At 67.3% G+C, this 91478-nt stretch carries 77 protein-coding genes, 1 tRNA gene, 1 other RNA gene and 1 pseudogene (1 of these 80 only partly in view); 40 read left to right on the forward strand and 40 right to left on the reverse strand.

Features of this window, described 5'->3' with window-relative positions; all coding sequences use genetic code 11:
• Window positions 1–215, forward strand: the 3' end of a protein-coding gene (locus tag IG65_RS0120080; protein WP_231509301.1) for a TetR/AcrR family transcriptional regulator. It extends 382 nt beyond the left edge of the window; the window shows 215 of its 597 coding nt (coding positions 383–597); the start codon falls outside the window, past its left edge; it ends in the stop codon at window positions 213–215.
• A gap of 80 nt (window positions 216–295) precedes the next feature.
• Here IG65_RS0120080 and IG65_RS0120085 read toward each other — a convergent pair whose 3' ends face one another.
• Both IG65_RS0120085 and IG65_RS0120090 read right to left on the reverse strand, forming a co-directional pair.
• A complete protein-coding gene (locus IG65_RS0120085) occupies window positions 296–1330 on the reverse strand; it encodes an aspartate-semialdehyde dehydrogenase (RefSeq protein WP_030516480.1) in 1035 nt (344 codons plus the stop codon).
• A gap of 3 nt (window positions 1331–1333) precedes the next feature.
• The gene (locus tag IG65_RS0120090; RefSeq protein WP_030516481.1) at window positions 1334–2599 is read right to left on the reverse strand and encodes an aspartate kinase; all 1266 of its coding nucleotides are present in this window, start codon (window positions 2597–2599) and stop codon (window positions 1334–1336) included.
• A gap of 389 nt (window positions 2600–2988) precedes the next feature.
• Here IG65_RS0120090 and IG65_RS0120095 point away from each other — a divergent pair, with 389 nt between their 5' ends.
• A complete protein-coding gene (locus tag IG65_RS0120095; protein ID WP_030516482.1) occupies window positions 2989–3405 on the forward strand; it encodes a secondary thiamine-phosphate synthase enzyme YjbQ in 417 nt (138 codons plus the stop codon).
• A gap of 26 nt (window positions 3406–3431) precedes the next feature.
• Here IG65_RS0120095 and IG65_RS0120100 read toward each other — a convergent pair whose 3' ends face one another.
• A complete protein-coding gene (locus tag IG65_RS0120100) occupies window positions 3432–4007 on the reverse strand; it encodes a dihydrofolate reductase family protein (protein WP_030516483.1) in 576 nt (191 codons plus the stop codon).
• A gap of 192 nt (window positions 4008–4199) precedes the next feature.
• Between IG65_RS0120100 and IG65_RS0120105 the strand changes: the two genes are divergently transcribed.
• The 3 genes from IG65_RS0120105 to IG65_RS0120115 all read left to right on the forward strand — a co-directional run bounded on the left by IG65_RS0120105 (window position 4200) and on the right by IG65_RS0120115 (window position 6377).
• The gene (locus tag IG65_RS0120105) at window positions 4200–4385 is read left to right on the forward strand and encodes a DUF1918 domain-containing protein (RefSeq protein ID WP_030516484.1); all 186 of its coding nucleotides are present in this window, start codon (window positions 4200–4202) and stop codon (window positions 4383–4385) included.
• 273 nt (window positions 4386–4658) lie between these two features.
• Entirely contained in the window at window positions 4659–5117 is a 459-nt protein-coding gene (locus IG65_RS0120110; protein ID WP_030516485.1) for an SRPBCC family protein, read from the forward strand.
• Window positions 5118–5171: 54 nt separating this feature from the next.
• Window positions 5172–6377 (forward strand): low temperature requirement protein A, encoded by a 1206-nt coding sequence (locus IG65_RS0120115; RefSeq protein WP_030516486.1) that lies wholly within the window; start codon window positions 5172–5174, stop codon window positions 6375–6377.
• Between the two features lie 12 nt (window positions 6378–6389).
• On the opposite strand, the gene IG65_RS0120120 is transcribed toward IG65_RS0120115, so the two are convergent.
• From IG65_RS0120120 to leuA, 8 genes are all read right to left on the reverse strand, one after another.
• Entirely contained in the window at window positions 6390–7217 is an 828-nt protein-coding gene (locus IG65_RS0120120) for a hypothetical protein (protein WP_051756516.1), read from the reverse strand.
• A 75-nt stretch (window positions 7218–7292) separates the two neighbouring features.
• The gene (locus IG65_RS0120125; RefSeq protein WP_030516488.1) at window positions 7293–8909 is read right to left on the reverse strand and encodes a GMC oxidoreductase; all 1617 of its coding nucleotides are present in this window, start codon (window positions 8907–8909) and stop codon (window positions 7293–7295) included.
• Between the two features lie 126 nt (window positions 8910–9035).
• Window positions 9036–9746, reverse strand: coding sequence for a type 1 glutamine amidotransferase (locus IG65_RS0120130; RefSeq protein ID WP_030516489.1), 711 nt, complete (start codon window positions 9744–9746; stop codon window positions 9036–9038).
• 72 nt (window positions 9747–9818) lie between these two features.
• Window positions 9819–11054: a MurT ligase domain-containing protein gene (locus IG65_RS0120135; RefSeq protein WP_030516490.1), complete on the reverse strand. Its 1236-nt coding sequence runs from the start codon at window positions 11052–11054 to the stop codon at window positions 9819–9821.
• Window positions 11055–11129: 75 nt separating this feature from the next.
• Entirely contained in the window at window positions 11130–11747 is a 618-nt protein-coding gene (locus tag IG65_RS0120140) for a pyridoxamine 5'-phosphate oxidase family protein (protein WP_030516491.1), read from the reverse strand.
• Window positions 11748–11783: 36 nt separating this feature from the next.
• Window positions 11784–13541: an FAD-dependent oxidoreductase gene (locus IG65_RS0120145; RefSeq protein ID WP_081879611.1), complete on the reverse strand. Its 1758-nt coding sequence runs from the start codon at window positions 13539–13541 to the stop codon at window positions 11784–11786.
• A 128-nt stretch (window positions 13542–13669) separates the two neighbouring features.
• Window positions 13670–15430, reverse strand: a complete 1761-nt coding sequence (locus IG65_RS0120150; protein WP_369801571.1) for a MinD/ParA family protein — start codon at window positions 15428–15430, stop codon at window positions 13670–13672.
• A gap of 584 nt (window positions 15431–16014) precedes the next feature.
• Entirely contained in the window at window positions 16015–17841 is a 1827-nt protein-coding gene (gene leuA, locus IG65_RS0120155) for a 2-isopropylmalate synthase (protein WP_030516494.1), read from the reverse strand.
• A gap of 200 nt (window positions 17842–18041) precedes the next feature.
• Here leuA and IG65_RS0120160 point away from each other — a divergent pair, with 200 nt between their 5' ends.
• Window positions 18042–18683 carry a hypothetical protein gene (locus IG65_RS0120160; protein WP_030516495.1) on the forward strand — a complete coding sequence of 214 codons (642 nt, stop codon included), beginning with the start codon at window positions 18042–18044 and terminating at the stop codon, window positions 18681–18683.
• A 33-nt stretch (window positions 18684–18716) separates the two neighbouring features.
• Here the strand turns inward: IG65_RS0120160 and recR are convergent, their stop codons facing one another.
• Window positions 18717–19325: a recombination mediator RecR gene (gene recR / locus IG65_RS0120165; RefSeq protein WP_030516496.1), complete on the reverse strand. Its 609-nt coding sequence runs from the start codon at window positions 19323–19325 to the stop codon at window positions 18717–18719.
• Window positions 19326–19346: 21 nt separating this feature from the next.
• Window positions 19347–19685 (reverse strand): YbaB/EbfC family nucleoid-associated protein, encoded by a 339-nt coding sequence (locus IG65_RS0120170; protein ID WP_081879613.1) that lies wholly within the window; start codon window positions 19683–19685, stop codon window positions 19347–19349.
• A 170-nt stretch (window positions 19686–19855) separates the two neighbouring features.
• Here IG65_RS0120170 and IG65_RS0120175 point away from each other — a divergent pair, with 170 nt between their 5' ends.
• From IG65_RS0120175 to IG65_RS0120185, 3 genes are all read left to right on the forward strand, one after another.
• Complete coding sequence (locus tag IG65_RS0120175) at window positions 19856–20452, forward strand: hypothetical protein (RefSeq protein WP_030516498.1); 597 nt, start codon at window positions 19856–19858, stop codon at window positions 20450–20452.
• A 41-nt stretch (window positions 20453–20493) separates the two neighbouring features.
• Complete coding sequence (locus IG65_RS0120180; RefSeq protein ID WP_030516499.1) at window positions 20494–21315, forward strand: MerR family transcriptional regulator; 822 nt, start codon at window positions 20494–20496, stop codon at window positions 21313–21315.
• A 62-nt stretch (window positions 21316–21377) separates the two neighbouring features.
• Window positions 21378–21731 (forward strand): VOC family protein, encoded by a 354-nt coding sequence (locus IG65_RS0120185; RefSeq protein WP_030516500.1) that lies wholly within the window; start codon window positions 21378–21380, stop codon window positions 21729–21731.
• A gap of 30 nt (window positions 21732–21761) precedes the next feature.
• On the opposite strand, the gene IG65_RS0120190 is transcribed toward IG65_RS0120185, so the two are convergent.
• Entirely contained in the window at window positions 21762–22196 is a 435-nt protein-coding gene (locus IG65_RS0120190; protein WP_030516501.1) for an SRPBCC family protein, read from the reverse strand.
• A 132-nt stretch (window positions 22197–22328) separates the two neighbouring features.
• On the opposite strand from IG65_RS0120190, the gene IG65_RS0120195 reads away from it, so the two are divergent.
• The 3 genes from IG65_RS0120195 (at window position 22329) to IG65_RS0120205 (ending at window position 26167) form a co-directional block, all read left to right on the forward strand.
• Window positions 22329–22955: a hypothetical protein gene (locus IG65_RS0120195; RefSeq protein WP_030516502.1), complete on the forward strand. Its 627-nt coding sequence runs from the start codon at window positions 22329–22331 to the stop codon at window positions 22953–22955.
• Between the two features lie 444 nt (window positions 22956–23399).
• Window positions 23400–24851, forward strand: a complete 1452-nt coding sequence (locus IG65_RS0120200) for an FAD-binding oxidoreductase (protein ID WP_051756520.1) — start codon at window positions 23400–23402, stop codon at window positions 24849–24851.
• Window positions 24848–26167 (forward strand): class I SAM-dependent methyltransferase, encoded by a 1320-nt coding sequence (locus IG65_RS0120205; protein ID WP_030516504.1) that lies wholly within the window; start codon window positions 24848–24850, stop codon window positions 26165–26167. Before IG65_RS0120200 ends, IG65_RS0120205 begins: the two co-directional genes overlap by 4 nt.
• A gap of 64 nt (window positions 26168–26231) precedes the next feature.
• Here IG65_RS0120205 and IG65_RS0120210 read toward each other — a convergent pair whose 3' ends face one another.
• From IG65_RS0120210 to IG65_RS39180, 4 genes are all read right to left on the reverse strand, one after another.
• Window positions 26232–29816 (reverse strand): serine/threonine-protein kinase, encoded by a 3585-nt coding sequence (locus IG65_RS0120210; RefSeq protein ID WP_030516505.1) that lies wholly within the window; start codon window positions 29814–29816, stop codon window positions 26232–26234.
• A gap of 198 nt (window positions 29817–30014) precedes the next feature.
• The gene (locus tag IG65_RS0120215) at window positions 30015–32177 is read right to left on the reverse strand and encodes a 3-hydroxyacyl-CoA dehydrogenase NAD-binding domain-containing protein (protein ID WP_030516506.1); all 2163 of its coding nucleotides are present in this window, start codon (window positions 32175–32177) and stop codon (window positions 30015–30017) included.
• A gap of 38 nt (window positions 32178–32215) precedes the next feature.
• The gene (locus IG65_RS0120220) at window positions 32216–33427 is read right to left on the reverse strand and encodes an acetyl-CoA C-acetyltransferase (RefSeq protein WP_030516507.1); all 1212 of its coding nucleotides are present in this window, start codon (window positions 33425–33427) and stop codon (window positions 32216–32218) included.
• A gap of 299 nt (window positions 33428–33726) precedes the next feature.
• Window positions 33727–36765 (reverse strand): DNA polymerase III subunit gamma and tau, encoded by a 3039-nt coding sequence (locus tag IG65_RS39180; protein WP_063833685.1) that lies wholly within the window; start codon window positions 36763–36765, stop codon window positions 33727–33729.
• A 434-nt stretch (window positions 36766–37199) separates the two neighbouring features.
• Between IG65_RS39180 and IG65_RS0120230 the strand changes: the two genes are divergently transcribed.
• The 4 genes from IG65_RS0120230 to IG65_RS0120245 all read left to right on the forward strand — a co-directional run bounded on the left by IG65_RS0120230 (window position 37200) and on the right by IG65_RS0120245 (window position 42480).
• Window positions 37200–38042 (forward strand): hypothetical protein, encoded by an 843-nt coding sequence (locus tag IG65_RS0120230; RefSeq protein ID WP_231509304.1) that lies wholly within the window; start codon window positions 37200–37202, stop codon window positions 38040–38042.
• Between the two features lie 93 nt (window positions 38043–38135).
• Complete coding sequence (locus IG65_RS0120235) at window positions 38136–39446, forward strand: ammonium transporter (RefSeq protein WP_036525269.1); 1311 nt, start codon at window positions 38136–38138, stop codon at window positions 39444–39446.
• A gap of 89 nt (window positions 39447–39535) precedes the next feature.
• On the forward strand, window positions 39536–41797 hold the full coding sequence (locus tag IG65_RS0120240; protein WP_036525241.1) for an MMPL family transporter: 2262 nt from the start codon (window positions 39536–39538) through the stop codon (window positions 41795–41797).
• A complete protein-coding gene (locus IG65_RS0120245; RefSeq protein ID WP_030516512.1) occupies window positions 41794–42480 on the forward strand; it encodes a TetR/AcrR family transcriptional regulator in 687 nt (228 codons plus the stop codon). Before IG65_RS0120240 ends, IG65_RS0120245 begins: the two co-directional genes overlap by 4 nt.
• A gap of 35 nt (window positions 42481–42515) precedes the next feature.
• On the opposite strand, the gene IG65_RS0120250 is transcribed toward IG65_RS0120245, so the two are convergent.
• Both IG65_RS0120250 and IG65_RS0120255 read right to left on the reverse strand, forming a co-directional pair.
• Window positions 42516–43496 carry a neutral zinc metallopeptidase gene (locus IG65_RS0120250; protein WP_156055697.1) on the reverse strand — a complete coding sequence of 327 codons (981 nt, stop codon included), beginning with the start codon at window positions 43494–43496 and terminating at the stop codon, window positions 42516–42518.
• 285 nt (window positions 43497–43781) lie between these two features.
• Window positions 43782–44714, reverse strand: a complete 933-nt coding sequence (locus IG65_RS0120255) for a neutral zinc metallopeptidase (RefSeq protein WP_030516514.1) — start codon at window positions 44712–44714, stop codon at window positions 43782–43784.
• Between the two features lie 402 nt (window positions 44715–45116).
• On the opposite strand from IG65_RS0120255, the gene IG65_RS0120260 reads away from it, so the two are divergent.
• Window positions 45117–46736 carry a DUF2207 domain-containing protein gene (locus IG65_RS0120260; protein ID WP_030516515.1) on the forward strand — a complete coding sequence of 540 codons (1620 nt, stop codon included), beginning with the start codon at window positions 45117–45119 and terminating at the stop codon, window positions 46734–46736.
• Here IG65_RS0120260 and IG65_RS35990 read toward each other — a convergent pair.
• Window positions 46717–47205 (reverse strand): TetR/AcrR family transcriptional regulator, encoded by a 489-nt coding sequence (locus IG65_RS35990; RefSeq protein ID WP_231509306.1) that lies wholly within the window; start codon window positions 47203–47205, stop codon window positions 46717–46719. The genes IG65_RS0120260 and IG65_RS35990 overlap by 20 nt on opposite strands.
• 82 nt (window positions 47206–47287) lie before the next feature.
• Between IG65_RS35990 and IG65_RS0120270 the strand changes: the two genes are divergently transcribed.
• Window positions 47288–47920: a class I SAM-dependent methyltransferase gene (locus tag IG65_RS0120270; RefSeq protein WP_030516517.1), complete on the forward strand. Its 633-nt coding sequence runs from the start codon at window positions 47288–47290 to the stop codon at window positions 47918–47920.
• A 100-nt stretch (window positions 47921–48020) separates the two neighbouring features.
• Here the strand turns inward: IG65_RS0120270 and IG65_RS0120275 are convergent, their stop codons facing one another.
• Window positions 48021–49301 carry an ROK family protein gene (locus IG65_RS0120275; RefSeq protein ID WP_030516518.1) on the reverse strand — a complete coding sequence of 427 codons (1281 nt, stop codon included), beginning with the start codon at window positions 49299–49301 and terminating at the stop codon, window positions 48021–48023.
• Window positions 49302–49774: 473 nt separating this feature from the next.
• On the opposite strand from IG65_RS0120275, the gene IG65_RS0120285 reads away from it, so the two are divergent.
• The 12 genes from IG65_RS0120285 (at window position 49775) to IG65_RS0120335 (ending at window position 64785) form a co-directional block, all read left to right on the forward strand.
• A complete protein-coding gene (locus IG65_RS0120285) occupies window positions 49775–50638 on the forward strand; it encodes a GntR family transcriptional regulator (protein WP_081879615.1) in 864 nt (287 codons plus the stop codon).
• Entirely contained in the window at window positions 50613–50840 is a 228-nt protein-coding gene (locus tag IG65_RS0120290) for a ferredoxin family protein (protein ID WP_030516520.1), read from the forward strand. The genes IG65_RS0120285 and IG65_RS0120290 overlap by 26 nt, the downstream gene beginning before the upstream one ends.
• Before the next feature lie 55 nt (window positions 50841–50895).
• Window positions 50896–52320 (forward strand): ABC transporter substrate-binding protein, encoded by a 1425-nt coding sequence (locus tag IG65_RS0120295; protein WP_030516521.1) that lies wholly within the window; start codon window positions 50896–50898, stop codon window positions 52318–52320.
• Between the two features lie 38 nt (window positions 52321–52358).
• Window positions 52359–53198 (forward strand): ABC transporter permease, encoded by an 840-nt coding sequence (locus IG65_RS0120300; protein WP_051756545.1) that lies wholly within the window; start codon window positions 52359–52361, stop codon window positions 53196–53198.
• Window positions 53195–53950 (forward strand): ABC transporter ATP-binding protein, encoded by a 756-nt coding sequence (locus tag IG65_RS0120305; protein WP_030516523.1) that lies wholly within the window; start codon window positions 53195–53197, stop codon window positions 53948–53950. The genes IG65_RS0120300 and IG65_RS0120305 overlap by 4 nt, the downstream gene beginning before the upstream one ends.
• Before the next feature lie 35 nt (window positions 53951–53985).
• Window positions 53986–56688 carry a fumarate reductase/succinate dehydrogenase flavoprotein subunit gene (locus IG65_RS0120310; protein WP_030516524.1) on the forward strand — a complete coding sequence of 901 codons (2703 nt, stop codon included), beginning with the start codon at window positions 53986–53988 and terminating at the stop codon, window positions 56686–56688.
• 115 nt (window positions 56689–56803) lie between these two features.
• Entirely contained in the window at window positions 56804–58018 is a 1215-nt protein-coding gene (locus IG65_RS0120315; RefSeq protein ID WP_030516525.1) for an arylsulfotransferase family protein, read from the forward strand.
• Between the two features lie 302 nt (window positions 58019–58320).
• Entirely contained in the window at window positions 58321–58647 is a 327-nt protein-coding gene (locus IG65_RS0120320; protein ID WP_051756525.1) for a type VII secretion target, read from the forward strand.
• Window positions 58644–63428 (forward strand): DUF6531 domain-containing protein, encoded by a 4785-nt coding sequence (locus IG65_RS0120325; RefSeq protein WP_051756527.1) that lies wholly within the window; start codon window positions 58644–58646, stop codon window positions 63426–63428. Before IG65_RS0120320 ends, IG65_RS0120325 begins: the two co-directional genes overlap by 4 nt.
• Complete coding sequence (locus IG65_RS37865) at window positions 63425–63865, forward strand: hypothetical protein (protein ID WP_156055698.1); 441 nt, start codon at window positions 63425–63427, stop codon at window positions 63863–63865. The genes IG65_RS0120325 and IG65_RS37865 overlap by 4 nt, the downstream gene beginning before the upstream one ends.
• 110 nt (window positions 63866–63975) lie before the next feature.
• A complete protein-coding gene (locus IG65_RS37870; RefSeq protein WP_156055699.1) occupies window positions 63976–64446 on the forward strand; it encodes a hypothetical protein in 471 nt (156 codons plus the stop codon).
• A 15-nt stretch (window positions 64447–64461) separates the two neighbouring features.
• Window positions 64462–64785 (forward strand): colicin immunity domain-containing protein, encoded by a 324-nt coding sequence (locus IG65_RS0120335; RefSeq protein WP_030516529.1) that lies wholly within the window; start codon window positions 64462–64464, stop codon window positions 64783–64785.
• 317 nt (window positions 64786–65102) lie between these two features.
• On the opposite strand, the gene IG65_RS0120340 is transcribed toward IG65_RS0120335, so the two are convergent.
• Entirely contained in the window at window positions 65103–65996 is an 894-nt protein-coding gene (locus IG65_RS0120340; RefSeq protein WP_081879617.1) for a helix-turn-helix transcriptional regulator, read from the reverse strand.
• 681 nt (window positions 65997–66677) lie between these two features.
• Here IG65_RS0120340 and IG65_RS0120350 point away from each other — a divergent pair.
• Window positions 66678–66860: a hypothetical protein gene (locus tag IG65_RS0120350; protein WP_030516532.1), complete on the forward strand. Its 183-nt coding sequence runs from the start codon at window positions 66678–66680 to the stop codon at window positions 66858–66860.
• A gap of 14 nt (window positions 66861–66874) precedes the next feature.
• On the opposite strand, the gene IG65_RS0120355 is transcribed toward IG65_RS0120350, so the two are convergent.
• Both IG65_RS0120355 and IG65_RS35995 read right to left on the reverse strand, forming a co-directional pair.
• Window positions 66875–67648: an ESX secretion-associated protein EspG gene (locus IG65_RS0120355; protein WP_030516533.1), complete on the reverse strand. Its 774-nt coding sequence runs from the start codon at window positions 67646–67648 to the stop codon at window positions 66875–66877.
• A gap of 28 nt (window positions 67649–67676) precedes the next feature.
• On the reverse strand, window positions 67677–68975 hold the full coding sequence (locus IG65_RS35995; protein WP_030516534.1) for a hypothetical protein: 1299 nt from the start codon (window positions 68973–68975) through the stop codon (window positions 67677–67679).
• 68 nt (window positions 68976–69043) lie between these two features.
• On the opposite strand from IG65_RS35995, the gene IG65_RS0120370 reads away from it, so the two are divergent.
• On the forward strand, window positions 69044–69889 hold the full coding sequence (locus tag IG65_RS0120370) for an SDR family oxidoreductase (RefSeq protein ID WP_369801569.1): 846 nt from the start codon (window positions 69044–69046) through the stop codon (window positions 69887–69889).
• Here IG65_RS0120370 and IG65_RS36000 read toward each other — a convergent pair.
• Window positions 69883–70560 carry a hypothetical protein gene (locus tag IG65_RS36000; protein WP_051756528.1) on the reverse strand — a complete coding sequence of 226 codons (678 nt, stop codon included), beginning with the start codon at window positions 70558–70560 and terminating at the stop codon, window positions 69883–69885. The genes IG65_RS0120370 and IG65_RS36000 overlap by 7 nt on opposite strands.
• Before the next feature lie 301 nt (window positions 70561–70861).
• Between IG65_RS36000 and IG65_RS0120380 the strand changes: the two genes are divergently transcribed.
• Window positions 70862–71482: a hypothetical protein gene (locus tag IG65_RS0120380; protein WP_030516537.1), complete on the forward strand. Its 621-nt coding sequence runs from the start codon at window positions 70862–70864 to the stop codon at window positions 71480–71482.
• A 106-nt stretch (window positions 71483–71588) separates the two neighbouring features.
• Window positions 71589–72260 carry a hypothetical protein gene (locus IG65_RS36005; protein WP_051756529.1) on the forward strand — a complete coding sequence of 224 codons (672 nt, stop codon included), beginning with the start codon at window positions 71589–71591 and terminating at the stop codon, window positions 72258–72260.
• On the opposite strand, the gene IG65_RS0120390 is transcribed toward IG65_RS36005, so the two are convergent.
• The 8 genes and pseudogenes from IG65_RS0120390 to IG65_RS0120425 form a co-directional block, all read right to left on the reverse strand.
• On the reverse strand, window positions 72243–72767 hold the full coding sequence (locus tag IG65_RS0120390; protein WP_030516539.1) for a flavin reductase family protein: 525 nt from the start codon (window positions 72765–72767) through the stop codon (window positions 72243–72245). The genes IG65_RS36005 and IG65_RS0120390 overlap by 18 nt on opposite strands.
• Window positions 72768–72803: 36 nt before the next feature.
• Window positions 72804–74045, reverse strand: a complete 1242-nt coding sequence (locus IG65_RS0120395) for an SfnB family sulfur acquisition oxidoreductase (RefSeq protein WP_030516540.1) — start codon at window positions 74043–74045, stop codon at window positions 72804–72806.
• On the reverse strand, window positions 74042–75160 hold the full coding sequence (sfnG, locus tag IG65_RS0120400) for a dimethylsulfone monooxygenase SfnG (RefSeq protein ID WP_030516541.1): 1119 nt from the start codon (window positions 75158–75160) through the stop codon (window positions 74042–74044). Before sfnG ends, IG65_RS0120395 begins: the two co-directional genes overlap by 4 nt.
• Before the next feature lie 213 nt (window positions 75161–75373).
• Entirely contained in the window at window positions 75374–76753 is a 1380-nt protein-coding gene (locus tag IG65_RS0120405) for a styrene monooxygenase/indole monooxygenase family protein (RefSeq protein WP_030516542.1), read from the reverse strand.
• An 80-nt stretch (window positions 76754–76833) separates the two neighbouring features.
• Window positions 76834–78265 (reverse strand): annotated as a pseudogene (locus tag IG65_RS34920) (LLM class flavin-dependent oxidoreductase).
• A complete protein-coding gene (locus tag IG65_RS0120415) occupies window positions 78262–79482 on the reverse strand; it encodes an acyl-CoA dehydrogenase family protein (RefSeq protein WP_030516543.1) in 1221 nt (406 codons plus the stop codon). The pseudogene IG65_RS34920 and the gene IG65_RS0120415 overlap by 4 nt, the downstream one beginning before the upstream one ends.
• Window positions 79483–79555: 73 nt before the next feature.
• On the reverse strand, window positions 79556–80464 hold the full coding sequence (locus IG65_RS0120420; protein WP_030516544.1) for a serine hydrolase: 909 nt from the start codon (window positions 80462–80464) through the stop codon (window positions 79556–79558).
• Between the two features lie 2 nt (window positions 80465–80466).
• Window positions 80467–81363, reverse strand: a complete 897-nt coding sequence (locus IG65_RS0120425; protein ID WP_231509311.1) for a LysR family transcriptional regulator — start codon at window positions 81361–81363, stop codon at window positions 80467–80469.
• A gap of 127 nt (window positions 81364–81490) precedes the next feature.
• Here IG65_RS0120425 and bla point away from each other — a divergent pair, with 127 nt between their 5' ends.
• Complete coding sequence (gene bla / locus IG65_RS0120430; protein ID WP_030516546.1) at window positions 81491–82441, forward strand: class A beta-lactamase; 951 nt, start codon at window positions 81491–81493, stop codon at window positions 82439–82441.
• A gap of 100 nt (window positions 82442–82541) precedes the next feature.
• Here bla and IG65_RS0120435 read toward each other — a convergent pair whose 3' ends face one another.
• Together IG65_RS0120435 and IG65_RS0120440 are read right to left on the reverse strand one after the other, a co-directional pair.
• Window positions 82542–83255 carry a hypothetical protein gene (locus IG65_RS0120435; RefSeq protein WP_369801570.1) on the reverse strand — a complete coding sequence of 238 codons (714 nt, stop codon included), beginning with the start codon at window positions 83253–83255 and terminating at the stop codon, window positions 82542–82544.
• Between the two features lie 233 nt (window positions 83256–83488).
• Window positions 83489–84184: a hypothetical protein gene (locus IG65_RS0120440; RefSeq protein ID WP_030516548.1), complete on the reverse strand. Its 696-nt coding sequence runs from the start codon at window positions 84182–84184 to the stop codon at window positions 83489–83491.
• Window positions 84185–84358: 174 nt separating this feature from the next.
• Between IG65_RS0120440 and IG65_RS0120445 the strand changes: the two genes are divergently transcribed.
• Window positions 84359–85510 carry an LLM class flavin-dependent oxidoreductase gene (locus IG65_RS0120445; protein ID WP_030516549.1) on the forward strand — a complete coding sequence of 384 codons (1152 nt, stop codon included), beginning with the start codon at window positions 84359–84361 and terminating at the stop codon, window positions 85508–85510.
• Window positions 85511–85665: 155 nt separating this feature from the next.
• Window positions 85666–86421 carry an SDR family NAD(P)-dependent oxidoreductase gene (locus IG65_RS0120450; RefSeq protein ID WP_030516550.1) on the forward strand — a complete coding sequence of 252 codons (756 nt, stop codon included), beginning with the start codon at window positions 85666–85668 and terminating at the stop codon, window positions 86419–86421.
• Window positions 86422–86442: 21 nt separating this feature from the next.
• Here IG65_RS0120450 and IG65_RS0120455 read toward each other — a convergent pair whose 3' ends face one another.
• On the reverse strand, window positions 86443–87030 hold the full coding sequence (locus IG65_RS0120455; protein ID WP_030516551.1) for an HhH-GPD-type base excision DNA repair protein: 588 nt from the start codon (window positions 87028–87030) through the stop codon (window positions 86443–86445).
• A gap of 140 nt (window positions 87031–87170) precedes the next feature.
• On the opposite strand from IG65_RS0120455, the gene IG65_RS0120460 reads away from it, so the two are divergent.
• The gene (locus IG65_RS0120460; protein ID WP_030516552.1) at window positions 87171–88010 is read left to right on the forward strand and encodes a methyltransferase domain-containing protein; all 840 of its coding nucleotides are present in this window, start codon (window positions 87171–87173) and stop codon (window positions 88008–88010) included.
• Between the two features lie 99 nt (window positions 88011–88109).
• Here the strand turns inward: IG65_RS0120460 and IG65_RS0120465 are convergent, their stop codons facing one another.
• Window positions 88110–89396: an aminotransferase class I/II-fold pyridoxal phosphate-dependent enzyme gene (locus IG65_RS0120465; RefSeq protein ID WP_030516553.1), complete on the reverse strand. Its 1287-nt coding sequence runs from the start codon at window positions 89394–89396 to the stop codon at window positions 88110–88112.
• A gap of 125 nt (window positions 89397–89521) precedes the next feature.
• Window positions 89522–89616: signal recognition particle sRNA small type (gene ffs, locus IG65_RS36495), an RNA gene on the reverse strand.
• Between the two features lie 107 nt (window positions 89617–89723).
• Here ffs and IG65_RS0120470 point away from each other — a divergent pair.
• Both IG65_RS0120470 and IG65_RS0120475 read left to right on the forward strand, forming a co-directional pair.
• Entirely contained in the window at window positions 89724–90695 is a 972-nt protein-coding gene (locus IG65_RS0120470; protein WP_030516554.1) for a hypothetical protein, read from the forward strand.
• 44 nt (window positions 90696–90739) lie between these two features.
• Window positions 90740–90824 (forward strand) — tRNA-Ser (locus IG65_RS0120475).
• Between the two features lie 61 nt (window positions 90825–90885).
• Here the strand turns inward: IG65_RS0120475 and IG65_RS0120480 are convergent.
• Complete coding sequence (locus IG65_RS0120480) at window positions 90886–91383, reverse strand: nitroreductase family deazaflavin-dependent oxidoreductase (protein WP_030516555.1); 498 nt, start codon at window positions 91381–91383, stop codon at window positions 90886–90888.
• Between the last annotated feature and the right edge of the window lie 95 nt (window positions 91384–91478).

A 91478-nucleotide genomic window follows, 5' to 3' on the forward strand; every position in this document is an offset into this window, starting at 1 on the left:
CCGGTCCCACAAAGGAATTCCAGGCCGCGATCGCCCGGTTGCTGCGGCGCGCCCAGGATTGCGGCGCGATCCGCGACGATATCGACTTCGACGATCTGATGCGTGTGCTGAAGGGCGCCTTCGCGGGCACGCACACCGCCACCGGCGAGCAGCGAGCCCGCGCTTTCGCCGTCGTCTTCGACGGACTCCGGGCCCGCGGCGAACCGGCCGGCTGAGCCTCCGCACGGGACCGGCTGAGCGCCCCGCAAGGAAAACGGGCCGCCCGCAATCGGACGGCCCGTTCGAAAATGCAGTGTCAGCGCTGCGCGAGCAGAACTTCCGCGATCTGAATGGTGTTGAGCGCGGCGCCCTTTCGCAGGTTGTCACCCGAGACGAACAGCGCCAGGCCACGCCCCTCCGGCACGCCCGGATCCTGGCGGATCCGGCCCACCAGCGACTCGTCCTTACCGGCCGCTTCCAGCGGCGTCGGAACGTCGACCAGCTTCACACCGGCCGCGTCGGCGAGCAGTTGCTTCGCCCGCTCCACCGAGAGCGGCCGCGCGAATTCGGCATTGATCGACAACGAATGCCCGGTGAAGACCGGCACGCGCACACAGGTACCGCTGACCAGCAGATCGGGCAGACCGAGAATCTTGCGACTCTCGTTGCGCAGCTTCTGGTCCTCGTCGGTTTCACCGGAACCGTCGTCGACGAGCGAACCCGCCAGCGGCAGCACGTTGAACGCGATCGGCGCGACGTATTTGTTCGGCGCGGGGAACTGCAGGGCGCTGCCGTCGTGGGTCAGCTTCTCGGCGTCCCCGATCACCGCGCGGGCCTGCGTGGCCAGCTCCTCCACACCGGCCAGCCCACTACCGGAGACGGCCTGGTAGCTGGAGACGATCAGGCGCTGGAGTCCGGCCTCGTCGTGCAGGGGCTTGAGCACCGGCATGGCGGCCATCGTGGTGCAGTTCGGGTTGGCGATGATGCCCTTGACCAGATTGCGGGTCTGTTCGGGATTCACCTCGCTGACCACCAGCGGCACCTCGGGGTCCTTGCGCCACGCCGAGGAGTTGTCGATGACGGTCACGCCCGCGGCCGCGAACCGCGGCGCCTGCACCCGGGACATGGTGGCGCCGGCGGAGAACAGGGCGATATCCAGTCCGGACGGATCCGCGGTCTCGGTGTCCTCGACCACGATCTCGCCGCCGCGCCAGGGCAGCTTCTTCCCGGCCGAGCGCGCCGAGGCGAAGAATCGCACCTCGTCGGCGGGAAAGTCGCGCTCCTCCAGCAGTTTTCGCATGACGGCGCCGACCTGCCCGGTCGCGCCGACCACACCTACGCGTACACCCATGGTTTATCGCCCCGATCCCGCGTGCACGACCGCGACCTCGTCGCCGCCCAGATCGAACGCCTTGTGCAGCACCTGCACGGCGCCGTCCAGCTCGGTGTCCTTGACCAGCACGGAGATGCGGATCTCGGAGGTGGAGATGAGGTCGATGTTGATACCTGCCTTGGCCAGCGCCTCACAGAAGGTGGCGGTGACGCCGGGGTGGCTCTTCATACCCGCGCCGACGAGGGAGACCTTGCCGATGTGGTCGTCGTAGAGAACCTGGCTGAAGCCCAGTTCGCTCTGGCGCTTGGTCAGGAACTCCACCGCGCGCGGCCCGTCGGCCTTGGGCAGGGTGAAGGTGATGTCGGTCTTACCCGTCTCGACCTTGGAGATGTTCTGCAACACCATGTCGATGTTGATCTCGGCGTCGGCGATGGCCCGGAACACCTTGGCCGCATAGCCCGGTTCGTCCGGCAGGGCCACCACGGTCACCTTGGCCTCGCTGCGATCGTGCGCGACGCCGGTGAGAATTGCGTCCTCCAAGGGGATGTCCTCCATCGATCCGTAGATATAGGTGCCCTTGCGGTCGGTATAGGACGACCGCACATGCACCGGAACGTTGTAGCGGCGGGCGTATTCGACGCAGCGCAGCATCAGCACCTTGGCGCCGGTGGCGGCCAGCTCGAGCATCTCCTCGAAGCTCACCTGCTCCAGCTTCTGCGCATCCGGCACGATCCGCGGATCGGCGGTGAACACGCCGTCGACGTCGGTGTAGATCTCGCAGACGTCGGCCTCGAGCGCGGCGGCCAGGGCGACCGCGGTGGTGTCGGAGCCGCCGCGGCCCAGCGTGGTGATGTCGCGGCTGTCCTGCGAGACGCCCTGGAAGCCCGCGACCAGCACGATCAAGCCCTCGTCGAGCGCATCGCGGACCCGGGAGGGGGTCACGTCGATGATGCGGGCGTTGCCGTGGGTGCCGGTGGTGATGACTCCCGCCTGGGAACCGGTGAACGACCGGGCCTCGGCGCCGAGCGAGTGAATCGCCATGGCCACCAACGCATTCGAGATGCGCTCACCGGAGGTCAGCAGCATGTCGAGTTCGCGGGCCGGCGGCGCGGGCGCCACCTGCTGGGCCAGGTCGAGCAGTTCGTCGGTGGTGTCACCCATTGCCGAGCACACGACGACGACGTCGTGCCCCTGCTTCTTCGTCTCGACGATCCGCTCAGCGACGCGCCGGATCCGCTCGGCAGACTCGAGCGAAGATCCTCCGTACTTCTGAACGACGAGAGCCACAGTGGGGTCCTCCAAGATCGACTAGCTGCTGTTACAGCCAATAAGACTACCGATCGGAGTCCGCTCGGTGGCGGGCTACCTCCGAGCGGCCACCGGGATCGGGCGGCCCGGCCCACCGAATTCGCCGCGCCGACCAGCGGCGATCCCGTTCCGGAGCGGCGGTACGGTGCGCGGTCGCGGCGGCAGAGCCCGTGCGGCGCATCGGAATCGGCGCGCACAGCCCCGTTCATCAGCGGTTTTCCGGGTCCGCCGGCGCCCGGCGCCCGGGTCCCGGCACAACAGCCGGCGTACCGGTGTGAGTAATCACACCGACCGGTTTAGCACCCGGTCGGCGAACCCCTTCGCGCGAGTTGACGATGCACGTCGCGGCGAAAGCGCACGATGGGCCTATGAAGAGCATCGAAATCGAGCTGCACACCGGTGATCGGGAGGTCGTGCACGACCTGACGCCACAGTGCGCCACGTTTCTGCGCGAGGCCGGCGGCGGCGACGGATTGCTGCACGTCTTCGTCCCGCACGCCACCGCAGGCGTGGCCCTGATCGAGCTCGGCGCGGGCAGCGACGACGATCTGCTGCGCGCCCTGCGCGATCTGCTGCCCGCCGACGATCGCTGGCGCCACGCCCACGGCTCGCGCGGGCACGGCCGCTCGCACGTCATGCCCGCGCTGATCGCCCCCTACGCCACCGTGCCGGTGCTGGGCGGCGAGCTGACCCTGGGCACCTGGCAGTCGATCGCCTTCGTGGACCTCAACGTCGACAACCCGATTCGCCGGGTGCGCCTGTCCTTCCTGCGCGACGCCGGTTGATCGCGGCCGCCTACCGGCCGGGCACGTCAGCCGCGCTCGAACCAGGTGATCTGCGCGCCGTTGCCGAATTCGCGGCGTTGCACCGGCGTGAACGCGGTCGGCCGGAAGTTGCCGGTGAACGCGCTGATACCGGCGCCCGCGACCACCGGATAACTCTTGATGATCAACTCGTCGATCTCGTCGACGAGCGCGCCGGCCAGTTGTCCCCCGCCGCACAGCCAGATGTCCTTGCCGTCCTGCTGCTTCAGGCGACGCACCAGGGCTACCGGATCGCTCGGAACCAGCTCGACCTCCGGATCGTCGACGCGATCGAGCGTGGCCGAGACGACGTACTGCTTCAGATGGGGATACGGGCTGGCGATGCCGGCCGACAGCGCGGGTTCGTAGGTGCCGCGCCCCATGAGAATCGTGTCCCATTCCTTGTTGGGTTCGTCCACGGCCATTCCGAAGTGCGGGCGGATGTGCGCGGGAACCGACTCCGGATAGCGGCCGTTGACGAATTCCGCCATGTCCTCGGCCACGGGATAGAAGTCGTACTCCCCACCCGGCCCGGCGATGTAGCCGTCGAGCGAGACGCCGACGAAGTAGAGGAGCTTTCGCATACCGATACCGCCTTGTTTGTTGCACTCTAACTGTAGTGGTTGAAACGTAGTACTACAACCAGAGTGGTGTCAAGCGGGATCGGAAAGTTGTCGCGCGCCGATTCGGATGGATCGCCAGGATTAGCGATTCGGGCGGCCGGGAACTATGACATTGACTTGTGAGCAGTATCACATCGAACAATAATGGCGGTCATGCAGGCGCATGTAGGTGATCACATTCTCGTCCACAGCAATGCTGTGGGAATGCCCGAACGCACCGGCGAAATCATCGAGGCGCGCGGCACCGACGGCGCCCCGCCCTACGTCGTCCGGTTCGAGGACGGGCACGAAAGTCTGGTCTTTCCCGGGCCGGACTGGGAGGTCCTTCACCACCGGTAGCTGTGCGGACGAGGATCGTCAAGCCCCCTTTCCCACCCGGGGGCAGTCCCTTTTCGGGCAAGTGACCATGTGCCCGGCAATCGTCCGGCCATCGGCGGCACACACCGACGTCGAGCACGCTGCCGACGCGCCCCGGCAGCGCGACCGCAAACCAGGCACGCCCGACCGAACCGAATCAGACTGGTCGGTCTCTGTAACTCCGGGAACAGACCACACGGTTGACGACCGCGTGTGACGGCGGAGACAATCGGCCGAAGCAGTGGAGGGCAAGACATGCGCACGAAGACCGATCACCGATTCATCATCGATGTCGAACCCGATCAGGTTCAGGAAGCATTGCTGGCCGTCGAGCGGATCCCCGAATGGTCGCCTGCGCACCGTGACGTGCGCGTCGCGACCCGCGACGAGTTCGACCGTCCCCGCCGCGTCTACGCCACGGTGACGACCCTCAACAACTCCGACCGTCAGGTCCTCGAATACACCTGCACCCCGGAACGCATCTCCTGGGAAGTGGTGGAGAGCGCCGCCGGTGGCGGCGGCAAGGGCTGGTTCGACATCGAGGAGACCGACGAGGGCACCGAGGTCTGGTACCACTCCGAGATCCATCTGCCCATCCCCGTCCCCGGTCTGCTCCTCAAGCGCACGCTGTCGCGGGCCAACGACGAGGCCGTGCACAACCTCATCGAGTACATCGAGAAATTTCCCTTCGGTGAGAACTACGAGGTCGGCTGACCGAGAGGTTCGCCGTCGCGGGCGCTGACGTCGGCTTCCTGCCACGATGTGCGAATGACCGGTGTCAGACGCACACGCATTCAAGCGGTCACCGAGGACGCCTCGGTAACCCAGCTGGAACTCTTCTTCGACCTCGTCCTGGTCTTCGCCTTCACCCAGGTGACCGATCTGGCCGCGCACGACGTCACCGCCCTCAACATGCTGCGGGCCGTGCTGGTGCTGGCGGTGATGTGGTGGGTGTGGATCGCCTACGCCTGGCTGGGCAATGTGGTGAAGGCCGACGAGGGGGTGGCCCGGGTGGCGATGTTCGCGGCCATGGGCGCGGGACTCCTCGTGGCCGAGGTGATTCCCGAGGCGTTCCACGACATGCCGGGCGGCTGGTACGGACCGCTCGTGTTCGCCATCGGTTACCTCGTGATCCGGCTGGTCCATCTGGCGATGTTCTGGCTGGCCAGTACCGAGGACCGGCAGTTGCGCGGGCAGGTGGGCCGCTGGGCCGGCGGCTCGATCACCATCGGCACCGCGCTGCTGATCGTGGCGGCAGTCGAACACGGCACCGTGCAGATCGTGCTGTGGATCGCGGCCATCGCCGGCGATATGGTCTGGACCTTCTTCGCCGGCAACGACTGGCGCGTGAATTCGGCCTCGCATTTCGCCGAGCGGCACGGCCTGATCGTGATCGTCGCGCTGGGCGAATCGATCGTCTCCATCGGCGTCGGCGTGGCCGGACTGCCGATCTCGTGGCCGATCACCGTGGGATCGCTGCTGGCACTGACTGTTTCGGGCCTGCTGTGGTGGGCCTACTTCGACGTCGCGGCGACCGTCGTGGAACGCGCCATGACCGAGGCCTCGGGCCCGCGCCGGATCCAGATCGCGCGCAATTGCTACACCTTCTGGCATTTCCCGATGGTGGCCGGCATCGTCGCCATGTCGCTCGGCTTGAAGAAGACGCTCAACTATCTCGGTGGGGCGGCCGGGCATACGCTGCACGATCGGCTGCAGGGCATTCCACTGTTCGCGCTCTACGGCGGCGTGGTGCTGTACCTGCTGGCGCTGGTGGGTTTCCGGCACTACGCGACCCGGGTGGTGCTGTGGCCGCGCCTGGTCACCGCGGCCGCGCTGATCGCCCTGGTGCCGTTGGCCGGGCAGCTGCCGGCGATGGCCGCACTCGGACTGCTGTGCGCGGTGCTGGCGGTGCTGATCGTCTGGGAGACAGTGCGTTACGCGCAACCGCGCGACGCGGTCCGGCACGCCCACTGAACCGGATGCCGACTACCGCGATCCGAGATTCGGCGAAACACGCTGCTGCGGTTTGTGATCCACCGCTTCCGGCACGTGTCCGCCGTCGCGCACCGCGTCCCGCATCTGATTGATGTTCTCGCGCAGCACATCTCCGACCAGTTCGTCGGTGCGCGGGTCGGCCAGCACCTGGAAGACGATCCGGAAGCTGGCGTCGGCGATGCCGCGGATGATCTCCTCGTGGAAGGGCAGGTAGCGCACCCGCCCGACCGCCGGATCGTTCTTGATCAGTTCCAGGATCATGGCGTCGAGTTCGTCGCGGTTCTCCTCCAGCGCCGCGGCGATATTGCGGGTGTACCGGCCGCGGCGCAGCACATCGGCCACCTCCTCCAGCACGGCCATGGTGACCGGGCGCCGGACCGCGTCGACGATCACGGCGATCGAGCGGTTCACGACCGCGGCGGTGACCCGGTCACCGAAGGCCCGGTCGGCGACGCGCGCCAGCCGGACCAGGATCACGACGATGCGCAGCAATCGGAATCCCCGGAAGAACGGGCTCGTCACCGGGATCATGCCCAGGACCTCGTACCAGTAGACAAACGGGTAGGTCCACGACCAGTCCGCCCGCCGCCAGCGCCACAGGAATTCGAGGGCGAACACCGCGCAGATCGACGAGTCGACCACCACGATCACGTGATACGTGTGCTGCGGCACGGTGAAGAAGGTGATCCAGGTGACCAGACCCACCGAGACCACGGCGAGAGCCAGCATCAGCAGATCGGTCCACAGCGCCGGCGGCTTGCGCGGATACTGCTCGGGCAACGGTCCAGCCGGGTACTGCGCCACAACGGTCCCTTCCACATCGAACGGGTACCCGCCGAGAGTAGCGGCCCCGACGCCGCCGGGAAGCCGCCACGAGTGCCCGTGCGGCGCGAATCAGTGCCCGGCGCGGATGATCGCCTCGACGTTGCGTTCGGCCAGTGCGGTGATGGTCAGCGACGGATTGGCCGCGCCGGTGCTGCCCGGAATCGCCGCACCGTCGACCACGTACAGCCCCGGATAGCCGTTCACCCGGCCGTAGTTGTCGGTGGCCAGGCCCAGCACCGCACCGCCGAGGGGATGTGCGGTGAACGGGGCATTGGCGTCGTAGCCGAGCGCCTGGTAGTCGAACAGAGCCCCCGACCGTTCGGCGATGCGCTGGTCGACCGCGCGGCAGGCGGCCACGATCCGGTCCTGGGCCGCACGCGGCCAGCTCAGTGCGGCGGCGTTGCGCGCGGCGTCGTAGGTGATGCGAGCGCGGGTCGGATCGATCACCAGCCCGAGCGAGGCCAATGCGCCGGTCTCCAGCGGAATTCCGGGGATGTACCAGCTTTCCAGTGTCAGCGGCATACCGGATTCGTCGAAGATCCGGCTGGCACTCGGCACGCCCTGGCCCAGGCCCGCGAGCCGGCTCTCACCGCGGGCCAGCGCGACGTCGCCGTTGGTGCCCCAGCCGTCGCCGACATGTTCGTCGAGGTTGGGCAGTGCGCCGGTGGCGCGGGCGCGGACCAGCAGCTCGGTGGTGCCGATGGACCCGGCGCCGAGGAACAGCTTGTCGCAGGTGAGAGTCCGGGTGCCCAGCACCGTGCCGGTCGGGTCGAGCTTGGTGACCTGCAGAACGTAGCGGTCACCGTCGCGGCCGATGCTGTCCACCCGATGCCCCGCGAACACCGACGAGCGGCCGGTGGCATGCGCGTACTTCAGGTAGTTCTGATTGAGGTCGAATTTCGCGCCGTTCGAATTACCGAGATTGCTGCGGGCCGCGGTGGCCGACGCGCGCGTGGCACCGGCCAGTTCGGCACGCACCGTATCCCATTTGAAGATGGACTCGTTGGGCTGCGGCTCGTATCCGGCCGCGCGCACCTGCTCGTCCCACATCCGGGAATGGGTGAACGGAGAGGAGTTGTAGATGTCGGCGGGCATGACCGACAGGTTGAGCATCTGCCGCACACGCGGATAGTAGGTGCGCTCCAACTCGGTGTAATCGACTGTGCCACCGAAGATCTCGTCGAAATGCCGGCGCTGCGGGGCGATCATGCACCCGGAGAAGATCACCGACCCGCCGCCCACGGCCGCCGCGCGCCACACATCGATGCCGTCGAATTCGGTGATATCCAGGACGCCGCCGAAATCGGCGAAATGCATGGCGACCTTGGTGACGCCGGTGAAGCTGGTGCGATGCCAGAAGCCGCGGCCGTCGGGCAGATCGTCACCGGTGAAGATCTCCCGCCACGGATCGTTCGGCCAGCGCGACCCGCGCTCCAGCACGGTGTTGGCGATACCCGCCTCGGCCAGCCGCAACGCCGCGACCGCGGCGCCGAATCCGGATCCGATCACGATGGCTTCGGTATGCGCCGGAGGATCCGGCTGCGGGACGAAGATCTCGGAAACCCAGTTGCGGAACATCCCGTTCCACGCCGGATCGGCGGTGGCTGTTCCGGTCTCGCGCAACGCGCCCGTGGCACCCAGCAAAACCGCAGCACCGGCCGCCTGTAAAAAGGCACGTCTCCGCACCGGCCACCTCCCTCATCACGCATGGCCGCGCGCGAGATTACCGCCGAACTTCCTATCTCTCAACAGGATCGGCGCCGACGACCGCGCTGTTACATGCGCGATCGCTATATCACGTAGTAGAGGGTCTCAGGCGCGCAGACGTTCGCGACGCAGCCGGTCGACCTCGGGCAGGTCGAGCGGTTCCAGTTCGCGACCGCCGAGGGCCCGCGTGAGCAGGTGGTCGGCCAGTTCGGGGTTGCGGGCCAGTGCCGGGCCGTGCATGTAGGTGCCGAGCACCGAGCCCTGCACGACTCCCTCGAGGCCGTCCCCAACACCGTTGCCGACGCCCTTGGTGACCCGGCCCAGTCCGGTCGCGTCCGCACCGAGAGACGTTCCGCCCCGGTGGTTTTCGAATCCGGTGAGCGGCTGGGTCAGACCGGCGAGCAACGGTGTGGTGGCGACCTCGCCGATGGACCGGACCCGCTGCGGAGCGGTGGTCACGTCGAACAGGCCGACACCGTCCACACGCTCGCCCGCGGAGGTTTCGTACCAGTTGCCCAGCACCTGGATCGCGGCGCAGATGGCAAGTACCGGAACACCTTTCGCGGCCGCGCGCTGCAGGCCGGGATAGCGCTGCAGATGCCGGGTCGCCAACCGCTGCGCGGAGTCCTCCGCGCCACCGAGGGTGTAGATGTCCAGCGTCTCCGGCACCGGGTCGTTCAGCGTGATCTCCACGATCTCCGCATCGATGCCGCGCATGCGCAACCGCTGCCGCAAGACCAGCGCGTTGCCGCCGTCACCGTAGGTCCCCATCACATCGGGCAGCACCAGCCCGATCCGTACCGTCGATTCAGCCATCAGTGCTGTCTCCTCTCGGGCATTCGCGGCTCGCTCCGTGGTTACGCAGGCTGCCGCCTCCGCTCGCGTCGCTCATGCCCGGGTGTCCAGATCGCGATTCAAATCCCGGAAGGCGGTGTAGTTGGCGAGCACCTCGACCCGTCCGGGCGGACAGGATGCGATGGCACGCAACGGATTCGGCACGGTGGTGTGCTCGACGCCGGCGTAGGTCAGCCGCACGCCCAGGTCGGTGGCGCGCTCGCCCGCCGCGACCACCTGAGTGCCCTCGAAGTGCTCGAAGCGCACATCCCACAGCCAGGACAGATCCTCGCCGTCGGGCACCTGGCCGTTGACCGCGATCACCAGACCCGTCGCCTCGGGGTCGATCATGGACAGCGCCTCCTGCCAGCCGGCCGGATTCTTGGCCAGCAGCAGGCGTGCGGAGTGCTCGCCGACCTGCACGGTGCGGTAGCGGCCGGCGATCTCGCGAACGGTTCCGGCGGCCTGCGCCGCGGTATCGGCATGTCCGCCCAGCGCGACCGCCGCGGCCACCGCCTGCGCGGCGTTGCCGCGGTTGGCGCGGCCCGGAAGAGCAAGGTGCAAAGGCAATTTCAGCCCGTCGGGCCCGCACAGATACTCCGCGTCGACCCACCACTGCGGTTCCGGCCGCCGGAAGTCGGCACCGGTGCTGCGCCAATCGGTGCCCTCCCAGACGATCGGCTCGCCGCTGCGCGGACAGCTGGTGGCGTCGACCGCCCAGCCACTGCCCGCCGACACCCAGACCACATTGGGGTGGTCGTAGGCGATCGAGGTGATCAGCACGTCGTCACAGTTGGCGATCAGCACGGTGTCGGGATGGCGGGCCATGCCCTCGCGCAGTTTGCGCTCGATCATGTTGATCTCACCGACCCGGTCGAGCTGATCGCGGCTCAGATTCAGCAGCACCACCGCGGCCGGGTTCAGCGCATCGGCCACATGCGGCAGATGCAGTTCGTCGACCTCGATGGCGGCCAGCGGCGCGGTGCGGTCGACGCTGAGCGCGGCGACGATTCCGGCATCCATATTGGCCCCGTCGGCCTGGGTGACGACGCGGCCCAGTTCGGCCAGCGCGGCCGCGGTCATCCGGGTCGTCGTCGACTTGCCGTTGGTGCCGGTGACCAGCACCGTCCGCCGGTTGCGGCCCAGCTGAGTCATGATGTCGGGGGCGATCTGCAGGGCGATCAGCCCGCCGATCATCGACCCCTTACCGCGTCCGGCCTTCTGCGAGGCCCACGACGCCGCTGCCGCCGCCCGCAGCGCCAGCCGTCCGCGCACCGAGATGTCTGCCACCACGCGAGTGTATTGGTGACGAGACGCCCGCGCGCGAGCGGCCGATGTGATCTGCGACCGACAGGCAGGAGCCGGTCAGTAGAGCATGCGCCGGTAATTCTCCGGCGAGTAGTAGTCCCGCAGTTCCGCCAGCGATTCGGTGGTGTTGCGCTGGACTTCCTTCACCAGCACCGCATGGCTGGGCAACGGGTCCTCCGGCCAGCGTTCGGGCCGCCACAGCTCGCTGCGCAGCAGCGCCTTGGCGCAGTGGTAGAAGATCTGCTCGATCGCCACCTCGACGGCGAGGATCGGCCGGTGGCCCTTGACCACCATGTCATCGAAGTAGGGCGCGTCGCGCAGCAGCCGTGCCCGGCCGTTGACCCGCAGCGTCTCGTTGCGTCCGGGAATCAGGAAGAGCACGCCGACGTGCGGGTTGGACAGGATGTTGAAGTATCCGTCGCCCCGGCGATTGCCCGGCCGCTCGGGAATGGCCAGGGTGCGGTCGTCGATCACGTGCACGAATCCGGCCGGATCGCCCTTGGGCGAGGCATCGCAACAACCCTCGGCGTCGCTGGTGGCGAGGACGGCGAACGGCGCGGTCGCGATCCACTCCCGATCGCGCGGATGCAGGCGCGTCCGTTCCTTCGTCGCGGCGCGCGGCGCCGGCTCACCGAGCAGTTCCCGAAGTTCGGCGGCGCTGGTGATCTCGCTCATCACCCCATTGAACGCGCGAGATCGGCCGCCCGCCACCTACATCGGGACGTCGAACATGTTCGGCTGGCCCGCGGCATAGCGCGCGCGGTCGGCCTGGCGCAGCGGCTCCAGCTGCGGCGCCCGATACAGCTCGAACAGCCGGCAGCGGGCGGCATTCGAACCGGCGACGTCCAGCAGCGCGTTCACTGCGGTGCGAGCCGCCTCGCAAGCGCCTTCCATCGTCGCGAGATCGATGTTCGTGCGTACGTAATCGCCCGCGAGGAAAAGGTTTTCCAGGGCTCCGTGCGCATTCGGGCGCGCCGCCCACGAACCGGCGGTGTTGATCAGCAGCGGGTCGGCGTTGGCGTTGCGGTTCTGCGCGGCATCCCAGCTCACGCCGGTATCCAGGAACCACGACACCAGGTCCGAATCCTGCAGTGCGGCAGGGCCTTCCAGATGCTTCTGCAACTGCGCCCAGACCTCGCGGGCGATTTCGTCGTGAGTGCATTCGATCGCCGGCTTGCCGTACAGAATGCCGGGTGTATTCCAGTCCGAGATGTCGACCGACAGGCAGTCCCGAGCCGAACCGTCACCTGATTCGGACAGCTTTGTGCGCGACCAGAACTGGCTCTGCGCGATGGAGGTGAGCGACCACGGCGAGTCGACATAGGCGGTATGGCCGCGGGCGATCTGGGTGGGGCGGCGCAGATAGAACTGCATTCCGCTCATCCAGTTCACGACCAGGCCGTCCATGGCCGCCAATTCCGGCTGCACGGCCAGAATGTCCGGCGTCCACAGTCCACGGGCGACCTCGACCGGTACCGCGAGCACGAAGTAGTCGGCGTCGACCGCCCGATCGCCGCCGCTGCCGCCGGCCACCCGGGCGCCCGAGATGCGCCGATCGCGCACGTCGAGCCCGCGCAGTTCGGCGGTTTCGAACCGCACCCCCAGGCCGCGCAGATGGGCCACCCACGGGTCGATCCAGGCCTCGTTGGTCGGCCCGTTCAGCAGCCGGTCCAGCGGTCCGTCGTTACCGGTCTCCAGCGGATTGCCGAGGAACTGCTCCCCCATGGAACCGATGGTCCGGGTACTGGCGTGATCATCTTTCGCCGCGACCAGCAATGTGGTGAGGGTGCGCGACATCAGCATGCGGAATTCCTGCGAGCGGCCGCGAGCGCCCACGAAATCGCGCCAGGCGAGTTTCTCCCACTCGCCGAAACGGCGATCGTCGCAACTGGTGTTGAAAACCAGCAACCGATTGGCGAAATACGCCGCATCGGTCATCGGCATCCTCATCGAGGTGGAGATCACCGAGGCGACGGTCTGGCGGAAATCGTCCGGAGTGGCCCACGGCTTTCCGGCGTGGCCCATCGGCAGGATGGTGTCGTCGGCGCCGGCGCGGGAGAAACGCGCCTCGGCGGCCGGGACCAGATTGTCCCAGACACCGTTGGCATTGCCCGCGAACGGGATTCGCCGCATGGTGTCGGGAATGTGGTGATAGAAACCGGGGAAGAAACGGAAACCGTGTTCGCCCGGCAGATCGGGCCGGCCGTCGCGGCCACTGCCCGCCACCGGAATGCTGCGCGCCTTACCGCCCAGCGCCCGGCGTTCGTACACCGTGACGTCGAATCCGCGTTCGGCCAATTCGTGCGCCGCGGTCAGTCCGGCGACGCCACCGCCGAAAATCGCGACCCGCCGACCGGGATCGGCATTCGCACGAATCGGGCGCACCATGGCGCCCGCCGTTATCACACCCGCGCCGGCCACCCCGCGAAGTACCGTCCTTCGCGAGACGGCCCCGTATTTTTCTGCCATCTATCGGGACCTCCACACCGCGGGTAACTGTATGCGGTGCGGCCGGGCCCCGTATCGATTGGGGTGACAATTCGCGCCGGGCACCAATTCGGTGGGAAGAATCCCCCGGAATCGGTACCCGGTGCGAATCAGTAGCCGTGCGGACCCGGATAGTGGCCCTGCGGACCCGGGTACTGAGTCTGCGGCCCCGGGAAGGGTGGCTGCGGGACGTGGTATCCGAAATCGTCGGCGACCATCGCCGCCAATTCCAACAGCGCCCGCCGGGTGGGCTTGCTGACCAGTTCCAGGTCGATCTCCGCGCCCTCGGCGAGATGATCGTCGAACGGCACCACCTGCACCGCGCGGGTGCGGTCGAGGAACAGTTTGCGCAGCTGATCCAGGTCCACGGTCGAGGCGCCGCGGCGGGAGGCGTTGACCACCACCACGGTCCGCTCCACCAGCTTGCTGTAACCGTGGTGCTCGAGCCAGTCCAGCGTCGCCGAGGCACTGCGCGCGCCGTCGATGGCCGGGGAGGTGACCAGGATCAGCGAGCTCGCCATATCCAGTACGCCGGCCATCGCCGAATGCATCAGGCCGGTACCGCAGTCGGTGAGAATGATGTTGTAGAACTGCTGCAGAATGCCGATCGCGCGCCGGTAGTCGGCCTCGCTGAAGGCCTCCGAGACGGCCGGATCCTGTTCGCTGGCAAGCACTTCCAGTCGGCTAGGCGCCTGGGAGGTATGGGCCCGCACATCCGAGTAGCGGCTGATGTGCTGGTCCTCGAGCAGGTTGCGGACCGTCGAGCGGGTCTGGCGCGGCACCCGGTGGGCCAGGGTCCCCAGGTCGGGATTGGCGTCGATGGCGATCACCCGGTCGCCGCGCAGCGAGGCGAAGGTCGAACCCAAACCGACTGTGGTCGTGGTCTTTCCGACGCCGCCCTTGAGCGACAGGATCGCGATCCGGTAGTCGCCGCGCACCGGCTGATTCACCCGATCCACCAGTTCGCGGTAGATCAGATCGGCCGACGATTCGCCCGGATTGATGGCGCCACCGGTCACCTTGTGCACGGCGCGACGCCAGCCGCTGCGCGGTGACCGCCGCGCCCGCTTGAGCAGGTTCAGGTCGTTGACCGAATTCCCCGGCTGCACGGGCTGGGTCATGTGCTGCGGCTGGAACGTCGATTGCGGCTGCTGCTGATATCCCTGCGGCAGTTGCTGTTGCGGTCCGGGACCGCCCTGCCAGCCGCCCTGCTGCTGCGGCGGTTGCTGCTGCGGCGGCATGTGCTGCGGCGGCGGAGCCGAGGGCAGCGGCGGTGGCGCCCAGCTGAAGATCTGGCCGCCGGCATCGGCGTCCGCGCCCTGCGGCTCGGGAACGGGCGGCGGTCCCTGCCGATCGTCGAAGACCCGGCGGACCATGCCGTCGGCGCCGATCTCCTGGCGGATCTCGCCGTACGGCGTTTCCTGCCGGACCTCGCCGTACCCGGATCCCGCCTCACCGGCGCCGGGCCGGAAGCCGCCCTGCTCACCGGGATTGCCCTGCGCGGCGAAACCGCCCGGGTCGCCCGGATTGCCGTGCGGCGCGAATCCGCCTGGCTCACCGGGGTTTCCGGGCGGCGGGAAACCACCCTGCTCGCCCGGAGGCGCGAAACCGTTCTGCTCACCCGGAAATCCGCCCGGGGCGAAGCCGCCCGGTTCACCGGGATTCCCGTGCGGCGGGAAACCACCCTGCTCACCGGGGAAAGCGGCCGGTGCGAAGCCCGGTTCGCCGGGGTGACCCGGAGGCGCGAAACCGCCCTGTTCTCCGGGGAATCCGTTGGGCGCGAAACCCTCCGGGCCGGGCCCGCCCGCCCACGGCGGCGGGAATCCGTTCGGATCTCCCGGCGGGGCGAACGGACCGGAATGGTCGTTCATCGGGAAGCCCGGCGGGGCGAAACCCTGATTCGGCGGATACGGATTCGCTCCCGGCGGTGCGAACGGCCCCGGTGCGAATCCCCCCTGCTCGGGCGGAGCGAAGCCGTCGGGCCCGAACTGCGGGCCGGGCGCAAACGTGGTCTGTTCGATACCGTCGGGCACCGGCGGAATGATTCCGGAGGCCGCGTGTTCGAATTCCGCGGATTCCTCGGCGGGTGCGCCGGTCGGTTCGGATTCGGACGTCACGCTCGCCGTCCCGTCGGATGCCGTTGTGTCCGCGTCGGATTCGTCCTGCGACGGCAGCGAGGTCGGATTGTCCTGTTCGGCAGCTGAATCGCCCATCCCCTGCCCCTGCAACCAAGGCGGTGAAGTGGAGTTGTCGTTAGTCGTCACGTTTCCCCCATCTGCTCGACAGAGTTCGAGCAGAGAGCTCGCGGCCAATGCGCCACAACGCTAGCACGCTGGCCGAATACGAGTCCCCCGGTGAACAGGGGCCGCACCCCGTACCGGACCAGTTGCCCCAGAACACCGCCCACCGCCTTCCCGGCGGTGGGCGGTCCCGGCTGTCGAGCAGGGTGTACGGATCAGCGCGCGCGCAGTGCGCGGTTCACCGCGGAGACGACCGCGCGCAGCGAGGCGGTCGTGATGGAGGTGGCGATACCCACGCCCCAGGTCACCTTGTCCCCGATCGCGCATTCGACATAGGCGGCGGCCTGCGCGTCGTCACCGGAGGACATCGCGTGCTCGGAGTAGTCCAGCACCCGCACGTCGTAGCCGATGGTCGCCAGCGCGTCGACGAACGAGGCCAGCGGGCCGTTGCCGGAACCGACGATTTCCTGTTCGGCCCCGTCCACCTTCACCACCGCGGTGATGGTGTCGGTGCCGGAATCGGTTTCGGCGGCGGTCATCTTCTGCCGGATGCGCTCCAGCGGCAGCACCGGGTTCAGGTACTCCTCGGCGAAGACGTCCCACATCTCCTTCGGCGTGACCTCGCCGCCCTCGCCGTCGGTGATCTTCTGAATCGCCTGCGAGAACTCGATCTGCAGCCGCCGCGGCAACACCAGTCCGTGGTCGGTCTTCATGATGTAGGCGACGCCGCCCTTGCCGGACTGCGAGTTCACCCGGATCACGGCCTCGTAGGTGCGGCCCACATCCTTGGGGTCGATCGGCAGGTACGGAACCTCCCAGACGATGTCGTCGACATCGGAATCGGAGGCGTCTGCCGTGTCCTTCATGGCGTCCAGGCCCTTGTTGATGGCGTCCTGGTGGCTGCCGGAGAAAGCGGTGTAGACCAGATCGCCGCCGTAGGGGTGGCGCTCGTGCACGGGCAACTGGTTGCAGTATTCGACCGTGCGGCGGATCTCGTCGATATCGGAGAAGTCGATCTGCGGATCTACACCGCGGGAGAACAGGTTCATCCCCAGGGTGACCAGGCAGACGTTGCCGGTCCGCTCACCGTTGCCGAACAGGCAGCCCTCGATGCGGTCGGCGCCGGCCTGATAGCCCAGTTCGGCGGCCGCTACCGCGGTGCCGCGGTCGTTGTGCGGGTGCAGCGACAGCACGATCGAATCGCGGCGGGCCAGGTTGCGGCTCATCCACTCGATGGAATCGGCGTACACGTTCGGCGTCGCCATCTCGACCGTCGCCGGCAGGTTGATGATCAGCGGCTTCTCCGGAGTCGGCGCGATGATCTCGGACACCGCGTCACACACCTCACGGGCGTACTCCAGTTCGGTGCCGGTGTAGGACTCCGGGCTGTACTCGTAGCGCCAGTTGGTGTCCGGGTAGCGCTGCTCGATCTCCAGGCACAGCTTCGCGGCGTCGGTCGCGATCTTCTTCACCGCGTCGCGGTCGGCACGGAACACCACGCGACGCTGCAGGATCGAGGTGGAGTTGTAGAAATGAACGATCACATTGGCGGCGCCCTGGCAGGCCTCGAAGGTGCGCTCGATCAGCTCGGGACGACACTGGGTCAGCACCTGGATGCTGACGTCGTCCGGGATCGCGCCGTCCTCGATGATCTCGCGGACGAAATCGAAGTCGGTCTGGCTGGCCGACGGGAAGCCGACCTCGATCTCCTTGTAGCCCATCCGCACCAGCAGGTCGAACATGCGGCGCTTGCGGGCGGGGCTCATCGGGTCGATCAGGGCCTGATTGCCGTCGCGCAGGTCGACCGCGCACCAGCCGGGTGCCCGGTCCACGACCCGGTTCGGCCAGGTGCGGTCGAAAGGAATCGGCGCAGCGTCGAATGCCGGGCTGCCGCCCGGGACCTCCTCGGCGAAGGGCCGGTACCGGAAGGTCGGCATCGAGGAGTTCTTCTGCTTGTTCCACGCGGGCTGATCGGCGGGCGCGGGTTTGGACGGCGCGGTGATGGTGCGCGTGCCGGATACGAAGGCGTCAGCGGGTGACATGGCGTTTCTCCGAGTGTGGGTGGGTGTCCCAAATATTGGGGTCGACCGGCACAGCTGAAACCCCGCGACGGGAGCCGGTCCGATTCAGACCCCGTCGCGGCGGCCGAGGAGGAGTGCCCGCTGCATGATGTCGGCCAGTTTACAGGTCGGGCCGCGGCCAGGAAAAGGAGCCTCGCCACACCGCCACGTAGCCTGGCCGGATGAGTTACGACCACGTGCTGCTCCCCGCGGGCATCGCCACCTCGCCCGATGCGGTGGAGACCTACCTGGCCGCACAGCAGGGACGGCCGCAGACCGAGACCGTGACGGCGATCGCGGCCGAGGTGAACCGGCGCAACGACGCCCTGCCGGAGGAAGAGGCGTTCCTCAGTATCGCCACCGGCGGCGAGGGCACCGGCGGCGCGCTGTACGTCGCCGCCCGCTACGACGCCATCGGCCACGTGCGTAACCTCCTGTTCGAGCTCGCGACCCCGCGTGACTACGCGCTCTACGATCCGCAACTCAACTGGCTGATCGATCCGACCGATCGCATCGACGTCACCGTCACCCACGGCGGTGCGGGTGAGTTCCCCTATCTGACCGAGCGCCTCGCGCATCAGTGGATCACCGAACTCGGGGAACCGAATCCGTATCTGATCGTGGAGCGCGCCGACCACGTCTACATCCAGACCTATCGCGACGAGCCCGGCCTGTACACGCTGGAATACCGTGACGGCGGTCCCGATCGGCATTTCGCGGTCCGGTTGGAGGACGGCGACCAGGTGGCCGCACTCGTCTGGGACTGGACCACCGGAGACCGGAGCCGTCTCGACGCGATCGGCTGGGAGGCGGTGACGTTCTGATCGGCGACGTTCCGATCGGAGCTCACCCCGCGCTCAGAGGGTTCGCCGTCCCGACAGCGCGCGGCCCAAGGTCAGTTCGTCGGCGAATTCCAGGTCGCCGCCCATCGGCAGGCCGGAGGCGAGCCGGGTGACCGACAGGCCCGGGAAATCCCGCAGCATGCGCACCAGATAGGTGGCCGTCGCCTCGCCCTCGGTATTGGGATCGGTGGCGATGATCACCTCGGTGACATCGACGCCGTCCTCCTGATTTCCGATGCGCGCCAACAGTTCTCGAATGCGCAGCTGGTCCGGGCCGACCCCCGAGAGCGGGTCCAGCGCACCGCCGAGCACGTGGTAGCGGCCGCGGAATTCGCGGGTGCGCTCGATGGCCTGGACGTCCTTGGGTTCCTCGACGACGCAGATCATGGTCCGGTCCCGGCGCGGGTCGGCGCAGATGCGGCACAGTTCGCCGTCGGAGACGGTGCCGCAGACCGCGCAGAACCGCACACCGTCGCGCACCTTCTGCAGCGCCGACTGCAGCCGGTCGATCTCCGGCGGCTCGACCGACAGCAGATGGAAGGCGATGCGCTGCGCGCTCTTGGGACCGACTCCGGGCAGTTTGCCCAGCTCGTCGATCAGATCCTGGACCGGACCCTCATACACGGATATGTCCTATCAGGCCGCTCAGAACGGCAGGCCGGGCATGGAACCGCCGCCCATGCCACCGGCGAGCGGGCCCAATTTCTCGGCGGCCAGCTGCTGCGCGTTGGCCATCGCGTTGTTGACCGCGCCGACGATCAGATCCTGCAGCGTCTCCACGTCCTCGGGGTCGACCACCTTCGGATCGATCTGCAGCGACTGCACCTCGCCGCTGGCCTTGATCGTCACCTTCACCAGACCGCCGCCGGCCTCACCCGCCACATCGGTCGCGGCGATTTCGGCCTGCGCGGCCATCACCGCCTGCTGCATCTGCTGCGCCTGTGCGAGCAGTGCCTGCATATCGAGCTGTCCACCAGGCTCCACGGTGATGTCCTCTCTGCGGGATGCGGATGTGCACCAGCGTAGTCACGTTTGGATCCAGCCCGGTACCGGCCCGGCCGGGCACCTTTACCATCGGGACCGGGCCGGGAGTCGGCACACGGGTCGGGCCAATCCGGTGGAGGCCGGTCATGTATCGGGACCAAGATCAACATATGTCTTCCGCACTCGCGCACACCACATCCGCACGCCGCGCCCGGCGGAGTTCGGCACTGACGACCGTCGTCGCGCTCGCCGTGCTGAGCGTCGGCTCCGCCGTCCTGGCGCCGGCCGCCTCGGCGGATACCGATTACGGCGGTGGCTGTGTTCTCTACACCGACAATCCGGCGGCGACGGTCGACGCGCTGCACAACCACTGTTCGGCCGAACAGCAGGATCAGATCTTCCGGGACGCGCCCCGCGGCGATGTGCCGACCGGGGTGACCAACGGCTGGGTGACCCGCCCGCCGGTGATGGAGGCGGTGGCGCCGCAATTCTGGATCGGCAAGAACTTCTACACCGGACCCGACGGCGGGACCCTGACCAACCGGATCACCGCGGCCGGGGTAGAAGGTTTCCCCGCCGACGTCCATTCCGGGCCCGCGCGGTTGGACGGCCAACCGGCCTGGCTTCTGGACTACACCCCCTCGATCACGCCCCAGATCCTCGACGAGATTCGCCAGGTGACCCCCGGCGTCTGGTTCGGTTACTCCTGGTGGCGAGGGTTTTTCCAGACCACGCTGCTGCTGACCTTCGCCCTCACCGAGCAGTAGGGCTTGACTCTCCCATTGCTGGAGGGTGTTCGCTTGTCCGCATGGCCGCGACAGTCTCCATAGGCGAGTTCTCCCGCCTCACCTATCTCAGCGTGAAAACGCTGCGGTACTACCACGAGATCGAGTTGCTCGAGCCGGCATCGGTCGATCCCGGCTCGGGGTATCGGCGGTATTCGACCGCGCAGGTGGAACAGGCGCATCTGATTCGGCGCCTGCGCGATCTGGATATGCCGATGCCGCAGATCCGCGCGGTCCTCGCGGCGCCGGATCGAGCCGCCCGCGATGCCGCGCTGGCCGCACATCTGGAGCGAATGGAAGCGGAGTTGCTGCGGACGCGTGATGTGGTGGCATCACTGCGGGCGCTGCTGTCCCCCGGTGCGCCGATCGACGTGCAGTACCGCCTGGTTCCGGAGTTCGCCGCGGTGACGATTCGCGCACTGGTGTCGCGGGAGGAGATCGGCGACTGGTGCGGGGCGATCTTCCCCCGGCTGTACGAACTGCTCGCCGGGGCGGGGGTGGCCCCGGCCGGCCCGAGCGGGGCGACCTATTCGGCGGACTTCTTCGAGAACGAGATCGGCGAGGTGGTGGCGTTCGCGCCGCTGGCGGCGGATCCGGGCGCCGCCTTCGACCAGTACCGCGAGGTCGCGGTGCGGCGATTTCCGCAGCGCCGCTTCGCGATTGCGGTGCACGCCGGAGCGTTCACCGACTTCGACCGCACCTACGGCGCGCTGGGTTCGCATGTGGCCGAACACGATACCGCGCTGGCGGAGCCGATCCGCGAAATCTACGTGGTCGGCCCGCAGGACTGCGCGGACCCGGCCGCGCAGCGCACCGAGGTCTGCTGGCCGATCGCACCGGCGTGATCGGGCAGACGCCGCACGCTCCCCCGCATATTCACGAATTACCCACGAAGAGAGGACATTTCATGTCGATCAGTCTGGCCGCCGTCACCTTCGACTGCCGTGACGCCGCCGCCTTGGCGAACTTCTACGCACAGTTGCTGGAGCGTCCGGTGGACGCGGACGCCAACGAATATTTCGCCTCGATCGGCCGCGGTGACGACCGCGGCCCCGGGCTGATGTTCATCCAGGTCCCCGACAAGACCCCGGGCAAGAACGTGGTCCACCTGGATCTGAGCGCACCGGACTGGCGCGCTCAGATCGAGCGGGCGGTCTCGCTGGGCGCGAAACACATCGGCGACTTCGACGAATACGGCGTGCAGTGGGTCACCCTCGCCGACCCCGAGGGCAACCTGTTCGACATCGCCCACCAGCACTGAGCCGCTGGGCCGCAGCGAAGCGGAGGCGGACTAGCTCAACTCGCGCTTCAGGTTTTCCAGAACCTCGGCCTGGATCTTCTTCAGGCCGAGCGGGGCGAAGATGCCCTCGAAGAAGCCGGCGACCCCGCCCGCGCCCTTCCAGCTGGTGCGGACCGTCACCAGCGAACCCTCACCCGAGGGAGTGACGGTCCAGGTGGTGACCATCGTGGAATTCGAATCCCGTTCGGTCACCATCGAATCGGAGACCGAGACGACCGCGTGGACGTTGCGGGAGCGCTTCTGCGTCGCCTGCAGCGTCCATTCGGCGACGGTTCCGGCGCCCTTTCCGCCTTCGAGCACCTTGTAGTCGTGGTAGTGCGAAGACAGGATGCGGGGCCGCACATCCTGATAGTCCGCGATCGCTTCCAGCGCACGCTGCGGTTCCGCAGCGACGACGGTCGAGCTGGATGCACTGACCTGTCCCACAATGAGCTCCTAGTCGATCCGGGGTCGTTCGGGTTTATTCGGGCCGTTCTGCGGGGCTATGCTACGCCGCGTCCGGTGCAGTTCCGGACCGGCAGACGCGGTTTCGCTCTGCCCACAGTTACGCCCGGGGGGATGAGGTTGTCGAACGCCGCGATCGGCGCGCGCCGTGTCAAGAATGTGCTCAAGTGGATCGGCGTGATGGTCGTCGGCGTCGTCATGATCGTCGGCGCCGTCACGATGCTGAACAGCCACGGCAAGGTCGACTGCGGGGGTGAAACCATGCGGTCGGGCGACCAGTGCGTCCAGGTCGACAAGCACGGTCACCGCACCACCCGTTCGATGGACGAACAGGCATCGGACAACACCCGCACCGGCTGGCTGCTGCTCGGCTTCGGCGTGTTGATGATCGTCGGCGGTGGCGCGTTCCTGGTCGGAGAGCTGCGCCGCTCGGGCGGCTCGGGTGCGAAGACCGGTATGCAAGTGGTCCCGAATCCGGCCGCCGTCCCCGCCTATCCGGTGACGCATGCCGCCTCGCCCGGTGGAGGCGGCTATCCCGCGCCCGGTCACGCCGCCGGAACCGGCTACCCACCACCGTCGCCGGGCTATCCACCGCACCCCGGCCCGGCCCGCTACCCGGAATACCCGTCGGCCACACCATATTTCGCACCGACCGGGCCGGCAGCGAGCTACCAGCCGGCGCCGCCCGGTTATCCGCCGACTGCCCCGGACGGGGCTCACCCCGGCTATCCGGCGCGCTGAGTTCCTTCCGGCGCATGTCGCCCATCCGTCGCGCCGGGCTCTGCCCACCGCACCGAGCTCTATCCGCAGCATCACACTGCCCGGCACTCCCGGCGGCGCGATAGCGATCGGGCATCGACGCCTCGCACGGTCTGCGACTGTCCACGCTCGAATACGGCGCGGCGGACCATCGATCGCAGCTTTTCGGCCCCCAGCCTTCGACCCGGAACCGGAACGCTCGTTCCGGGACCGGCGAGAAATTTCGATTGATTCGCCACAAGCCCGGAGGCGCCCTACGGCGGTACGATTCCGCCCGGAAATATGTCCGCGAGCTGGGCGGATGACCGGGGAGTGGAAACCGGGCCCGTGATCGAACGCAATGCAACATATGCGTGAAGAATCGCGCCCATAGGTACCCTCGCGGTGGCCGGGGGAAACCGGGAGCGATAGCGTCAGGGGGTGGCAGTGAGTCTGTTGGGGAAGGCCGGCCGCGCGCCGGCCGCACGCGAATCAGGTTTTGCCGCGCACCGAGAAGGTGTCGAGCGTCTGCTCGCCAGCTATCGTGCGATTCCTTCGGATGCCAACGTGCGGTTGGCGAAAAAGACGTCGAACTTGTTTCGCGCCCGGGCGAAGAACCCCGCACCCGGACTGGATGTTTCGGGTCTGAACCGGGTGATCGCGGTCGACCCCCAGGCGAAGACCGCCGATGTGGCCGGCATGACCACCTATGAGGATCTGGTCGCCGCCACCCTGCCGTACGGCCTGGCGCCCTTCGTGGTTCCGCAGTTGAAGACGATCACGCTGGGTGGCGCGGTCACCGGTCTGGGAATCGAATCGACGTCCTTCCGCAATGGTCTGCCACACGAATCCGTACTCGAGATCGATGTGCTGACCGGTGGGGGCGAGATCATCACCGCCACCCCGGACGGCGAATACGCCGACCTTTTCCGCGGGTTCCCGAATTCCTATGGCACGCTGGGTTATTCGACGCGCCTGAAGATCGAGCTGGAATCGGTGCAGCCGTATGTGGCACTGCGCCACGTCCGTTTCCACGATCTGCGCGAACTCGAAGCCGTGATGGCGCAGATCGTCATCGACCGCAGCTACGACGGCGAGCGGGTCGACTATCTCGACGGCGCGGTATTCACCGCCGAGGAAAGCTATCTCGTCCTCGGCCGCCAGACCGACGAACCGGGCCCGGTCAGCGACTACACCGGGATGGACATCTACTACCAGTCCCTGCGGCACGACAGCGCCGAGCCCAAACGCGACCGGCTGACCATCCACGACTATCTGTGGCGCTGGGATACCGACTGGTTCTGGTGCTCACGGGCATTCGGCACCCAGAATCCGAAGATCCGCCGGTTCTGGCCGAAGCGGTACCGCCGTTCGAGCTTCTATTGGAAGCTGATCGCGCTCGACCACAAATACGACATCGGCGACAAGCTCCAGGCGCGCAAGGGAAATCCGCCGCAGGAGCGCGTGGTGCAGGATATCGAGGTGCCGATCGAGCGCACCGCCGAATTCCTGCACTGGTTCCTGCGCGAAATTCCGATCGAACCGCTGTGGCTGTGCCCGCTCCGGCTGCGCGACAATGCGGAAGTGCCGGGAAAACCCCAGGACCCGTCGCGTCCGTGGCCGCTGTATCCGCTGGAACCGGATCGCACCTACGTCAATGTCGGATTCTGGTCGGCGGTGCCGAAGCAGCCCGGGCAGATCGAGGGTGCGGCCAATCGCGCGATCGAGGACGAGGTCGCCCGCCTGGACGGCCACAAGTCCCTCTACTCGGATTCCTACTACGCAGAAGACGATTTCGCGCGCCTCTACGGAGGCGATCACTACGCGAATCTGAAGAAACGATACGACCCCGATCATCGTTTGCTGGATTTGTATTCGAAGGCGGTGCAACGCAAGTGACGACATTCAAGGATTCCCAGCTGCCCCCGGTCTCGGAGCTGGGAACGAAACTCAGCATTGCCGAAATCTTCGAGACGCTCGTCGACGGCGGCGTCCCGATCCGGTTCTCCGCCTACGACGGCAGCAGCACCGGACCCGACGATTCGAAGTTCAGCCTCGAGATCACGACCCCGCGCGGTATCAACTACATCGCTACCGCACCGGGCGATCTCGGCATGGCGCGGGCATACATCTCCGGCGATATGGCGGTCGACGGCGTCCACCCGGGCGACCCGTACGACATCCTGAGGGCGATGACCGACCTGAAGTTCCGGCGCCCGTCGGCGCTGGCACTGGTCACCATCGCGCGCTCGCTGGGCTGGGACGCCCTCAAGCCGATCGCGCCGCCGCCGCAGGAGACGCTGCCGCGCTGGCGGCGCATCGCGCTGGAAGGCCTGCGGCATTCGAAGAACCGCGACGCCGAGGTGATCCACCATCACTACGACGTGTCGAACCGGTTCTACGAGATGGTCCTCGGCCCCTCGATGACCTACACCTGCGCCTGCTACGCCGACGAGAACCAGACTCTCGAAGAGGCCCAGGAGAACAAGTACCGCCTGGTGTTCGAGAAGCTGCGGTTGAAGGAGGGCGATCGCCTCCTCGATATCGGCTGCGGCTGGGGTGGCATGGTCCGCTACGCGGCCCGGCGCGGCGTCAAGGTCATCGGCGCCACCCTGTCCAAGGAACAGGCCGAGTGGGCGCAGGCCAAGATCGCCGAGGAGGGTCTGCAGGAACTGGCCGAGGTCCGCCACAGCGATTACCGCGACATCAGCGAAACCGGTTTCGACGCGCTGTCGTCGATCGGTCTCACCGAGCACATCGGGGTGCAGAACTACCCGAGCTATTTCGGCTTCATCAAGAGCAAGCTGCGCGACGGCGGCCTGTTCCTGAACCACTGCATCACCCGCCCCGACAACACCCGCACGACGAAGGCCGGCGACTTCATCGACCGCTACGTCTTCCCGGACGGCGAGTTGATCGGTTCGGGCCGCATCATCACCGATATCCAGAACATCGGGCTCGAGGTGGTGCACGAGGAGAATCTGCGCCCGCACTACGCGCTGACCCTGCACGAATGGTGCAAGAACCTGGTCGCGAACTGGGACGAGTGCGTCGCGGAGGTCGGTGAGGGCACCGCCAAGGTGTGGGGCCTGTACATGGCGGGCTCCCAGCTGGGCTTCGAGCGCAACGTGGTGCAGCTGCACCAGGTGCTCGGGATGAAGCTCGGCGACAAGCAGACCTGGGACGTGCCGCTGCGCCCCTGGTGGAACGCCTGATCCGGCACGAAATACATTGCCGGCGGGCCGGATTCGTGGTGACGAATCCGGCCCGTCGGCGTACTCAGCGCAGCAGTGCGTTCAGGAACGGCCGCGGAATATCGAACGATCCGGTGCCCTCACCGGCGAGCAGCATGTCGTCACGCAGTGAATGCAGCAGATAGCTCAATTCCGGGCCGGCGTCGAGAAGTGGTCTGGTCCAGCCCAATCGGGCACAGCGGTCCAGCGCCGGCAGCAGTGAGGTGATCGCCTCACCGTTCCAGCCGGCGACCGACAAGCATTCGACCAGCAGTAGCGCGGCATCCAATTCCGCACGGGGACGGTTCTGTTCGACCATCCGGCCGTAGAGCGCGCGTGCGCGTTTCACCGCCGATTCGAGGCCCTCGGCCGCCACGTTCGCCCCGTCCAGACCGCGATAGTGCCGGGCCAGCAGCACGCGCACGGCCGCGACCTCCTCGGCCTCCGCGGTGAGGGCGGCCGTACCGGCGGACTGGCGCAGCACCGGGGCGGGCGGCTCCGGCCCCGCGGGCGGCTCGACGAGGCCCAACCGCAGCCGTTCCGCCCGGATATGGGCGGCCATGCGCGGAAGTTTGCGTTCGGCCGCCATCCGCGCACCCTCGTCGAGCCGGGCTCGCGCGGTTTCGGTATCGCCGAGCACCGCTTTGACCCGCGCACCGACCACGAACGTGGTGATCATGAAATCCACCGCACCGATCCGCGCCGGCAACTGGTGGCTCTGCTCGAGCAGCCGATCCGCAGCCTCCAGATCACCGCGCCGATACCTCAGCTCCCCCAGCAGCGCCGCCGCCACCCGCACGGCATGCGAACGCGGCCCCGAGCGCTCCCGGCCGATCTGCCATGCCTTCTCGAAACACCGTGTAGCGGTGTCGATATCGAGCTTCTCGTAGGCCACCGCGCCGGTATTGAGCAGACCCAGCACCACCCCGAGCGGATCCTTGGACCTGCTGTGATAGGGCGCGGCCCAATCCTGGATGGCCAGCGCGCCGTCGAAATCGAAGTCGCACAGCCGCACGAACGACACCAAATTCGCGGCGGTGGACACCGTCCACGGCGGCAGCTCGTCGGGCTCCTCCAGACACGGCAGCACCTTCTCGAGCACACCGTCGGTGCGGTCGCGGGCCACCAGGTCGGCGGCCGACAGCACCGCGGCCTCACAACGCTGCCGGGTGGCATCGGCATCGGAGGGCGAACTGCGGGCGAGCATATTCGACAGCCGTCCCAGCGCCGTGCGGGCCGCTCCGGACTGTTGCAGATTGATATTGGCGCGCGCCAGCGTCATCAGCAGCTTCGACCGCGAAGTCACCTGCTGCACAGGCAGTTTCGACACCGTGCCGAGCAGGGTCGCCAGGCGCGAGGTGTCGATCAGGTCCATGCCGCCGTTCTCGACCAGATCCACCGCCATCTTCAGATCGGTGGCGGCCAGGGCGTGATCGACCGACTTGCGTAGTTGCTGATGTTCGGCGTACCAGCGAGATGCCCTGCGGTGCAACGATTTCAATTTGCCGGGATGCACCCGGTCGAGCCGGGCACGCAACTGCTCGGCGAACAGCGGCTGGATCCGGAACCAGCCCGGGTCGTGTTCGACGCGGGTGACGAACAGCTCGCGCTGTTGCGCCTGTTCCAGCAGTTGCTCGGCATCGGGTTCACCGCTGAGCGCCGCGGCCAGCCCACCGTTGAGCTTCTCCGCGACCGAGATCGACATCAGGAATTCGAGCATGCGCGGCTCGAGCCCCGCCAGCACGTTCTCGGCCAGATACTCCCGGATGGCGTGGTTTCCGCCGGACAGATGGGCGATCAGCTGCGCCGGATCCACGGGCGCGCCCGTGGTGGCCCCGCGCAGCGACAAGCTGACCAGCTGGATCGCCGCCGGCCACCCATCGGTGGCGGCGTGGATCTGTTCGACCTGTTCGTCGGTGAGCGGAAACTTGTTGCGCTCCAGCAAGATCTGCCGGGTCTCGGCGAGAGTCAGCCGCAGTTCGTGGCTGCCGATCTCGACCAGCTCGTCGCATACCCGCATCCGGCTCAGCGGCAGGCCCGACTGCTCGCGGGTGGTGATCACGAAGCGCAGATGGTGACATCCGTTCTCCAGCAACGCATCCATCACCCGGTGCGCGCCCTCGTCGGTGACCCGATCCCAGTTCTCCACCACCACCACGACGACCTGCCCGCCGCTGTGGATCTCATCGATCAGGGTGGAGATCGCATAGGGCACCGCCTCCGCGGGGCGCTCCTCGAGCACCTCCGCCAGCCCGGAACCGATATCCGGCGCCACTCGACGGATGGCCTGGATCAGATGGGCCAGCAGCCACACCTCGTTGTCGTCGTCGTGATCGATCCCGATCCACGCCACCGCGATGCCGTCGGCGGTGAGTTCGGAGCGCCACTGGGCGGCGATCGTACTTTTTCCGAAGCCCGCCGGTCCGTGGATCACGGCGAGCCGGCGGCGGCCACCGGTGCGCAGGATATCGAGCAGCCGCGGCCGGGGAATCGGCTCGCGGGCCGGGGTCGGCGGCCGGAATTTCGTTGCGGCCGTGGGCGGCAGCGTCGCGGGCGGGGCGAGGGCGGGTGCCCCCGGAGCGCGCAGCGCGGGCAGGCCCAGGACCGCGCGGCTGCGGCGCGAGGTGATCGGGTGGGGCGGCGCCTCGGTGGCGGCGGTGCGGCCGTCGGTCGTTTCGCCGTCGAGCAGAGCCATCTCGTCGGCCGATTCGCCGTGCGCGATCTGCACCGCGCGCATCTCCTGCCCGAACTCCAGAGCGGAGGCCGGGCGATCGGCCGGATCCTGGGCCATGGCCTGTTCGATCACACCCGCCACATCGGCTGGAATGTCCTGTTCGCGCAGATCGGGGACCGGCTGAGTGGTGATCCGCAGGAATTGGGCGACCACCCGCTCGCCGGAGCGGCGTTCGAAGGCGGCGTGCCCGGTCAACAGCGCGAACAGAGTTGCGCCCAAACCGTACACATCCGACCTAACGGTCGGTTCCTCACCCTTGAGCACCTCGGGCGCGGTGAAGGCCGGTGATCCCGTGATCATGCTGGTCGAGGTCTGGAAACCACCCGGAATGCGCGCGATGCCGAAATCGGTGAGCTGTGGTTCGCCGTAGCGGCTCAGCAGCACGTTCGCCGGTTTCACATCCCGATGCAGGACGTGCACACGATGGGCGCTCTCGATCGCGCCCGCGAGTTTCACACCGACCCGCAGCGAATCCGACCAGCTCAGCGGGCCGTGATCGCGGATCAGCTGTTCCAGCGAGCCGTGCGCGGCGAACGGCATGACGATGAACGGCAGGCCGCTGGGCGTGACGTCGACCTGCAGGACGTCGACGATATTCGGATGGCCCGACAGCCGGCCCATGGCGTGTTCCTCGCGCAGGAACCGCTCCCGGCTCTCCTCGTCGATCTCCGAGGACAGCACCTTGACCGCCACCACGCGATCCAGCGCCCGCTGCGCACAGCGATAGACCACCCCGAAACCGCCGCGCCCGATCTCCTGGGCATCGAACAACCCCATCGCCTCGAGTTCGTCGGCGATGCGAATCGGTTGGTAGCGCTGGGTATTCGCCACCGCGGCTGCCTCCGAGTCCGCCGCGGGATCGTCGTCGCTGCGGACCTTGCCCGTCTGTGGATTCATCTGGCCACCTCGAACGTTCCGCCCTCATTCCAACGTAGCGCGGTCCGTGCGCATCCGGACACAGTTCCGCCCGCTTCGATTCGCGACCGTTTCCATCGGCAGCGGACACGCAGGTGAGGGCGACGGGACAGCAAACGGCCCGGATCACGTGGGAACGTGATCCGGGCCGTCGCAGGGCATCTCGGCGTGGCGAGAAGCTTACTTGCGCAGCGAGTCCGGCACCTGGAAGCGCTCACCGAACTTCGCGGCCAGCTCGTCGGCACGGGCGATGAAGCCCTCCGTGCCACCGGGGTAGCCGACGATGAACTGGTGCACACCACCGGTCCAGGCCGGGTAGCCGATACCGAAGATCGAGCCGATGTTCGCATCGGCGGTGCTGGTCAGCACGCCCTCGTCGAAGCACTTCTGGGTCTCGATGGCCTCGATGAACAGCATGCGGTCCTTCAGATCCTGCAGCGTGACGCCCTCGGGCAGCTCACGCTTGGAGTTGAAGGCGTCGCGCAGGCCCTCCCACAGACCGGCGGTCTTGCCGTCGGCGTAGTTGTAGAAGCCCGCACCGTGCAGCTTGCCCTTGCGATCGAACTTGTCGATCATGGTCTCGACCACGCGGCCCGAGGCCAGCGAAGCGGCGGAGATCGCGATGCCGTCCTTCTCGGCGGCCTCCTTGGTCTCCTTGAAGATCTTCTGCATGGTCTCGAAGTTGAGCTCGTCGCTCAGCTTCAGCGGCGCGGCCGGGTAGCCCGCCTGCAGACCGGCCTGCTCGATGGTCTGCGGGTCGATGTTCTCCTCGAGCATCATGATGGCCTCGTTGATGAACGTGCCGATGACGCGAGAGGTGAAGAAGCCGCGGCTGTCGTTGACCACGATCGGGGTCTTGCGGATCGCGAGGGTGTAGTCGTACACCCGGGCCAGCGCCTCGTCGGAGGTCTTCTCGCCACGGATGATCTCCACCAGCGGCATCTTGTCGACCGGGGAGAAGAAGTGGATGCCGATGAAGTCCTCGGCCCGCTTCACACCGTTGGCCAGCAGGGTGATCGGCAGGGTGGAGGTGTTGGAGCCCAGCAGCGCGTCCGCGTCGACGACGTCCTCGACCTCCTGGAAGACCTTGGCCTTCAGGTCGGGGTTCTCGAAAACGGCCTCGATCACGAAGTCCACACCGGCCAGATCCTGGGGATCGGCGGTCGGGTGGATGCGATCCAGCAGCGCCTTGGACTTCTCCTCGGTGGTCTTGCCACGCGAGAGCGCCTTCTCCTCGAGCTTCACCGAGTACTGCTTGCCGCGGTCGGCGTTCTCCTGGGAGACGTCCTTCAGCACAACCTCGTAGCCGGCCTTGGCCGAGACGTAGGCGATGCCAGCGCCCATCATGCCGGCGCCGAGCACGCCGATCTTCTTGATCTCACGCTTGGGCACGTCCTTCGGACGCGAACCACCGTTGTTGATGGCCTGCAGGTCGAAGAAGAACGCCTGAATCATGTTCTTCGCGACCGGGCCGGTCAGCAGCGAGACGAAGTAGCGCGACTCGATCAGCGACGCGTTGTCGAAGTCGACCTGCGCGCCCTCGACCGCGGCGGCCATGATGGCCCGCGGCGCCGGCATGTTCTGGCCCTTGAGCTGCTTGCGCAGGTTGGCCGGGAAGGCCGGCAGGTTGGCGGCCAGCGCCGGGCTCGACGGCGAGCCGCCGGGGATCTTGAAGCCCTTGCGGTCCCACGGCTGGGTGGCGGCCTCGGCGTTGTCCTTGTTGGCCTTGATCCACGCCTTGGCGGCCGGGACGAGCTCCTCGACGCTGCCGACGACCTCGTTGATCAGGCCCTTGGCCTTGGCCTTCTGCGCGGTGAACTTGTTGCCCTGCAGCAGCACGCTCATCAGGCCGTCGGCGATGCCGAGCATGCGGGTGATGCGGGTGACACCGCCACCGGCCGGGAGCAGGCCGAGCGAGACCTCGGGCAGACCGATCTGCACGCCCTTGACGTCGGCGGCGATGCGGTAGTGCGTGGCCAGCGCGATCTCCAGGCCACCGCCGAGCGCGGCGCCGTTGATGGCGGCCACGACCGGCTTGCCCAGGGTCTCGAGGCGACGCAGGTCGGCCTTGATGCTGGTGAGTTCTTCCATGATGTCCGGAGCGTTCTCCGGGGTGGTCTTCATCATGTTCTTGAGGTCACCGCCGGCGAAGAAGGTCTTCTTCGCGGAGGTGATGACGACACCGCTGATGTCGTCGACCTCGGCGACCAGGCGGTCCACCGTGGCGTGCATCGAGCTCTTGTAGAGCTCGTTCATCGTGTTGGCGCCCTGGTTCGGGTCGTCCATGGTCAGCACGACGATGCCGTCGGCGTCCTTTTCCCAGCCGATCATGTTCTCTGTCATAGTTTTTCGTTCTCCTGGAGAATGTGAAGGGTTGGGCGTCAGACGCGCTCGATGATGGTGGCCACACCCATGCCGCCGCCGATGCACAGGGTCACCAGGGCGTAGCGGGCGTTGCGGCGCTCCAGCTCGTCGACCATGGTGCCGGTGATCATCGCGCCGGTGGCGCCCAGCGGGTGGCCCATCGCGATGGCGCCGCCGTTGACGTTCAGCTTCTCGTCCGGGATCTTCAGATCCTTCTGGAACTTCAGCGCCACCGAGGCGAAGGCCTCGTTGATCTCGAACAGGTCGATGTCCTCGACCGACAGACCGGCCTTGGCCAGCGCCTTGTGCGCCGCCGGGGTCGGGCCGGTGAGCATGATGGTGGCGTCGGCGCCGCTGGTGGCGGTGGCGACGATGCGGGCGCGCGGGGTCAGACCCGAAGCGGCGCCGGCCTCCTCGGTGCCGACCAGCACCAGCGCGGCGCCGTCGACGATGCCCGAGCTGTTACCGCCGTGGTGCACGTGGTCGATCTGCTCGATGTAGTGGAACTTCTGCAGCGCGACGGCGTCGAAGCCACCCATTTCGCCGATGCCCGCGAAGGACGGCTTCAGCTTGGCGAGATCCTCGACGGTGGTGCCGGGACGCATGTGCTCGTCCTGGTCGAGCACGGTCAGGCCGTTGATGTCCTTGACCGGCACGACGGACTTGGCGAAGTAGCCGCCGGACCACGCCTGCGCGGCGAGCTCCTGCGAGCGCACGGCGAACTTGTCGACGTCCTCGCGGGTGAAGCCCTCGATGGTGGCGATCAGGTCGGCGCCGATGCCCTGGGGCGCGATGTAGAGGTCGTAGCTGGTGGCCGGGTCGGCGAACAGCGCACCGCCGTCGGAGCCCATCGGGACGCGCGACATCGACTCGACACCACCGGCGAGGACCAGGTCCTCAAAGCCGGAGCGCACCTTCTGCGCGGCCATGTTCACGGCCTCGAGACCGGAGGCGCAGAAGCGGTTGATCTGCACACCGCCGACCGTGTCGGGCAGGCCCGCGGTCAGCACGGTGGTGCGGGCGATGTCGGCACCCTGGTCGCCGATCGGCGACACGACACCCAGGATGATGTCCGAGATGCGATCCTCGTCGAGGTTCGGGAAGCGGTTACGCAGCTCCTGGACCAGACCGGTCGTCAGATCGATCGGCTTGACCGAGTGCAGCGAGCCCTTCTTGTTGCGGCCGCGCGGGGTGCGGATGGCCTCGAAAACGTAGGCCTCTGTGGTCATATCGGAGTGTTTCCTTCCTTAAAGGTGCCGACCGGCCATCCGACCGACCGTGTTCGATCCCGGCGAGCCCGCAGGCACACCACACCGGCGAACCGGGAGGTCACACACGGTTCCCTCCACAAGTCCGCCGAGCGCATAACGCTGTACAAACGCCGACATGCATCGACCTACGAGGCCCCGGGGCGCCCGTATGCCTGGGCATACCATAGAACCTCGTAGCACCGATGCTGACGACCACCCGTTCATAGTACAGCGGGATGCGAACTCCGGTTAACTTAACGTATTCCGGCAGGTGGCTGTCAACCACCCAGATGTGTGGCACCCAACTCAGTTCGCAGCAACTCCAAGGCCACCTCATCGGGGTCGCGGCGCTGTTCCGGGGGGACCGGTCGCGCTGATTCCGCGAGCATCTCCTGCTCTTCTTCCGGCGTCAACGCAGGTGGGACACCGTCGTAACCTACCGGTGAGTAGTCCGACGGCCCGGGATCGTCCGGAAAGTCCGGCGCCTCGGGCGGCGGAATATCGTCGTCCGGCGCCGCTCGGTCGGCGGCACCGGCACTGCGCGGCGGGCGGAATTCCCGCCGCTGGCCCTGTCCCTGACTGTCGCGCCGATCGGCCGCGGCGCCCCTGGTATCGGTCTGACCGCCGCGCGCATCGCCGTCCGCCGGCTGCGCCTGGTTCTGGCTGGGCCGGACGAATCGCGGAGGTTGCTGCTGCCCGGGGTTGCCCCCGCCCGCGCCTCGGCCGGCCGGCGGTTCCGCGCCGCCGCGGGCAGAACGCTCCGAGGCCGCACCACCGGCACGCGCACCACCGGAGTCACCCGACCCGACTTCCCACCGCACGCCGTACTGCCGGCCGATCACCGCGTGCACCGCGGCCCGGACGGCGTCGATGTTCTGCGGGATCGACAGACGCTGCGCGAGCGGAGCATGCGGATGCGCGAACACGATCGTGTCGTCCTCGACGCGGACGGCCCCGACCGCACCTGAGAGCAGCGCCAGCAAGGCCGCACTCGACTCTCGCGCCTTGGCCCGGATATCGGCCCAGGCGGTCTCGATCTCCCGCAGAACGTCCCCACCCGTATCGGCGGGCGGGGCCACCGATTCCGTGGTCGCATCATCTGCGGCGCGGTCCACCGCCGCGCCCGACGCATCCCGCGCCCCGGGGCCGGCGGCCGCAGCGGGTTCGACGAGGGACGCTCGGGCAGCACCGGCATCATCGCCGGAAGCGGACTCGGACTCGGCACCGCGGGAAGCGGGACCGGCGCCGGCATCCGGACCGTTCGAACCCGCGGCGCTCGTCGGCCGACCGGCCGGATCCGAATCGCGATCGGGCTCGAAGGACCTCTCGGTGGGGGCGGCCGAGCCCGAGGGATCTCCTATTTCCGGTCCCTCCACAACCGAGCCGGAAGCGGCGGCGTTCTGCCGGTCGTTAGCGCCCTCATCGGATTCGGGCGACACCGGGCTTCGGCGGGCTGTGGAGGTCGCGCCCCCCGGCTCGGGATGCGGCATATCGAGCGATTCCGGCTGGGCGACGGAACCCGCGGCGGACGGCCGATCGACGGCGACCGATTCGGCTGCGACAGCGCCCCGATCGGGAGCGGACTCCACCGCCCCGTCATGTCGCTCGGTATGGGCAACCGACTGTGCGCCGGAGGAGGATCCGGCGTCCGGTCCCGACTCGACGACCGGATCGGCACTGCCTGCGGTGGGGTCGGAAGCGGTTGTGGCCGTGGCCTTTTCGTCCCCATCCGGACCGGTCGCCGCCTGACGACCGGTTTCACGGTCGGCCGATCCGGCATCGGCGGTCGCTGTGGAGCCGGGCGCGGAGACCTGCTCACCGGTCGCCGGAACACCGGCGGCACCGGGTGCGGACCGATCATCCGAGGACGGGCCACCGACCGGAGCCGCAGCGTCCGAATCGGCCGAAAGTCCTTGGGGCCGTTGCTCTTGCGACTCCTGCTGGGATTGCGGCGTCGCCGATGATTGCGGACCGGTCGGCGATTGCGCCCGCTGCGCCGGATGTGGCGCACTCTTCTTCCCTCGCATCGCGGCGAGCGCTTCGGCGCCACGGCGGCGTGACTCACCGGACGGCCGGCCCGCGCCACCGGAGGACTCCGGCGCGGCGGCGGAAGTAGCGGACGGCTGTGGCACCGCGGCGGGCCCGGCGGCCGGGACACCGCCGGATTCCATCCGCCGCTCCAGCCGTTCCAGTCGCTGCAACGCCGCCGATTCGGCCTCCGAGACCGAGGGCAGCAGCATGCGGGCGCACACCACCTCCAGCAGGAGCCGGGGCGCGGTGGCGCCGCGCATCTCGCCGAGGCCCTCGTGCAGCAGCTCGGCGTAGCGGGCCAGGGTGGCCGGGCCGATCCGGTCGGCCTGGTCCGCCATCCGGTCGATCACATCGCCGGGGCCGGTGACCAGATTGCGCTCGGCGGCATCCGGAACCGCGCGCAGCAGGATCAGGTCGCGGATGCGATCGAGCAGGTCGGTGGCGAAGCGGCGGGGATCGTGGCCGGCCTCCACCACTCGGTCGACGGTGGCGAACAGGGCCGCGCCGTCGTCGGCGGCCAGCGCGTCGACGGCCTCGTCGATCAGCGCGATATCGGTGACGCCGAGCAGCGCCAGCGCACGGGGATAGGTGACACCTTCGGGGCCGGCGCCGGCCAGCAACTGGTCGAGCACACTGAGGCTGTCGCGCGGCGAACCACCGCCGGCCCGAATCACCAGCGGGTAGACTGATTCCTCGACCTGCACCTGTTCCTGCTCGCAGATCTTGCCGAGCAGCCCGCGCATGGTGGCCGGCGGCAGCAGCCGGAACGGATAGTGGTGGGTGCGCGAGCGAATGGTCGGCAGCACCTTGTCCGGCTCGGTGGTGGCGAAAATGAAGATCAGGTGGGCCGGTGGCTCCTCGACGATCTTCAGCAGCGCATTGAATCCGGCCGTGGTGACCATATGCGCCTCGTCCACGATGAAGACGCGGTAGCGCGATTCCGCGGGCGCGTAGAACGCACGATCGCGTAGCTCACGGGTGTCGTCCACGCCGCCGTGGCTGGCGGCGTCGAGTTCGATCACGTCGAGATTGCCGGGCCCGCCCGGAGCCAGCGCGACGCACGACGGGCACACCCCGCACGGTCGCGAGGTCGGACCCTCGGCGCAGTTCAGCGAGCGCGCCAGAATGCGCGCCGAGGACGTCTTGCCACAACCTCGCGGGCCGGAGAACAGGTAGGCATGACTGATCCGCCCGGTGTCGAGCGCGGTACTCAGCGGATCGGTGACGTGCTCCTGCCCCACTACCTCGGCGAAGGATGCCGGTCGATACTTCCGGTACAGAGCCACGGCCCGAGGGTACCGGCGGACACCGACAGGGAACCATTCGCGCACCCGGTATCCACCCCACCCGCCGAAGCGTTCGGCGGCATGAATAAACTATGATCTACATCACAAGCATTCTTTTCGTCCGATCTCACCGCGGACAACCGACCTGGTCAACAATCGGTTCGCGCCCGGAAATCGGAAACGGTGTGAATGTTCTGCCGATTTCGTCTGCGGGCCGTCGAGTAACGAAACTTTCGGACATGCGCCCCGTTTGCCCCCGAAATTATGGACGTAACGATTCCGTCACCCGATTAGCGCCCGATCCACTCCGCTGACTACCGTTGATTTCGGCAACTTCGGTAGCCAAACCTTCATCAGGTTGGTGTCCCCGGTCGGTCCCTCATCCCGACCGGGGCACAACAACATCCGGCCCGTTTCGGAGGTAATGACGGGTAATGACGACCGTGCCGTCGTGTGACGACATCGCCGCCGCCTGGCTCTCACATACCGATTTCGCCGGCGACCGGACCGCCACCGATCTGCTCAGCCGCGCCATCAGCCCCCGCGAGTTCGCTCGCAACCGCGATTCCCTTCCGGTTTCCGCCGCGGCCGATCCGGCCACCGCGGGCGCTATTCTGGAATTGCTGGGCCGCGGCCAGGTTCCCACCTTGCCGGCCATTCACGCCCTGATCGCGCAGAATCGGATACGCGCCGAGACCGAACGCATCGAACGGCTGGGCCGGCGCGCGCAGCGCAGTATCGACGAATTCGGCCGCACGCTCGCCGAGCTGACCCAGAACTATTGGCACACCCACGCGACAGGCCCGACCCGCCGCGATATTCTCGCCGCCGAACCGGTGATGACGCTGATCCGCGAACGCGTCGGAGATATCGCCCCGAACGCGGTCAAACATTTATGGCTCATCGAACGGGCACAGCGCGCGGGGTGGATCGCCTTCGACGCCACGCCGCGTTCGCTGTGCGCGGCCCGGCGCTTCCACTCGGCGAAATACGGCAACCGCGTGTCGCTGCGCCCGGTCTACACCATCGGCACCCTCGTGGCCGAGTTCCTGGACACCTACCGCACCACCCACGGCCGCCCGCCGCGCTGGTCGGTTCTCGCGCACGAACTGCACGACGACCGCGGCCGCCGGGTGTTCAACGACACCGCCGACGTCCGCGCCCAGCAGCAGTGGCTCGTCACCGCGCAATGGGTCGCGCTCGAGGACGATCTGCCGGTCCCCGGGGACCGTGGTCGGCGCGCGCTGGCCCGGCGGGCTCGCAAGCACGGGAATTGAATCCGAACGGAAGTACCAGACTCGCTCATCGGCCCGGCACGGGGGGTTCGGTAGTTTCTTGCCACGCGAACGCGTGTGGAAAAGGAGTTGTCCGTGCCCCCGACCATCGACCCCGCCGCCACGGCGTGGCTGTTGACCAGCACCGCACTGGTCCTGCTCATGACCCCCGGCCTGGCGATCTTCTACGGCGGCATGGTGCGCACGACCGGCGTGCTGAACATGCTGATGATGAGCTTCATCTCCATCCCGCTGGTGACCGTGGTGTGGCTGCTGTTCGGTTACACCCTGGCCTTCGGTGACGACGCCGGCGGTGGATTCATCGGCGGGCTGGAACATTTCGCGATGACCGGCATCACCCCGGGCACCGTGCGCAGCGGCGTTCCGGAACTGCTGTACGCGACCTTCGAACTGACCTTCGCGATCCTCACCGTCGCGCTCGTCAGCGGCGCCATCGCCGATCGCGCCAAGTTCTCCGCGTGGATGGTGTTCGTACCGGTGTGGGCGCTGGTGGTGTTCGCTCCGATCGCGCACTGGGTATGGGGCCCGAACGGCTGGCTGGCCTCCTTCGGCGTCCTCGATTTCGCCGGTGGTCTGGTGGTCGAAATCGCGTCCGGCGCTTCGGCTCTCGCCTTGGCGCTGGTATTGGGACCGCGGATCGGGTTCAAGGTGGACGCGATGCGCCCGCACAATCTGCCGTTCGTGTTGCTGGGCGCCGGACTGCTGTGGTTCGGCTGGTTCGGCTTCAACGCCGGATCCGCGTTCAAGGCCGACGGACTGGCCGCCGCGGTCTTCCTGAACACCTTGGTCGCGGGCTGTCTGGGCATGCTCGGCTGGTTGATCGTGGAGCAGATCCGCGACGGCCGCCCGACCACCTTCGGCGCGGCCTCCGGCGCGGTGGCCGGTCTGGTCGCGATCACGCCCTCGTGCGGTTCGGTCAATGCCCTCGGCGCGGTGATCGTGGGCTTGGCGGCCGGTGTGGTCTGCTCCTTCGCGGTCGGCTGGAAATTCAAGGCGGGCTACGACGATTCGCTCGATGTGGTGGGCGTGCACTTCACCGGTGGCGTGGTCGGCACCCTGTTGATCGGTGTGCTGGCGAACCGGGTGATGACCGGCGGATCGCGCGGATTGTTCTACGGCGGCGGACTCGCCCAGCTCGGAAAGCAGGCGGTCGGCGTCGTGGTGGTCGCGCTGTGGGCCTTCGGCGTCTCCTACCTGATCGGCAAGGCGATCGATCGCGTGATGGGCTTCCGGGTCAGCAAGGAAGACGAGGTCGGCGGCATCGACTTCGCCCTGCACGCCGAGACCGCCTATGTCGAGGGCGTGCACGGCCACGCGCCGCGCGGGCTGTTCGGTCATCATCCGCACAACGGCGGTGAGCGACCCGCCGGTGACGGGGATCGCTGACACCGATCCCGGCTCTCCTCTTGCGTCCGGCTAGGGTAACGGCGTTACGCTAACACCGTTACCCAACGCCGGCCGCCCGAGGAGCACTCATGCTGACCCGCATCGCACGGCTCGCCACCCGGTACCCGAAACGGGTGCTCTTCGCCGCTCTCGCCCTGGCGCTGCTCTGCGGCGGCTTCGGCGCCACGGTCACCGCCCACCTGCAAGCCGGCGGATTCACCTCCGACAAGGCCGAATCCACCCGCGCGGCACAACTGGTGGCCGACGAGTTCAACGGTGCGCAGCCCAATCTGGTGCTGCTGGTGCACGCCGACGAGGGCGTGGAGTCGGCCGCGGCCCGCTCGGCCGGCGCCGACATCGTCGCCCGCCTCGGCAGTCGCTCCGACACCGTCGGCGTCCGCTCGTATTGGACCAGCCCGCCGCAGCTGGCCGCCGCACTGCGCAGCACCGACGGTAAGAGCGCGTTGGTCATGGCCTATCTCACCGGGGGCGACGACAAGGCCCAGCGCACCGCCGGTGAGATCGCTCGCTCGCTACCCGTTTCCACGCCGGGTGTCACCGTGCAGTCGGGCGGAATCGCCGCTGTCTACCACGATGTCAACAACCAGGTCACCAAGGATCTGGCGATGGCCGAGGGCATCGCGGTCCCGCTCACCGCGATCGTGCTGATCCTGGTGTTCGGCAGCGTGATCGCGGCCTCGCTGCCGCTGGCGGTCGGGATCTTCGCGATTCTGTGCACCCTCGCGATCCTGCGCAGCTTCACCCTCTTCACCGATGTGTCGATCTACGCGCTGAATATGACCACCGCGCTGGGACTGGCCCTGGCGATCGACTACAGCCTGTTCATCGTCAGCCGATACCGCGAGGAATTGGCCGCGGGGTCGAGCCACGAGGCCGCCGCGGTGCGCGCGGTGCAGACCGCGGGACGCACGGTGTTGTTCTCCGCGCTGACGGTCGCGCTCGCGCTGGCGGTGCTCAGCGTCTTCGACATGTACTTCCTGAAGTCGTTCGCCTATGCCGGGGTCGCGGTGGTGGCGGCCGCGGCGATCGCCTCGATCGTGATTCTGCCCGCGGCGCTGGTGTTGCTCGGGGACCGGATCAATTCGTGGAATCTGCGGGTGGCGATCCGGAAACTGTTCGGCCGCCCCGAGCCCGCACCGCGACCGGAGCACGAGTCCGGCTGGTATCGCACGGTCACCTGGGTGATGCGGCGGGCGTTGCCGGTCTCCATCGCGATCATCGCGGTGCTGCTCGCGGTCGGCGCGCCGTTCCTCGGGGTGAAATTCGGCTACCCCGACGACCGGGTGCTGCCCGCCGGATCGGCCAGCCGCGCGGTCGGCGACGAGTTGCGGGCGGAATTCCCCGCCGTGAACTCCGGAACCGGGACGACGATCGTGCTGCCGGGTGCGCCGAGCGAACCCCAGGCGATCAGCGGCTACGCCACGGCACTGTCGAAGGTCGACGGCGTGAACGCGGTGCTGTCGAGTAGTGGTGTCTACGTGTCCGGCGCCCGGATGGGCGGCGCCGCGCCGGGGATGGCCGGTGACTCGGGCCAGTATCTCACCGTCACATCGACATTCGATCCGTACTCCCAACAGGCGAAGGATCAGCTGCGGGCATTGCGCGATGTGCCCGCGCCCTCGCCGGCGCTGTTCGGCGGTGCCGCGGCGATGAACGTGGACTCCCTGCACGCCTTGGGAGAACGGCTGCCGCTGGCGATCGCGCTGATCGCACTGGCCACCTTCGTGGTCCTGTTCCTGTTCACCGGCAGCGTGGTGCTCCCGCTGAAGGCCGTGGTGATCAACTCGCTGTCGCTGACCGCGATGTTCGGCATGATGGTGTGGATCTTCCAGGAGGGGCACTTCTCCGGACTGCTCGGCTTCACGCCCACCGGCTTCCTGGTGCCCACCATGCCGATCCTGATGTTCTGCCTGGCCTTCGGGATGTCGATGGATTACGAGGTGTTCCTGCTCTCCCGCATCCGCGAGGCCTGGCTGGCCTCCGACCGCACCGCCGCCGACAACGACCGTTCGGTGGCCATCGGTGTCGCCCGGACCGGTCGCATCGTCACCGCGGCCGCCCTGCTGATGGCGATCGTGCTGGGCGCCATGATCACCGCGAAGGTGTCGTTCATGCAGATGTTCGGTCTCGGTCTCACGATCACCGTGCTGGCCGACGCCACCGTCATCCGCATGCTGCTGGTTCCGGCGCTGATGCGGCTGATGGGCCGCGGAAACTGGTGGGCCCCAGGCCCCTTGGCACGCTGGCACGAGCGGTTCGGTCTCACCGAACATCCCACGCCCGCGACGCCGGAGCGCGCCGCGGAACCGGAACCGGCGGGGCGGCCGTGACACGTTCGAGCCGTCCCCGTTCCGCCCGCGGCTCCGGTACCGAGCTGCGCGCCGAAATCCTCGCCGCGACACGAGAGTTGCTGGCTCGCACCGGCAATGCCGATTCGGTATCGATCCGTGAGGTCGGCAAGTTGGTGGGCGTCACCGCACCGTCGATCTACCGCCACTTCGCCGACAAGGACGACCTCATCGATGCCGCGGTGGCGGAGGTGTTCGAAGATCTCGACGCGGCCATCGGCGCCGCGAGCGACCCGGCCGTCTCGCCCATGTCCCGGATGCGTCAGCAGGGCCTGGCCTATGTGCGCTTCGCCTTGCAGCATCCCGGTCAATACCGAGTCGCCACCGCCGCCTCGCCCGGCGAAGGTCCCTCCGCGGTGGACGTGGTGCTGGGTAGTGGTGCGTTCCAACGATTTTCGCAGACGGTGCAGGAGGCGATGGACTCCGGCGTGATCGCGCCCGGCGACCCGATGCCGCTGGTGCTCGAACTCTGGGCCGCCGCCCACGGCATCGCGTCGCTGCTCATCGCCAAACCCCATCTGCCGTGGGGCGATGCCGAAGCCGTCGCCGACCGGGTCATGGCGGCGGCCTGCCTCGGGCATGCGGTCCTGGACGTCATCGGCGGGGAAACGCCGGATCCCGACGAGGGTGCGCGGTGGTTGGCGCAGTTGCGGGAGGAGGGGTAGGCCGACCGCTCACGCCGACCGGATTCGGCCGCCGGTCACGACACCGAATCCGACGGCGAGTTCCAGGTGTTGCACATCCAGGTGCGGTTGTTGTCGTGTCCCTGGTCGTACCACGCCCCGTAGTGGTCGGGCGTACCGTGATCGCGCATATCGCCCGCTTGGTCGCCGCGACGATAGTTGGTCTGACGAATCCTTCCGACCTGATCGGTGGTGAGCGAGCCGACGAATTGCGATGAACCCACCCACATTCCGCCGAAGCACTGCGCTTCCAGCTCCAGGCGACGCGACAACTCCAATCCCACCGCGGACCGCACCCCCGCGTCGTAGCGATCCTTGTTCTCCTTGTCGGAGATGCCGGAGATCCCTTGTACGTGATGTCCGTACTCGTGTGCGAACACCGAGGCGTAGATCTCGGCCTGGTCGCCGAATTGTTCGACCTGCAGATGATCGAGCGGCATATAGATCGTGTTGTTGGTCGAGCAGTAGAACGCCGCGTAGTTGCCGCCCGAACTGGTGCAGGGCGAGACGGCGTCCACACCGCGCGCGGGCACGCTGACCGTCGGACTCGAGAACGGCAGGTTCGCCGCCTGCAGGACCGGCTGCCACATCCGGTCCAGGCAGTCCTTCTCCGCGTTGAAGAAGGCGATGGCGGCCGCGACACTCGAACCCCAACGCGGATAACCGCATTCGATATTGATCAGGCCGGAGTCGTGATCGCCGAACAGCGGATTGTTCGCGGTGGCGACAACCGGTTGCGGTCCGGCCGGTTTCGTCGACGTCGGCGCGGCACGCGTGGTTCGCGTCGCGGCCCGGGTGGTGGTGGAGCGAGCCGAGGTGGGGTAGGTGGTGACCTCGGAACTGGACGTGGACGGGTCGCTCGTGCTCGTGGCCCACGTGGGCGTCGTATACGTGAAACTCGGCGCCGACGTCGAATACGACGACGCCGACGAATTGTCACGACCTCCCATGGTCGCGAACGCGACCAAGCCGCCGACCACCACGAAGACGAACAGCACGGCGAAAACCGCACCGACCGCGCCGCCACCGGACCTCGGCGGTGGATAGGGACGGCCGTAATAGCCGGGCGGCGGCAACGGCGGACCGCCGTACGGACCGACCGGATACGCACCCGGCGGCGGCAGCGGCGCACCGTACGGTGGTCGCGGACCGGGCGGCGGATACCCCGGCGGTGGGCCGTATCCGGGTGGTGGTCCGTACCCGGGCGGCGGACCGTAAGGCGGGCGCCCGTGTGGCGGAACATCGTGTGGCGGTGGGTATCTCGGCGGTTGCGGCATGGCGGATCAGCTCACCTGTCCGGACGGCGCGATGAAGGTGTTGCAGGGCGCGGTCGCGTTCTTGTCGAATCCGGTGCTCCACCAGTCGCCGGCGTGTTCCGCGGTGCCGTGGCTGCGCATATCGCCGGCGCTGTCACCCCGGCCGTAGGCATCCTTGCGCGCGGACTGCGCCTGCACCGGCGTCAGCGACTTCCCGCCGGCCGAGGACGCGAAGTACATGCCGTCGAAACAGTTGGCCTGCAATTCGATTCGTCGCGAGAGGTCGAGCCCCTCGTCGCTGTAGAGGCCGGTCTGGCGGCGTTGTTTGTTGGCCGCGCCGAGAATCCCGGACAGCGCCTGGATGTGGTGACCGTATTCGTGGGCGAAGACCGAGAGGTAGATCTCCCAGTGATCGTGGAACATATCCGTCTGCAGCTGACTGATCGGCATGTAGATGGTCTGATCCGCACCGCAGTAGAAGGCCGCGAAATTGCTGCTCGATCCACTGCACGGCGTGGTGATGCCCGAAGTATTCGCGGTGACAACGAGTTTCGGCGGGCTGAAACTCAACTTCGCCTGCTCCAGCACCGGCTTCCAGGCGTCGGCCAGACAGGCTGCGGCACTGTCGAAGAACGCGCGCGCAGCGTCGACCTGCGTGCTCCACGGGGTGTACGGGCAGCGCGCCGGATTCAGCGGCGAACCGGGATCGGCCAGAAGCGGATTGGCGCCGGTCTCGGGAACGCCCGCGGAATCCTTACCGGGCGGCGGGTTGTAGCTGTAGTTGCCGTGTTCTCCCGTATGCGAGGCCGCGTCGAATCCGGTCCGCACGGCGAAGCGGATGAGGCCCGAGGTGACGATCAGCAGCACCACGACGACGACCGCGCCGAAGCCCCCGCCACCTCGCTTGCGCGGCGGAGCGGAGCGCGGACCGGCCGGACCGTACGGCCGCGGCGGTGGCACGGGTGGACGATGCCCGGGCGGCACGGACGGTCGATAACCTTGTCCCGCACCGTATCCGGGATGTCCGCCATAACCCGGAGCGGCGGGGTAAGGCGGAGGCCCGGTGGGCGATGCGTAACCTGCATAGCCGGGCGGCGGATATCCGGGCGGTGCCGTCTGGCCGTACCCCGGCGGCGGTCCCGGACGCTGCCGGCCGCCCGGACCATGGGGTGGAACCGGCCGTCCGCCCGGCGGATTCGGGCCGTGCCCGTAGGGTGGTCGACTCACTCCCCCACTCCCCCTTGTCCGTTCCTCATCCGGCGACAGCCACCACTCTCCGGCGACAGCCGCCGACGCAGAATAGCAAGCCGCCGGATTCGCGACGCCTGCTCGCACAATGGCCCACCGCTAAGCTACTGCCCCATGCTGATCTTTCGGGGGGGCGCGTTCGGCGCTCTGTTGTTGATAGCGGCCGGGCTGTTCGCCGCAGCACCGGCCGCGCGGGCACAGGAGCCCGCAGGTGTGTCGATCATCGCGGATGTCAAACTCAGCGAGGCCGGTCTGCTCGAGGTGGCGGAAACCGTGAAGGTACCGCCGGGTGGTCAGTTCCACATGGCGTTGCCGTTGCGGGTGGGACGCGACGACGGGAGTGAACGCCGTTTCGGTGTGACCGACATCTCCAGTACCGGACCGGGTTCGGCGAAGGTGGCGGGCGATGTGTTCAGTGTGGACGCGCCGCCGGGGGAATCGTCGTTCAAGTACACCGTGCACGGCACGGTCAGCGATGCGCCGGGTACGCAACTGTTCCATTGGACGGGGGCCCTCAACACCGATGTCGCCTCGTTCGACGGTTCGGTGATCAGCCCGAGTTATCGGATGGGGATCGCCGACTGCACGGTCGGCTCGGTGGGTAGCACCCGCAAATGCAACGACGCCCGCGTCGAACCGGATGGCGTACTCACCATGCACGAGGAGAATCTGCACAAGGGCGACATTCTCGATGTGACCCTGCAGGTACCGCCCGGCACGGTGAAGGCCAACGCCGATATTCGCGGCGGCCGCGGGACGGGCGCCTTCGCCGTCACCGCACCGGTGCTGATCGCCTTCGGTGTCCTGCTGGCGGCGCTGGCCGCCTTCGGCGCCTATCTGGCCTGGGCTCGCCGCCAGGACGCCGCGGCCCTGACCACCACCGGATCTCTGGATCCGGTGCAGCGCAACGGAAACCACAGCGAATTCGTCTCTCCCGACGGCATTCTGCCCGGTGAGGCGGGACTGTTGCTCGACGGCTCCGCCGATGCGGCCGATATCGCCGCCACCGTGGTGGATCTGGCGGTGCGGCGCTATCTGTGGATCGCGCCGGTGAGCGATTCGGACTGGCGCATCACCCGGGTGAATCCCGTCGACGATCAACTGCGCAGCTACGAAAAGCACGTCTATACGACCCTGCTGCCCGAGGGCGCCGACTCGGTTCTGCTGTCGGAACTGCGGGCGCCGGGTCGCGTCGCCGCCGAGCCCGTACGCTCCGCGCTGCGCCGCGACGCGCTCGAACGCGGCACGCTGATCGATCACGATCGGCGCGGACTCGCCTTCTGGATCGGCGTCGCGCTGCTGGTGATCGGGGTGGGGGCCACCGTCGGCCTCGCCGTCGCCGGCGGATATGCGCTGGTCGGCGTGGCCATCGCGCTCGGCGGCGCGGCCATGCTGCTACTCGGCCGGTATCTGCCGGCGCGGACCGCCGCGGGCCGCGCGCTCGCCGCACAGGTGAAAGCTCTGCAGAACGGTCTGGACGCGCAGCGGCCCGATCAGATCCCGCCGGCCGATCGCGAACTGCTGTTCTCGCGGGCGCTACCGTTCACGATCATCGGTGGCCGGGCCGACAACTGGATCCGCACCTTCCGCGATGTGGATCCCGGGGCCGATCGTCAGGCCGGGCTCTACTGGTTCGGTGGCTTCGATCGCGAGCGGAATCTGCACCGGTTCGCCGGGCATTTCCCGTATTTCATCACCGCACTGGAGGGGCTTTTCACGACGGCGGGTCGCTGACCCGCCGGATGACCTCGTAGGCCGCCCGAGGGGTGGTGCGGCCTTCGGCTACGGCGGGCAGCAACCCGACCAGCCCCCACGACAGGAATGTGGTCTCGGGCTCCGCACTGCCCTGGCCGGCAAGGATCTCGGCGAACATTTGCTGGGCGCCACGCACGACGACCATGGTGCTCTTGGGGCCGAGCAACGCCCGATAGACCTCGCGATGCCCCTCGGCCAATTCGATGATGGTTCGTATCGGGTCACCCGGGCGGCGGGCGAGCGCCGCACGCAGGAATTCGGTTCCACTGACCACGAGCAGGTCGTCCTTGCTGCGGAAGTGGGCGTAGAACGTCGAACGGCCGACATCGGCGCGGTCGAGGATGTCCTGCACGGTGATCCGGTCGTAGGGGCGTTCGATCATGAGCTCGATCAGGGCGCGATGCAGCGTGCTGCGGGTACGCCGGACGCGGCGGTCGTTATCGGACACTGTGCCTCCGGGTGTGCGGAAACGAACGGTTTCGGTGCTTTTGCCTCTGGTGGGAGCAGCCGCTTCACCAGATCATGAACACATGTTCCGAATCGAACAAGACCCCCAGGGCATTTTGATCACCAACCCGCGCGGCTACAGCGCGTTCACCACCGTCTTCTTCGGCGGCAGACGCCGACGACACGCGGCCGCCCTCGCCGCTGCCAGTGGCGCGGAACCCGGCGGACGCGCCCTCGATATCGCCAGCGGGCCGGGCACATTGGTGTTCGCGCTGGCCGACCGGGTCGGACCCCGCGGTGAAGTCGTCGGTATCGATGCCGCCCGCGAGATGGTCGAGTACGCCACCGCCCGGTCCGGCAACCGGACGAACTGCCGCTTCGAGTACGGCGTGGCCCAGTCGCTGCCGCTGCCGGACGCTTCGTTCGACGTCGTCACCTGCACGTTCGGGATGCATCACATTCCCGAGGCGGATCGTGGGAACGCCCTGTCGCAGATGTGGCGGGTACTACGGCCGGGTGGACGGGTTCTCCTGGCCGATATGGCGCCCGTGGGTGTGCACGGGCGGCTGACGAAGCTGCTCAGCAGGCATATGGATCCCACCGAGATCGATATCCGGCGGTACCGGAATCCCTTGGAGCAAGCGGGTTTTCAGGACTCGGAGTATCGGACGGTGCAACCGTCGACAGGTGTGCTGACCGGCGTCAAGCCCGCATAGGGCCACAGGCACGGCCGGGACGGTGGACCCCGCCCCGGCCGCCGAGTCTTCGCCCGTGGACTCGGCCGCCGCTCGTCTGCTCAGCGCGAGCGCCGGGTCCTCAGCGCGAGCGTGTGGCCCGGCGCAGCGCCGACAGCGGATCGGCGTAGCAGACGCTGAGTGAGGTGACGGCCGCGGCATGCTCCTGAACCCGCCCGCCGAATCGGCTGATCCGCAGATCCGCCGGGGCGAGAGTGGTGGCGCGACCGAAGGCCTGCACGACTCGTTCGAGTCCCGGCCGGTAACCGGTGAAGGCCTGTCCACCCAGCACCACCCGATCGGGATTGAACATGTCGCGCACCAGAGCCGCGGTGTTGCCGAGGATTTCGGCCCGCTCGAACAGCATGTCGCGAGCCGGGGCGGAACCCTGTTCGGCGGCACGGTACAGCTCGGCGATCACCGGTTTCCGCGGCGCCTCCCGCTTCGGCACGATGCCGGCGCGGACGGCGCGAGCCAGCACGGCCGCCTCGCCGACCGTGGCCTCCAAGCAGCCCCGCCGGCCGCAGGAGCAATCGATGTCGGATCCGGTCGGCAGATGCGCGATCGAACCCGGGCCGTTCGCCGGGGTGTAGACGCGATCGTGCAGCGTGACCGCGACACCGACCGTCTCCCGGCCGTAGATGTAGAGGCTGCTGCCGGGCCGGTCCTGGGCGCCGGAACGATCCGGCGCGCCGGTGGTGAGCAGCAGTTCGGCCGCGGCCATCGCCTCCACGTGGGCGGCGACCGAAACCGGCAGGTCCAGCACGGTGGCGAAGATCGGGCCGACCGGCGCCGACTGCCAATCCAGGCGAGGATGATCCACGACGCCGGCGACGGGATCGACCCGTCCGGCCAGCGCCACACCGACCCACAACGGCCGCCGCCGCGGCAATCGGTCCAGGAAGGCCTTGGCGCTGCGCGCGATGATGGTGATGGCCGCCTCCTGCGCGGCCTGCGGGGTGGCGATCTCCAACCCGCCGAGAATGCGGCCGGACAGATCGGCTGCCACGATCCGGGTGAGATTCGCACCGATATGGACGCCCAGTGTGGCGAATCGGTCGGTATCGACCTCGAACGGCACGCGGGGCCGTCCGACCGCACCGGATGCGGTGAGGTCGGCGCGCTCTCGCAACAGTCCGGACGAAAGTAGCGCCGACACTTGACGATTCACGGTGGCGATGCTCAAACCGGTTGTCTGAGCGGCGTTGTCGCGGAAGATGGGTCCGCGGGTGGCGGTACGCAGGACAGCGGCCGCCGGATTGTCGGTGATCCGCAATTCCGGCGGCACCACCGGCCGCGGCACAGTGCGTACCGGCCGCGGACGAGAAGGGGAAGACTGTCGTTCGAGAATGGGGCTCGTCATGGGGGGAAGTCCTTGTCGAAAGTCTCGTGAAGAGACGACTACATCGGCAACAAGGCAGCGAGAAGGGCCCGAAAAGGGTCGACAGACGGACGACTGGAGCGGTCTCAGCTGCGCGGCCGGGAACAACACAGTTCCCGCTGCCGCGGCAGCCGCACACCGAGCGCCACGGTCACATAGGTGACCCGTGCGCGGTTCGAACGGCTGGTGGACATGTGTAAAACGGTAACACCCCGATTCCGCGCCGCGCCAGCGAACGGTCACGGCACATATTGCGCTCACACTGATTCGAATGCGGGCCCGCATCGCCGCAGGTGGCGCATTACCTTCGATCGCCCGGATTTCAGCAGGTCCGCCGCTCGGGCGGGCGGCGGATAACCGCACGACCGGCCGGCGCCGCCCGTGCGGCCGGCACTCCCGCCCGGGCCCCGCCGTTACGCTCGGAAACCGCAGGTCACAAGCGTGAGGAGGTGGAAATGACGGCCGATCCGGTACCCCTGCGTCAGCAGCACGGGTCCGCTGCCGACCACCCGGCTTCCGGGGCGGAGACGACGACGGCCGCCGCCGGCGCCCGCACCATTCGCAAGGCGGATCGGGCCCGACAGGTGGCCGATGTGCTGCGCCAGCAGATCCACACCGGCCAGTGCTGCGACCCGCTGCCCACCGAATCCGAACTCGCCGCGGAATTCGCCGTCTCCCGCAACGCGGTGCGCGAGGCACTGGCACTGCTGCGCGACGAGGGCCTCATCGGCCGGGTCCAGCGAGTGGGAACCTATGTGGCGCAACGCAAATACGATCACGGCCTGGACAGCCTGCGCGGCCTGAAGGAAACGCTGCGCGGGCACGGCGAGGTGCGCAACGAGGTGCGCGCGGCGGTGCGCCTCACGCCACCGCCCGCGGTTGCCAACCGGCTCGGCCTGGAACCCGGCGAATCCGCGGTCTACCTGGAGCGGCTGCGCTACCTGGGTGATCTGCCCCTGAGCCTGGACCACACCTATCTGGCCCCGGACATCGGCGAGCGGGTACTCGACTGCGATCTGCGGTCGGAGGACATCTTCGGGCTCATCGAACAGATCAGCGGCCAGTCGCTCGGTTCGGCCGATCTGGCGGTGGAGGCCATCACCGCCGACATCCACAGCGCCGCCACCCTGCAGGCTCCCGAGGGCAGCGCACTGCTGCTGCTGGAACGTCTCACCTATCTCGCCGACGGGCGCCCGGTGGATCTCGAGTACATACGTATGCGTGGTGATCGGATCACTTTGCGAGACAGCCTGATTCGCACCACGGAAAGCAACGATTGGAGGCTGAGCCGCCATGGCGTCGGTCAATCAGCGGGCTGATGTCCCGGTAACCATCGACGAATCGCTGTGCATCGAGGGGTGCACGCTGTGTGTGGAGATCTGCCCGCTGGATTCGCTGGCGATCAATCCGGACAACGGCAAGGCGTTCATGCACGTCGACGAGTGCTGGTACTGCGGGCCGTGCGCGGCGCGCTGTCCCACCGGCGCCGTCACCGTCAATATGCCGTATCTGCTGCGCTGAATCGCGCAGCGGACTCTTTCAGTGGCCGCCCTCGGCCCGATTTCGAGGAAATACCATGAAGTACCGTCGTGCCCGCATACTGGCCGCCGCCCTGATCGCCACCCTGGCCGCCGGATGCTCGCTCGAGCAGACCGGATCCGGGGACACCGTCCGGGTGGTCGTCGGCTATCAGTCCAAGACCATCAATACCGTCACCGCCGGAACGCTGCTGCGCGCCAGGGGTTTCCTGGAGAAGCGCCTGAACGACCTGACCGCGAAAGGTGGGCCGAAATATCAGGTCGAATGGCAGGACTACGACACCGGCGCGCCGATCACCGCGCAGATGATCGCGGAGAAGATCGATATCGGTTCGATGGGCGATTACCCCCTGCTGATCAACGGTTCCCGAACCTCCGCCAGTGAGCGTTCGGCCACCGAATTGGTCTCGATCACCGGCTACCAGCCGCGGGGTTCCCTGAATATGGTTGTCACCGCGCCGAATTCGACGGCGACCTCGCTGTCGGATCTGGCGGGCAAGAAGGTGTCCGCGAGCGTCGGCTCCGCCGGTGACGGCACTCTGCGCCAGGCCCTGAGCCGCGCGAACATCGACCCCGCGCACGGTGTGGACGTGCTCAACCAGCAACCGCAGATCGGCGCGTCGGCATTGGAATCCGGTCAGGTGCAGGCGCTTTCGCAATTCGTGGCATGGCCCGGCCTGCTCGTTTTCCAGGACAAGGCCAAGCTGCTCTACGATGGCGCCGAGTTGAACGTGCCGACATTCCACGGTGTGGTGGCCCGTCGTGATTATTCGAAATCCCATCCCGAGGTGCTCGATGCATTCCTGCAGGCGCAACTTGACGCCACCGATTTCCTGCACGCGAAACCGCTCGAAGCCGCGCAGCTGGTCGCTGACAACTCCGGACTGCCGGCGGAGGTCGTCTACCTCTACAACGGACCCGGGGGAACCTCGTTCGACACGCCCCTGAAGCCGCAGCTCGTCCAGGCGTTCAAGGGTGATGTTCCGTATCTGAAGTCGATCGGCGACTTCGCCGATTTCGATATCGACAAATTCGTCGACGACGCCCCGTTGCGGAAAGCCTTCGCCGAACGCGGTGCGAATTACGATGCGGCCGTGGCGAACTTCGCCAATCCCGCGCCGATCACGGGCACCGATCCGAGCGCCGGTAAACCGGTCTCCGATGCGGCCCTCGCCGGCGAGATCTGGTTCGACGGCCAGGCTGCCGCACAGTCCGCGGGCAACCCCACCGATCTGCTGCGCGCAGTGAAAGCCGCACGGGCGCAGGGGAAGAAGATCCGCGCCGCCTACGTACCGGATGCGGAACTCGGGACTCGCTGGTTCGCGGACAAGGCGCAGTGGGTGCGCGAGGGCGATACCTACCTGCCCTTCATCACCCCCGGCGCGGTGCAGCGATACCAGGCCCGCCACCCCGGTGCGGTCGCCGTGAGTTACGACCAGGCCATCGGTGAGGTGCGGTCGTGAGCGCCACCACCATCCCGGTCGACGCCGGCGCTCCGGACATCGCCACGGCACGGGAAACCACTGCGCCCGCGGCGGCCCCCACACACGACGGCACCGCACGGCTGTGGGGCTCGCGGCTGGTTCGGGTGGCCTCCATCGTCGTCGCGCTGATCGCCTGGCAAGTGCTGACCGCCAACCATATTCGGCTGTGGGTCCGCTTCGATACGCTGCCGACGGTCACCCAGATCCTGCACCGGCTGCGGGTGCAGGTGCATACCGACACCTTCTGGCTGGACCTCGGCCAATCATTGATCCGCATTCTCAGCGGCTTCGGGCTGGCCGCGGTGATCGGTGTCGCGACCGGGGTGGCGCTTGGGCGTTCACGCTGGTTCGCCGACATCTTCGGACCGCTGACCGAGTTGGCCCGCCCCATTCCGGCGGTCGCGATCGTGCCGGTGGCCATCCTGCTGTTTCCCACCGACGAGGCCGGCATCGTGTTCATCACCTTCCTCGCCGCCTACTTCCCGATCATGGTGAGCACCCGGCACGCGGTGCGGGCACTGCCGACCATCTGGGAGGAATCGGTGCGCACGCTGGGCGGCAACCGCTGGGACGTGCTGGTGCGGGTGGTGTTGCCGGGCAGCCTGCCGGGCGTGTTCAGCGGGCTGTCGGTCGGGATCGGCGTCGCGTGGATCTGTGTGGTTTCGGCCGAAATGATCTCCGGGCGCCTCGGCGTCGGCTACCGCACCTGGCAGGCATACACGATCGTCGACTATCCCGGTGTGTTCGTCGGCATCATCACCATCGGCGTGCTGGGCTTCGCCACCTCGGCGGCCATCGAATTGCTGGGACGGCGCGCCACCCGCTGGCTGCCACGTGCCGGAGAGGTGACGAAATGAGCTCGACCGCAATGGGTTTGCGACTCGACCAGGTGGACCTTCGCTACGGTGGCGCACCTGTGCTGGACGGGCTGACACTCGATATCCGCGCGGGCGAGATCCTCGTCCTGACCGGACCGTCCGGATGCGGGAAATCCACGGTGCTGCGCGCTCTGGCCGGCCTGCTGCCGCCCCGCTCCGGACGCGCGCTCGCGGACGGCGACACGATCACCGGGCCCTCCCGCGACCGGGCGATGGTGTTTCAGGACAATGCGCTGTTGCCCTGGCGCACTGTGCGTTCCAATATCGAGCTGGCGTTGAAGTTGCGCGGGGAGCCGCGGGCTACCCGTCGAGCGCAGGCCGAGCGCTGGATCGAGGAGGTCGGGCTCACCGGTTTCGGCGACTATCTGCCCAAGAGCCTGTCGGGCGGTATGCGCCAGCGCGTACAACTCGCGCGCGGGCTGGCCGGGGCGCCGCGCGCGGTACTGATGGACGAGCCGTTCGGCGCTCTGGACACTCCGACGCGAATGACCATGCAACGACTTCTGATTCAAACCTGGCAGACCCATCCCACCACGGTCGTCTTCGTCACCCACGACGTGGACGAGGCGCTGACCCTCGGGGACCGGGTCGCGGTGCTCGGCGGCACCGACCGTGCCCTGCATTCGCTGATCGCGGTGCCGAACCCGCGCGGCAAGGACGTCGATCGCAGCGCCGAGCATGCCGAAATCCTTGCCGCTCTCGATCGTTCGCCGCGGTCGGCCGCTGCCTGAGCCGCCCCGACTATTCACCTCTCTGGAGTGTGCTGATGAAGATTCCCGAGCTGTCCGACACCGTGCGCCTGGACTGCGATGTGCTGGTGATCGGCGGCGGAACCGCCGGCACCATGGCCGCGCTCACCGCCGCGGAGAACGGCGCGAACGTGCTGCTGCTGGAGAAGGCGCACGTGCGTCACTCCGGCGCGCTGGCCATGGGCATGGACGGCGTGAACAACGCCGTCATCCCGGGTAAGGCGGAGCCGGAGGATTACGTCGCCGAGATCACCCGCGCGAACGACGGAATCGTCGACCAGCGCACGGTGTATCAGACCGCGACCCGCGGTTTCGCCATGGTGCAGCGGCTGGAACGCTACGGCGTGAAGTTCGAGAAGGACGCCTACGGCGAGTACGCGGTGCGCCGCGTGCACCGCTCGGGCTCCTATGTGCTGCCGATGCCGGAGGGCAAGGACGTCAAGAAGGCGCTCTACCGCGTCCTGCGGCAACGCAAGATGCGGGAACGGATCCGGATCGAGAACCGGCTCATGCCGGTGCGGGTCCTCACCGACGGCGGTCGCGCGGTCGGTGCGGCCGCGCTCAACACCCGGACCGGGGTGTTCGTGGCGGTCGGCGCGAAGGCGGTGATCCTGGCGACCGGACCGTGCGGCCGGCTCGGGCTGCCGGCGTCGGGCTATCTGTACGGCACCTACGAGAATCCAACCAACGCCGGCGACGGGTACGCGATGGCCTATCACGCCGGCGCGGAGTTGTCGGGTATCGAATGCTTCCAAATCAATCCGCTGATCAAGGACTACAACGGGCCGGCCTGCGCCTATGTCGCGAACCCCTTCGGCGGATATCAGGTGAATGCCGCCGGTGAGCGTTTCGTCGACTCGGACTACTGGTCCGGGCAGATGATGGCGGAGGTGAAGCGGGAGATCGAGTCCGCGCGCGGGCCCATCTATCTGAAGGTCTCGCATCTGCCCGAGGAGACGCTCGACGCGCTCGAGGGCATCCTGCACACCACCGAGCGACCGACCCGGGGCACCTTCCACGCCAACCGCGGCCACGACTACCGCACCCACGACATCGAGATGCACATCTCCGAAATCGGTTTGTGCAGTGGGCATTCCGCCTCCGGAGTGTGGGTGGACGAACACGCGCGCACCACGGTCCCGGGGTTGTACGCGGCGGGCGATCTCGCGTGCGTACCGCACAACTACATGATCGGGGCGTTCGTCTACGGGGATCTGGCGGGCGAGCACGCGTCGTCGACGCTTACGGAAGTGCCTGCGCCGCAGACTCTTCCGGATGATCAGCTGGCCGCGGCGCACGAACTGATCTACCGTCCGCTGCGCCATCCCGACGGCCCGCCGCAGCAGCAGGTCGAATACAAGTTGCGTCGTTTCGTCAACGACTACGTCGCGCCGCCGAAGACGCAGACCAAACTGTCGCTGGCGGTGGAGACCTTCGAGCGGATGCGGCAGGAGATCGCCGAGATGGGCGCGGACACCCCGCACCAACTGATGCGGTGCGCCGAGGTCGATTTCATCCGTGACTGCGCCGAGATGGCGGCCCGGTCCTCGCTGACCCGCACCGAATCACGGTGGGGTCTGTACCACGACCGCGCCGACCTGCCCGAACGCAACGACGAGGAGTGGCGCTACCACCTGAACCTGCGCAAGGGCGCCGACGGCGAGATGGAATTCCTGAAGCGCCCGGTCGCCCCGTATTTCGTGCCGGTGCCGGAATGGGAGGATCTGCCGCGCGCCGAGCTCGAGCCGGTCGCGGTGGCGCAGCCGGAACTGATCGCCGGCCCGCCCCGGACCGGAGCATCGGCGACCGGCGCCGCACCCCGTCCCGGAATCACGATCCCCGCCCCCGCCGACGACTCCGCCGCACCCCGGATCGCGCTCCTGCTCAGGCTGGACAGCCCGGCGGTCGCCGAGCTGCGTGACTATCTGGACGACAGCGACCCCCGGGTGCGAGCCACCGCGCTCTCGGTGCTGACCGAGGGCACTCCGGACGGATTCGCCGATGCCCTGATCGCCGCGCTCGGCGACCACGACGCCGGCGTTCGCGCCGCGGCCGTCTCCGGCCTGCGCGAGCTGATCGAAATCCTGCCGCCCGCAGGACAATTGACCGCACACGCCGAATCGCCCGACCCGCTCGTGCGAGCCGCGGTGGTGGATCTGCTGCGCGCCCAGCGCCGCGGCTCGGCGGACCTGTTCGGCAAGGCCGTGGTGGACAGCGACCACCGCGTTCGCATCGAAGGTGTGCGCGCACTGGTCTCCCTCGACGACTGGCCGGCCCTCACCGCCGCCGCGTTCGACGAGAACCGGGAGGTCCGGGTGGCCGTCGCCCGCGGCCTGGCCGAGGTCGGCGCCGGCGGCGCCGACACGATCCGCGCCCTGGTCGGCGACCGCGATCCCCTGGTCCGCGCCGCCGCCCTCGCCGCCCTGGCGCGACTCGGCGATTCGTCCGATGCGGCGATTCTGACCGCGGCGCTGAAGGATTCGGCCTGGCAGGTCCGCGAGGGCGGCGCCCGAGGCTGGGCCGGACTGGGCCCGCACGCCGCGTCCGAGGCGCTGGAATCCGCCCTGACCGACACCCATCCGGACGTCCGCAAAGCCGCCGTCCTGACCCTCTCGCATTGGCCCGACCACGCGGCCGTCCGAACCGCCCTCCAGGTGGTACTCGCGGATACCGACGCCGACGTCCGCGCCTACGCCCGCCGCACCCTGGAGGCCGCGTGAGGCGGAGGGCAGCGATTCGTCGCGCCGCGCGGGGACTCGGCCTGCCTTCACAGTTCCCTCAGAAAGCCGGTCTACGCTCTGCGCAATTATCGGTCGACTCAGCTGAAGGAAACTGATGGCCAGGATTGCCAGGAACCTTCGCCACGCCGCCACGCTGATCGCAGCATCGGTCGGGGTAGGCGCCGCATCCATCCCGCTCACCGCGCACGCGGCTCCGCTGCCGACTTTTCCGGTAGGCGCACCCGAATACACGGTGGATGTGAACACCCCGGCCGCGGCGCCCGGCTACATCTACTACAGCAACGGTGTCAGTGCGGCGGCGCTGGTTCCGGGGGCGGGTAAGGCGCTGTCGGCCGTTCCGGCTACCGCTCCGGCGAATATCGTGGTGGACAAGGCCGGGCATGAGGTCTGGCGCTATACGCCTCCCGCCGGACAGGACGTCTCGAACTTCCGCACCCAGACGTACCAGGGCAAACGGGTGCTGACGTGGTGGCAGGGCGGCACCGTCGGCGGGCACGGCTCGGGTGCCGACTACATCGCCGACGAACACGGCAACGTCATCGAAACCCTCGATGCCGGTGGCGCTCCCAGCGATGTGCACGAATTCCGCCTGACTCCCGACGGCCGAGCGCTGATCACGTCGTATCAGGAGGTGGACGCCGATCTGTCCGCGATCGGCGGCCCGAAGAACGGCAAGATGTACGACACCGTCGCCACGGTGGTCGACGTGGCGAGCAAGCGAGTTCTGTTGCGCTGGAGCGCCGCCGAGCACGTCCCGCTCACCGACACCACCACCCCCGGCAAACTTCCCGGCAGCGACACCTACGACCCGTACCACATGAATTCGATCGCACTGGATCCCGATGGCGATCTGGTGATCTCGATGCGCGATACCTCCACCGTCTACGACGTCGACATCCACACCGGTGCGATCAAGTGGCAACTCGGCGGCAGGCATTCGACTTTCGATCTCGGCCCCGGCGTCGAATTCGCATTCCAGCACGATGCGGAATTCGCCGACCCGGATACGCTGCGCCTGTTCAACAACAACTCCAGCGGCTTCGAGACACTGGGCGTGTCGAGTGTGCAGTGGATCCACCTGGACTTCGACAACCACCGAGCCACATTGGTGCGCAACCAAACCCACCCCGCCGGCCTGACCGCCTTCGCCATGGGCGACGCCCAGCCGCTCCCCAACGGCAACACCCTGGTGGGCTGGGGCATGGCACCGCATATTTCGGAATTCACCCCGACCGGCGAGATGGTCTACGACGCCCGGTTGCCGCTGGGCACCTACCGAGCCTTCCCCGCCGACTGGGCACCGAACTGAGGACGACATCGCCCCTCTCGAATTGGAACTTCGGTCGAGAGGGGCGATTTCGCGTTCCCGATCAACCAGCGGCGACGCCGACAGCGGCGGGCGTGACCGCGCGTGCGCCGGCCTGGGCTGCGCCCACTCCGGCACCGATTACCGCGGCAGCGGCAAAGGCCAGCTGAATCGAAAGCCCTGTCTCCGTTCGTTATATTCGATCTGTGCGCCCTGCTCGACGGGGTTGCGCGGTTCGGACGAAGGGGGCGGGGTGGCGACGTGAACGCATCCGATAGCTACCACACACCGGGCGGGGCGGCCCGATGAGCAGTGGTCAGGTGCACGTCGATCCGGACAAAATCCGCACACATGCGAAAAATGTTCAGGGCGTGAGTGATTCACTGAACGTGGCGCTACAGGCCGTTCAGGCCGTCTCGGTGCCGACCGACGCCTTCGGGAAGTTGTGCTCGTTCCTGCCGCCGCTGTTCGTCGACACGGTCGAAGACGGCGGACTGCAGGCGATCAAGACCGCCGCCGACGCGTTGAACGCGGATGCGGGCACGCTCGGCCAGGTCGCGACCTCGCTGCAGAGCACCGATTCGGCGAATGCGAGCGAGCTGGCTTCGGTGAAACCCGAGGCCACCTGGTGACGACGGAAGCCGACAACCCGCTGATCGCCCAGCGGGAGGATTCCACGAAGTCCTACACCGGCATCGGAATCGCCGAATCGGTTGCCGACGTGCACGATGCGATCTCCTCCGGATCGTGGGTCGACGGCGGCCTCGCAGTGCTCGGCGCAGGGATGGAGGCCGTGTCCTTGGCGGTCGATCCGATCGGCACGCTCGCCTCCTACGGCGTCGGTTTCCTGATGGAGCACGTGAAACCGCTGCAGGAAGCGCTGGATTGGGTGGCCGGCGATCCGGATACGGTGCAGGCGTATGCCAAGACCTGGGAGAACGTCTCCACCCACATCAAGCAGGTCGCCGACGATCACAAGAAGTCCGTCGATCAGGACGTGGCCGACTGGGTCGGCAGCGCGGGGGACGCCTACCGAACCCAGGCGGCCGAGACGAATTCGCTGCTGGCCGCGGCATCGAATGCGGCTTCGGCGGGCTCGTCGGCGATCGCGATGGCCGGCGGCGTGGTGGCGTTCGTCCGCCAGACCGTGCGCGACCTCATCGCCCAGGCCGTGGGCCGGTTGGCCGCGTGGGCGGCCGAAGAGGTGTGCACGCTGGGCGTGGCCACCCCGTTGGTGGCCGCGCAGGCGACCACGTTCGTGGCGAAGGTACTGACCACGATCGCCAAACTGTTCCGCAAGCTCGCCTCGACCTTCAAGAAGCTCACGCCCCTGCTGCACAAGCTCAAGGGTGCGTGGGAAGACATCATGAAGGCACTGAAGCGCGGACGCGGCGGCACGCATATCGACGGCGCGAAACCGCATACGAAAACCACTGCCGGCGATACGCATCCGAGCTCACACAAGCCGGACACGCCGGACAAACACGGCAAACCGCACGACGACGGCGCCGATACGCACAGCACCTCACACGACGGTTCCGGCGATCCGGACGACGGTTCGACCGGTAAACCCAGGAACGACCCGCATCAGCAAGCGGACAAGGATCAGGGCAGCGGCACTCATGCCGCGGAATCCGGACCGGAGAATTCCCGCACCGAGAAGCAGGTCACCGGATGTGGTGATCCGGTCGACGGGGCGACGGGTGAATTCCTGCTGCCGGAAACGGATCTCGAACTTCCCGGGGTGCTGCCGCTGGAGTTGCGGCGGCGCCATCGCTCCGACTACCGGTTCGGCCGCTGGTTCGGACCCTCGTGGTCGGCGACGCTGGATATCCGGATCGTGGTCGAGTCCGCGACCGTCACCTTCATCGGTGACGACGGCATCATGCTCGCCTACCCGCATTCCGAACCCGGCGATCCCGTCCTGCCGCTGAACGGTGAACTGCGCTGGCCCCTGGTGCGCACCGACACCGGCGGATATCGCGTCAGCGATCCGGATCGCGAGCTGAGCTGGTGTTTCGAGCCCGAGGCCACGCTCGAGGGACTCGACGTGCGATTGGGCAACTACGCGATCAGCGCGATCGTCGACCGGCACCACAACCTGATCCGATTCCACTACGACAGCGACGGGTCACCGATCGAGGTTTCGCATTCGGGCGGGTACCGGGTCCGGGTGGAGACCGGGGCGGGGCGGGTCACCGGGCTGGTGGTCGTCGGCCGCCACCACGCCGCCAACGACGAAACCTCCACTCCGGTCCGGACTTTCATTTACGAAGCGGGCGCGCTGGTAGGTGTCACCAACGGGGTCGGCGCGACCACGACCTACACCTACGACACCGAGCAGCGGATGACGTCGTGGACCGATTCCAACGGCAACTCCCTCACCAACACGTACGATCCGGCGGGTCGCGTCGTCCGCCAGCGCGGCACCAACGGCATCCTCGACGCCGATTTCGACTACTTCACCTATCCGGACGGCAGCGGGACCCGCACCACGGTCACCGATTCCACCGGCGCGGCCACTATCTACGACTTCGACCCGGACCACAAGCTTCGCGATGTGATCGACCCGCTCGGCGGACGGATCCACACCGACTACACCCCCGATCGCAAGCCGCTGCGCGTCATCGCGCCCAACGGGGGGATCACGTACTACACCTACACGCCCGACGGTGATCTGGCCAAAGTGGTTCGGCCCGACGAGAAGTCGATCACCATCGGCTACGCGGCACGCAACCGGCCGACCGTTATCACCGACGCCGACGGTTCCACGCGGAAGCAGGAATGGGACGCGCACGGCAACGTGGCCGCCATCGTCGACGAAGCCGGACGCCGCACCGCATTCGACCATTCACCGAGCGGTGCGGTGACGTCGGTGATCGAATCGACCGGCGCGACAACGGTGTTCGACGTCGACGCAGCGGGCCTTCCGATAGCCGTCACCGACCCGTACGGCGCGGTCACCCGTATCGAACGCGACCACTTCGGGCGCCCGGTCGCCGTCACGGACGCACTCGGCGGTATCACTCGCCACGAATGGTCGCCCGAGGGCAAACCGCTGCGCCGCACCGACCCCGACGGCTGTTCCGAATCGTGGACATGGGACGGCGAAGGCAATCTTCTCACCCACACCGACCGCGCCGGCAACGTCACCTTCCACAAATACGGCGCCTTCGACCTGCTCGCCTACCGCACCGACCCCGACGGCACCAGCACCCTCTACACCTGGGACACCGAACGCCGCCTCACCACCGTCACCAACCCCCTCGGCGACTCCTGGACCTACAGCTACGACCGGGCCGGACGACTCGCCGCCGAAACCGACTACAACGGCGCCACCACCGCCTACGAACACAACCCGGACGGCACCCTGGCGGTCGTCACCACCCCCACCGGTGTCCGCCGCTACCACACCCACGACATCCTCGGCCGCCTCACCCAGATCCGGTGTGACACGGGCGAATACCAGCTCTACAGTCACGACGAGGTGGGGCGCCTCCGCGCGGCGATCTCCGGCGTCGGCCACGACCGCACCCACACCGTCGAATTCGCCTACGACCCCGCGGGCAACCTCGTCTCCCAACGCGTCGACGACCGCCCGCCGATGCTGTTCGACCACGACGAACACGGCCGCCGCACCTCCCGCCGCAGCCCCACCGGGGCTGTGACCGGCTGGGGTTACGACCCCGCCGGCCGCGTCACCTCCATGACCATCGACGGGCATCGGGCGACCTTCTCGCACGACGCGCTGGGCCGCCCGACCGGATGGTCCCTGGGAAATCTGTTTGTGGAGCAAACGCTTTCACCGGTGGGCCAGGTATTGAGCCGCCAGGTCGCGGCGCGGGCACCGCAGGTCCCCGGGTCGGCGGGACCTCCGACTTCGGCCCCCACCGGTGGGCAGCATCCCGGAGCAATCCCCGGCCAACGCCCCGGTGGTGCGCCGATACCGGGTCAACGCGCCAGTGGTGCGCCGACGCCCGGTCAACACGCCGGTGGTGTGCCGATGCCCGGCCGACACCCCAGTGGTGAACCGATGCCTGGTCACCGCCCTGGTGACGCATCCGTCCGCTACCCCGGGGGCACACCTGGCTCGGGCACTCCGCCCATCCCCAATCCGGCTCGCCTGGTCCGCCGCGACGACTACACCTGGCGCCCCGACGGCTACCTCACCACCCAAACCACTCACCGCCAGGGCACCACCCGCCAACACCGCACCTACGCGCTCGACCCCGCCGGCCGAATCACCACCATCACCGATAACGGCCGACCCACCGAGCATTACAGCTACGACGCCCTCTCGAACATCACCAGCACCCTGCCACCATCGACCACCCCCGCACCCCTCCCCCCCACCCACGCCCCCGACGCATCGACACCGCCTCCCGACCACATTCCGAACGGCCGACGCGAGTACCGCAACAACCTACTGATCCGCAACGGACGGACTCGATACTTCTATGACGCGGCCGGGCGATTGATCCGGAAGGAAGTGACGCGGCTATCCCGGAAGCCGGACATCTGGCACTTCGGGTACAACGGGTTCGATCAGCTGACGGATGTGTATACGCCCGACAGGGAGTGGTGGCGGTACACATACGACGCCCTCGGTAGACGTCACTCGAGATCCCGTTTTGCCGCCGATGGAAAAGAACGGATCCAGTATTTCGAGTATATATGGGACGCTAGTAGTTTGATCGAGCAGTTTGCAGAAGGTGACCATATTGCATGGACTCACCGTCCGCGAACATATGAGGTGTTTACACAAAAGACCAATGGCGAAGTACGATTCGTCAACACAGATGCAGCGGGGGCTCCGACAGATCTAGCGGACCCAGGCAATAGTCTATTGGTGGGCGCCGTCTCAAACGACCTGTGGGGCCGGGCCACCTGGCACGGCCGCGAGGCAACAATCCTGCGATTCCCGGGCCAGATATATGATCGAGAATCCGGTCTTCACTATAACTATTATCGATATTACGATCCCGCCATCGGCCGGTTCACCACGACGGATCCGCTTGGGTTGGTGGCCGCGCCGAATCCCAATTCCTACCCCCCGAATCCGACCGCGTGGATCGATCCGCTCGGCCTCATGGCCCAGACCAGCAGCCTCGAGGACAGGGTCAACCTCGGCAGCGGTTATCGCGCGCGCGTCGACACCTTCCCAATCAATGGAACCGTCGATTTCGAAATACATGTTTACCACAAGGGCCAGGAAGTAGGAATGTTCGGCAGCAACGGCTGGTTCCCCAAACACGGCCATAATGCCGACGTATCCGTCCCGGAGTCCGTCGAAAACAGACTGAAAGGCGTTGCCGTAGATATAATGAGGAAACAGGGTCGGCTGAAGCCGAAGGGAGAAGAGGACATCAGTGGCGATAAATGGAAGCGTCAACGGATCGGTTGCAAGCAATGAAATACGTAAAAGTCGAAAAAACTGATGTCGGGTTCCACCTCGACGCTTCATGCTATTTGGAGGTTCTAGATGACCTTCGAGACGATTTACCGCCTGGCGCATGGCAGTTCGCTTCCGATAGCGAACACTACAACTTCCACGAGCTGCGATGCGTGAAAGATCTCAACCTACAATCCATTTCACAACGAGAAAATGCAGACTTGACGCTCCGGTTCGGGCCGAATCCGTACAAGCACGAGGCGGGACTGACATTGACCTATCGTTCGACATTCTCGATTAACTTTCAAGTGTCCGGCGATGGCTACTTCACCAGCGGGATCGGAATCGTCATGTTGGACGAAGTACTTCCATCCGGCGCCGGCTGCTCGCACGAGATCGCACTCACAAATGGGCGTCTATATATCGAATCGGCAGACATAGATGCAGAGTGGGAATAGCTTAAGATTCCGCAAACTCTTGGACTACGCCCCAACCGGCGTGACGACAAGTGATAGCTATTTGCCGCTTCAGAGTGAACACGACCGGCGGCTATAGGAGGAGCGGTTGCATGGTCGATCTCAAAGCTATCCCTTTGGGAAAGCACTCCGTCGACTACTACTTCCGATGGAGTTCGAAGTTGGGTTTGAATCCACCGCGCAACAGTGAGCGTGTCGAAATTGCGGACTACCTCAGTCGATCGGAATCAGTTCGCCGTATCGATGTTCACCTCCCCTGGAGAGCCACGCTGCCGTTGTTTTTGCACTGGAGCGATGGAACGGACCTCGAGCGTTTGGACCTAGAGATCTGCAAAGATGAGCCGTACTACTTTGATTTCGATGGCGCCGTGGTTGCTACCGATACGCCGGTTAAGTGCCCGACTTGCCCACGGAGATACTTGACACTGACTGTCGAGACCTCGGTCAGCCCCGTGCGCGACATGATCGAACGCTACCGCGCACACAAGTACATCGAGAGCTGCCCGAGTTGCAACAGCCCGTGGCGAAAGGACATCGTGTCCATAATCGCCGAAAGCTTGTGAAGGAGAACGCTTCTGGTGTCGGAGCGGATCAAGGTGTGGGCACGGCCATCGGAGGTCGCGTCCGGCAGTGGGGTTGCGGAACAGCTGAATTCGATGGAGTTGTTCGTTGCGGGCGCGGTTTCCGGGGGCGATTTTGCCCGGGCGTGGCTGAGAGGGCGGAGTGCTTCGTTACGGTCACGGGAGCGGGTGCGAGAGCCGTTCGGGCGGGTGCTGGACTGCGTGCTCTATGCCCTCGAGGAGTACGCCATTGATCCTGCTCAGCGCGAGGATGGGGATCTCACAGACGCTGCGCTGTGCGGGATTGTGCAGGATGCGCTGCACGGGTTGCGGGCGCTCTGAACTGCGCTCGTGGTCGCCACCAACGGCCGGATGCTTGTACGCCAGGAGACGAGGGCTCCGCAAGAGACTACGAATGCGGCGCGACCCGAGTCGCTAGGCGGCGGGTGATCGGACCGGCCAGCCGCAAGGGCGGTGGTGAAGCTCGCCCATCCGGTGAGGGTGAAGAGGAGGGTTGGGCCGGTTCGGTTCCTGAAGTCGAGGTCCGCGAACTCTTGCCGGCTGCGAGGTCCGCCTCCCGCTCACCATGCGGGTGACGAACCGGCCTGCCTCCCTGTGCTTCATACACCGCATGTCGGACTGAACCCATGCCACGAGCGCTATACGGCCACATACTCCTCGCTGATTTTCCGTATCAGGCCTTTGGTGTCGTCCTCGCTGAAGGCGAGACCGCGCATGCGATCCAACGCCGTCTGATGGGCGCGAATGACGGCATCGTGCTCGATGAACAGTCCACCGGAGAAGCCTTCGGTGTAGAGCAACGGCTGTTCCGCCGGCCGGCCGGGATGCAGCGGCGGGAACTCGAAAAGCACGAACGACTGGAGTACGAGTCCGGGATGCGTTCCTGCGTCGAATGGGATCGCTCGGATAGACACGTTGGGTAGATCAGCGGCATCCACGAGGTGGCGCAACTGCTCGAGCATCACCTCCCGTCCGCCGAGTCTGTGGCGCAGAGCCGATTCCGAAAGAAGTACTTCCAGGGAGAAGTCCGGATCCGAGAACCTTCGCTTCCTGCCGTCGACCAGATCGACATGCTGTTCGACCTCGGCAGCGGTAAGCGACGGTTCCGAAGTTTCCACGATCCACCGGCGATAGGCTCTGGTCTGCAGCAATCCGGGCAGCAGCGTGAGGTTGAACGTCGCATACTTCGAACACGCCTGTTCCAGGCTGATGAAGTGGTTGAAGTTCGGGTTTACCACGTCGGAAAAGGCGCGCCACCAGAAGCTGGAGTCGACTCCCCGAGTAGCTTTCACCTCTTGCAGGAGCCCCAGCACTTCGTCTTTCGTCTCGGCGTCCGCCGCATAGAAGTCCAGCAGGTCCCGAAACTGCGCCGTGCTGATGCGGACTACCTGCCCCTCCTCCAAGCGGCCGATGCCTTGTTTCGAGACCTCGATCGCCAGCCCGGCGGCCAATTGGCTCTTTCCCGCAGCGGAGCGCAATTCGCGCATTCGTCGCCCCAATGCCCGTCGGGGAAGAGTGGACCCACCTGCCATCGTCAGCCTCCCTATCGCGTGTGGTCCAGTTCGGACCCGTATATGCTGGACCGCCCCATGCTGGACGCCCGACGACTTACGTCCGGCGGTCCGAAAACTGCGGTGCGGCAACGCTTTTCTGGTGTCTACTGAACGCGCCCCGATGACCGGGAAGGCCCGGTCCCATAATCCGCAGAACGTTGGCGACGAAGAGTGCGGTGTTGGGCCGGGACACTACCGAATCGCACGGACGCGAGACGCGTGGTGGCTCCTGGAGCCTCGGTCATCGGGTCGACCACGGAGGAAGGTACGACACGATGCCGACGAATATTGAAGTAGCACAACTGGTTACGAGAACATCCCCACACACGTACGATGCGATCTTAACACCGCACCGGGCTAGGAGATATACCGCAATCGAATAGCCGACGGGTCGGTCCCGCGATGCACGAACACCACACCCAGGCCGGCGAGTGGCTGGCGATCTGGCGGCTCGACCGACGGGCCATTCGAATCCTGCTCGTACGCAATTGTTCCGATTCCGCGCCGATACTTGCCTCCACTGCGGAAGAGGCGCCTGACCTTGCGGATATGCGGGACAAACTGCCGAAACTGGCTCCGCTCTGGGATGCGATCAGGCACGAGTACTGGTCGTCGTTCCCTGCATTCCACGACCGCACACACCGAGGCGAAAGGCCTTAGATGACATCAGAGGACTCCACCGCGCGTCTGCGCGCACTCGGCTCCCGCGCCGAGAAGGCCGGCTATCGACTCGTGCGCGATCCGGCGCTGCCCGAGAGGTGGTCGCTGGTAGACGCGGAGGACGGTGAAATCATCTATCCCGCAGCCACTCCCGATTGGATCCGCAAATGGCTCGACGAGTGACACACCGGAGCAGCTCAGGGACGCGGGTGTACGCCGTCGCGCACCTCCGTGGTGGTGCGGGTGATCATGTCCCGCACCTGTGCGGTCATCCGCCTGGAATCGGTCGGCTTGATGCGCAGGATGCGGTCGCCGAAGATCGCGTACCGACCGTCGTCCACGAAATCCGTGATCTGAAAGTCCTTGCGGCCCTGCGTATGCCGATTGTCGGGGCTGCCCCACGGATAGGCCGCGATGTGGAAGTTCGCGGTGGTCGGGCGTTTCAGGAAGCGCGCCAGTTGTTCCTTCGGGCCGACGACCCACGGATCACGGACGTGAGCTGCGGAAGTTTCCAGGTCTTCGACCGGAATGTTCAGCGGTTTGCCTTGTCCCTCAGCGCATTCGGGCAATTCCGCGATCACCGCGGCGGCGACCCGATCGGATTCGAGATAGGAGAGGTGTACCGCGCCGCCGACCGTATCCTCCGGTCCCGGTTCCTGCACCGCGATCACGCCGTGGCGATCACGCACGGCGGCGTGGACGCGGATCCGGTGTTCACGGCCGCGCCCGCGGAACCCCGCGATCTCGACGCGGACCTCGGGATCGAACAGCACTCGGATTGCGCGGTCCAGGTCCTCGTCCAATTGCGGCAGCAGGACCTGCGCGATGCGCTGCCGCGTCCGGTTCACATCCTCCAGCGTCGGCTCGGCGGTGAACCGGTGTGCCAGTGGGTACGGCAGCACATCGCGCCCCGTCGCGTCCCACAGCACACGGAATTCGGCCGCATCGAACCGCCATTTTCTGTCACTCATCGCCCCGCCCTCCTGCCCACGACCGCCACTACTCCCCGATGACCGGAGGAACGGTCTTCGGAAGATCCGGGATGCCGGTCAACTCGTCACCGTTCTCCTGGTTGATCAAGTAGTCGGCGACGCTCTTGGTGCGTTCTTCTTCCTTGTCGCCCTTACCGCGTCCAGCACCGCCCATCCCGGGCATACCGCTGGCGCCGGCACGAGCCGCCGAGGCCGTCGCGCGTCCCCCGGCCCCCGCTAGAGCGCCGGGCTGGACTCCCCCGGGCACACTGCTGCCGTGTCCGTTCGGGCCGTTGGTTCCACCGAGGCCACCGCCGATGCCGCTGCCGCCCGGCAGGGACGAACCCGAGGAACCGAGCGGACTCGGGTCGAGACCGGAAGGAGTCGTCGCCGACGACGGATCGGTACGGGCCTGATCGCCGGCGTTCTGCGAGCCGTCCGTTTGGCCGTTCCCCGACGGATTCGATTGCGATGTCTGCGAATTCGAACCCTGGCCGTTCTGATTCTGATCACCCGGCTTGGGCTGGTTCGTGTCGTGCGTGCCGCCGGGGCCGGAGGGTCCCGGACCATTGCCGCCCGGGGGCCACGAGGACGGCGGCGGCTGGTCACCCGGCCCGGCCGGATCCTGCGTGTTCGGTTTCGGAATGACCGGGACGCCGGTATCGCTTTCGTGGACGACCGGGGCATAGACCGTGGTCAATACCCGCTTGGCCTCGGTATACGCATTGTTGTACGCCGTGACATCGTCTCGCCAGCCCTTCCCCACCACGAGATTCACCGCGTTGCTGACTCCGGACCGATGGCCCGGCACATGCGGCACCAGCGTTTTCGTCGGCGCCAGGCCCGTAGCCAGCTCCGACAACTTGTTACTGGTCAGTGCTGCGGCTTTGGCGACCTTGGACGCCTGCGAGGTGTAGTCCGTCACCGCCTTCGCTGCGGCATTGCGCGACAGGCCACGCCAGATGCCCTCGTTGGTGGCTTTGCCCATGGCCTGCTGAAACGTCGTCAACGAGGTGGTTTCCTGGGTGCCGATCTTGTTCCAGGCATCCTTCAGGTTGTTGACCGCCTCGAGGTCGATCTTGTCGACCTTCTCCCGCAAGGTCGCGAGGTCGTGTCGTTCGAAGTTGTCGGTGGTCTGCACCGACGGGGTGCGGAAATCACCCTCGAAACCGATTGCGCGAGCGTCGTTTCGGACGCTGTCGCGGGTGGTGTTGAATTTGCCCTGCAACTCGTACGGATTCTGGATATGCGAGGGATCTCGCCCCTGCGTCCAGTTCGTCAGGACCTCACCGACGAACGAGCTGAACCCCTCCGGCAGAAAACTCATGACGACTACCTGCCCGCCGTGTCGGTGGCTGCGATCTGTCCGGCGGCGGCGACGTCCTGGCCGGTGAGGTGCTTGATGGACTGCGCCATCACCTCGCGCATGTTCTTGACGGTTTCCATGTGGTCCTTGATGACCTGGTCGATCGAATTCGGTTCGCCGGTGGCCTGTTTCAGGTAGCCGCCTTCGAGGGCGTGGCCCATGTCGAAGTCGCCGAAACCGGAGACGGTCTGCGTATGTCGCGCCGCGTCGAGGAGTGCCTGAAGATCGGTCAGCCGTGGGCGAAGCGGGTGCACGACGAGTACGGCAGCCTCGACGTGGTCATGAATATCGCCGGCATCGCCACCTGGGGCACGGTCGAGAATCTCGAGCACCGGCACTGGAAGTCGATGGTCGATGTGAATCTGATGGGCCCGATCCACATCATCGAGAACTTCGTGCCGCCGATGGTGGCGGCGGGGCGCGGCGGACATCTGGTCAACGTGTCCTCGGCCGCGGGGCTGCTCGCGCTGCCGTGGCATGCGGCCTACAGCGCCGCGAAGTTCGGGCTGCGCGGAGTGTCGGAGGTGCTGCGATTCGACTTGGAGCGCCACGACATCGGCGTGAGCCTGGTGGTGCCCGGGGCGGTGCGCACGCCGCTGGTGGGCACCGTGCAGATCGTCGGCGTGGATCGCGACGATCCGCGGGTGCGGCGGATGGTGAAACTGTTCGAGGGGCATGCGGTGACGCCGGAGAAGGTCGCCGACCGGATCATCGCCGGCGTCCGGCACAACCGCTTCCTGGTGCACACCTCGCCCGATATCCGCGTCGGCTACTGGTTCGCCCGCAAGTTCGCGTGGCCGTACGAGCTGGTGGCGCGAATTGCCAACCGCGAGTTCAGCAAACTGCTGCCGGCCCCGGCGCGCGACACTCAGTAGTGCGTCACGCAGACCACGAAACGCCTTTCGTTGTAGACGAATCCGCGATCACCGTCGGAGCAGCTGTTGACGTCGGTGGTGCCGTTCTTGATTTCCACCACGCGCACCCGGCCCGGGGCGGCGGTGGCACAGTCGACGGGAGTGGGACTGCCGTCGGCGATATTCATGCAAGCGCCGGTGACCCAGTTGAAGTCGAGGCAGAGGGTGTCGGTGGCACCGCCGGGCAGCGTCTCGGCCACCGAGCGGTCGGCATCGGCCGGGCAGTGCGCGCCCGCGACAGCCTTCGCGGTGACCTTGTAGCGCGAATCCGTACCGGCGCAGGCGGTTTTCTGCACCGGAGCGCCGGCGTCGGGCGTGGCGACCACCGCGGCCACGCAATCGCCGACGGCCACCGTCTCGCCCGGATGCTTCTGATCGGCACCCTTGTTCAGCACCAGCGGCTCGTCCGACGCCGAGGAGGTGACACCGGTGGCGGTCGGCTGGGCGGGCGTCTCGGCGGCCACGGGCGCGACCGTGGTGGTGGGTGATACCGCTGCCGCGGCATGTGTTTCGTCCGAATGATGCCCGGCGGTGAACGACAGCGCGGCGGCGATCAGACATGCCGCCGACAGCGCGGCGGCAATCACGAAGCCCGTCAGGGTGACACCGGCTTGAACACGTCGGCGCGACACGTACTCGTCCTCCAGAGCGGTAACGCTTCGAACCACCCCGAACGATGATCGAAGAACACTTGCGAATTTGCAGACCTCGCAAATGCATACACCATCCGGGCGTTCGCGTCGAGGCGGCGGCGGGGCCCGACGCATCGAAAATAAAAAGGTTTCTTTTTCACTAAATTACTTGATCACGATCGCACAACAATGCCGCCGTTCGGGTTCCGGAATTACCAAGTCTGGCAATTAGCGTTCGACGCGTTATTGTCAGCTTTCGTCCGGACCGTTCGGCCGGAAGTCTCGTGAGAAGGAATCCTGAATGAAGTTCGGCACGTTCGCCGCAACCTCGATCCTGGCGGTGGCCACGGTCGGGATCACCGCGGGAACCGTGAACGCCAGTCCCCCGGCCGCACCACCGGCCGCCGCCAAAGAGATCACCACCTCCGGAACCGACCGCGGAGTCACCTATCACGCTGTGCTCAGCGACTTTTCGCGGGTCCTGACCGCCGTCGTCGAGCACGGGCGATTCGAGGTCGACAAGGACGCGACCGCTGTGGCCCTGAAGTCCGACAACGGCGCCGACCTCGTCACGGTGCCGCTGACGTACCGGATGGCCGGCAGCACGGTCCATGTCGCGCAACACATCAGCGACGACGGGCACAAGGTCGTGCTCGAGCCCAAGGCCACCGCCACCGAGATCGGCGAGATGCAGCCGATCAATTCGATGGCGCGGCTGACCAACGAAATCAATCAGAACGTCGTCGGCCTGGTGGCCGGTGGCGTGCTCGGCGGCCTGATCGGCGCCGTCCTCGGGATGGGCTTCTTCAGCATCATCACCGGGCCGATCGGCATGGTGGTCGGCGCCATCGCGGGCGGATACGCGATGGGCGGCCAGCCGTTCCTGGACGCCGTCAACGCGGTCGTGAGCGGACAGCCCTGATCCGGGCCGGTGTCGCGGGGCGGACCGCGCCGCCCCGCGACACCGGTTTCGGACATCACGGGCGTTCTGCTTGCACCCCCGGCGAATTCGTGGCTCAATCCGAAGGATGGCCGGGGAACCGTATAGATGGGTCGCGACAGCCGAGACCGACATGGTCGAACTGCGCGATCCGGTTTCCGGCCGCGCGGTCGAGATCGTGCGGCCCTCGGACGAGGACCTGCCCGCTCCACTGCTGCGCGAGGTCGAGACGCTGGTCTTCGACTGGGCCAATCTGCTCACCCAGTACGAGGCGTGGTCGGATCTGCACACGCTGTACCGCCGCGAGCCGGACACCGTTCTCTGGGCCCTGAGTTGGCTGCTGGCGCTCTGGGCGGTCGTCGGTGAGACCAGGACCGGCAAACCGGCCGATGCGATCATCCGCGACCTGGATTACCGCGGGGGCTGGCGGGATCTGCGCAACGCGGAGGACGAGCGGGTCTGGACCGGATTGACGCAACGGGTGCGGCTGGGCGGCATCGCCGCGCTCACCGAGGATCCGCGGGCAGTGCGGGCCTATCACGACGCCTGCGTCGAACCGGCCGATATCGGCCCGATTCTACTGCGGCACACACTGATTCATCTGGACGCGCTGAGCCAGGACATGGACCGCGCCGGCATGCGGGCGCGCGGGCTCGCCTCCGCGGTACTCGATCACACCGCTCCCGATCCCGGACCGCGGCGGCGGCTCTGTTTCCGGCCCTCGCGGCCGGGACCGGACGGGTTACGCGACCTCGGCTGAGGCCGGATCTGCGCCGGGATGCAGGCGGCGGAATCGGCTGCCGTGAAAGACCAGCGGTTCGTGCTGTGAGCGCGTAGCCAGGCGGGTGATCTGCACCAGGACGACCTGATGGTCGCCGGCCGACACCTGAGTGTGCACCGTGCCCTCCAGCCAGGCCGCCGCGCCGCCGACGAAGAGGGAACCACCCTCTCCCCGATGCACTTCGACATCGCCGAACCGGTCACCGTTGCGGCTGCTCATTCGCTGCGCCACCTCGTCCTGGTGGGCGCTGAGCAGGCTCAGACCCAATCGCTGGGCGCCGACCAGTGTGGGCCAGGTGGTCGAGCTGTTCTGCACGCAGAAGGACACCAGCGGCGGATCCAGGGATACGGGCACGAAGGTGCTCACCACCAAACCGGCCGGAACGCCGTCGAATTCCGCGCAGATCGCGACCACACCGCTCGGGAAATGCGCGAAGGCACGACGCAAACCCGCACTGTCGGAGGGTATTTCGCTCAGATCAGACATGGTTACCCACTTCTCGACTCACTCGCGGACGTCTGTTCAGATGACGCCGTGCAACGGGGGTGCGGTGCCGTTGAGCACCGCGCGCCCGATGTGCTGGTACTTCCACCGCACCGGATCGTGCAGCGTATGCGTGCGGGCGTTGCGCCAGAACCGGTCCAAACCCAGATCGGCTGCGGCACTGCGGGTTCCGCTCACCTCGAACAGTGCGGCCGACACCTCGTTCGCGGCGCGGTCGGAGGTGATCTTGGCGGTGGCGACCGCGATCGACGCCTCCGCCGCGAGCGCAGTGGCCGTCTCGGTGGCGAGTTTGCCGCTGTTCGTCTGTGCGACCACATGATCCACGGCTCGCCCGGCCACCTCGAAAGTCGCCTCGGCGGCGGCCACGGTGACCGCCAACTCGCCGACGCGCTGGATCACCAGCGGATCCTCACTCGCCCGATCGACCCCGGCCTCGAACCACGGGCGGCTCTCGGTGCGCACGAACTCCGCGGCCGCGTCCAGCGCGCCGCGGGCGATGCCCACGTCGATCGCGACGTGCAGCAACTGCGCGAAGGCTCCGTAACCGGTGGGGGCACGCACCGCCGCCGCCCGCGAAATCAGCTGGTCACCCGTGACCCGCACCGCCTCGAGTGTCACGGTCCCGCTACCCGTCGTGCGCTGGCCGATGCCGTTCCAGTCGTCGACGATCGTCACACCCGCGGTATCGGCGGGCAGGAAGGCGATGTATTCGCCGGGGTCCAGGCCGCTGCGCCCGTCGGGATCGTCCAGACGGGTCAGGACGGCCAGCAGATCCGCGAAAAGCGAACCCGTACAATAGAATTTGGTTCCGTCGATTCTCAACCCGCCGTCGGCGGGACGCAGTGTGGTGCCGATTTCGGCGATGGTCGCGCTGCTGCGCTCGGATTGCGCGTTCGCTATCCGCGCGCCGGCGAGCACCCGTCCGAAATACCGTTCCCGCTGAGCCCGAGTTCCCGCCAGTCGCAACAGATTCAGATAGACGAAATGGCTGTGCGGAATCTGCGCGATATTCGGGTCCGCCGCCGCCAGCAGCCGGAACACCTCCGCCACCTGGGCGGGCGCCAGATCCGCGCCACCGAATTCGGCCGGCACGGTGACGGCCAGCAGCCCACTGGCCGAGAGCTGGTCCAGTTCCCGATGCGGCAACTCGCGGGCACTGTCGCGCCGGGCCGCACCGACCGCGAACTGCGCGGCCATACGTGCCGCCGTCTCGTGAGCCTGGGCGACGGAGGTGATCCGCGCGGCGGCGACGGCAGTCATCGACTCGCCGCCAATTCGGGTTCGCGCTGGGCCTCCAGCTCCCGGACCAGCGGCAGCACCTTGGCGCCGAAGTACTCGATCTCCTCCTGGAAATGCAGGAAGCCCGCGAGGATGAGGTCGACCCCGAGGTCGCGGTAGGCGACGATCCGCTCGGCGATCTGCTCGGGAGTGCCGATCAGCTGGGTGCGGAACCCGTCGTTGTACTGCACCAGATCTTCGTAGGTGGAATCGGCCCACATGCCCTTGCCGTCGCGCGTGGAAGCGCCGGCCTGCTGCACCGCGTCGCGGAAACCCTCCACGGCGGGCCGGTTGGCCTTCTCGATGATCTCGCGCAGGGTGTCGCGGGCCTCGGCCTCGGTGTCACGCGCGATGATGAACCCGTTCAGGCCGAACTTGACCTCACGGTTGTGCTCGCGCGCGACCGCCCGGACATCCTCGATCTGTTCGGTGACGCCGTCGAAATCCTTGCCGTTGGAGAAGTACCAGTCGGCGTAGCGGCCGCCGTTGCGGCGCGCGGCGGTCGAGTTACCGCCTTGGAAGAGTTCGGGATTCGGCCGCTCCGCCGTGTTGAGCGGCTTGGGCTTCAGTGTCAGGTCGCGGATCCGGTAGAAGTCGCCGGCGTAGTTCACCTCGTCCTCGGTCCACAGCTTGCGGATGACCTCGAGGAATTCTGCGCTGCGCCGGTACCGCTCGTCGTGCTCGAGCCACGGCTCCCCGAGCGCGGTGAACTCCCCGCCGAACCAACCGGATACGACATTGATCGCGAAGCGTCCGCCGGACAGATGGTCGGCGGTGACCCCGAATTTCGCCAGTACCGCCGGATGCCACAGCCCCGGGTGCACGGCCGCGATCACCTTCAGCCGCTCGGTGGCGCCCAGCAGCGCGAGGCTGAACGACGTCGACTCGTGCTGGTATTCCGCCCCGTAGGAGGCGGTGTAGCGCACCTGCGAGAGGGCGTAGTCGAAGCCGTTGTTCTCGGCCGTGCGCGCCAGCTTCTTGTTGTATTCGAAATCCCAGCCGGTGCGCTGATCGATCGTGCTGGTCACCAGCCCGCCGCTGACGTTGGGCACCCAGTAGGCGAACCGGGTCTGCTCGGCGATCTTCTCGGTGGTCATCGACACTCCTGTGATGGGGACATCCGCACCCGGTCGCGCCGACGGCCGGGATGTTCGGTGCGCGAACCGTGGTCGGTACAACCGTGGTCAGTGCGCCGAGTGCGGCAACCGTGCACCCGGCGCACTTCCACTTCAACACCGCCGAACCGCCCGGACGAGGGTTTGAATCCTCAGGATCGGATCAGCCGCTGTGCTTCGATCAACGGCCCGCCGTTACGCCGGAGCGACCGCCGAGCCGTACCGCGAGCGTTCGAACCGGGCCGCCGGCTGGAATCGCGCGACCAGCTCGTCGGCGCCCTCACCGGTGATCTGCTCGAGCAGCGCGTCGGCGTCGGCGAGCGAGTTGATCTGCAGCAGGGGTTGTGGCTTGTGCAGCGTGCTCACCAGCACCGAGGCGACGCGCTGGTCGACGGCCGCGGCGGCGAAGAACCGGTTGCCGATCTCGGCCAGCTCCGGATCGCCGAGGAACAGGCGGGTCACCTTGGCGGCGGCATCGGAGCGGGCCAGCAGGAACGCGGTGTACTGCTCCTCGATCCATTCGGCGTCGAAGGGGCCCTCGTGCGCGGAGGCGGCCGCGACGAGCCGCTGCGCCTGAATGAGTCCGCTCTGCGCGCCCTGGCCGGCGATCGGGTCGTAGGCGACCGCGGTGTCCCCGAGCGCCGCCACGACGTGCCCACCGGCCGTGCGGCCGACACCGTGCCGAACCACCGGCCGCACCGCGCCCTTCAGCCAGGAGTGCGGGTCCTCGGCGATCACCTTGGTGGCCAGCACCTCCGGCAGATCCCAGTCGATGTAGTCGCGGTAGAGCTCGGTCACGATGCGGTGCGCCGACTCGGCGGAATCCGCGGCGGCGAACCGGCTCTCCCATTCACTGCCCGGCCGCGCCCAGCCGAGGAAGGCCCAGCTCGGCCCGGCGTCCTTGTGCAGATACGGACCCCACCACGCCTCGCCCTGCTCGGCGAAGATGGAGAATCCGCTGTGCTGGCCGCCGGACGTGCTGCGGTGCGCGAAAACCTCGGGGTCGTACCCCAATCCGGTCACGGTGACGGTGAGCAGGCTGCGCTGCGGCGCGTCGTAGACGGTCCGTTCGGTGTCGATCGAGAACAGCTCCGCCAAACCCGCCTTACCGGTCGCGACCAGTACCAGATCGTTCGCGGCGGCGATGGCGTCCAGGCTCTCGGGGGTCACCTTCTCGACCACGAAGCGACCACCGGCCTCGACGAACGCTGTCAGTCGCTCGTCGACCTCGAGCCGGGTGTCGACCGCGATACCGACGAACCCGTCGAAATCGCCGTCGAATCCGATCAATTCGGGCCGCTCCGGCCCGGGACCCGCGATGCGCACGCTGAGTCCGGTGTGCTGCGGGGCCCGATTCACGTAGGTGTCGAGTCCGAGGGCGGTTTCGGCGGCCTGGGCCTCACCGAAGATGAGCGCGGTTCCGGTGGCGGGGATGTCGTCACGCAGACCGCGTTGGTCGCGATCGCTGTGGATCGTGACGTCGAACCCGGCTTGCTGCAGTCCGAGAGCGGCGGTGACACCGGCGATGCCGGCGCCGACGATGGCGGCGGTGCGTTTCGAATTCTGATTCGTCATAGCCGAAATACTGCGCTTGCCAGCGGCTTTCGTTGACAGTTGCAATCACCGGGAATCGATGTACCCGCACCGCCGATCGGTCACGTCGCCGTGATGCCCGCCCGCGGTCGCACCTGTTCGTCCGGCAGCGCCGTCGAACCCGGCCCGCCGAGCCGATAGCGGGCGCCGCGATGGTCGGCCGGCAACCGGTCGCCCGTGCCGAACAGCGCGTTGCGCAGGGTGCCCGGGACAATACTCCCGCGGATAGGCGCCGCGCTCGGTGAGCACCGGAATCACGTGCCGCACAATATCTTCGAATGTGCCCGGGGTAATCGCGTAGGCCAGGTTATAGCCGTCGATATCGGTCTCGTCGACCCATTCCTGGAGCCGGTCCGCCACCGACGTACCCGATCCGACGAATACGGGCCCCATTCCGCCGACGCCGGCCCCGGCCGCGATATCTCGCACGGTCCATTCCCGGCCGTCGTCGTCGAATTCCTGGAACGCGGCCACGGCGGACAGGATCGCATTGCTGTTCACCTCGCCGATCGGGTCGTCGAGGTCGTACCGGGACAGGTCGATACCCATCCAGCCGGACATGAACACCAGGCCGCCCTCGACGCTCGCGTACGAGCGGTATTCGTCGTATTTGCGTTGCGCCGCTTCGTCGGTGGCGTCGGTGATGATGGTGGCGAGCGCGTAGACCCGGGCGGCGTAGCGGTCGCGACCGGCCGCCTCCAGAGCATCGCGGATACGGGTAACCGTCTGTGCCAGCACTCGTTTCGACGGCGCGGCGACGAAGATCGCCTCGGCGTTCTCGGCGGCGAAGGCTACGCCGCGGGGTGAGGCGCCTGCCTGGTAGATCACCGGGGTCCGCTGCGGCGAGGGCTCCGACAGGTGAATACCCGGCACCGTGAAGTGCTTTCCGGCGTGCCCGATGTGATGCACCTTCGCCGGATCGACGTAGATGCCCTGCGCCCGGTCGCGCACGACCGCGTCGTCCTCCCAGGAACCTTCCCAGAGCTTGTACAGCACCTCGAGGTATTCGTCGGCGTGGTTGTAGCGTTCGTCGTGGTCGAGGTGTTCGGACTCACCCATATTGGCGGCGGCCGACGGTAGATATCCGGTGACCACGTTCCAGCCCAACCGGCCGTTGGTCAGATGGTCCAGGGTCGACAGCCGCCTGGCGAACGGGAAGGGATGCTCGAACCCGGTGCCGGTCGTGATGCCGAACCCCAGATGTTCGGTCACCGCCGCCATCGCCGAGACCAGCAGCAGCGGATCGGCGACCGGTACCTGCGCGCCCTGCCGCAACGCGGCGATGTCGTTGCCTCCGTACACGTCGTAGATACCCAGCACGTCGGCGATGAAGATGCCGTCGAAACGGCCGCGTTCCAGCAGTTTCGCCAATTCGGTCCAGTAGCTCAGCTCCTTGTAGCGATGCGACTGGTCCTCGGGGTGGCGCCACAGCCCCGGGGACTGGTGCGCCACACAGTTCATATCGAAGGCGTTGAAACGGATGCGCCGGGTCATCGCCGCACCTGACCCTCGCGGCTGCCCGCGCTCCACGCGTACGGGAGTTCGGATCCGTTGAGCAGGTGGTCGCCGATGGCTCGCGCCTTCTGAACCGCGGGATTGTGCACCGAGATGGTGCGGGCGTTGCGCCAATGCCGGTCCAGCCGCAGATCTTCGGAGGTGATCGAGGCGCCACCGACCTCGAACAGCTGGGTGGTGGCGGTCAGGACGGTGTCGATCACACCGAGTTGCGCCTGGGCCGAGGCCAATTCGACCGCATCCAGCGCGGCCTCGTCCTGTGCTCCGGCGGCCAGCACGCCGTCCAGCAGGTCGGCCACGGCCAGCACACTGGCCCGCGCTCCGAACGCCGCGGCCGACAGCTTCCCGATCACCTGCTGTACCAGCGGGTCGTGGCGGGGTAGATCGGCGACCGAATGGGTGTAGCTGCGGGTGCGGTCGGCGACCCAGGCCCGAACGTCGGATTCCGCCCGCTGGGCGATACCGGCCAGCACCGCCAACTGCACCAACTGCAGATACGAGGTGGCGTAGGTACGGCCGGGCGCGCCGTAACCCGGGCCGAGCACGCGCTCTTCGGCGATCCGCACATCGTTGAATTCCGTTGTGCCGCTGGCGGTCAGCCGTTGCCCGAAGCCGTCCCAGTCGTCGCTCTGGCGCACACCGTCGGCATTCGCGTCGACCAGCACCGACACCCGTTCCCCGTCACGGTCTGCCGCGACCAGAATATGGTCGGCGTACAGCGAACCGGTGCTGTAGTACTTGGTGCCGTTCAGCAGCCAGTCGTTGTCGGTGCCACGAGTCAGCCGAGTGCGGTAGCGGTCTACCGCGCCGACGCCCGGTTCGGTGATGGCGTTACCGACCAGCACACCGGAGCCGGCCGCGCGCAGCCAGTGCTCGCGCGCGGGACCGGGCTCGGCCAGCAGCTGATCCTCGACGAACGAGAAGTGCACCCGAAGTGCCTGCGGCAGATTGGATTCCGCGGCGGCGAGGTCGATCAGCAGCCGGAACAGCTGTCGCACGCTGACGCCGAAGCCGCCGTATTCGGCCGGCACCCGGAGCGCCCCGAATCCGGCTTGCCGTAGCCAGTCGACCTCCTCGTAGGCCAGGCGGCGATCGATCTCGCGCGCCACCGCCCCGGCGGCGATGCGGTCGAATACGGGGCCGAAGATGTCGTCGAGGTCGCGATCGGAGATCTGCTGCGGTGCTGTGGAGGCCATACCCGACGATGACCCGGCAGCGCGATTCGCTCACCCGTTACACGCAGCGGGAACATAACTATCCGTCACATGCTCAGGAGGGGCGCATCCGCAGTTCGTCGTGGAGGATCCGCGCGGCGGTGGCCATCGCGGCCTCCGCGCCGGGCTGCACCACGGCGGGTACCCGCGATCGGGTCAGCACGGCTACGGCCAGGGTTTGCCCGTCGGCGTGTTCGGCTACGCCCGCCTCGTGCCGCAGATTCAGCAGCGTGCCGGTCTTCGACGACCAGCGGGTGGCGTCGGAGCTGAAATCGGGGGCGAGGCGTTGACGTAACAGGTTGCCCGACAGGAACTCTCGCACTCTCGCGGCGGCGTCGCGGTGGGCCCGCACCGGCCGCCACACTTCGGCGAGCAGATCGACGAACGCTCGCGCGGTGCCGGTGTTGGCATGGCTGATGTCGAGTTGCGTGACCGGATGCCCGCGGCCGGCCGTGGCGGCCTCGATGGCCAGGGCATGAGCGAGGTGACCGTCGGCCGGGGCGAACTGCTCGGCCGGGGTCCGCACCAGATCGTCGGCCAGATGCCGCACCGCGATGCCCTCGTGGCCCAGGCGGCGCAGTTCGGCGGTCACCGCGGCGGGCGGAGTCAGCTCGAACAGGGCGTCGGTGGCCCCGCCGTCGCTGATCGCGATGCTCAGATACATCAGATCCTCGACCGCGACCGTGGCCGGATGGCGAAATCTGCTCAACCCGGTCGGGCCGGCCACCGTGCTGCGGCCGGGCAGCACCCGGATCGGAGCCGCCGGATCGATCTCGCCGCGCATCACCCGTTCCATCGTCGCCAGTACGAGCGGCACCTTCACCAGCGAAGCGATCGGCAATTCCAGTTCGGCGTCGAGTCCCAGCTCGTCGCCGGTGTCGAGATCGCGCACCAGGATCGAGCCGTCCAGTCCGGCGTCGTGCAGTTCCGTGCGCGCGCGGCGCAGTGCGGTCGAAACGCCCATGTTCAGCTCCGCTCGTCGCGGGCGACGTCGTTGTCCGGCACGCCGAGACAGCGGCCGATCGGTTCGGCGCCCAGGGCGCGCACGCGTTCCGCGTCCTCGCGCGATCCGGCCGCGATGTCGTAGCCCCGGGCGAGCTCCACCTCCCCGATCGGCCGCCAGTGCAGGCCCAGTTCGGCGGCCTGGGCGGGCGAGCACAACAGCAGATCGGTGCCGTCGAGCACCTCGGCGACCGCGGTGACCAGCGACGGCGCGACCTCCACCTGGGCCGGGCGCAAGCCGAGCGAATCGCGCAGCCGGGTGATCCGATCGCGGATGTGCGGCACATCGTCCTCCGGCTGTATCCATACGCCGCGCCGACGTTGCTGTCCCGAAAGGCGCAGTACGCGAAGGGTTTCCAGAAAGATCGGCGCGCTGTGCGGGCCGGTGGTGTCGGCCAGGCCCAACGGTACGCGCCAGACGCCGCGATCGGCGGGGACAGCCAGTATCGCGGCACGCACCTCGTGCGTGCGGGTGAGTTCCGCGCGCCGCGCCGGATCGGCCGGCTCCGGTTCGAGCCGAAGTTGCGCGGCGCGGCATTCGGCGATCAGCGCGGCCAGCGGCACCGGCCCGCAGGTGGCGGGCAGCGCCAACCGGAACGGGCGTTGCCGGGCCCGCTCGGCATGTTCGGCCAGAGCCTCGGCGGCCTCGACCAACCGCCGCGCCGACGGCAACATATCGCGGCCGAACGAGGTCAAGGTGGCCGTGCGCGAGGTTCGTTCGAGCAATCGCGCGCCGAAGTGCCGTTCCAGCGCCGCGATCCGGCGACTCGCGACCGACTGCGGGATCTGCGCGGCGGCCGCACCCGCGGTGAAGCTACCGAGCCCGCTCACCGCGACGAACGCCTTGCAGGCGGCGACCATGTCCACGATCGCGCAGTCTATGCCGAAACAGCATGGATACCGCCACAGGTGTCTTGGACAGCATGCGCGAGGGCTGCCACTCTTGCTGCGAGCGCTCACAGCCATCCATCCACAAGGAACGCATATGATGCCCCCTCGCTTCACCCGCTCGGCCGTGCTGGTCGCGGCCGCTGCCACGCTCATCCCACTGAGCGCCTGCGGTGCCGATCGAAGCGCCGCGCCCGTATCGAGCGCGCCCGTATCGACCGCGGCGCCCACATCGACGGTTCCGCTCGCCGCCGAATCACTGGCCGAATTCCACGATCTGGAGGCTCGCCTGCACGGCCGGCTCGGCGTCTACGCGCTCGACACCGGCACCGGACGGGTCGTGGAATACCGCTCGGACGAGCGGTTTCCGTATTGCTCGACGTTCAAGGCGCTGGCCGCGGGAGCGCTGCTGAGCACCCTCCCACCCGCCGAACTCGACCGTCGCATCACCTACACCCGGGCCGATCTGTTGCCCAATTCCCCGGTCACCGAACAACATGTCGACCAGGGTCTGACTCTGCGCGAGATCATGGACGCCGCGGTGCGGTTCAGCGACAACACCGCCGGCAATCTGATGTTCGCCGAACTCGGCGGCCCGCAGGGGTTGCAGCAGCGGCTGCGCGCCATCGGCGATACCACCACGCGGATGGACCGCACCGAAACCACGCTGAACGAGGCCCTGCCCGGCGACGAGCGCGACACCAGTACGCCGCGCGCGCTGGCCGCCGATCTGCGGCACTACGCGCTCGACCCGGCGGTCGCCGCCGATGATCGCGATGTGCTCACCGGACTGCTGCGGGCCAACACCACCGGCGGTGCGCTGATCCGGGCCGGGGTGCCGGCGGGCTGGCAGGTCGGCGACAAGACCGGCGCGGGCAACTACGGAACGCGCAACGATATCGCCGTGGCGTGGCCGCCGGGACGTGCGCCGATCGTGCTGACGATCCTGTCCACCCGCGACCGGCCGGACGCCGAATACGACAATGCGGCGATCGCCCGTGCCGCCACGATCGCGATCGCCACCTTGGACGGCACCCCTGTTCCACGCTGATTGCGCCGAATCACCCTGTACTACAAGGCGTTTAGCAAGAACCGGGTACCCCGGGTCGGTGCCGATCGACCCGGGGTACCCGGCGGGATACCGCTCTCCCCTACCTGGCCGGAGCCGGAGCAGGGTTGAACGGCGCATTGACGGTGGTGAAGTACTGGGCGACCGCCAGAATCGCCACCGGTGCGGTGACCAGCAACTGGCCCGCCAGCGTGCCCAGCGCACCGACCGCGATGACGCCGCCGAAGCAGCCGATCACGGCCGCGGGCAGGAAGGCGCCGAACAGTCCGACGATGGCGGCCGCGGCGACGGTCGCACCCGCGATACCGCCGAGCAAGCAGCCCACGGCTCCGCCGGTGATGCCACCGACCAGCGTGCCGATCGTGGCCCCCGCGGTGATGGTGCTGGTCAGGCGGGTCCACGCCGCTACTTCCCGGTCATAGGGCGTCTTCCACGGCGCCTGGTCCTCGAACGGGAGCGCGACCGGCTTGTAGACCGCGTGCTGCAGATCGAACTGCGGCGTCAGGGTGGCGGTGCGACCTGCGATATCGGCCGCGATCGGGAATTCGAAATCGTCGACCCGGAACTTCAATTCGGTTCCGGCCAGAGTAGTCCCACTGGCGGCCTTGATCTTGAAGACACCATTTTCCACGCCCAGCGAGCCGGCATCGGTGGATATGATCGTCGACTTCTCGTTCGTCGATGCCTGATAATTGACGACACCCTCGTCGGGTGTGTCGGGAGCGGCATTCACGGTGCCGGCCGTCACGCCGACGGCGGCGGCCACCGTGGCCGCTACCACGGCAAAGTTCCTCATCTTCACTGCTTTTCCTCATCACTCATTGCATTCGGCCGGATCGGCTTTATCCAGTTTGTGGTGAATGCGAAAAAGCGACGAGGTTAATCACCAGGTCGATTCGAATAGCCCCCCAGGGAAAAATAAATCGAATCTCACAAATTAAAAAAGAACCCCCGCACTCGAAAGTGCGGGGGTTCTTCAATTCGGCCGCTGAAATAATTACCGGCTCAGGGGTGGGGCCGGTAACCGCTTCATTTGGCCGGAGCCTTGAACGGCTCGTTGATGGTGGAGAAGTACTGGATCACGGCGGCGATGGCGACCGGGGCGGTCACGAAGATCTGGCCGGCGAGCACGCCCAGGAAGCCGACGGCGGCGGCACCGGCGACACAGCCGCCGAGCGGGCCGAGGCCGAACAGGGTGGCCAGCGCGCCGGTGGCGACGACACCGAGGGCAGCGCCCGCGATGCAGCCGATGACCGCACCGCCGATACCACCGGCCGCGGTGCCGATGGCAGCGCCGGTAGCGATGGTGTCCTTGAGACGAGTGAAGGCGGCGACCTCGCGCTCATACGGGGTCTTCCACGGCGCGCTGTCCTCGAACGGGAGCGCGACCGGCTTGTAGACCGCATGCTGCAGATCGAACTGCGGAGTCAGCGTCGCGGTACGACCGGAGATATCGGCGGCGATCGGGAACTCGAAATCGTCGACCCGGAACGTCAATTGCGTTCCGGCCACGGTGGTCCCATCGGCGGCCTTGATCTTGAATACGCCGTCCTCGACATCCATCGACCCGGCGTCGGTCGAAATGACTGCCGCGTTCTCGGTGGACCTCGCCTGGTAGTTCACCACACCGTCGTCGGCGGCCGGAGCGGCCTGAACCGTCCCCGCCAGCGCACCCAACGTCGTCGCGACCAGCGCCGTGAGCACGGCGAATTTCCTCATCTTCACTGCTTGATTCCTCGACTTTCCGACTGCCGGCACGCGGCAGCACAGGTTGCCGTGTCCGGCACAGACACACGGCATCGGTGGAGTTTGCGGGCGTTCGATGCGGATGGGCCAGATTAAGAACCAGCCCGATTACAACCGGTGACTCACTTCCGGTCGTCGGCCATCATGTCCGAAATGAGCCTTTCGTTCCACTGGTTTCTTCCCACCTATGGCGATTCCCGCAATCTGGTCGCGGGCGGTCACGGCACCTCGATGTCGGGCGACCGTCCGGCGTCGCTGCGCTATCTGAATCAGATCGCGGGTGCTGCGGAGGAGAACGGCTTCGAGGCGGTGCTGACGCCGACGGGGGCATGGTGTGAGGACGCCTGGCTGACGACGGCCATGCTGGTGGAAACCACCGAAACCCTCAAATTCCTGGTCGCGTTCCGCCCCGGGGTGGTGAGTCCCACGCTCGCCGCGCAAATGGCCGGAACATTCCAGCGGCATTCGCGGGGACGTCTGCTCCTCAACGTCGTGACCGGCGGCGAACCGCACGAACAGCAGGCCTACGGCGACTTCCTGGACAAGGAACAGCGGTACGAGCGCACCGGCGAATTCCTGCACATCGTGCGGGAGTTGTGGGCGTCCGAGGCTCCGGTGACGTTCGAGGGCAAGCACCTGCAGGTGCGCAACGCGCAACTGAACAATCGGCCCGATCCGATTCCGCCGGTGTTCTTCGGTGGCTCCTCGGCCGCCGCCGGACCGGTGGCCGCCCGCTATGCCGACACCTATCTCACCTGGGGCGAACCGCTGTTCGCGGTGAGCAAGAAACTGGAGTGGATCCGTCGCCTCGCGGTCGATCAGGGGCGGATTCTCGACTACGGCCTGCGCATCCACGTCATCTCCCGCGACACCTCCGAACAGGCCTGGGCCGAGGCGGACCGGTTGCTGTCGGCGGTCGATCCGGCGGATATTCAACGGGTGCAGGCGAATCTGGCGCAGAGCGAATCCGAGGGCCAGCGGCGCATGCTGGAACTGCACGGCGGCAACACCGATCGGCTCGAGATCGCGCCCAACCTGTGGGCGGGTGTCGGACTGGTGCGCGGCGGCGCGGGAACGGCGCTGGTCGGCTCGCACGAAGAGGTGGCCGAGCGGCTCATCGAATACTCCCGCCTCGGCATCACGCAGTTCATTCTCTCCGGTTATCCGCATGTGGAGGAGGCGTACTGGTTCGGTGAGGGAGTCCTGCCGATCCTGCAGCGTCGCGGACTGTGGCAGCCCCCCGCCCACCGCGAAAACCGCGTCACCACAACGCCGTTCGCCACCGCGGCGGCGAGCAGCAGCTGACCGGCCGCGCAGTCCGGCGTACGCACTGCCGCGGTGCAAGACAGCACCGATTCGGCACCACCCACCCCATAGTCGCTAACTCATAGCTACACTCGGCGTCGAGCGATCAGGACCCCGTACATGAGCTAACCGATGTCTCGGAGAGGGTGTCGATCATGGCCGTTTATGACGTAAGCAATCGTGCGGCAATAGTCAGTGGCGGCGGTTCCGGGATCGGACGTGCGGTCGCGCACGAACTCGCGCGCAGCGGCGCCGCGGTCCTGGTGTTCGATCTCGACGAGGACAACGCGCATACGGTGGTCGAGGAAATTCGCGGGGCGGGCGGACAGGCGGCCGCCTTCGCCGGCGACGCCTCCGATCCGGAGACCGTCCAGCGCAGCGTCGCGGCGGCCGCCGAACTCGGACCGCTGCGGATCGCGGTCAACAATGCCGGTATCAGCGGGGAGAGCGCGCTGATCGGCGACTATTCGCTGGAGGGCTGGCGCAAGGTCTTGTCGGTGAACCTCGACGGCGTGTTCTACGCACTGCACGAACAGCTTCCGGCGGTCGCGGCCGCCGGCGGCGGCGCCATCGTGAATATGGCGTCGATCCTCGGCAGCGTGGGATTCGCGAATTCCTCGGCGTACGTCACGGCCAAACACGGCCTGCTCGGCCTCACCCAGAACGCGGCCCTGGAATACGCGGCCCAGGGCGTGCGGGTCACCGCCGTCGGGCCCGGCTTCATCCACACTCCGCTGCTCGGCGCCAACCTCGACGAGGAAACACAGGCCTTCCTGGCCCAGAAACACGCTCTGGGCAGGCTCGGTACACCCGAGGAGGTCGCGGGGCTGGTCGCATTCCTGGCCAGCGATGCGGCCACGTTCATCACCGGGAGCTATCACCTGGTCGACGGCGGCTACACCGCGCAGTAGCCGGATCGCCGCAGGCCCGGGCTATTTCGCCTTGGCTTCCTTCGCGGCGGCCTTCATCTGCTTCTTGAAGGCCCGCACCTCGAGCAGTGACTCGTTGTCGACGATATCAGCGGCGGAGCGGCGCGAATTCGGCTCCGAGTAGGCGCCGGCCGCCTTCTCCCACCCGGCCGGGCGCACACCGAGTTGTTTGCCGAGCAACGCCAGGAAAATTCGTGCCTTCTGGTCCCCGTAGCCGGGCAGCTCCTTCAGCCGGCGCAGCACTTCCTTGCCGTCGGGATCGTCGCGGGTCCAGATCTCGGAGGTGGTGCCGTCGTAATGTTCGACGACGTATCGGGCCAGTTCCTGGGTGCGCCGGGCCATCGACCGGCCGTAGCGGTGAATGGCGGGCGGGGTCGCGCCCAATTCCTCGAATTCCTCCGGATCGGCCTCGGCGATCCGGTGGATATCGAAACCGTTCATGCGGTCGGCGATCTTCTTCGGACCGCGGAAAGCGTGTTCGAGGGGAAACTGCTGATCCAGCAGCATCCCGGTCAAGAGGGCGAAGTCGTCCTCCGACAACAGCTTGTCCGCCTCCGGTTCCTGCGCGAGGCACACTTTGCGGCTCACCATGTATCGATCATGGCAGACGGCCGGATATCCGCCTACCGACGGACGTGACCGGACTCACATGCCTACCCACCCGTAGCTTTTCTGCGCGCGTAGGGTGAAACTTCATGCCCGACACTTTGGCAACACCCACGGTGGAAGATATGGCGCCCACACACAGCTCCTCGGCAGACAATTCCTCGCCCTCGGGGCTGAGGCCGGACCGTTTCGATCGCGCGGGCCGCGACCAACTCATCGACGTCAACGATCTGCAGGCTGCACTTCCCGGAATTCGCGGACTACGCCGCTGGGCGCACGACGCCCTGGCCGTCGCTCCGGGCGAAAGTGCGGTCGACATCGGATCCGGCACCGGCTCGGAGGTGCTGGTCTTCGCCGACGCGGTCGGCCCGACCGGTGACGCGGTCGGCGTCGAACCCGATCCGAATCTGCTGGCCGGGGCGGAACGCCGTGCCGCCCAGCACAATTCGCCGGCCCGATTCGTACCCGGCGATGCCTACGGACTGCCGTTCGGCGGTGACACCTTCGATGTCGCGCTGTGCGAGCGGGTCTTTCAGCATTTGACCGCCCCGGCGCGCGCCGCGCGCGAGATCGCCCGGGTACTGAAGCCGGGCGGCCGCGTCGTCGTCATGGACAGCGACTGGGGCACCGCCATCGTGCACCCCGGCGACCGGCGGGTCGTGCATGAGGTGATCGAAACCCTGATCACCAACACCACCAACCCGTTCTCGGGACGGCGGCTGCCGGGCCTGCTCGCCGGGGCCGGACTGGTCGTCGACGATATCGGCTCGCATGCGCTGGTCCAGGACGCGAGCGCCGGCGCGGGTGCGCTGGTGGCCCGCATCGCCGAGATGGCGGAGGCGCGCGGGGCGATCACCGAGGCGCAGCGGCGGGAGTTGCTGGCGGAACTGGAAGCCGGCGCGCGCACGGGTGACATCCACCTCTCGGTGACGATGTTCGCGGTACTGGCGCACAAGCCGAAGTAACCGGTTCCGACCGGACAACGCGAAGCGAAGACCGGTTCGCGGTCCCCGAACAGGGGCTCGCGAACCGGTCTTTCGACTCCGTGGCGGGTCGCGCCGACCCTACTTCTCCAGCAGCTTCTCGGTCGCCGCGAGCAGGACGCAGGTCGCCAGACCGTCCATCGCCTTCTCCAGGTCGGCGAGCGACGGGAAACTGGGGGCGATGCGAATGTTCTTGTCCTCCGGGTCTTTTCCGTAGGGGAAGGCCGAACCGGCGGGTGTCAGGGCGATGCCGGCCTCCTTGGCCAGCGCCACCACGCGCGCGGCCGTGCCCTCGACCACATCCAGGCTGATGAAGTAGCCGCCCTTGGGCTCGGTCCAGGAGGCGACCTTCGACGCGCCCAGGCGATCCTCCAGAATGCGCAGCACCAGTTTGAATTTCGGCTCCAGCACCGCACGGTGCGCCTGCATATGCCGGCGCACACCCTCGGCATCACCGAAGAAGCGCAGGTGACGCAGCTGGTTCACCTTGTCCGGGCCGATGCTCTTCTTGGCGGCGTACTTCAGGTACCAGGTCAGGTTCTCGGTGGACGAGCCGAAGAAGCTGACTCCGGAACCGGCGAAGGTGATCTTCGAGGTGGAGGCGAACACGAAGGGCCGGTTGGGGTTTCCGGCGGCAGCGGCCATTCCGAGCACGTCGAACACCGGGGCGGCGGTATCGGTCAACGGGTGCACCGCGTAGGCGTTGTCCCAGAACAGGCGGAAGTCCGGCGCCGCGGTGGGCATCGAAACGAGTTCGCGCACAACCTCTTCGGAGAAGTTCACGCCGGTCGGGTTGGAGTAGTTGGGGACCGCCCACAGACCCTTGATCAGCGGGTCGGCGGCGACCAGCTCCGCGATGGCGTGCACGTCCGGGCCGTCGTGGTTGATGGCGATCGGAATCATCTGCACGCCCAGCGATTCGGTGATCCCGAAGTGGCGATCGTATCCCGGGCTCGGGCACAGGAATTTGATCGGCTCGTCGGCCCAGCGGCGCTGCGAGTCGGCCGTACCGTGCAGCATCGCGAACACGATCACGTCGTGCATCAGCTCCAGGCTGGCGTTGTTGCCGGCGAGCAGGTTCTCGACCGGAATGCCCAGCAGTTCACCGAAGATCGCGCGCAGCTCCGGCAGTCCGTGCAGGCCACCGTAGTTGCGGCAGTCGGTGCCGGTGCCGTCACGGTAGTCGTCGGCGCCCGGCAGGGCGAGCAGGCCGGTGGAGAGGTCGAGTTGCTCCGGCGAGGGCTTACCCCTCGTCAGATCCAGCGTGAGCTTCTCGGTCTGGAGCTTCGCGTAGTTCGCGGTCTGCGTCTCGTGTTCCGATACGAGTTCCGCATGGCTCATCAAACCGATCTGCGTTTGCCGGGGCATCCTGAGCAGCCTTTCAAGCAGCGAGGTAACAGGTTGACGGATCGTGCGCTTCTGGCGCCGACCCAGCCGACCACGTTACTCGCCGGATGCGCCCCGTGGCAGATAAGAATATTTCCCCCGGGAAAGAAAGGGGACCCCGCGCACCCGGCAGAGCCCGTTGACCCTTGCTGCCTTCCGGCCCTGGGGGAGTTCACAGGATGCGCGCCGCGCGGGATCCGTCGGCCAGTGTAGTCACAACTGTCCACTCGAGTGGAATCCGGGCGGAGTCGATACGATCACCTGCGACATTTTTCGAGGGGGCTTCCGCGCCAGGACCGGAGGAAAGACGTGACAGGCAGTAATCCACCGCACGGTGGGCCCGAGTATCCGGGACAAGGCAATCCGCCCAACGAAACCGTGCACTGGTGGTCGACGCCGGCGGCTCCGGAGCAGCCGCTCACCGGTACCGATCCGACCGTCATGGGTGGGCGTCCCGGGCCGGTGACCGGCACGGATCCGACCGTTATGGGGGCGGGTTTCGACGCCTATCACGGTGGCGCCCCGCAGCAGCCCTACGCACAGCAGCCACCACCGTCCGTGCCGAGTTATCCACAGCAGCAGTTCCCGCCGCCTTATGCGCAACAGCCGGCCTATCCACGGCCGCCCAAGAAGAACAACACCCCGTGGATCGTCGGCGGCGTGGTCGGCCTGGTCGTGGTGATCGGCATCGTGATCGGCGTGATCGCGCTCACCGGCGGTGGCGGGGGCGGAAGTAAGGGACCGCTCGGCGACAAGAAGGGTGTCGACGGCAACTATTCGATGGCCAATGTCAGCGACGCCTGCTTGCTGATCGATGCCACAGTGCTGCGCAAGTGGGCGCCCACGCCCAAGGACGCGCCCGAGCACACCGAACGCGCACCCGACTCCAGCTTCGGTGGTGGCAACCTGACCTGCCGCGCCCGGTACGACGGCGCCGGCAAGTACGGCACCGACGGTTCCGATATCGACCTCGAGGCCGACTTCCAGAGCAAGTACAGCGATCCGCAGTTCAACAGCTGGAAGAACTACGACACCAAGACCACCGGCAGCGGCCGTACCTCCGGTGATATCGCGGGCATCGGCAGCCAGGCCTACTACGCCGCCTACCAGCAGAACTACTCGAGCTTCGTGACCCTCGACTACACCTGCGCGGCCCTGGACTCCAACGTCTCGGTGAAGGTGGAACTGCGGATCCAGGCCGAGGGCAGCATCGACAGCGCCGACGTCGGCACCACCTGCAAGGAGCAATTGAAGAAGGCCCTCGCCGGCCTGCACAAATAGCCCGGTTTGCTGTTCCGGGGGGTCCACCCGGTATATTGCTCTGCGGAGGATTCGCCTAGTGGCCTATGGCGCTCGCCTGGAACGCGGGTTGGGTTAACGCCCTCAGGGGTTCAAATCCCCTATCCTCCGCCGCGAAACGCCCGCTACCCCAGTGGTAGCGGGCGTTTCTGTTCGTCCGTCGCACTTCTCGTCAGCGGCCGTCCGGGCGGGGACGCAGGACGACCACGGGGATTTCGCGTTCGGTCCACGCTTGATAGGTGTCGAAGTCGGCATAGGCGTCGACGAGCAACGGCCACAGGCGGGCCCGTTCCTGCGGGTCGGCGGTGACGGCGTGAACCGGACGGCGGTCCCGCCCGATCTGGATGTGAGTGTCGGGCTCGGCGCGGAGATTGAGATACCACTGCGGATGTTTGGGAAGGCCGCCCTGTGAGGCGACGATGACCGTGTTCGGACCGTCGGTGATGTAGAGCAGCGGCGTCGTGTATACCACGCCCGACTTCCGGCCGCGATGTTCGAGCAGCAGGGTCGGCACCGGTTTGCGGAAGCCGGCCCCGATGCGCCACTTACCGCCGATGCGGCCGCCGGTGCGCCGATAGGTCCACACCTGCGCACGGCCCACGATCTTGAAGATCTTGGGCAGCAGCGGGGAATCGAGTTGTTTCGGCCGGGGCGGCGTCGTGGCTGGCATGGTCTTCCTTACCTTTCTTTCGTGGTGATAGAGCCCGCAGCCATCGGGTTCCGAATCACCTGGGAGCGGTGGGTTTGGCTTCATGGTCGTTGCCG

The sequence above is a fragment of the Nocardia sp. NRRL WC-3656 genome (assembly GCF_000720265.1).
In the GTDB taxonomy this organism is placed as follows: domain Bacteria; phylum Actinomycetota; class Actinomycetes; order Mycobacteriales; family Mycobacteriaceae; genus Nocardia; species Nocardia nova.

Coding starts and splice junctions, on each gene's coding strand:
- IG65_RS0120085 (WP_030516480.1), bottom strand. CDS start 1,330: ATGGGTGTACGCGTAGGTGTGGTCGGCGCGACCGGGCAGGTCGGCGCC.
- IG65_RS0120095 (WP_030516482.1), top strand. CDS start 2,989: ATGAAGAGCATCGAAATCGAGCTGCACACCGGTGATCGGGAGGTCGTG.
- IG65_RS0120100 (WP_030516483.1), bottom strand. CDS start 4,007: ATGCGAAAGCTCCTCTACTTCGTCGGCGTCTCGCTCGACGGCTACATC.
- IG65_RS0120105 (WP_030516484.1), top strand. CDS start 4,200: ATGCAGGCGCATGTAGGTGATCACATTCTCGTCCACAGCAATGCTGTG.
- IG65_RS0120110 (WP_030516485.1), top strand. CDS start 4,659: ATGCGCACGAAGACCGATCACCGATTCATCATCGATGTCGAACCCGAT.
- IG65_RS0120115 (WP_030516486.1), top strand. CDS start 5,172: ATGACCGGTGTCAGACGCACACGCATTCAAGCGGTCACCGAGGACGCC.
- IG65_RS0120130 (WP_030516489.1), bottom strand. CDS start 9,746: ATGGCTGAATCGACGGTACGGATCGGGCTGGTGCTGCCCGATGTGATG.
- IG65_RS0120140 (WP_030516491.1), bottom strand. CDS start 11,747: ATGAGCGAGATCACCAGCGCCGCCGAACTTCGGGAACTGCTCGGTGAG.
- IG65_RS0120145 (WP_081879611.1), bottom strand. CDS start 13,541: ATGGCAGAAAAATACGGGGCCGTCTCGCGAAGGACGGTACTTCGCGGG.
- IG65_RS0120150 (WP_369801571.1), bottom strand. CDS start 15,430: ATGAACGACCATTCCGGTCCGTTCGCCCCGCCGGGAGATCCGAACGGA.
- leuA (WP_030516494.1), bottom strand. CDS start 17,841: ATGTCACCCGCTGACGCCTTCGTATCCGGCACGCGCACCATCACCGCG.
- IG65_RS0120160 (WP_030516495.1), top strand. CDS start 18,042: ATGAGTTACGACCACGTGCTGCTCCCCGCGGGCATCGCCACCTCGCCC.
- IG65_RS0120175 (WP_030516498.1), top strand. CDS start 19,856: ATGTCTTCCGCACTCGCGCACACCACATCCGCACGCCGCGCCCGGCGG.
- IG65_RS0120180 (WP_030516499.1), top strand. CDS start 20,494: ATGGCCGCGACAGTCTCCATAGGCGAGTTCTCCCGCCTCACCTATCTC.
- IG65_RS0120185 (WP_030516500.1), top strand. CDS start 21,378: ATGTCGATCAGTCTGGCCGCCGTCACCTTCGACTGCCGTGACGCCGCC.
- IG65_RS0120195 (WP_030516502.1), top strand. CDS start 22,329: ATGAGGTTGTCGAACGCCGCGATCGGCGCGCGCCGTGTCAAGAATGTG.
- IG65_RS0120210 (WP_030516505.1), bottom strand. CDS start 29,816: ATGAATCCACAGACGGGCAAGGTCCGCAGCGACGACGATCCCGCGGCG.
- IG65_RS0120215 (WP_030516506.1), bottom strand. CDS start 32,177: ATGACAGAGAACATGATCGGCTGGGAAAAGGACGCCGACGGCATCGTC.
- IG65_RS0120220 (WP_030516507.1), bottom strand. CDS start 33,427: ATGACCACAGAGGCCTACGTTTTCGAGGCCATCCGCACCCCGCGCGGC.
- IG65_RS0120230 (WP_231509304.1), top strand. CDS start 37,200: ATGACGACCGTGCCGTCGTGTGACGACATCGCCGCCGCCTGGCTCTCA.
- IG65_RS0120240 (WP_036525241.1), top strand. CDS start 39,536: ATGCTGACCCGCATCGCACGGCTCGCCACCCGGTACCCGAAACGGGTG.
- IG65_RS0120260 (WP_030516515.1), top strand. CDS start 45,117: ATGCTGATCTTTCGGGGGGGCGCGTTCGGCGCTCTGTTGTTGATAGCG.
- IG65_RS0120270 (WP_030516517.1), top strand. CDS start 47,288: ATGTTCCGAATCGAACAAGACCCCCAGGGCATTTTGATCACCAACCCG.
- IG65_RS0120275 (WP_030516518.1), bottom strand. CDS start 49,301: ATGACGAGCCCCATTCTCGAACGACAGTCTTCCCCTTCTCGTCCGCGG.
- IG65_RS0120285 (WP_081879615.1), top strand. CDS start 49,775: ATGACGGCCGATCCGGTACCCCTGCGTCAGCAGCACGGGTCCGCTGCC.
- IG65_RS0120290 (WP_030516520.1), top strand. CDS start 50,613: ATGGCGTCGGTCAATCAGCGGGCTGATGTCCCGGTAACCATCGACGAA.
- IG65_RS0120295 (WP_030516521.1), top strand. CDS start 50,896: ATGAAGTACCGTCGTGCCCGCATACTGGCCGCCGCCCTGATCGCCACC.
- IG65_RS0120305 (WP_030516523.1), top strand. CDS start 53,195: ATGAGCTCGACCGCAATGGGTTTGCGACTCGACCAGGTGGACCTTCGC.
- IG65_RS0120310 (WP_030516524.1), top strand. CDS start 53,986: ATGAAGATTCCCGAGCTGTCCGACACCGTGCGCCTGGACTGCGATGTG.
- IG65_RS0120315 (WP_030516525.1), top strand. CDS start 56,804: ATGGCCAGGATTGCCAGGAACCTTCGCCACGCCGCCACGCTGATCGCA.
- IG65_RS0120320 (WP_051756525.1), top strand. CDS start 58,321: ATGAGCAGTGGTCAGGTGCACGTCGATCCGGACAAAATCCGCACACAT.
- IG65_RS37865 (WP_156055698.1), top strand. CDS start 63,425: ATGAAATACGTAAAAGTCGAAAAAACTGATGTCGGGTTCCACCTCGAC.
- IG65_RS37870 (WP_156055699.1), top strand. CDS start 63,976: ATGGTCGATCTCAAAGCTATCCCTTTGGGAAAGCACTCCGTCGACTAC.
- IG65_RS0120340 (WP_081879617.1), bottom strand. CDS start 65,996: ATGGCAGGTGGGTCCACTCTTCCCCGACGGGCATTGGGGCGACGAATG.
- IG65_RS0120350 (WP_030516532.1), top strand. CDS start 66,678: ATGACATCAGAGGACTCCACCGCGCGTCTGCGCGCACTCGGCTCCCGC.
- IG65_RS0120355 (WP_030516533.1), bottom strand. CDS start 67,648: ATGAGTGACAGAAAATGGCGGTTCGATGCGGCCGAATTCCGTGTGCTG.
- IG65_RS35995 (WP_030516534.1), bottom strand. CDS start 68,975: ATGAGTTTTCTGCCGGAGGGGTTCAGCTCGTTCGTCGGTGAGGTCCTG.
- IG65_RS0120380 (WP_030516537.1), top strand. CDS start 70,862: ATGAAGTTCGGCACGTTCGCCGCAACCTCGATCCTGGCGGTGGCCACG.
- IG65_RS36005 (WP_051756529.1), top strand. CDS start 71,589: ATGGCCGGGGAACCGTATAGATGGGTCGCGACAGCCGAGACCGACATG.
- IG65_RS0120390 (WP_030516539.1), bottom strand. CDS start 72,767: ATGTCTGATCTGAGCGAAATACCCTCCGACAGTGCGGGTTTGCGTCGT.
- IG65_RS0120395 (WP_030516540.1), bottom strand. CDS start 74,045: ATGACTGCCGTCGCCGCCGCGCGGATCACCTCCGTCGCCCAGGCTCAC.
- sfnG (WP_030516541.1), bottom strand. CDS start 75,160: ATGACCACCGAGAAGATCGCCGAGCAGACCCGGTTCGCCTACTGGGTG.
- IG65_RS0120405 (WP_030516542.1), bottom strand. CDS start 76,753: ATGACGAATCAGAATTCGAAACGCACCGCCGCCATCGTCGGCGCCGGC.
- IG65_RS0120415 (WP_030516543.1), bottom strand. CDS start 79,482: ATGGCCTCCACAGCACCGCAGCAGATCTCCGATCGCGACCTCGACGAC.
- IG65_RS0120420 (WP_030516544.1), bottom strand. CDS start 80,464: ATGGGCGTTTCGACCGCACTGCGCCGCGCGCGCACGGAACTGCACGAC.
- IG65_RS0120425 (WP_231509311.1), bottom strand. CDS start 81,363: ATGGTCGCCGCCTGCAAGGCGTTCGTCGCGGTGAGCGGGCTCGGTAGC.
- bla (WP_030516546.1), top strand. CDS start 81,491: ATGCCCCCTCGCTTCACCCGCTCGGCCGTGCTGGTCGCGGCCGCTGCC.
- IG65_RS0120435 (WP_369801570.1), bottom strand. CDS start 83,255: ATGAGGAACTTTGCCGTGGTAGCGGCCACGGTGGCCGCCGCCGTCGGC.
- IG65_RS0120445 (WP_030516549.1), top strand. CDS start 84,359: ATGAGCCTTTCGTTCCACTGGTTTCTTCCCACCTATGGCGATTCCCGC.
- IG65_RS0120450 (WP_030516550.1), top strand. CDS start 85,666: ATGGCCGTTTATGACGTAAGCAATCGTGCGGCAATAGTCAGTGGCGGC.
- IG65_RS0120455 (WP_030516551.1), bottom strand. CDS start 87,030: ATGGTGAGCCGCAAAGTGTGCCTCGCGCAGGAACCGGAGGCGGACAAG.
- IG65_RS0120460 (WP_030516552.1), top strand. CDS start 87,171: ATGGCGCCCACACACAGCTCCTCGGCAGACAATTCCTCGCCCTCGGGG.
- IG65_RS0120465 (WP_030516553.1), bottom strand. CDS start 89,396: ATGCCCCGGCAAACGCAGATCGGTTTGATGAGCCATGCGGAACTCGTA.
- IG65_RS0120480 (WP_030516555.1), bottom strand. CDS start 91,383: ATGCCAGCCACGACGCCGCCCCGGCCGAAACAACTCGATTCCCCGCTG.